Below are 112,668 nucleotides of genomic sequence, written 5' to 3' on the forward strand. Positions count from 1 at the left end.
CGATGCTCACACCGAGCAATGCCCACCATTTGCGTTGCTGTTGCGCAAAAACGCTCATGGAAACTCCTTGTCAGTCATAAAAAAACGCTCTGTAGGAGCCCGCTTGCCGGCGAACAGCCCCTTGAGTCCGGCATCGCCGGCAGGGGCGCTTTCGCTGGCAAGCCAGCGCCTACATTGATCGCGGCGGATCAGATGGCGATGGCGCCGCTGGTCCAGTTGGGGTGAATGGCGCCGGGCAAGGTGAAGGGAATCGGGATCCCCCGCTTCTTGAACTTCAGGGGCAGCCAGCGCACCCGGTCCGGGCTGTGGGGTTCGATCAGCAACTCGCGGCTGGTGGCCATGGCCGTGGTCATCTGCTGCGGGTAGAGCACGTAGTGGTAACCCTCGTCGGCCCACAGCGGCAGGATGATCGGGATCTCTTCCAGGATGTACTCCCGGCACTGGGCCGCCGCCCGCTCGATGTCCGCGTGTTCGTCACGCAGGCGCAGGCGCTCGGTGAATACGCCGATGGTGCTGTCGATGGCGTCGCGCAGTTCCTCGCGCTGCTGGTAGACCTGGTTCAGTTGCTGGCGCAGCTCGGCATAGCGGTCGCTGGCCAGTTCCTGGTTCCAGCGGGTGATGTGATAGGGCACCCGCAGGCCGTCGAGGATGCTCTGGTTGCGCGCCAGCCAGGCATCGCCATCGCGGATCGCCGCCGACAGCGCCTCCCCGGGGGACTTGCCGTGCTTGTTGTGGCGTTGCAGGGTATCGGCCACCACCACCTTGACGTGGCTGAAGCCGGACTGGTTGATCAAGTGAATGGTGGACCGCAGCTTCTGGTCCTCGTGATATTCCTGGCCGACGCTGACCGCCAGTACCACGCGCTTGCCGTCGAATTCGTGCTCCTCGCCGCCCTTGTTGAAGTAGGCCTTGAGGTTGATTTCCTGCACCTTGCTCATGAGTTCAGCTCCAGTAGGCCAAAGGCTGGTGTTCGCCGTAGTAACCGATAAAGACCCCGAGGGTGACCCGGGTGCTGCTGGCCGAAGGGCGCACGGCGTGGATCAGCCGCGGGTTGAGGAGGATCAGGTCGCCGGGCTCGGGCTTGACCACGAAATCCGGCGGCGGCAGCAGGTGGCGTTCGATGCCGTAGGCCCGTTCGCCCTTGAGGCGGTTGTACTCCTGCTCGTCCGGCTCGATGCCCCAGATCTCCAGCTCTCCGCCATCCTCGGGGATTTCCAGGTAGATGTTGGTGGACAGCTGGGTCAGCAACTGCGGGCTGTGGCCCTCGGGGGCATTGCGTTCAAGCTTGTCGGTGTGGGGCGTGAGATCGACCCCAGAACCCTGGAAGCGGGCAATGCCGACGAAACACTTCTGCCCGTCCACCTGCAACAGGTGCGCGCCCTGCGGCCAGACTTCGTCCAGCAGCAGGCGCAGTTCGTCGATGGGCGAGGCCAGTGGCCGGAACAGATTGCGGATCCTGCGAATGTTGGGCAGGGCCAGGGCGTGGTATTCGGCCCGGCTCTGCTCATCCTGGATCTCGATATAAGCCTTGCCGACCCGGACGAACTCCTGCTGCTGGCTGAAGGCACTGCGCAGTTCCTGCTGATACAGATGATCCCGCGCCACCTGCAAGGTATCCGGTGGGCAGAAACCTTTGAGCTGAACGCCGTAAGAGCGTTTTTCCACAACATCGAGGATATGCCGCGCTTCAAGTTTGTCGGCCGTAGTGACTGTGAACATGCAAGCTCCCTTAATTCCCTGGAAGTAGCGACGAAGTACAACATCGGTAGAACGTAATAATTTGTTTCAGGGCCACCTTAGGCAGTTGCGATGGCCTTGTGAAATATCCTTTATCTCTAATATCCAAACTTAAAAATGTATAGAAAATCAGGCAAATAGCGGCCACCACAGGCACTTTGAAAGTGCTGCGAGAAGATTATGAAATTTGCTGATAGTTAAATTAAGCGAAGGACATTATTGCTCTTTATTTATTTAAAACCTCCCGAGATCAATTAATAAAACTGCCACACACTCATTCAACTTCATTGAATTGAGCATCCATGTAAGCTGCGGCATCGAAAGTCTTCTGAATAATGCCCTCCTCGCGGTAGAGATCGGCGGTGTGCTGCACGTCCTCCACCACGGCCGGGCCTACGGCGATACGCCGGGGCACCGAGTAGCGATTGGAACGCTCATGCACCTCCACCGGCAAACCGCTGTAGCCGGCCTGGATCTTTGAAAACTCGCTCTGGTGCTGGTTGGCCCAGGCATAGGCACGATCCAGGCGCTGCAGGAAGTCGGCGATCTGCTGCGGCTTGTCGCGAATCGCCTGGTCGTTGGCCACCAGCAGCATGTGCCCGGCGAACAGCCCTTCGCCACTGACCAGCACCCGGCTGCCGCCCTCCATCTGCACCATGCTGGTATAGGGGTCCCAGGTCGACCAGGCATCGGCCTGGCCGTTGCTCAGCAGGCTGCGGGATTCGGCCGGCTGGAGAAAGATGAACTGCGCATCCGCGCCGTGCAGGCCCACCGACCGCAGGGCGGCCAGGGCCAGGAAATGGCCGATGGAGCCCCGGGTGGTGGTGATGCGCCGGCCCTTGAGGTCGGCGGCCTGCTTCAGCGGCGAATCCTCCTTGACCACGATCGCCACCGCGGTCGGCGTGACCTTGAGCTTGATCACCCCCACGGTCTTGAGCGGCGCCCCGGCCGCGGCGGCAAACACAAAGGGCGCATCCCCCAGGCTGCCGATATCCACCGCCCCGGCGGCCAGGGCCTCGGCGGTGGGGGCCGCGGCAGCGAAGGAGGCGAACTCGATGGGGTACGGCACCTGCTCCAGCTCGCCTGCCGCCTGCAGCAGAATCTTCAGCGACTGCTTCTGGCTGGACACCCGCAGCGCCGGCTGCGCCAGTGCACTGCCCAGCCACAAACACAACACCAGCCCTTGCAGGAGCCGGCCTGCCGGCGAACCGCCCCTGCCCCCTGCGCCCTTCATGCCGCCGCCTTCGCTGGCAAGCCAGCTCCTACCAGGTGAACGACCGGCAGGACGCCACGGGTGTAGGAGCCAGCTTGCTGGCGAATGGCCCTTGAACCCTGCGCCGGTCATGCGGCCGCCTTCGCTGGCAAGCCAGCTCCTGCGAGAGTGATCGTGGTCATGCTCAGAACGCCAGGCTGACGCGGCTGTAGTAGTAGCCGCCGCCCAGGCCATAGGGCGAGAACATTCCGTATTCATAGGTTCCCGCCCAGGCCTTGAGGCCGATCTTGTCCGGGTACACGTCGAACAGGTTGTTGGCGCCCACGGCCACGGTGAGGTTCTGGGTCACGTCGTAGGCCACGTCCAGGTCGGTGATCCACTTGGCGCTGTAGGTGCGATCGTTGCTCGGGATGTTCGAGCCTTCGGTGTACTCGCCAAAGCGGGTCAACTGCAGGTTGGTGGTCCAGTCGCCGACCTTGTAGTTGCCGGAGAGGATCCACTTGTCCTTGGGCGTGGATTTAGTCAGGTCGATCTGCTGCTGGCGGTCGAACAGCACATACCCCGCCCCCAGGCGCGACAGGGCCGCCGGGGTGTCCGCCAGGTCGCGGATGGTGGTCTTGTTGTGGTTGTAGGCGACGCTCCATTTCGCCGTGCCGTACTCGCCGAAGGACTGGCGGTAGTCCGCCACCAGGTCCACGCCCTTGGTCCGGGTGTCGGCAGCGTTGGTGTAGTACTGCCCGGCGAGGTTCGGCGAGAGGCCGTTCTCCACCAGGATCTGCGACACCGCCGGGCCCTTGAGGATGCCGGTCTGGAGAATGCGCTTGTCGATGTCGATCAGGTAGAAGTCGGCCGTCAGGCGCAGCCGATCGGTGGGCTCGGCGGTGAACCCCAGGCTGTAGTTGCGCGAGGTTTCCGGCTCCAGGTCCTTGGCGCCCAGGGCCACCGCTTCCGGCGAGTTGGGGCGCATCTGCTTGGTACGCACCGAGGTGGTGGTGCCACCGGCGCCGAATTCGGTGACCGTGCTGGTGGTGGAAAAGACGCTCTGGGCCAGGGACGGTGCACGGAAGCCGTTGCTCACCGCAGCCCGCACCGCGTACCCGGGGAGGAACTCGTAACGGGTGGTGAGCTTGCCGCTGGTGGTGTCGCCTACCCCTAGGTTGTACTTCTCGTAGCGCGCCGCCGCACCGACGTACCAGTTGGGGGTGATGTTCAGGCCCAGGTCGATATAGGCCGCCTCACTGTGGCGCTTGAGGCTGTAGGCATCTTCCGGGGTCGTGCCGTTGACCGAGAACAACCCCGGGTCCGGCACCACACCGGCGAAAGGCCCGGTGTTGGGGACATAGCTGCCCTGGTTGTAGGAGTTGGCCTCGCCCTCCTCCAGCGCATATTTCTCCCAGCGGTATTCCACGCCGAAGGAGGTTTCCAGCGGGCTGCTCCAGCCGATGTCCAGGGCCCGGGAGAAGTCCAGGTTGTTGGTCCACTGGTCGAACACCAGGTTGCCCAGGTGGAAGTCGTGCTGGCTGTAGGGGCCATTGGAAATGTTCAGGTTGTTGGCCGTGTCGAGCACGCCGCGATCCTTGCCGTAGGTGCTCGACAGGTCCCAGTCCCAGCCACCGAGCAGGCCCTTGGCACCACCGGCGACCTGGAAATCGGTCTCGTGGATTTCCCGCCGCGCCTGGCCGCCGTTGGGGTAAGGCGCATTGGGAATGCCCGCCAGGCTGGTGATGTCGGTGGGCTTGCGGTGCCCCAGGTCCTTGTTGCTGTTGCGGTAGCTCAGGGTCGAGAACGAGTACAGCTTGAGGTCGTCCTCCAGAGGCAGCTCGGCGTTGTAGGCCAGGCTGGTGGTGCGATCGCGGCCCAGGCCGTACTCGGTGCCCCAGCCCTGGCGATTGCTTTCCCGGGGGTCCGGCGAGCCGTCGGCCTGCTTGAAGTACAGCTGGCCGCTGGCGGCACTGGAGCGCTCGTAGGGTTCCTGCAGCTTGGCGTCCCAGGACAGGTTGATGAAGCCGCCGTTCTCTCCCAGTTTGTTGCCCCAGTTGAAGGCTTCGTGGCCGGTGGTGCCGTCGCCGTCGTAGTACTGGCCCAGGGTGGTGTCGGAGGTCAGGCCTTCGGCATTGCGCTTGAGGATGATGTTGATCACCCCGGCGATGGCGTCGGAGCCGTACTGCGCCGCCGCGCCGTCGCGCAGCACTTCGATGCGCTCGATGGCGGCGGTGGGAATCAGGTCCAGGTCCACCGGCACCGAGGCGTTGCCGACCCGTGCGCCGTTGTTGATCAGCGCCGAGTTGTGCCGGCGCTTGCCATTGATCAGCACCAGCACCTGGTCGCCGCCCAGGCCGCGCATGCTCACCCCGCGCACCAGGAACGCCGTGCCGCCGCCGTTGATGGTCGGTACGTTGAACGACGGCAGCAGGCGCCCGAGCATTTCTTTCAGGCCGTTCTGGCCGATGCTGCGCAACTGCTCGCTGTCGATCACATCGATCGGCGCCGGGCTGTCGGTCACCGTGCGTTGCTGGCTGCCGCGCACCCCGGTGACCACCACCGTGCCCAGGGTTTCGTCGGCCGCCAGCAGTTCGGCGGGCAGCGCCAGGCCCAGCAGGCCAAGGCTCAGGGGGGCCGCGCCGAAGAGGATTTTATGCAAGGAAATACTCATGACTTCAGATCCTTTGACAGGCGGCTCAGCGCGCTCGGGCGGCAACGGTTTCGACTTCGATCAAGGCGCCGGGCAGCACCAGCCCCGCCACTTGCACCGTGGTCCGGGCGGGCTTGAGCGGCTGCTTCTGGGTGCCGAAGAACTCGCGGAAGGCCACTTGCAGGCCGTCGAAATCCAGCTTGCCGCCCAGGGCCGGGTCCCCTACCAGGTAGATGCGCAGTTGCACCACGTCCCCCAGGGTCAGGCCCTGGCTGGCGAGGATCGTCTCCACCTTGCGCAGCACCACCCGGGCCTGGGCCTCGGTGTTGCCCTCGGCGTGGATCTGCTCCTTGGACGCCTTGGGGTCCACCGGGTCCGGCAGCAGCCCGGAGAGGTAGGTCACCTCGCTGTTGGCGGGCAGGGTCACCGATTGCAGGATCGGCGAATTGGGGTAGCTGGACGGCACACGCTGGATTCCCGCGGCCCAACTGCTGCTGGCGGCGAACAACAGCCCCAGCCCTACGACGGTGTTTTTCAAAGACATGCAAAGACGCTCCCAAGGTTGTGTGTGCCAGCCTCGGAGGTCCGCTACCCGGCATGGGTTACCGCTGTTGTGTGAGTGCTCGGCTTTTTCAGGCCGTTTGCTGTAGCGACGAGCCTTGCGCCCGTTGGAAAAGTTGCCGCACCACCCGCCGCGCCGCGCCGGCGGCGGCTTCCTGCCAGATGCCCACGCCGCTGTGGGCCAGGCCGTCGCTGGTGAGGTAGACCCGGCCCTGGGGCTGGTTGAGCAGGCCGTAGTCCGGCTCGGCCACTTCATGGCTGATCCAGGGGCCGAAGTTGTAGGGGATCTTGCTCCAGGCAATCACCAGCGGATTGCGCAGTTCCTGGCTGTGCCCGGGGTGCAGGAGCTCCACCGCCTGACGGGAAATCTCGATCTGCTGGGCCAGGGTTTTCTCCCCGAACCGTCGGGCGGTTTCGCCGTTGTTGTAGGCCGCCACCAGCACCCCTTCGGCCTGGTTGAAACCGCCGCTGGGGTACCACAGCCCGGAGGCTTCCTGGTTGATGAACGACAGCCCGCCGTAGATCTGGTACTGGCTTTCCCAGAAGCGCCGCGACTGCCAGGCCACCTTGTTGGCGTAGCCGAACTGCACCGCGCCGATGGCCTGGCGCACCGGGGCGCTGAAGTTGTTCTGCACCTTGGCCAGCAGCGGCAGGGGCAGGCTGCTGATCACGTAGTCGGCCTTGAGGTTGTGGGTGCGGCCGGTGCGCCGGTCCAGGTAGGCCACTTCGGCGCTGTCGGCCTGGTTGCTGATGGAACGCACCTCGCTGTGCAGCCGCAACTGGCCTTTCAGGCGCCGGGCAAAGGCCTGGGGAATGCGGTCCATGCCGCCCACCGGCTGGAACATGGTGGGCGAGAACTCCGGGTATTCGTCGATCATCAACGCCGTGGTCAGCGCCGGGTTGAGCAGGGTCTGCAACGGCAGCGGATCATTCTTCTGCGCCAACTGGTCGCCGGCGCCGGGCCAGACCTTGTAGCCGGAGCGGGCCGAACCCAGGTACTCCAGCTTGTCGGAAAGATCACCCCAGGTTTTCAGGAAACTCAGCAGGTTGCTGCGATCGGCTGGTGTCAGCTCCTGATCCAGGGCATGGCGATTGACGGCCTTGGCCAGCAGCTCGGAAAAATGCCCGCGGCTGTCATTGACCGCCTGGCGGATCTGCAACGCCGGCTGGTCAAGGTCCGGACGCACCAGGGCGTTGCGGCTGGTATTGACCAGCACCTCCAGCTCCACCCCCAGCTCGCGGCAGTAGCCGAGCATCAACTGATGGTGGCTGGGCAGGCGGCCGGCCCCGGCATTGAGGTAGAACCCCTCCCCGAATTGCGCGACCTGGGTGCTGCCGTCGCTGTACTCCACCCGATCGCCACCACGCACCGTCCAGTTGCGCCCGCCGACCCGGTCCCGGGCTTCCAGCAAGGTCACCTTGAACCCGGCCTTGCTCAACTCGTAGGCGCTGACCAGGCCACCGATCCCGGCGCCGATCACCACCACGCTGGCGCCCTTGCCCAGCGCCGCCGTGGGCAGCGCCGCGTAGTTTTCCTCGAACGCTTCGGCCGTTGCGCTGGCGCCGAACAGGCCCATGACCGCACTCGCCGCCTGGACCCCGCCGACAGCGGCAATACGGGCGATCAATTGTCTTCTGGTCAGTGGCATGCAAGCGCTCCCTGCTGCGGATGGATAGTGCGTTCGGTTATAGATCGGCGACTTATGCAGTCACTTGGGTCTATGTGAAGCCATCCTAGGGGCGCTTATTTAATAAGAGAAATACATTTTAAGCATATGCAAATATTACTTTGTTTCATATTCAAGCCAAAAGATTCTGCGCTCCGCGCATAGCCCTGCGCCTGGCCGTGCCTGGCCATACTCGCCCCGCCAGGAACCGGCTTGCCAGCGAAGAAGCCCCACGGCTCGCGCCGGCATCAGCGCCCCTTCGCCGGCAAGCCGGCTCCTACGGCCTGGGCGGCGTCGAGAACGCGCAACAAGTTGCCGCCCCAGATCTTCGCCAGGTCCGCTTCGCTGTAGCCCGCCGCCAACAGGCGCTGGGTAATCCGTGGCAGTTGCGCGACATCTTCGAGCCCCTGTACCCCGCCACCGCCGTCCCAGTCGGCGCCGATGCCCACATGATCCGGGCCGACCACTTCCAGGATGTGCAGCAGGTGGCGCAGGTAATCGTCCAGGCTGGCCCTGGGCTGCGGGTAGCGGGCTTCGACCTGGCGAATGCGTTCGGCCAGGTCCGACACCTGTTCCGGGCTCATGCTCGCCGCCAGGCGGAACTCGCGGTACAACGGCCCCAGGGCCTTGTCCCGCTCGGGATTGGGCGCAAGGTTGATCAGGTCGCTGGGAAAGCTGTTGACCTGCACCACACCGCCCCTGGCCGCCAGTTGCCGCAGGCGCCGGTCATCCAGGTTGCGTGGATGGGCGGTGATTGCACGGCTGCTGGAATGGGAGGCAATGATCGGCGCCCTCGACAGCGCCAGGACCTGGTCGAACACCTGGTCCGAGGCATGGGAGACATCCAGCAGTATCCCCAGGCGATTGGCCTCGGCCACCAGCTCCCGGCCCGCCGGGCTCAGGCCGCGCCACTGCGGCAGGGCGGTGGCCGAGTCGGCGAAATCGTTGTTGGCCGAGTGCACCAGGCCGAGCATGCGCAGGCCCTGGCGGTAATAGGTGTGCAAGCGTGCCGGATCGGCGGCCAGGGGCTGGGCGTTTTCCATGCTGATGAAAACCACACGCTGGCCACGGGCGACGATGGCCGGTACATCGCCAGCCGTCAGGGCCAGGGCGAAATCATCGGGGTGGGCACCCAGCAGGTCGCGGATCCGCGCCAGCACCGCCAGCCCATGTTCGCTGGCCTGGGTCCGGCCTTCGGCGGTGAGCGGCCCCTGGGGGGTGAAAATGGCCCAGAAACCGCCGTCCAGGCCGCCCTCTTTCATCCGTGGCAGATCGACCTGGGACAGGTCGTCCTGGTAGCGATGGCGCTGGGTGATGTCCCAACCGGGGCGGGCCAGTTGCATGGGGGTATCGAGGTGACTGTCGAGCACGATCAGGCGCTGGTGCAGGGCTTGGGCGGGGCTGTCGGCCAAGGCCCAGGGGCTGGCCAGCGCCAGGCACAGCAAGGTTCGGGTAAACATGCGGCCTCCTGGCCAATGAAAGAATTTCCCCCCGGATCGCAAGAGCTGGCTGGCCAGCGAAAGCGTCATCCTGGCCAGCGCAAGGCTTGAGGGCCTCTTCGCCGGCAAGCCGGCTCCTACATGGGGTGTCGGGTGTTCCGTAGGAGCTGGCTGGCCAGCGAAGGCGTCATCCTGGCCAGCGCAAGGCTGAGGGCCTCTTCGCCGGCAAGCCGGCTCCTACATGGGGTGTCGGGTATTCCGTAGGAGCTGGCTTGCCAGCGAAGGCGTCACCCTGGCCAGCGAAGGCGTCATCGCCCTTTCGCCGGCAAGCCGGCGGCTACAGGCTCAGGTCCAGTGGAAGCTGCGGTCCCACAGGCCGGATACATCCAGTTGCTGGGGCAGCACGCCGGCCTCGAAGAACAGGTCGGCCACGTCCTGCTGGGATTTCACCGCTGCGTCGTCCACCGGTTGCAGCAGGCGCGGGCCGCTCTGGGCCCGGTACTGGGCAAGGAACACTTCCCGGGGCATGCCGAGAATCTGCGCGCTCCTGGTCGCCCATTCCTCGGGGTGGCTGGCAATCCACTGCCAGGAGCGGTACTCGCGCAGGATGTAGTCGGTGATCGCCGCGTGCTTGGCCGGGTCGGCGATGCTCTGCTGGTTGGCGGCGATTACGTAGTTGCCGGACAGGTAGCCCTGGCCGGTCTTCAATACCCGGGCCCCGGCCCGCAGTTCCGCCAGCTGGATGAAGTAGCCGAAGCTGACCCAGGCATCCAGGGCACCGTTCTGGAAGGCGGCGAAACCGTCCTGCGCAGTCAACGCCATGGGCACGATATCGGCAAAGCCCAGGCCCTGCTCCTTCAGCGCCTTGAGCAGGAAGTAATGGGAACTGGTGGAGCGGATATAACCGATGCGCTTGCCCTTGAGCTCGGCCACCGACTGCACCGCAGAGCCCTTGGGCACGATGAAGGCCTGGTTGTTGACGTCGCCGGTGAGCACCGCGATCAACTTCACCGGGGCGTGGTTCTTGATCCCGAAGATCGGCGGAATCTCGCTCATCGGCGAGATGTCCAGAGTGCCGCTGACCAGGGCCTCGAAGCTCAGGTTGCCGCCGGTGAACTCAGCGTACTTGACCTTGTAGGGCGGCGGCTCGATGCCCGCCTCGGCAAAGAAGCTCGGCGCCGCCCCCTTGTAGGTGGCGACGTTCAGGGTGACCCCGGACAGGTCCACGGAGGCTCCCAGGCCCAGGCGCGGCAAGGCGGCGGCCAGACCGGCCAGGGCCGAGAGTTGGAGAAAATGACGACGCTGCATGGGCAATGGTCCTTAATCGAGAAAGTCCGGTTCTTCGCGCACGATCCGCTCGCGGTAAGGCTGGAAACTGAACCAGCCGCCAAACTCGGTGCCGACCTGGCGTGCGGTGTGGCGCGCCACCTCATGGGGAATGGGCCGCGGGGTGCCGGCAGCTTCCGCCAGCAGTTGAGTCTGGGCGGCGTTGTCCATGGCGATGAAGCGCCACACCGCCGCCTCGACGGTTTCACCCACGGTGAGCAGGCCGTGGTTCTGCAGGATCAGCGCCTTGCGCCCCGCCAGTGCGGCGGCGATCCGCGCGCCCTCGCTGGCCTCCAGCACCACCCCGGAAAAGTTGTCGAACAGCCCGTGCCTTTCATAGAAAGCGCAGGCGTCCTGGGTCAGCGGATCGAGCAAGCGCCCCAGGCTCGACCAGGCCTTGCCGTACAGCGAATGGGCATGGGCCGCGGCGACCACCTCGGGATGGGCTTCATGCAGCGCCGCATGGATGGCGAACGCCGCCAGGTTCAACGCGCCCTCGCCTTCGATCACCGCCCCTTCGGGGTTGACCAGCAACAGGTCGCGGACCCGTACATGGCCGAAATACACCCCCACCGGGTTGACCCAGAAATGGTCCGGGCGCCCCGGGTCACGCACCGTGATATGCCCGGCGCCGCCCATGTCGAACCCCAGCCGGGCGAACACCCGGAACGCCGCGGCCAGGCTCTGCTTGCGCTGCAGGCGCTCCAGCTCGACGGTGGCCTGCTGGGGCGGATGCTCCCAGCGAAAAACCGTATGGCCATCGCGGGGCAAGTCATACACCGCGGGGCGAAAATGTGCGGTCATATCCGCTCTCCTTGAAATTGTCGAAAAGGCCCGCAGGGCCTTGCTTGGCGATCTCCCGCCGAACCTTCAGCGGCCTTGAGAACCCCGGCGCCCCTTCGGGCCGTGCGCTGCCTGCGGCAGCGGCTACACGAAGCGCTGCCGGCCAGGGCTGGAACCGCGCGTTAGTAGCCACGCTGGATCTCCACCGGGTTTTCCAGGGGTAAGCCATCGCCCCAGCGCTGGAGATTGCGCCCCAGCAGGCGAGCGATATTCAGGTAGACCCGGGGCGAATTGGCCGAGGTGTGGGGCGACAGGCGAATACCCGGGTGGCGATAGAAAGGATGCCCCTCGGGCAACGGCTCGGGGTCGGCCACATCCAGGCTGGCCAGGGCGATGCGCCCGGTGTCCAGGGCCTGCAACAGCGCCGGCTGATCGATCAGCGCACCGCGAGCGATATTGATCAGGTGCAACCCTGGCTTGGCCGCTGCCAGTACATCGGCATCAATGATGCCCCGGGTCTGCTCAGTCAACGGCACCGCCAGCAGCAGGTGATCGGCGCGGGCAAACAGCTCCTGCAGGTCGGCCACCGCCTCCACCCCGGGCACCTCGAACGGCTGCGCCGAACGCCGCAGGGCCAGTACCTGCATGCCCAGGGCCTGGGCCTTGGGCGCCAGTTCGCGGGCGATGCTGCCAAAGCCGAACAGCCCCAGGGTGCTGCCGGCCACCGAGGCCAGCGGCCGTTGCTGCCAGTGTTCGGCGCGCTCGATCCACACCTGGGGCAGTTGCTTGGCGGCGGCGAAGATCGCCGCCAGGGCAAACTCGGCAATGCTTTCGGCGGTGCTGCCTCGGGCACTGGCCACCGGCAGGTCCTGGAACAGCCAGCGAGGAAAATAATCCAGGCCCGAAGTCACCAGTTGCACGAAGCGCAGGCCAAACGGCCAGCCCGCCGGCGGCTTTGGCGCGTTGCGAAAATCGGCGTGGGGCGCGGCCAGCAGCACTTCGATATCGGCGGGCAAGCCACACGGCAGGCCCCGAGGCAGGCTCAATACTTCCACCCCCGGCAGCCACTGGCGCAACTGCTGGTTGAAGTGCTCGTCGAGCTGGCTGGCGATGCGCGTCACGCCTGGGCTCCGCGGCTGGGCAAGGCAAAGGCGGCGCGCCCCACGGCACCGAGAATCGCGTCGTTCTGCGGGGTATGAATGCGGCTGCACAGCACATCGCGGTAATGCCGCTCGATGGGGTTGCCCCGGGCCAGCCCGGGGTTGCCGATGGCTTCGATGCCCAGCTCCACGGCGCTGATGGCGTTGCTGGTCACCAGGTATTTGATCTGGGTCGCCTCCCCCGGGGCGATCCGCCCTTCGGCGGCGGCATCGAGCAGCACCCGGTTGTTGAGCAGCAAGGCGTCGATGCGCCCGATCAGTTCCTGAAAGCGCGGCAGGCTCGACAACGGTGCGCCAAGGTTGGCCGGGGCACGCTGGGCCAGCCAGCCCAGCAGCCAGTCGCGCGCGGCCCGGGCCACGCCGTCGTAGATGGCAGAGAGCAGCACCGCCAGCCAGAGCACGCCCTTGCTGTCCAGCTCGGAAGGCCGGGGCACGTGAGCCGGCTGGATATCCACCGCCTGTTCCTCGGGCACAAACACCTCATCGAAGATCACGTCGTGGCTGCCGGTGGCGCGCATGCCCAGGTGGTCCCAGGTTTCCTCGACGCTGATCCCGGGGCTGTCACGGTGGACCAGCCAGGTACCCACTTGCGGCTCGGCCTCGTCGCTGCGGGCCCAGACCGCAAGCCAGGTCAGCCCGGGAATGCCGGTGGAGTAGATCTTGCGCCCGCTGAGCAGCCAGCCGCCCTCGACCCGTCGTGCCAGGGTCGCCGGCAAACCGCCCCGGGCCGGGGTACCCAGGTCCGGCTCGACCCGCAGGGCGTTGATCAGGGCACCCTCTTGCACCGCCTCCCGGGCCACGCGCTGGCGCAGGTGCAGCGGCCAGGCCGTGTTCTGTTGCAGGCGCGTGTGCTGCAGGTACTGCATCACCAGCACCAGCGCGGTGGAAGGCTCGCCCCGGGCCACGGCGCCTATCACTCGTCGCGCCTGGGCCAGGCTCGCCTCGCTGCCGCCCAGGGCCCGGGGCACGGTCAGGGCCAGCAGGCCATGCTGGTGCAGGCGTTGCAGGTTGGCGTGGGGAAACTCGCTGTGACGGTCGTAGTGCGCGGCGGTGGCGGCGAATTCTTCACTCAGTTGCTGCAGCAGGTCGGCGAACTCGCTGGAGTCTGGATCAGGGACGGGACGGGACACGGACGGAGACGGTTGCACGCTGGAAAGGCTCATCGGCTGGCAGTCCTGCTCAAGGGAAGGGAGATGTCGACGGCCGGCTCGGCCTCGGTTTCCACACCCAGCAGTTGCAGCAACCGCGCGCGCAGTGCCTGGAACCCAGGGGTGGAGGCCTGACGCGGACGCGGCAGGCGGATTGGCAATTGCTCGGCGATTTGCCCGTTGGCCAGCACCAGCACCCGATCGGCCAGCAGCAGCGCCTCGTCGACATCGTGGGTCACCAGCAGCACCGCCGGGGTGTGCACCCGCCACAGGCGGATGATCAGTTGGTGCATGCGGATCCGGGTCAGGGCGTCCAGAGCGGCGAAGGGCTCATCCAGCAGCAACAGGTGCGGCTCGCGTACCAGGGCCCGGGCCAACGCCACTCGCTGGGCCTCGCCGCCGGACAAGGTGCCTGGCCAGGCATTGAGCCGGTGGGCCAGCCCGACCTCCTCCAGCGCTGCCTCGGCCCGCTCCCGGGCCCCGGCCCCACGCACGCCCAGGGCAACGTTGCGCCACACGCGCTTCCAGGGCATCAACCGTGGCTCCTGGAACACTGCGGCCATGGCCGAAGGCACCTGCAACTGGCCCTGGTCGATGGGTTCCAGCCCGGCCAGGGTTCGCAGCAAGGTGGTCTTGCCCGAACCGCTGCTGCCCAGGAGGGCCACGAACTCCCCGGGAGCGATGTCCAGATCCAGGCCATCGAGCACCGCCTGCCCGGCAAAACGCCGGGTGATCCGGCGGCATTCGACGGCAGCGCGCAGGCGGCCCTGCTGGGGCAATGACAGAGTCATGGGTCAGTTCCTGATAAAGGTCGGGCGCCAGGCCAGGGCGCAACGTTCGAGGCCGCGCACCAGCCCGTCGATGCCCAGGCCGAGCACGCTGTAGACCAGGAGGCAGATGACGATCACGTCGGTGCGCATGAAGTCCCGCGCGTCGTTGACCAGGTAGCCGATACCGGCGCTGGCGTTGATCTGCTCCACCACCACCAGCCCCAGCCAACTGATGCCGAAGGCATAGCGCAGGCCGACGAAGAACGCCGGCAGGGCCCCGGGCAGGATCACGTGGACGATCAGTTCCCAGCGTTTGAGGCCCAGCAGGGTCGCGGCCTCCACCAGCTTGGGATCGAGGCTGCGAATGCCGGAAAACAGCGTGAGGTAGATAGGAAAGGTAGTGCCCAGGGCGATCAGCGCGATCTTCGGCGTCTCGCCCACGCCGAACCAGAGAATGAACAGCGGCACTATGGCCAGGAACGGCAGGGTGCGCAGCATCTGCATGGGGGAATCGATGGCGAGCTCGCCGCGCCGGGACAACCCGGCCACCAGGGCCAGGAGCGTGCCCAGGCTGACGCCGATGGCCAGGCCACTGAGGGCGCGCTTGAGGGACACCCACAGGTGCCCGGCCAGTTCGCCGCTGCCGAGCATCTGCCACAGGGTGCCGCCGATGGTACTGGGAGCGGCGATGATCCGCGCCGGCAACAGCCCGCTGCGCGAGGCCAGTTCCCACACCAGCAGAAGCAGCAACGGGCTGACCAGGCGCAGCAGCAGATTACCCAGGAGCTGGTATCCGGGGCGCTCGGCCCAGCGACGGGACGAGGTGAGGGGGGCTGGCGCAGGCATCGCAACATCCTTATTTCAGCGCGTTCGAGCCCCATGCTAACTACATAAAAAACGTCCGTGAAATTCGTTTTGGTTCTAACTTAATATACAAAAATTGCATTCAATGATTGCCAAGACATGCAAATCAATAATCAAAAACAATCCGAAGGAGCTGGCTTTCCGGCGAACAGCCCCCTGAGGTTTGCGCCGGCCTAGAGGGCGCCTTCGCTGGCAAGCCAGCTCCTACGGCGCAGCCTTGCCGACGCGGGCGGCGACCATCTCGCCGAACATGCTCACCGGCTCTTGCAGGTTGCCGAGGAACCGCGGGTGGACCAGCCACAGGTCGATCACCGGCTTGAAGTCGCTGACCGGGACGATCTCCAGCTTGTCCCGATGGCTGCTGTTTTCCAGCAGCGGCAGCGGCACCAGGCCATAGCCCAGGCCATTGGCGATCAACCCCAGTTGCAGCTCGGTGCCGAAGGTTTCCAGGTTGATCTGCAACGACAGCCCCTGTGCGCTCAGCGCCCGTTGCAGGCCGGCACGAAAGCCGCAGCCGTCCGGGTTCAGCACCCAGCCGCGCTGGTAACAGTCGGCCAGTTTGCACGAGCGCTTGCGCACCTCGCCCTTGGCCGCCACCACCACCAGGTTCATGCTGCCCAGGGAACGGCCCACCACCCCTTCGGGGAAGACCTTGCCAGCGGGAAACAGCGCCGCCACCACATCCAGCTCACCGTTCTCGACCTTGCTCAACAGGTGGCTGCCCCAGCCCGTGGCCACCGAGGTCTGCAACTGCGGATACAGCGCCTTCAACTGGCTCAGGGCATCGAGCAGCACCACATCGCCGATGGTCTGCGGCACGCCGATGCGCAGGGCACCACTGGGGGCGCCGTCATTGGCCACCAGTTCATTCAGCGCGTCGATGCTGCGCAGCACTTCCAGGCACTGGCCATAGACCCGCAAGCCCATGCTGGTGGGCTTGAGCGGCTTGGTGTTGCGGTCCAGCAATTCCACCCCCAGGGCTTCCTCGAAATTCTGCACCCGGCGGGTAATGGCTGGCTGGGTCAACTGCAGGGCATCGGCCGCCTGGCTGATGGTCTGGCAGCGGATTACCGCCACGAACGCATTCAGATCATCTATCTTCATTCTTTTTTCGCATAATAAATGACTGGAAAAATGTTCGATAAGAATAATACCTTTTAGCTCGCCCGTGTAGTTCGCGTCATTTGCCTTGTGTCCACGGAGGGAGCCCATGCCCCACAACGCCACGACAGTCGCCATCGAATCAGCCAACTTCGCCCGCCTGCGGGACTTTATCGCCGCTCTGGCCGAGCTGCTGGACAGCCATCCCGATGAAGCCCGGGTGCTGGACCAGGGCGCCGCGCTGCTGCACCAGCTGGTGAGCCAGGACGACTGGCTGCCCGCGGCCTTCGCCCAGCCGGATCCGCAGCGCTACCAGCAGTTCCTGCTGCATGCCGACTCGCGCCAGCGCTTCTCCATCGTCAGCTTCGTCTGGGGCCCTGGGCAGCGCACACCGATCCACGACCACCGGGTCTGGGGCCTGATCGGCATGCTGCGCGGCGCCGAGGACAGCCAGGGGTTCGAACGCCTGGCCGACGGCCGCCTGCAGCCTGCCGGCGCGCCGCTGCGCCTGGTGCCGGGCCAGGTGGAAGCGGTGTCGCCACGCATTGGCGACATCCATCAGGTGAGCAATGCCCATGCCGATCGGGTATCCGTCAGCATCCATGTGTATGGCGCCAATATCGGTGCCGTGCAGCGCGCCGTGTACGACCTCGACGGCCAGGAAAAACCCTTTGTCTCCGGCTACTCCAACCATTTGCTGCCTAACCTCTGGGACTTGTCGAAGGAGCCCCTGCAATGACCGATTTCCCGACCCGCAGCCCGGCACAGATCCGCCAGGCCCTGCTCGACCGCCAGGAGCTGGCACTGATCGATGTGCGTGAAGAAGCGCCCTTCGCCGAGGCCCACCCGCTGTTCGCGGCCAACATCGCGCTGTCGAAACTGGAGCTGGAGGTGTATGCGCGCATCCCCCGCCGCGACACCCCGATCACCCTCTACGACCAGGGCGAAGGGCTGGCCCAGCGCGCCGCCACGCGCCTGCGGCAACTGGGCTACAGCGATGTCGCCCTGCTGGAAGGCGGCCTGGAGGGTTGGCGCAGCGCCGGCGGCGAGCTGTTCAAGGACGTCAACGTGCCGAGCAAGGCCTTTGGCGAACTGGTGGAAGCCGAGCGCCACACTCCGTCCCTGGCCGCCGAGGAGCTCCAGGCACTGCTCGACCAGCAGGCCGACCTGGTGGTGCTCGATGCCCGGCGCTTCGACGAATACCAGACCATGAGCATCCCCGGCAGCACCAGCGTGCCCGGGGCCGAACTGGTGCTGCGGGTGCGTGAGCTGGCCCCCGATCCCCGCACCCGGGTGGTGGTCAATTGCGCCGGGCGCACCCGCAGCATCATCGGCACCCAGTCCCTGGTGAATGCCGGCATCCCCAACCCGGTGGCGGCACTGCGCAATGGCACCATCGGCTGGACCCTGGCCGGGCAGAAGCTCGAACACGGTCAGAGCCGGCGCTTCAAGGCCATCAACGAGGCCCAGCGGGCCCCAGCCCAGGACGCCGCTCGGGCCGTGGCCGACCGCGCCGACGTGGCACGCATCGACCTGGCCCAGTGGCGGCGCTGGCAGGCCGACCCCAAGCGCACCAGCTACCTGTTCGATGTGCGCACCCCGGAGGAATTCGCCGCTGGCCACCTGCCCGGCGCCCGCTCCACCCCCGGTGGGCAACTGGTGCAGGAAACCGACCACTTCGCCAGCGTGCGCGGTGCGCGCCTGGTCCTGGTGGACGACGACGGCGTGCGCGCCAACATGAGCGCTTCCTGGCTGGCCCAGATGGGCTGGCAGGTGGCGGTGCTGGACGGCCTGCGCGACAGCGACTTCAGCGTGCGCGGCCCCTGGCAGGCGCCACTGCCGGACACCTCGCCGGCCGAAGAAATCAGCCCCCGCACCCTCGCCACCTGGCTCCAGGAGCCCGGCACCCTGGTACTGGACTTCACCGCCAGCGCCAACTACGTGCAGCGCCACATCCCCGGCGCCTGGTGGGCATTGCCCAGCCAGTTGCAGGAAGCCCTGGCCCAGTTGCCACAGGCGGAGCGCTATGTCCTGACCTGCGGCAGCAGCCTGCTGGCGCGCTTCGTGGTGCCGCAGCTGCAGGCCCTGACCCAGCGTCCGGTGTTCCTCCTCAGCGGTGGCACCGCGGCGTGGATCGAAGCCGGCCTGCCCGTGGAAGAAAGCCGCCAGCAACTGGCTTCACCCCGGATCGACCGCTACCGGCGCCCCTATGAAGGCACCGACAACCCGAAAGAAGCCATGCAGGGCTACCTGGACTGGGAATTCGGCCTGGTGGCGCAGTTGGGCCGGGATGGCACCCACGGCTTCTTCGTCATCTGAACCGCTTCGCTGGCAAGCCAGCTCCTACAGACCCCGCCTCTGCACTGTAGGAGCCGGCTTGCCGGCGAAGAGGCCGCAGGCCTGGCATCGCTCGCAAGGGCACCCTCGCGGGCAAGCCCGTTCCTGCGAGGAGGGGTATTTCGGGCGCGTAGGCGGTGCTGGTGGATCATCAATCGCCCGGATGACAAATAGCAATAATTCTCGATATCATTCGCAACCTTGTGCTCACCGCGTCGTCAAGAAGGATATCCATGTCTCGCTCCAAGCCCGACTCTGCGTCGGCGGACTCTGTTCGCGGGTTCTATGCGGACATCCTGCATTTCCTGCGTAAACGCACGGACAACGCCAGCGACGCGGCGGACATGACCCAGGACGTGTTCACCCAATGGCTCGACTACCGTGACCGGGCCCAGGTCGAACAGCCCCGGGCCTTCCTGTTCCAGATGGCACGCAACCTGCTGCGTGATCATTGGCGGCGCCAGCAGGTACGCTCCCGTGCTCATCAGGACGGGCACCACGAGCAAAGCCTGGACAACGAACCCCTGGCCGACGAGCAGCATGAGCCCCTGCCCGCGGCCCAGCGCCTGCAACGCCTGGAACAGTTGAAAGAAGTCCTCGCCCAACTCTCGCCGCGCCGCCGCGAAGCCCTTATGCTGCACCGCTTCGAAGGGCTGAGCCAGACGCAGATCGCCGAGCGCATGGGCATTTCCGTGAGCATGGTGGAAAAACACATCGCCTTTGCCCTGCTGCACTGCAAGCAGCACCTACAACGAGAAAACGGCAAGGAGCAGCCTGAATGACCCGCTTTTCCGGCACCCACAACGACCTCGACAGCGAGCAGATCGACGCCGAGGCCGCCAGCTGGTTCGCCCGCAACCGCAACGACCCGGACCGCGCCACGCGCAAGGCCTTCGATGCCTGGGTCAGCGAGCCGGCCCACGCCCGGGCCTATGCCGAGTTCGAAGAACTGTGGGTCGATCTTGCGCAATTGCAGCAACTGAGCCGGCCCATTCCCCTGCCCCGGCGCAAGCCCGCCCCCTGGCGCCCGGCCCTGGCGGCGGCCGCGGCGGTGCTCTGTGCGGTGCTGGCAGTCAACCTGGGCACGCCCCAGGGGCCCTACATCCAGCAGGTGGCGGCCCAGGAAAAGGGCGCCCGCGCCTTCAAGCTGCCCGATGGCAGCACCCTGTACGTCAACGCCAACACCCAGGTGAAAGTGGATTTCAGCGCCCAGCAGCGTGATATCTACCTGCAACAGGGCCAGTTGTACCTGGAAGTGGCCGCCGACAAGGAGCGCCCGCTGTGGGTGCACAGCGGCGCGGCCAAAGTGCGGGTGGTGGGCACCGCCTTCGACGTGCGTCGTGGCCAGCGCCAACTGGTGGTCAGCGTCGCCCACGGCCAGGTGGCCTTCAGCCCGGACGGCAAGCCCGGGGAGTTGACCCTGCTCGGCGCCCGTCAGCAAGCCACCTATGACCTGCACAAAGGCACCCTGCGCCAGCAGACCCTGGACAGCGATGAGGTCGCGGACTGGCGCAGCGGGCACCTGGCCTTTCGCAACCGCGACCTGGCCAGCCTGGTGGATGAGTTGAACCTGTATCGGCGCCAGCCGGTGCAACTGGCCGAGGGTTCTCTGGGGGCCTACAAGGTCTCGGGCAACCTCGATGTCAACGACCCCGACGCCCTGATCAAGGCACTGCCCGTGCTGATTCCGGTAAAAGCCGTACCCCTGGCCGACGGCCAGCTGAGGCTCGAGGCTCGTTGATCCAACTCATATGAGAATATTTTGCATTCGCATATGAGGTTTTTTTTCACTGCCGCGTCTTCCTCCCGTCTGCGATCTGTACGCAGCGCTTTTTTGGCCTTTAAGCCGCTCTGGGGGAAGTCATGTTTCGCGCGCTCTTGCCTGTTCCGTTAGTCCGTACCCGCCCTACCCTGCTCGCCGCCTGCCTGGCATTCAGCCTGCAGGCCTACGCCGGGCCGCTGCATTTCCAGTTGCCGGCGCAGCCTCTGGCCGCGTCCCTGAGCCAGATCGCCCAGCAGGCGAAGATCCAGCTGCTGTTCGATGAGCAACTGCTGCGCAACGCCAAGGCGCCGGCCCTGCAGGGTGACTACAGCCCGGAAGAGGCGATTCGCACCTTGCTGCAGGACGGTCGGTTCAACCTGGTGAAGGTCGACAACACCTACATCGTGCGCCCTGCCGACACCAACCTGAGCAGTGGTTCGGCCCTGCAACTGGGGGCCATGAGCGTGATCGGCAACGGCACCGAAGTGGACTCCTCGAGTGTCGGCCGCTCGACCCTGAACCAGGCGGAAATCGATCGCCACCAGGCCACCAACGTGGTCAGCCTGATCGACACCCTGCCCGGCGTGAGCCTGGGCGGCTCGCTCAAACCCGGCGGCCAGACCATCAACATCTGGGGCCTGGGGGATGCCGAAGACGTGCCGATGAGCGTTGATGGCGCCACCAAGAGCGGCTTCGAACGCTACCAGCAGGGTTCGGTGTTCATCGAGCCGGAGCTGATCAAGCGCATCGAAGTGGAAAAAGGCCCGCACTCCCCCGAGACCGGCAACGGTGGTTTCGGCGGCACCGTGCACATGGAGACCAAGGACGCCCCGGACCTGCTGCAGGAAGGTCGCAACGCCGGCGCCATGGTCAAGTACGGCTACAGCAGCAACAGCCATGAACAGGCCTATACCGGCGCGGTGTACGGCCGTACCGATGATCACCGCTTCGATGCCCTGGCCTACTGGACCAAGCGCGACGGCGACGACATGAAGATCGCCAGCGCCCAGCCCGACCCGCGCAACGCCTACCCGATCAACCCCAAGCGCCTGCCCAATACCGCCCAGGACATGGAAGGCGAGCTGTTCAAGCTGAACATGCAACTGACCGACGAACATCGCCTGGGCTTCAGCTACATGCGCTCCAACAGCGACATCTGGGCGCCCTTCTCGGCCAAGAGCTACCCGACGCCACCGAGCCAGAGCGACATCAACAAGTACGGTTATGACGGCGCCACCCGCCGCTTCCTGGCCCAGCGCAATACCATCGACACCACCTGGATCGCCAAGTACCAGTACACCCCCGTGGACAATCCATGGATCGACTTCGAGGCCAAGTACTCCGATTCCACCACCGACCAGACCGACGAACGCGGGCCGAACGCCTTCTTCCAGCCTACATCCGGTGGCCGCAAGATCACCGTGGGCTATGACGACAAGATCCTGGCCCTGAAAAACACCAGCCGCTTCAGCACCGGCCCGCTGGAACACGCGCTGACCAATGGCATCCAGATCCGCAAGCACACTCGCGAAGTGGACATGTGGATGCCGGGCAAGACCTATGAAGTACCCAAGTACAACTATGGCTACTACCAGCCTGGCTTCATGCCCCACGGCAAGGTCGACAACAATGCCTTCTACATCCAGGACGCCATCACCCTGGGGGACTTCACCCTGACCCCGTCCCTGCGCTACGACCATGTGCGCAACCGCGGCGAGAAGAACGACGCACCGTTCTACAACAGCCCCGACCCGGTGGCGGGCCACGATTACGGCGACAAGACCTACACCGGCTGGTCGCCTCGGCTGTCGGCGTTCTGGACAGTGACCCCGCAATTCGCCCTGTTCGCCGACTACAGCAAGACCTGGCGCGCACCGGTGATCGACGAGCAGTACGAGGTCCAGTCGGCCGCCTCCACCCGTTCCGCCACCAGCCGCGACCTCGACCCGGAACGCATCACCGCGTTGCGCGCCGGTAACATCACCAGTTTCTCCGACGTGTTCACCCAGGCCGACCGCGTACAGGTGCGTACCACGCTGTTCCACAACACCATCAAAGACGAAATCATGAAGAACCTCGGGATCGGCTGCCCCGAGCAACTCACCAGCGGCAAGAGCATCGGCCAGGTGTGCAACCAGCCGACCATCGGCGTCTATCGCAACATCGGCGACCTGACCATCAAGGGCTTCGAGGTGGAAAGCTTCTACGACTCGACCTACCTGTTCGGCTCCCTGTCCTACTCGTGGATCACCGGCAAGCATGAAGGTGCCTACACCAACCCTTGGGGGCCGAACGTCTGGGCCCGGGACATCCCGCCACGCAAGTGGGTGGCCAGCCTGGGGGTGAAGATTCCTCAGTGGGATGCGCAAGTAGGCTGGCAGGGCCAGTGGGTACGCCAGACCGACCGGGTGCCCAGCGACATCTATGCCGGCGGCCCGGCCAGCGTCCTGGGCGACTCCGCCTGGGACCAGTACAAGAACGACCGCTACAACGTGCACGGCCTGTTCGCCAACTGGAAACCCCAGCAGCCTTACCTCAAGGGCACCGAAGTCAACTTCACCCTGGACAACATGTTCAACCGTGACTATCGCCCACCACTGAGCGGCGATAACGCATCCAGCCTGGGGCGCAACGCCAAGATCAGCGTGACCCGCTTCTTCTGACGGCAACTGGCTGCGGTGCATCGGACGCACCGCAACAGGCCAGCCGTTGGCCATCACGGATGTATTGCAAACCGTTAGCCAAGCCCTGCCGCCCGCACCTGCCGGGCTAAGATCGCCTCCCCTCTGAAAACCGCTGAAATGCCTTTGGGCGCTTTCAGTCAACTTCCCATTGATTCCGTACGACACTTGTCGTACAAACGAGAAGACGTCATGGACAGAGGCTTCAGGAAGGTCAGGCGGGACCTGATCAATGCCTTACAAAGCGGCCACTATCTGCATGCCGCGCGCGGCTCGATCGAGGTCAAGAACCTGCTGGCCACCGGCGAGATCTCGACCAGTCAACTGATCGAGGTCATCAATGCCTGCAAGGGCCAGGACCACAGTTGCAGCGCACATCACAGCGTCCCGGGCATCGCGGTCCACGTGCTGAAAAAGGCCGGCTGGTACATCAAGTTCTACTTTATCGAGCCAGATGCGTGGTTCATCAGCGTTCACCGATGAGGGCAACCCATGAAACTTTTTCTGCAAGGCGACCGGGGCAAGGCGCTCTGCGAGCATTGCCAACAGGTCGTCGGCATTACCCACCTGCGGCGCGACGTCCCTTTCAGCGACGGCCATGGCCTGGCCCGGGACATCCTGGTGGGGGTTTGCGACCTCTGCGCCACGGTGGTGGCCATCCCGCCCCAGTCCACACCGGCGATCAAGGAAGCGCGCAAGCAATCATTGACCTCCATCGAGGCGCGGCTGCCGGCGGTCTACCTCGATGTCCTCGATGCGGCGATGCACTGCGTGGCCCCGGATGCCGGAGTGCAGATGCGCAAACTGTTCCTCGGCTACTACTTCAGCGCCCCCGCGGCGTCTTCCCTGGAGCAAGTGCACAGCGGCTTCGTCGCGTACCTGGCCGAGCAGGCCAAGGCCCGCCAGTTGCCTGCCGTGCATGTCATGAAACGCCTGTCGCTGAAGGTCAACCACTATGTGGCCGAGGATCTTGCGCGCCTGCTGCAAGCCACCCGGATGACCCAGACCGAGCTGCTGAAATCGCTGATCGCGCAGATGCGCCTGGATGTGCTCGAAGGCGGCAACCCCGCGGTGATCGCCGACCTGCGCCAGCTGGCGCGCCTGGGGCTTTGACCTTCAGCCTTTGCCCCGGCCCGCGACCCGCCCCGCCCGCAGGAAATCCCCCCAGCGCCGCACCAGGTAGTTGTGCTCGTCCATCACCGAGTTCCACACGGCGATATGCCCCATGCGCTGCTGGTAGGAACCGCCATCGCGGGTCTCGCCGATATCGATCAGCGGTTCGCCGTCGCTGCCCGGCAACTCTTCCCGGGCCGGTTTGCCGGCGTACCAGTAATCCCACTCGGCGCTGCTCAGGTGATCGCGGGTACGCGCCGGGTTGCCAATGTAGTAGCCCTGGCGTGCCATCACCGCTCCGGGCCAGCCCGACAGCCACCAGTTGAGGTAGGCATAGGCTGCATCCAGCACCGCGCCCTTGGCGTGGCGCGACAACGACAGCCCGCCGAACCAGGCGCGGTAGCCTTCCTTCGGCACTGCCAGGCGGTATTTGACCCCCGCCCGGTGCAGGCGCATCAGCGTCGGCGACCACAGGCTCTGGATATCGATGCGCGGGCTGAGCATCAATTGCGCGGCCTCTTCATCGTCCGACCAGAACGCCGCGAAATGCCCTTCACGCTGCTTGCGCACCAGGATCCCTGCCAGCCGGTCGATCTCTTCGATGCTCAGGTTGCCGATGTCCTTGAAGGATTCCAGGCCACAGCCCTGCACCGCCAGGGCGGCGTCCAGGGCACCGATCGCCGCATCGCTCTGCAAGGCAATGCGCCCGCTCCAGGCCGGCTCCAGCAGCCAGCCCCAGCTTTCGTTGGCGCTGGAAAAACCCGCCGGCAGGCGCTCCGGGCGGTAGGCGAAACTGTCGGCGTTGTGGGTCAGCGGCAGCATGCTGATGCGCTCGCTGGCCGTGCTGCCCAGGCTACCGTCGTGCTGCACATAGAGCCGTTCGCTGGGCACGCTGCCACTGCCCAGGCGATCGTCGGGCGACAGGCGCCCGCGCTTGGGCAGGTCGTTGATCTCGTGCCACAGGGCAATGCGCCGGGTATCGATGGGCTGGATCGCCTGGGCCGGCCAGACAAAATCGACGTTGTGAAACCACTGGTCATAGAGGTCGTAGCTGTCCGGCTGCATCACCGCGATGCGCTGGGCCTGCTCCACATCGTGTACCTGATACACCAGGCGGATGCCCAGGTCCTGCTCGGCGCGCGCCCGCAGGGATTCGAGCAGGGTCACCGAGGTGCCCAGCACCCGCAGGGTGACCGGTTGCGTCGCCGCCATCAGGCACCCTCCCCGGCGGCCGGGGCGAAACTGCGGGCGAACACTTCGAAGGAACGGCGCAGTTGTTCGGGCTCCAGCCCGCGCAGGATAAACACCAGCCGCGAGCGATGGTCGGCACTGGGCCAACGGGGCAGATGCACGGGGGCGTGCAGGCAATGCTGCACGCCATGGATGACGATGGGGGCCTGGTTGGCGTTGATGTTGAGCAATCCTTTCACCCGCAGAATTCGTTCGCCGTGGCATCTTAGCAGCATCGACAACCAGACCCCGAAGCCCACCCAATCCAGGGCTTGCTCGAACTCCAGGCTGCACACTTGCGCCGCGCCATGCTGTGGCGCAGCCGCTTTGAGTGGCCCCTGCAACTGCCAGCGCGCCACTTCCCGCTCTGCCGTCGCACCGCGCAGCCCCTCCCCCAGCAACAGCTGATCGCCACTCTGGATCGCCTGGGTCAGCAACAGGGGCGCCCCGGGATTGAGCTGCTGCAAATGCTCGCGCAACGCTGCCTGGGTTGCTTCGTCGACACAATCGGTCTTGCTCAGCAGCAAGCGATCCGCGGCCGCCACCTGGGCCAGCCACTCCGGGTGCAGGCGCTCCTGCAACGCCGCGTGGCTGGCGTCCACCAGGGTCACCAGCAGGCCGATGTGCACCCGCCCGCGCAATTGCGGATCGTTGTTCACCGTGGCCAGGATCGGCGCCGGGTCGGCCAGCCCGGTGGTTTCCAGCAGCACCCGGCGAAAGGCCGGAACCTCGCCCCGGCTACGCCGCGCCAGGAGCGCCAGCAGCGCCTCTTTCAGTTCGCCGCGAACCGAACAGCAGACACAGCCGCTGGGCAGCAGCACGGTGTCCGGCGCCACCTCCTGCACCAGCAAATGATCGATGCCGATATCGCCGAACTCGTTGATCAGCAGCGCCGTGTCCCCCAGGCTCTGGTCCTGCAACAGGCGGTTGAGCAAGGTGGTCTTGCCACTGCCGAGAAACCCGGTGATGACGTTCAGGGGCAGGCTCATGGCTGTTGCTCCAGGTGCTTGAGGATCACAGGGTCGAGAGGATCGAGGGGCCGGCCGAGCATGGATTCGGCCAGGCTCCACAACTGCTCCAGGCCGCTGGCCAGTTCCTGGCGGCCGGTAGCCCCCAGCAGCAGATAGGCCGAGCCCTGGAAGTCTTCGACCTTGAGCCGCAACGGCACCAGTACCCGGTTGATCGCGGCGATTCTGCGCAAGCGTTCGCGACGCCGGGGCAGTTCATCCCCCAGCGGATCGCTCCAGTGCACGTCTTCGCCCAGCAGCCCGCATAACCCGCACATGTTCAGCCCTCCTTCATGGCATCACGTCCCCGGAGTTCGGGCCCAGGGTCTGGCCGACGAACAGGTTGCCCCCCGGCTCGCTGGCCAGCAGCACCGCGGTGGGCGCCACTTCATCGGCCAGGCCGAAGCGCCCCAGGGGCAGCTCGGCGGCCTTGGCGGTTTTCCAGGCGCTGCTGATGCCAGACACCAGCGGCGTCTCGATCGGCCCCGGGGCGATGGCGTTGACCAGCACATTGTCCATGGCCACTTCCAGGGCCAGGGACTTGGTGAAGCCGATGACCCCGGCCTTGGCCGCGGCGTAGTGGGTCAGCTCGGCGCCGCCCTTGATTCCCAGCTGCGAGGCGACGTTGATGATCCGCCCCCAACGCTGCGCCAGCATATGGGGCAAGGCCCGCTGGCTGGCGACGAAGACGCTGGTGAGATCGACCCGCAGCATGTCGTTCCACATCTCGATGGACAGATCGACGCAGCGCGCCTGGGTCAGCATGCCGGCGTTGTTCACCAGGATATCGATACCGCCGAAATGCTCGACACAGGCATCGACTCCGGCCTGGGCCCCTTCGACGCTGCCGACATCGGCCACGCATTCGACGACTTCAGCGCCCAGCTCGCGGCAGGCTTGGGCGCTCTCGGCCAGGCGCGCGGGGTCGCGGTCAGCCAGCAGCAGGCGTGCTCCCGCCACCGCGTAGGCCCGGGCGATAGCGGCGCCGATACCGCTGCCGGCGCCGGTGATCACGGCGCGGCGGTTGTGCAGGTGTTGCATGGGACTTTCTCCTTCAAGGGTGTGCGGTTCGCTGGCCAGCCAGCTCCTACGGAGGCGGTGAGCCGCCTGCACGAGCCGGCTGGCTGGCGAAGGGGTTCAATCCGGCCAGCGCACCGTCAGGCCGCCATCGATGACGATGCTCTGCCCGGTGAGGTAGCTGGACTCCTCGCTGGTGAGAAAGCGCACCAGGGACGCCACTTCATCGGCCCGCCCGACCCGGCCCAGGGGGATGGCCCGGGCCGCCTTGGCCAGGCCTTCCGGGCCCAGGGAGTTCTGGCTGTCCAGCGACTGCGGGGTCTCGATCAACCCCGGGATCACCGCGTTGCAGCGAATGCCCCTGGCCGCCAGTTCCACCGCCAGCGAGCGGCACAACCCCGGCACCCCGGCCTTGGCCGCTGCATAGTGAGCGTGCTCCTGCCAGCCGTAGACGCCACCGGCAATCGACGAAATCGCCACCAGGGCACCGCCCTCACCCATGTGTTTGACCGCCGCGCGGAAGGTGCGCATGACCCCGGTCAGGTCCACATCGAGCATGGCGTTCCAGGCCGCGTCGGTCATGTCCAGCAAGGGTGCGCGGCGCAGCAGGCCGGCATTGGCCACGGCGTAATCGAGGCGGCCAAAGTGCGCCACGGCCTGCTCGGCCAGGGCGTCCACCGAGGCGCTGTCGGTCACGTCCAGGGGCAGCATCAGGCAGTGCCCGCCCGCCTCGGCCACGCGGTCGCGGGTGGCTTGCGGGTCATGGGGGTCGGCGGGGAAATACCCGCCCACCACCGCCACACCGGCCCGTGCATAGGCCACGGCCAGGGCCTGGCCGATGCCGCTGGCGGCACCGGTGATCACGGCGACTTTTTGAGTCATGGATAACTTTCCTTATTGAACGGATTCAGGACGCACATGGCGCGCGGCGAACATCAGCGCACCGGAGAGGAAACAAGGCAGCGCGCCGAAATACAGCGCCGAGGTCTGCCAGTCGCCACCGGCGGACAGCACCTGGGTGGCGCCGAAACCCGCCACCACCGCGCCGATCGGCCCCATGGCGTGGATGATCGCGCCGCCGGTGGCGCGGATGCTGGTAGGGAAGCTTTCGCTGATGAAGAACAGCGCCGCCGAGTACGGGCCGATCAGGAAGAACAGGCCCAGGCTGTAGAGACCCACCACCATCGGCATGTTGCTCGGGCCGTAGAGCATGCCGGCGAACGACAGGCCGCCGAGCATCCAGCCCAGGCCGATGACATTGCGCCGGCCGATCTTGTCGCCCATCCAGCCGTGGCTCAGGTAGCCGCAGTAGCCCACCAGGTTGGAGAGCACCAGGATGATCAGCGAGTTCTCGAAGGAGATGTGGTGCACGCTGACGATCACCGACGTGCCGAGCACGCTGAACACCTGGATCGCCGCCCAGTTGAGCAGGATCGCCGCGCCGATCACCAGGGTCGCGCGCCGCGCCGGGCCACGAAAGGCCGCAGCCAGGCCGGCCTTGCTGTGCTCGTCATAGTCCACGCCATAGGTCAGCGCCACCGCCTGGGCCTCGCTCACCGAACCACTTTTGCGCAGCTGGCTGATGCGCTGGTGGATCTGGAACTGCGGGCTCTCCTTGAGCTTGCGCGCCATCACCGCAATGACGATGGCCGGGATCGCGGCGAAGATGAAGCAGCCTTGCCAGCCGATGATCGGCAGCAGCACCGCGGTCAACCCGGCGGCGATCAGCGCCCCCACCGGCCAGCCACCCTGCACCAGGCTGTAGATGAAGCCCCGGCGCTTGGCCAGTTGCGGGTCGTCGGATGCCGCGTACAACTCGCTGAGGTAGGTGGCGTTCACCGTTTCCTCGGCATAGCCCAGGCCGCCCAGGGAGCGGATCAGGATCAGCGGCGACTTGCCCCAGGCGCCGCCGATGGCGGTCAGCGCCGAGCAGATGGCCGAGCCGCTGACGGTGAAAATGATGCCCATGCGCCGGCCCAGCTTGTCCACCAGCGGCCCGATGGCCAGGGCCACCACCGCGGTGCCCACCGCCACCCAGGTGGCGATCTCGGCCTGCTCGACCTCGCCCCAGCCGAAGTGCCGGCCGATCTCCGGCAGCAGGGTGCCAAACAGAATGAAGTCGTACACCGCAAACACCCAGGCGAAGAAGGCGATCCAGGTGGCGAAGCGCACTTGGGCCGGGGTCAACTGCTGGGGTTTCCAGCCAGTCAGGTCGAGCTTGTTATAGATAGACATCAGTCACGCCTCGATGAAGTGGCCGGGGTCAGCGGTTGCGCGGGTGGCGGCGGATAAAGTCGTCGGCGATCTCGTCGAAGGTGACGAAGCGCACGCCGGCATGGCTCTGGATGTGTTCGATCAGGCGTTCGAGCATCAACAGCACTTGCGGGCGGCCGGAGACGTCGGGGTGGATGGTCATGGTGAACACCGCGTGCTCATGCTCGCGGTAGACCCAGTCGAACTGGTCGCGCCACATTTCCTCCAGGTGCCGCGGGTTGACGAAACCGTGGCTGTTGGGCGCCTTCTTGATGAACATCATCGGCGGCAGGTCGTCCAGGTACCAGTTGGCCGGGATCTCCACCAGGTCGGTTTCCTGGCCCCGCACCAAAGGTTTCATCCAGGTGTCGGGGTGCTGGCTGTAGTCGATCTTGGTCCAGCTGTCGCCGACCCGCACGTAGTAGGGATGGAAGTCGTTGTGCATCAGGCTGTGGTCGTACTTGATGCCCTTTTTCAGCAGCAGCTCATTGGTCACCTTGCTGAATTCCCACCAGGGCGCAACGTAGCCGGTGGGGCGCTTGCCGGTGACCCGGGTGATCAGCTCGATGGATTTGTCGAGGACGATCTCTTCCTGTTCCGGGGTCATGGCGATGGGGTTTTCGTGGCTGTAGCCGTGCACGCCGATCTCGTGGCCGGCCTCGGCAACCGCCTTCATCTGCTCGGGAAAGGTCTCCATGGAGTGGCCGGGAATGAACCAGGTGGTGCGCAGGCCATAACGCTCGAACAGCTTGAGCAGGCGCGGCGCGCCGACCTCGCCGGCGAACAGGCCGCGGGAGATGTCGTCCGGCGAATCCTCGCCGCCGTAGGAACCGAGCCAGCCGGCCACCGCGTCCACATCGACACCAAATGCACAGAGAATTTCTTTAGCCATGAGCGGCCTCCAGTGATTGCTTGTGGTTGAAAAAAATCGTCGGAGCTAGCGCGGCAACGCCGCCTCCAGCGCCAGGGCCGCATCCAGCAGTTGCCGGTCATGGCCCTGGGGCAGGCTCAGCAACAGCCCGGTGGGCAAGCCCTGGGCATCGCGGCCGCTGGGCAGGGCCACGCCGGGCATGTCGAGAAAACTGCCGGGCATGGTCAGGCGCAGGGTCGCCAGGTTGGTCCGGGCGAAGAGCTCGTCGTCCTGCTCAAGGGGCGCCAGGGGCGGCGCCACATGGGCCACGGTGGGGGTGATCAGCACCGCGCCGTCCAGTTCGTCCTGCACCTGTTGTTGCAGCTGGCGCCGCGCTTCATACAACCGCAGCAGCTGGCTGGCGGGCATCTGCCGGGCACTTTCCAGGCGCCGTCGCACCCGCGGATCGAGCTGTTCGGCGTACTCGCTGTCGAGCAACGGCTGGTGCAGGGCGAAGGCTTCGGCGGCGCCGAGCCAGCCTTGTTCCTGGATCAGTTGCAGGGTGGCTTGCAGGCTGTGCAGCGGCCGTTGCTCCACCAGCGCCCCGGCCTGTTGCAGGCTTTCGATGACCACCAGCAGATTGGCCCGCACGGCGGCCTGGGTACGGCTGTCGTCAAGCACTTGCGAATCGACCCAGAAGCGTTGCCCCGCCAGGCTGCGGGGCGGCGGCAATTGCCGGGGGTCGCCACCGCGCAACAGCTCGTCGATCAGCCAGGCATCGCGCACGCTGCGGGTCAGCGGCCCGAGGCTGTCGAGGCTTTCGGCCAGGGGAAACACCCCCTCGCGGTCATAGCGCAGGGAGGTGGCGCGGTAACCCACCAGGCCATTGAAGGCTGCGGGAATGCGGATCGAACCGGCAGTGTCGGTGCCCATGGCGATCGGCACGATACCGGCCGCCACCGCCACCGCGGAACCTGCCGAGGAACCACCGGGAATCCGTGGCTGGGCATCACTGTGGGGGTTGATCGGAGTGCCGAAGTGCGGGTTCAGGCCGAGCCCGGAATAGGCGAACTCACTGAGGTTGGTCTTGCCCAGGCTGACCAGCCCGGCCCGGCACAGCTGCCGTACGCTGAGCGCATCCACCTTGGCCAACGGCGCCTCGCGACGCACCTGGGCGGCGGCGGTGGTGATACTGCCGGCCAGGTCGAACAGGTCCTTCCAGGCCAGGGGCACGCCATCCAGCAGGCTCAGCGGCTGGCCGGCCCGCCAGCGGGCAGCCGCCGCCTCAGCCTCGCGCCGGGCCCGGGCCGGGCACAGGGAAATGAACACATGGGGCGTTGCCTCGGCCAACGCCAGGGCCTGCTCCAGAACCTGGACCGGATCGGTGCGGCCCGAGGCAAAGGCTTGCGCCATGGCCGTGGCGTCGTTCAGCGAATCAGGGGGCATGGCTCACTCCGCAAAAATCTAAAAATGTACTAAATATTAAAATGTACATTTTATACAGAGCAGATTCCGTGCCAGCTCAAAACGCAGGGAGCACCGCGTGCTTTCGGAAAATCCCCCAGATTCGCCTGTAATAGCGAGCCAGAGTGGGTTACTGACAGAGATCGCGCGACGACCGACGGAGAAAATCCTCGCCCAAGGGTCTGCCATTGAAATAATGTATCTTTTATTAAAAAGTACATTTTGGTGCAGAAAGGTAACAACCCACCCAGGGCGGCCCCAGGACGGGGCAACCAAACGTGGCACTCAGTGACACTTGGCAACTGTGAGAGAATCCCCGGCCACCGCGGCCCGGCAACGGGCTCGTCACCCCACCGGCAACAGCCCCTAGAGGAACCGATGAAAGCAGTGTCAGCAGAGGACCCGCGCACCGCATCGCGCTACGCCATGATCCGTCAGGTCTTGCGCGACGCCATCCTCCAGGGCACCGCCCTGCAGGGCCTGGTACTGCTGGAAGCGCCCCTGGCGGAACTGTTCGGCACCAGCCGAGTGCCGGTGCGCAAGGCCCTCGATCTGTTGCACGGCGAAGGGCTGATCAGCCGTTTTGACGGCCGCGGCTACCTGATCAACCCCCAGGGCCTGGAGATCGAACCGCTGCGCCTGCCCCTGAGCCATGCCCACCTGGGGCTGGCCAGCGACGAAGAACTGGTGGACACCCGCCCCCTGGGGGAACGGATCTACGAAGAATTGGGCAGTGCCCTCTCCACCTGCATCGCCTTCGGTCACTTTCGCCTCGACGAACAGGCCGCAGCCGAGCACTACGGCGTCAGCCGCGCGGTGGTCCGCGAAGCACTGATGCGCCTGCGCGATCGCGGCCTGGTGGAAAAGGAACCCTACTCCCAATGGCTGGCCGGACCGCTGACCGCCCGGGAAGTCACCGAAGACTACGAACTGCGCGCCTGCCTGGAACCCGAAGCCCTGCGCCAGAGCGCGCCGGGCCTGGGCCGCGAACGCCTGGAACAGATGCTGGAACGGGTGACCCAGGCGCAACAGGCCGAGCACTGTGGGCTGGAGGCCCTGGAACGCCTGGAAGAAGACCTGCACCAGCAATGCCTGGGCGGCTTGCAGAACCGCAAGATGGCGGCGCTGATCCGTCAGGCCCAGAGCCCGATGATCATCAACCGGATCTTCTACCGCCTGCTGGGCATCGGCGCCGACCCGGCGATGCTCGCCGAGCACCGACTGATCCTCGAACTGCTGCTGCACGGGGCCTACGACGCTGCGGCCCTGAACCTCAGAGAACACCTGCAACGCGCCCGCCAGCGCATGTTGCAACGCCTCAAAGTGCTGTCGGTGCTCCCGGAACCGGAACTACCCGGCTTCCTCAGCAAAATCAGCTGAGCCCTGTAGCCGCTGCCGAGCCCGCGAGGCTGCGCAAAGGTCCGCAGGACCTTGCCTGGCGATCGCCTGCCAAACCTCCAGCGGCCCTCAGAACCCCGCGTCCCTGCGGGCCGTTCGCAGCCTGCGGCAGCGCCTACAGTGCGTTGCGCTTTACCAGGCTGAGGTCGGGGACGGTGCTGCGGCGCTGGCTCAGGTAGCGGGTGCAACTGACCCGCAGGAAGGAGGCGAAATTCACCACTTCGCCGCGGTAGTCCATGACCTCCTCATACAGCTTGGCAATCAGCTGGTTGGTGGTCATGCCGTCCACTTCGGCGATCTCGCTGAGAATGTCCCAGAACTGGTTTTCCAGGCGCAAGGTCGTGACCACGCCACAGATGCGCAACGAGCGGGAACGGGATTCGTAGAGAATCGGGTCGGCTTTGACGTACAGCTCGCACATGGCGTGGCCCTCGCTTACAGGGTGATTTTGGTGCCCAGCAGGCCCAGGAAACCGGCCAGCCAACTGGGATGCGCCGGCCAGGCCGGGGCGGTGGCCAGATTGCCTTGAACATGGCCTTGGGTCACGGGGATATCGATATAGGTGCCCCCTGCCAGCCGAACTTCCGGGGCGCAGGCCGGGTAGGCGCTGCATTCGCGGCCTTCGAGGATGCCGGCCGCCGCCAGCAGTTGCGCGCCGTGGCACACCGCGGCAATCGGCTTGCCGGCCTGGTCGAATTCCCTGACCAGTTGCAGGACCTTTTCGTTCAGGCGCAGGTATTCCGGGGCACGGCCACCGGGGATCAGCAGGGCGTCGTAATCGCTGGACTTCACTTGGGCGAAATCGAAGTTCAGGGCAAACAGATGGCCCGGCTTTTCGCTGTAGGTCTGGTCGCCCTCGAAGTCGTGGATCGCCGTGCGCACGGTCTGCCCGGCGCTCTTGTCGGGACACACCGCATGCACGTTGTGACCGACCATCAGCAGGGCCTGGAACGGCACCATCACTTCGTAGTCTTCGACGTAATCGCCAACCAGCATGAGAATCTTTTTCGCGGCCATGGAGTGGACTCCTTTCAGTGAAAGACGGGGGCGCAAGGAGTATTCAAGGTAGCCCCAATCCACCGGCCCGGGTAATAACCCGGTACTACAGCGACAACTGTACGGACAACTCTGCACCCAGCTGTAGCACCAGGATCGCGCGGCTTTATGGCTAGATGCAGGCACCTGTGTCCCTGTACGAATTCTGGTAGCCATCATGTCCTCGCGCGAAAACACCGGCATGGCCCTCGGCCTGCTGGGTGTCATCATTTTCAGCCTGACCCTGCCCTTCACCCGGATAGTGGTAGAGCAGATGCACCCCTTGCTCAACGGCCTGGGCCGCGCGCTGTTCGCGGCGATCCCGGCGGCCTTGCTGCTGCTCTGGCGCCGGGAAAGATGGCCGACCTGGAAGCAGGTCAAGGGCCTGAGCGTGGTGATTCTCGGGGTGATCCTCGGCTTTCCAGTGCTTTCGGCCTGGGCCATGCAGACCCTGCCCGCGTCCCACGGCGCCCTGGTCAATGGCCTGCAACCGTTGTGCGTGGCGCTGTATGCGGCGTGGCTGTCCCACGAACGGCCGTCGAAGGCCTTCTGGGCTTGCGCCGCCCTGGGCAGTGCGCTGGTGCTGGGTTATGCGCTGCTCAGTGGCGCGGGCAGCATCCAGGCCGGTGATGTGCTGATGCTCGGGGCGATTGCCGTCGGCGGCCTGGGTTATGCCGAAGGGGGCCGGCTGGCGCGGGAGATGGGTGGCTGGCAGGTGATCTGCTGGGCTCTGGTGCTGTCCACGCCGCTGCTGATCGGACCGGTGTGGTACCTGGCGGTGCAGCACCAGGGGGCGATTTCCATGAGGACCTGGTGGGCCTTCGGCTACGTTGCGCTGTTCTCGCAGTTCCTGGGTTTTTTCGCCTGGTATGCCGGGCTGGCCATGGGCGGAATTGCTCGGGTGAGCCAGATCCAGCTACTGCAGATCTTCTTCACCATCGCCTTTTCCGCCCTGTTCTTCGGTGAACAGGTGCAGCCCATTACCTGGGTGTTCGCGGTGGGCGTGATCCTTACCGTGGTCCTGGGGCGCAAGACCGCGGTGCGCCCGGCCACACCGCTGCCCACGCCGCCGGCCAGCCCTCAGCCGAGGTAACCGTCGGCCTTGAGCAGGGTTTCCAGGCAGTGTTCGCTGATCTGGTAGAAGGCCTTGAGCTCTTCGATCCTGGCCAGCAGCTGGCTGGGATCCTGCGGTTCGGCACGCTTGACCGCCAGAATCATCTTGTTCTTGTTGGTGTGCTCCAGGGAGATGAATTCAAAGACCTTGGTTTCATAACCGCAGGCTTCGAGGAACAGCGCCCGCAGGCTGTCGGTGACCATTTCCGCTTGCTGCCCCAGGTGCAGGCCGTATTGCAGCATCGGCTTGAGCAGCAGCGGGCTCTGGATCTGCTGGCGGATCTGCTTGTGGCAACACGGCGAGCACATGATGATCGCCGCGCCGGAGCGGATACCGGTGTGGATCGCGTAGTCGGTGGCGATGTCGCAGGCGTGCAGGGCGATCATCACTTCCAGCTGGCTGGGGGCCACGCTGCGCACGTCACCGCACTTGAACACCAGGCCCGGGTGCTCCAGGCGCTGCGCGGCGGCGTTGCACAGGGTCACCATGTCTTCACGCAACTCGACGCCGGTGACTTCGCCCTCGGCCTTGAGGGTGTTGCGCAGGTAGTCGTGGATGGCGAAGGTCAGGTAGCCCTTGCCGGAGCCGAAGTCCGCCACCCGCACCGGCTGGTCGAGCTTGATCGGCGAGCTGCCCAGGGCGTGGCTGAAGACCTCGATGAACTTGTTGATCTGCTTCCACTTGCGTGACATCGCCGGAATCAGCTCATGCTGCTTGTTGGTCACCCCCAGGTCGGCGAGAAACGGCCGGCTGAGGTCGAGGAAGCGGTTCTTCTCCCGGTTGTGCTCGGCGGACGGCGCATCGCGCTGGGTTTGCGGCTTGCCCTTGAACAGCGAACTCTTGCCCTTCTTGCTGTATTCGAGCTGCACTTCATCGGTCAGGGTCAGCAGGTGGGCGTTCTTGAACGCAGCCGGCAGCAGCTCGGCGATGGCGGCGATGCCTTCGTCCAGGGAGAAGTTCTTGGTGATGTCCCGGGTCTTGTAGCGATAGACGAAGGACAGGCACGGCTGCTCCTTGACCGTCAGTTGCTTGATGATCAGGCGTTGCAGGTCCGCCTCCGGGCCCACGTGCTTGGCCAGTACCAGCTTGATAAAGGCGTTCTGCGTGAGGCTGGTGTCGAGCAGTTGCAGGAACTGGGCGTGATGATCCGGCGCGGGGCGGGCGGAAGGTGCGGTAACAGACATGGGGGCGGGAGCCTCGGGCGATGCGCGGTGTCGATCAGGGAATGGCGGGTATTTTAGGGAGCAAGCCCCGCCGGGGCACGAAGTTATTCACCCGACGGTAAAAAATCCTCGCCCGAGGGCGGTGCAAGGCTCAAGGAGCTGTTCGCCGGCGAGCCGGCTCCTACAAGAACAACACCGGTATCGCACCGCTGTAGGAGCTGGCTTGCCAGCGAAGGCGTCCCCAAGGGCGGTGCAAGGCTCACGGGCCTCTTCGCCGGCAAGCCGGCTCCTACACAGGTAGCACGCCATAGTCCCCAGCTGGGTGGGTCAGTTGAGCACCACCAGGCGGTTGGGCAATTCGTTGCGTACCTGGGTCAGGGGCACATGGGTCTTGAGCAACTCGCCGCTGGCTTCAATGCAATCAAGGAAGCCCTGCAGGGTCTGGCCTTGCCGGACCTGCTGGGTAAAGGCCTGGACAATCGCGTTCCAGTTCTTGTTGTCCAGGCGCCTGGAGATGCCCTCGTCCACCAGGATCTCCACATAGCGCTCGGCTTCGCTGACAAAGATCAGCACCCCGGTGCCGCCCACGGTGTGGTGCAGGTTCTGTTCGAGGAACTGGCGCCGGGCCAGGTTGGAAGCGCGCCAGTGACGCACCGATCGCGGAATCAGCCGGGTGGTGACCCGCGGCAGGCGGAACACCAGGCACAGCACGATAAAGGTCGCCCACTGCGCCAGCAGCAACAGGTGCATGTTCAGCCAGCCGGTGGCGTAGTGCACCAGCCCCGGCACCACCAGCGCCAGCAGGCTGGCCCAGAGCAGCGGGATATAGGCGTAGTCGTCGGCCCGGGCCGCCAGCACCGTCACCAGTTCGGCGTCGGTCTGCTGTTCCACCCGGGCGATGGCTTCGGCCACCTGCCGTTGTTCGAATTCACTGAGTAATGCCATGTCGTTGGATTTCCGCTTTTTATTGTCAGTTACCAGCCGCCGGAGGAACCGCCGCCGCCAAAGCTGCCGCCGCCACCACTGAAGCCGCCCCCGCCGCCGGAGCCACCACCAAAACCGCCGAAGCCACCGCCTCCGCCACCGCCGCGCCCGCTGGTGGTGGTGATCAAGCCGAGCGCCTGCGCCACCATGATCACCAGGATGAACAGCAGCACCAGGAAGATGAACAGCCACGGGTGACGCTGGACAAAATCGTCCTGGTCGCTGCTCTGGCCGCCGCTGTCATAGGCCGTGGCCGGCTCGTCCAGCGGCGTGCCGCCGAGCACCAGGAGCATGGCCGAAACCCCGTCGCTGATGCCCTTGCTGAACTGCCCGGTCTTGAACGCCGGGGTGATCACCTGGTTGATGATCACCGAGGCCTGGGCGTCGGTCAGGCGCTCCTCCAGGCCGTAGCCCACTTCGATGCGCAGCTTGCGCTCGTCCCGGGCGACGATCAGCAGCGCGCCGTTGTTCTTGTCCTTCTGGCCGATGCCCCAGTGGCGCCCCAACTGGTAGCCGAACTCCTCGATGCTGACGCCTTGCAGGTTCGGCAGGGTCACCACCACCAACTGTTCGCCGGTGGCCTGTTCGTGGGCTTGCAGTTGCCGAGTCAGCAGGGCGCTGATGGTCGGCTCGATCATCTGCGCGTCGTCCACCACCCGCCCGCTCAGGGCCGGAAACCTCAGCTCGGCCTGGGCCGAGACCGCAAAGACCCAGAGCAACAGCACCAGGCCAATTTTATAGAGTCGCATCAGCACCTCATCCTTAATGTTTGTCCGCGTGTGCTACCAACTGCCGGACGCCCCGCCACCGCCAAAACTGCCGCCGCCCCCGCTGAAACTGTCCGAGCTTGAACTGGAGCTGGAGCTGCTGGAGTCGAACCAGTCGAACGCACTGCTGCTCGAACCGGTGTCGCGCTCGGCCCTGGTTTCGCGCCTGGCCGAATCGCCGCTGGCAACAACCGGCGAGTCATCGCCGCTGCGCCATTGGGTCAGGAACCCGAACAACGGTACACCGACGAACACCAGGTAGAACAACCTCTCGAACCACCACATCCACTCGATGTCCTGGTACCAGCTTTTCTCCACCGAGCGGTACACCAGCATCGGCCGGTCGGTGGACGACAATACGCTCACGATGGACGTGGCCCCGGCAATGATCCCCGAGGAATACAGGTCGTCCTTGAAGTACGGAATGATCGAACCATCGATGATGAAGTGGGCCACCATGTCGTTGAGCCGCCCCTCCAGGCCGTAACCGACCTCGATCCGCACCTTGCGATCGTCCTTGGCCACCAGCAGCAGGACGCCGTTGTTCTTGTCCTTCCGGCCGATCCCCCAGTGCCGGCCCAACTGCAGGCCGAACTCCTCGATGCTATGGCCACCCAGGCTCGGCACCGTGGCCACCACGACCTGGTCGGTGGTGGTCTGCTCGAGCCGCTCCAGCATCTGCGCCAGGTAGACCTGCGCCGATGGCGTGAGCAACTGGGCGGTGTCCACCACCCGCCCGGTCAGCTTGGGAAACAGGCGTTCAATCGGTGCCGCTGTCGCAGTGGTCGGTGCGGGCTCGACCTGGACAGCGGGTTGCGACGAACGCAACGGCACCCCATCCGTGGGTGTGGGCCCGGGTGGTTGCGCCAGTACGGCGCCACCCACCAGCCAAAGCCACAGCAGCGCGCCTTGCAGCACGCGCCGCCCGTGGCTCATCAGAATTTGACTTGCGGCGCTTTGTCGGCGTCGGGGCTGGTGGCCTCGAAGGATTCACGCACCGGCATGTCGCTGTACATCAGGCTGTGCCACAGGCGGCCGGGGAAGGTACGGATCTCGGTGTTGTACTTCTGCACCGCAAGGATGAAGTCGCGACGGGCCACGGCGATGCGGTTCTCGGTGCCTTCAAGCTGGGATTGCAGGGCCAGGAAGTTCTGGTTGGCCTTGAGGTCCGGGTAACGCTCGGAGACCACCATCAGGCGGCTCAGGGCACCGCTCAACTGGTCCTGGGCCTGCTGGAACTGCTTGAGTTTTTCCGGGTTGTCCAGGGTGCTGGCGTCCACCTGGATCGAGGTGGCCTTGGCCCGCGCCTCGATCACCGCGGTGAGGGTCTGCTCTTCGTGCTTGGCGTAGCCCTTGACGGTTTCCACCAGGTTGGGGATCAGGTCGGCGCGGCGCTGGTACTGGTTCTGCACCTGGCCCCAGTCGGCCTTGACCTGCTCGTCCAGGGTCGGAATGTTGTTGATGCCGCAGCCGCTGAGCAGGCTGGTAAGCAGCAACAAGGCAGCGATGGGCCAGCTCGAACGCAGGCTTTGAGTGATGTTCATGGGTGAGGCTCCTTGCACAACCTGATTGAAATGAAGCTTTTGCCCGCTTTCACACATCCTGTGGGCAAAATCTGCCTGCGCCACTGGAATGCATCGGGCTGATGGGCTAAAAGATGCCCAGCGCGAAAAAGAGTTCAGAAATAAGGCGGTGTGAAAACGTCGCGAGTGAAGGCAAGACAAGGCAAAAACAGGCGAGGAAGCGGAGTGTAGGAGCCTACATGAGCATTCCGAGCCTGTTTTTAACGCCGTATTGCCGAACGCAGCAGTTTTCACATGGCCTGAAGTGTGCGGGAATTATCTGAACAACAATAGTCGCTCCCTAAATTTTGGCTGTTCGACGCGTCACTCATGCGTCGGTCTTGAGCCCTTGAGAACAATATTCATGAAGAAGCTGTGTTTGCTGGGCCTGCTGGTCAGCCTGGCCAGTCACCCTGTATTGGCCGAAACTGCCCCGGTCCCCCTGGAAAACAAAGAAGCCTTTATCAGCGACCTGCTCAAGCGCATGACCCTGGAAGAGAAGATCGGCCAGCTGCGGCTGATCAGCATCGGCCCGGAAATGCCCCGCGAGCTGATCCGTAAGGAAATTGCCGCGGGCAATATCGGCGGCACCTTCAACTCCATCACCCGCCCGGAAAACCGGCCGATGCAGGACGCGGCCATGCGCAGCCGGCTGAAGATCCCGATGTTCTTCGCCTACGACGTGATCCACGGCCACCGGACCATCTTCCCCATCAGCCTGGCCCTGGCCTCCAGCTGGGACATGGATGCCATCGGCCGCTCCGGGCGCATTGCCGCCAAGGAAGCCAGCGCCGACAGCCTGGACATCACTTTTGCGCCGATGGTCGATATCTCCCGCGATCCGCGCTGGGGCCGTACCTCCGAAGGCTTTGGCGAAGACACCTACCTGGTCTCGCGCATCGCCAAGGTCATGGTCAAGGCCTACCAGGGCCAGAGCCCGGCCCTGCCGGACAGCATCATGGCCAGCGTCAAGCACTTCGCCCTGTATGGCGCGGTGGAAGGTGGTCGCGACTACAACATCGTCGACATGAGCCCGGTGAAGATGTACCAGGACTACCTGCCGCCCTACCGCGCGGCGATCGACGCCGGTGCCGGCGGGGTGATGGTGGCCCTGAACTCGATCAACGGCGTGCCCGCCACCTCCAACACCTGGCTGATGAACGACCTGCTGCGCAAGGAGTGGGGCTTCAAGGGCCTGGCGGTGAGCGACCACGGGGCGATCATCGAACTGATCCGCCATGGCGTCGCCAAGGACGGACGTGAAGCGGCCAAACTGGCGATCAAGGCCGGCATCGACATGAGCATGAACGATTCGCTGTACGGCAAGGAGCTGCCGGGGCTGCTCAAGTCCGGCGAGATCGAACAGAAGGACATCGACAACGCCGTGCGTGAAGTGCTGGCCGCCAAGTACGACATGGGCCTGTTCAAGGACCCGTACGTGCGCATCGGCAAGGCCGAGGACGACCCCGCCGACACCAACGCCGAAAGCCGCCTGCACCGCAGCGACGCCCGGGATATCGCGCGACGCAGCCTGGTGCTGCTGAAGAACCAGAACGACACCCTGCCACTGCAGAAAACCGCGAAGATCGCCCTGGTGGGCCCGCTGGCCAAGGCGCCGATCGACATGATGGGCAGTTGGGCCGCCGCCGGGGTGCCGGCGCAATCGGTGACCCTCTACGACGGCATGCGCAATGTACTGGGAGACAAGGCCCAACTGGTGTACGCCCGGGGTTCCAACATCACCGCCGACAAGAAGGTGGTGGACTACCTGAACTTCCTCAACTTCGATGCCCCGGAAGTGGTGGACGACCCGCGCACGGCGCAGCAGATGATCGACGAAGCGGTGAAGGCCGCCCGGCAATCGGATGTGATCGTGGCCGCGGTGGGTGAATCCCGGGGCATGTCCCACGAATCCTCGAGCCGCACCGACCTGCACATTCCTGCCAGCCAGCGCGACCTGATCAAGGCCCTCAAGGCCACCGGCAAGCCACTGGTGCTGGTGCTGATGAATGGCCGGCCGCTGTCGCTGCTGGAAGAAAACCAGCAGGCCGATGCGATCCTGGAAACCTGGTTCAGCGGCACCGAAGGTGGCAACGCCATCGCCGACGTGCTGTTCGGCGACTACAACCCGTCGGGCAAGCTGCCGATCACCTTCCCCCGCTCCGTGGGGCAGATCCCCACCTACTACAACCACCTGACCATCGGCCGGCCGTTCACCCCGGGCAAGCCGGGCAACTACACCTCGCAGTACTTCGACGACACCACCGGCCCGCTGTTCCCGTTCGGCTATGGCCTGAGCTACACCAGCTTCAGCCTGTCGGACATGGCCCTGTCCTCCACCACCCTGAACAAGAGCGGCAAGCTCGACGCCAGCGTGACGGTGAAGAACACCGGCAAGCGTGACGGCGAAACCGTGGTGCAGCTGTACATCCAGGACGTGGCCGGCTCGATGATCCGCCCGATCAAGGAATTGAAGAACTTCCAGAAAGTCATGCTCAAGGCCGGTGAAGAGAAAGCCATTCACTTCACCATCACCGAGGACGACCTGAAGTTCTACAACGCGCAGCTCAAGTACGCCGCAGAGCCGGGCGACTTCAATGTGCAGATCGGCCTGGATTCCCAGGACGTCAAGCAACAGAGCTTCGAACTGCTCTGAGCCTGCCAGCGGCCGGCGCAGGACCTGCGCCGGCCGACTCCTTCTGTAATCCCCACAATCGCTGCAATATCTGTCGCCGCTGCCGAGCCTGCGAGGCTGCGCAAAGGTCCGCAGGACCGTGCTTGTCGATCTCCCGCCAAACCTCCATCGGACTCACGACCGCCGCGACCGCTTCGCGCTCGTTCGCAGCCTGCGGCAGCGGCCACAACCAGCCGTGTCAGCCGTGACAGTCAGCCACGTGAGTCAGCCGCGCCGATCCAGCAGGTTGACCACCAGACGGTCGACCCAACCCCAGATCCGCTGCTTGATCCGCCGCCACAGCGGTCGCTTGCGCCACACCGCCAGGCTGACTTCCTCGCTCTGGGCAAAGTCGGCGTCAAAACTCGCCACCACTGCCTGGGTCAACGCAGGGTCCAGGGCTTCCAGATTGGCTTCCAGGTTGAAGCGCAGGTTCCAGTGGTCGAAGTTGCACGAGCCCACGCTCACCCAGTCGTCCACCAGTGCCATCTTCAGGTGCAGGAAACGCGGCTGGTACTCGAAAATCCGCACCCCGGCCTTGAGCAGGCGCGGGTAGTAGCGGTGCCCGGCATAGCGCACCGCCGGGTGGTCGGTGCGCGGCCCGGTCAGCAGCAGGCGTACGTCGAGGCCGCGGGCCGCCGCCTTGCGCAACGAACGGCGCACCGACCAGGTGGGCAGAAAATACGGGGTCGCCAGCCAGATGCGCCGCTGCCCGCTGCTCAGGGCCCGGATCAGCGAATGCAGGATGTCGCGGTGCTGGCGGGCGTCGGCGTAGGCCACCCGGCCCATGCCCTCGCCGGTATCGGGCAGGCGCGGCAGGCGTGGCAGGCCGAAATCGGCACCGGGCTTCCAGGCCCCGCGATACAGGTTGGCGCTCCATTGCCGGTCGAACAGCTGCTGCCAGTCGCTGACCATGGGGCCGGCAATCTCCACCATCACCTCATGCCAGTCGCAGCTGTTGTCCTCGGGCTTCCAGAACTCATCGGTGACTCCGGTGCCGCCCACCACCGCCAGGGCCTGGTCCACCAGCAGCAGCTTGCGATGATCGCGGTACAGGTTGAGAAAGCCCTGGCGCCATTTCAGCCTGTTGTAGAAGCGCAGCTCGACACCGGCCTCGGTCAGGCTGCGGCGCAGGGCCTGGGTAAAGGCCAGGCTGCCGTAGTCGTCGAACAGGCAGCGCACCCGCACCCCGCGCTGCGCTGCCTGCACCAGGGCCTGGACCATGGCCTCGGCGCAGGTCCCGGCTTCCACCAGGTACAGCTCCAGTTCCACCTGGTACTGGGCGCGGGCAATGGCCACCAGCATCCGCGGGAAGAACTGCGGGCCGTCGATCAGCAACTCGAAGCGGTTGCCTTCGCGCCAGGGGAACACCGCTGCGCGCATGTCAGCGCGCCGTGAAGATCAGCACCGCACCCACCGGCACCGAGAAACTGATGGCCGACAACCCGGCCATCTTGCGCAGGCTGTCGAGGCCGGGGGCCAGGTTGAAGTCCTCGGCGTTGAGCACCAGAGGTTCCAGGGTCACCACCTGGAAGCGCCGGTCATCCAGGCGGGTGGCCAGCAATTCGGCGTTGTAGGTGTGTTCCTCGCCGTGCAGGGCGACGGTGACCGGCAGCAGCAATTCGATCTGTGCGCCGGGGGCCAGGTCGTTGATCGGTCGCAGGTTGATCTGTGCACTGATCCGCGCCTCGGGAAACTGGGCGATCTGGAACAGTTCCTGGCGCATGCGCTCATCGCGCAAGGGAATCCCGCTGCTCACCGACTCCAGTTCGATCTGCAACTGCGCCTGGCCCTTGCCATCGACCTTGCCATGCAGCACCAGAAAGCGCTGGACCTCGGAAACACTGGCGTTCTTGGTGGTGACGAAGGACACGCGGGAAGATTCGTTGTCCAGGTACCAGTTGGCCTGGGCCGGCAGGGCCAGTACCCCGAGCAGGCTGAAAAGAAGGCGGATCGGCGTACGCATGCAAGCTCCCATGAACAGAAGGCGCCACCTTAACCGCCCGCCAGAAGGCTGGCAAACGTCACGGCAGGCGGCGCAGTAGAGCTAGAAGCGGTAGGTATAGTTCAGGTAGAAGCGTTCGGCGCTATGGCTGATGATGCCTGCCGGTCCTCTGGAGAGGCTCTGGCGCTGGATGCCATCGGGCTCGCCGTGGGTACGAAAGCGCCCGTGCAGCCAGGCGACATCGAGCCCATCGAACCAGCCGTCGAAGGCATAGCGCAGCACGCTCTGAAATTCCCGGCGAGAAAAACCTGCGTAGCCTTTGGCGTGATTGGAGGCAGCGTAGTGCATATCCAACTTCAGCCGCGGCAAGCCGAAGTCGGCGAAATCCATGCCTCCCAGCAGCTTGAACATCTCCTCGTCCTGCAGGCCGAAGTAGTAGAACAGCTTGCCGCTGCTGTTCCAGGTGCCGTTGTCCTGGGCGAAGAAGGTGCGGTCATAGTCGTCACCCCAGACCTTGTTCCAGGTCAGCCCGGCGTAGTAGCGGCTGAACCGGTACTTGAACAGCAGATCCAGATGCCGAGCATCGTGAGAGCGCTCCGCCTCATACAGCCCGCGCACGCCGGAATACTCGAAGCGCTTGCCGGCATCCTGTTGGCGCCCCCAGATGGCATACACATCGATGCCGCGCTCGGGGGCCAGTTCGAAACTGTGGGTCAGTTTCACCGAGGACGCGCGCAGGTAGTCCCGGGCCACGCCGTATTCAAGCTGCAGGTTGCTGCCACCAGGCAACACATGACCCAGGGCATAGAGCCGCAGGTCATCGATCCTCTGCCCTCGATAGTTGCGCAGGTCCTGGCTCCAGCCCGAGTCGTTGCGCGGGCTGAAACCGTCGATGCGGCTGAAGTTCAGGCTCAGCGCGCCACGCTCGTAGCTCAGGTCCTGGCCCAGGGTGGCCGCCGGCAGGATGCGCGAATAGCGATCGTCGCGGTAAAGCTGGTATTGCCGGCTTTTTTTCCCCACTCCGGCGCTGAAGGTTCCGGCTTCATCCACCCAGCGCCCACGCAGGTACAGTTCGAGGGGCTTGGCGATGCCATGGGGCTGCTGCACGCTGCGGTCGGCTCGCAGGTTGCTGATGTTGTTGGCGTCTCGCCCTACGTGCAAGGCATCGGCCAGGCCATAGCTGTAGTCGAGCCCCAGCACCTCGCGGTACCAGCCGGAACTGAAGCTGAACTGGGTGGCCTGTACCCATTCATCCCGGGTCGGACCGAACCCTCCCCCGTCGTTTTCCTTCCAGTAGGACTGGCTGTAACGCAAGGACCTGCGGCTGTCCTCGAAAAAGCCCTCGGCCAAGGCCCCACCGGCCACCAGACAACACAACAGCCCGCTCAGATAACGTTGCTCAGCCCGCATGAGATCACCTGTTCTTATTATTGGAATTGGCGTCATGGCCGCCGAAGGCGGACCAGGCTTCATTCTCGGAGCAGCGGGGCAAAGGGCAATGGGCACTGGTTCCGCAGAATGGAACCCGGTGTCTGAGGAGAGCGTTGTCCGCGCAGCACGATCAGGGCAGCCGGAATGCCCGAGCGGGAGGTTTCAGGCGATGTCTTTCTGCACCTGCTCGACGGTTTCCGCCAGTAGCCACAGGTGGCGGTTGCGCACCTGTTCGACACAGGCCAGGTCCCGCGGCCAGTGCAGGGCGATACTGCCGATCACCCGGCCTTCGGCCTGCAGCGGCAAGGCCACGGCGCGGATCAGGAACGGCAGGCGCACCGGGTATTCCCAGTGCCCTTCGGTGCGCTGGCCGAACCCCAGGTGCTGGGATTCCAGGCACTGTTGCCGGGCTTCGGCCGGCACCTGCTCCTGCTCGGCCAGACGCTCGACTTCTGCACTGGCCAGGGCCCCCAGGCAGGCCTTGCCCATGGCCGAATGAAACAGGCTGGCATGCTGGCCGACAATCCGGCTGTTGCTCGGGTAGCGCTTGCGCAATACCTCGGGCACCGCACTTTCCAGGACCTCCAGGCTCTCGCCGTCGAAGCTCGACAGGTCGGTGACCAATCCGGTACGTGCACTCAATTCCAGCAACCAGGGCGCCGCCTGCTCCACCATCTGGCGCTTGAAGCGCTGCCGGCTGTCACCGAACAGGCTCCGGGCGCTCAGGCGGTAGCGCCGGTCACTCAGGCCTCGATAGATCCAGCCCTGTTCCTGCAGGGTCAGCAGCATGCGCGATACCGTGGCCTTGGCCAGGCCCGTCAGGTAGTGCAGCTCCTCCAGGCCCAGGGCCTGGTGCTGGCCGATCAGCTCGACAATGGCCAGGGCCCGCTCCACTGAGCGCACGCTGCCGGTTTCTACCTTGCTGGCCATAGTCCGAGCTCCCTGACTGAGGAAAAGGTTTTACCCAGCAAGATGCGGGCCTGCGGACCTTGGCGACCACACCCCTTTGATTACCGCAGGTTGCCCGGCGGCCGCTGCCGCACCCACTGCGTCAGCTGCTCATGGGCGTAAGCCAATTGCAGCACGGCGTGGTCGGCCTGGGCCGGACCGATGATCTGCAGCCCCATGGGCAAACCGGCCAGGTTGAAACCCACCGGAATGCTGATACTGGGCAAGCCGGCCAGGGTCGGGCCGATCACCACTTCCATCCAGCGGTGGTAAGTGTCCATTTCCTGCCCATCGATCTGCCGCGGCCAGGCTTGCCGTGCATCGAAAGGGAACACTTGGGCGGTGGGCAGCAGCAGGAAATCGTAATGCTCGAACAGGCGCTGCAACGCGCGATACCAGTCGCTGCGGCTCTGGGAAGCGCGATACACATCCGCCGCGCTCAGCTTCGCCGCGCCCTCCACTTCCCAGCACGCTTCCGGCTTGAGCCAGCGGCGCTTGTCCGGGTCGTCGTACAGCGCCCCCAGGGAGCCCTGGACCACCCAGTGGCGGTGTACCAGCCAGCAATCCCAGAGCTGGGCCAGGGAAAAGTCCGGCTGGCAGCTTTCCACCTCGCAGCCCAGGCTGGCGAAATCCCCGAGGGCCTTTTCGCACAGGCCCAGTACGCCCTGCTCCATGGCCAGGTAGCCGTTGTAGTCCCCCAGCCAGCCCAGGCGCAGGCCCTTCACATTTCGTTGCAGCGCCGCCTCCGGTTGCGCCGATGGGTCCTTCAGCGATAGAGGCGCCCGGGCGTCAAACCCGGCCTGGGTACCCAACAGCCGCGCCACGTCGGCCACCGTGCGCCCCATGGGACCTTCGGTGGCCAACTGCTGCACGAACAGTTCCGGAGTCGGGCCGAACGGCACCCGGCCCTGGGAGGGCCGCATGCCGAACACGTTGTTGAAGGCTGCGGGGTTGCGCAACGAGCCCATCATGTCGCTGCCGTCGGCCACCGGCAGCATGCGCAGGGCCAGAGCCACCGCGGCCCCGCCGCTGCTGCCGCCGGCACACAGGGTGCTGTCGTAGGCGTTGCCCGTGGTGCCGAACAACTGGTTGTAGGTATGGGAGCCCAGGCCGAACTCGGGCACGTTGCTCTTGCCGACGATGATCGCGCCACTGGCCCGGACCCGCGCCACGCTGATGGCATCCTGCTGGGGCACATGCTCGGCAAACAGCGGCGAACCCATGCTGGTGGTCATCCCGGCGGTGGCCGCCAGGTCCTTGATCGCCTGGGGCATGCCGTGCATCCAGCCCATGGACTGGCCCTGGGCCAACTGCCGGTCTCGCTCGTCGGCCTGCTCCAGCAGGGCCTCGGGGTCCCCCAGCGAGACCAGGGCATTGACCAGTGGATTGCAGCGCTCGATCTGCGCCAGGTAGGCCTGCATCACTTCGCGGCAGGACAGCTCGCGGGCATGGATGGCCCGGGACAGCGCCAGGGCATCCAAGTCGACAATCGACGCATTGATCGATGGTTCTGCGGGGTTGATCAAGACTCACCTCCCAGGCTCACGGCATCGGGTTTTTCGTCTCTGACCGCGTCATACATGCAGTAGGTACCCAGCAGGCTGAGGACCGAGGTCAGCAGGACATAGAAGGCTGGCGCCACCGGCGTGGCCATGACCTTGCTCAGCCAGGTCACGATCAACGGCGCAAAGCCACCGAACAGCATGACCGTGACGTTATACGCCACCGACACTCCGGTGGAGCGCACCTCGATGGGAAACTGCTCGGCCAGGGCCGTGGGGCCGGGGCCGAAGAAACCGCCGATGGCCCCGCAAAGCAGCATCTGCATCACCAGCAGGCGCTCGATGGATGGCGCCGCAGCGACCCACACATACAAGGGATAGACCATGACAAAAAACGCCAGGGTGAACGCCATCAGCACTGGACGTCGCCCAATGCGATCCGACAAGGCCCCGGCAAAGGGAATCACCAGGGTCATCAGGGCCACGGCGAACATCTGCACCAACAGCACCTGATCCAGGGGCAGGCCGAGGTTGGTGTGGGCAAAGGTCGGCATGTTCACCAGCACCACATAAAAGGACACGGTGCCCCCGCAGCACATGCACATGGACACCAGGATCGCTCGGCGATAGGCCGATACCACCTGCCACAACCCGGGCCCTTTGCCACGCACCTGCTTGCGTGCCTCGACAAAGGCTTGCGGCTCTTCCATGTACTTGCGGATCCACAGCCCCACCGGACCGATCAGCAGGCCGATCACGAATGGCAGGCGCCAGCCCCAGAGTTCCAGGGTCTGGGGCGAGAAGAAATGGGTCACCGCCGCCACCATCGCCGCCCCGCTGAATACCGCCAGGCACTGCCCCACCAACTGCCAGGAGCCGTAAAGGCCCTTGCGGTGGGGCGGCGCACTCTCCACCAGGTAGGCCGTGGCGCTGGCGTACTCACCACCGGTGGCAAAGCCCTGGAGCATGCGTGCTACCACGATCAGCAGCGGCGCTCCGATACCGATGGCCGCATAGTTGGGGGCGAACACGATCATCGCGATGGCCAGGGTCATCAGTTGGATGATCACCAGCATCGCCGCCTTGCGGCCCCTGCGATCGGAATAGATCCCCAGCAGCACACCGCCCACCGGGCGCATGAAGAAACCCACGCCGAAGGTGGCCAGGGCCATCAGCAGCGAGGTGTATTCGTCTTCCGCGGGAAAGAACTGGCGAGCGATGAAGCTGGCGAGAAAGCCGTAGACGATGAAGTCGTACCATTCCAGGGCGTTGCCGACCACGGCGGCAACCACCTGCCGGGTCCTGGAAACAGAGGGAGTCGAGACGCTCATGGGATGTTCCTTGGAGACTTTTGAGCCTTCTGGCGGGCTCGCTAAAGTGCCGGGCGCCTACAACACGCCCGGGGCAGTCAGGGACACAGGAACAGGAAGGGTCAGGACGGTTTGAGCCAGCTTTCCGCCAGGGCGCCCCAATAGGCCGCGCCGGTGAGGAGGATGTCGTCGTTGAAGTCGTAACCCGGGTTATGCACCATCGGCTGGGCCACGCCGTTGCCGATGAACAGGTAGCTGCCCGGGCAGCGCTGCAGCATCCAGCCGAAGTCTTCGCTGCCCATCAGCTTCGGCGTATTGCCGTTGACCGCCTCGGCCCCCACCAGCTCGACACCGATCTTGCGGGCGAACTCGGTTTCCTCCGGGCTGTTGACCAGCACCGGATAGGCCGGGCGATGCTCGATACTGACCGAGCAACCGAAACTCTCGGCCTGGGTGCGGATAATGGCCTTGACCCGCTCCAGCATCTGCTCGCGCACCGGTGCGTTGAGGGCCCGCAGGCTCAGGCGCAGCAGGGCCTGCTGGGGAATGACGTTGGCCGCCTCGCCTGCTTGCAGGGCCCCTACGGTGACCACCGCGGCTTCCTGGGCATCGATGTTGCGCGCTACCACTGTCTGCAAGGCCATGACCATGCTCGCCGCTGCCATCAGCGGGTCTACCGTCAGGTGCGGCATGGAGCCATGGCCGCCGACGCCTTCGACTATCACGTTGAGCAGGTCCTGGGAGGCCATCATCGGCCCCTCGCGAAAGCCCAGGTGCCCGGCCGGCAGCCCCGGCATGTTGTGCAGGCCAAACAGGGCATCACAGGGGAAACGCTCCAGCAGGCCGTCGGCAAGCATGGCCTCGGCGCCACCCTGGCCCTCCTCCGCCGGCTGGAAGATCAGGTTCAGGGTACCGTCGAACTGCCGGGTCGCCGCCAGGTAACGGGCCGCCCCGAGAAGTAGGGTGGTGTGGCCGTCATGCCCGCAGGCGTGCATGCAACCGCTGTAGCGGCTGCTGTAGGGCACCCCGGTGTTCTCGATGATCGGCAGGGCGTCCATGTCGGCCCGCAGGCCCAGGGTGCGGGGGCTGCTGCCGTTGCGCAGCACCCCTACGACGCCGGTCCGGCCCACGCCGGTGTGCACTTCATAACCCCACTCTTCAAGGCTGCGGGCCACCAGCGCCGCGGTGCGGTTTTCCTCGAAACCCAGCTCGGGGTGGGCGTGAATGTCCTGGCGGATGGCCCGCAGGTCGCTGGCGACATCGTTGAGCCAGGCAAGAATGTGCTGGTGTCGGGTCATGGCGTATCTCCTCTGGGCCGGGTGGGTTCCCGTTCTTTTTTTCGGAGCGCTGCACGAGGGCCAGGGCGTGCTCGAAGCTCTGCGTCAGATAACCGCGAGCCGGGGCACAGGACAATCAAATGTGGTTCCACTGGATGGAACACAAAGCTGCCGCCATCGTTTCGACCCCGGTCAGGGGTCCAGGCGGCAACCTTCACGGGCACTGCGCCAGACCGCGCTATGGGTGCGCCCCAGCGCGCTGGCGGTGACACGACGGGGCTGCGGCTCATCGAGAAAAGCGCTGGTGGGCAGGTACTGGCGCACGTAGGCGCGGCAGTAGTCGGCAGGTTGTTGCATGACGTAACGGCAGGAGCAGTACTCCTTGGCGGTGTAGGCCCCGAGGATGTCCGGGAAGGCCTGCAACGCCACCCGCTGCTGCCAGCCCCAGCCCAGCAGCAGGAGCAGCCCGAGCGCCAGCAGGCTGAGCAGCGGACGCCGACGGATCAAGGGCCAGGGCTTCATGGCTGCTCCGGCGTGGCGAAGGCGGCCAGCACCCGCTTGAGCAGTTCATTGTGCTGGTAGCTGCCGTCACGGTCGTCGCCATAGCGCACGATCACCAGGCGCTGCGCCGGCAGCACATACAGCGCCTGGCCCCAGTGTCCCAGCGCGCCGTAGGTATCGGCGGGGGCATCCGGCCAGGGCCGTGGCGCCCCGTCCACCTCGCGGTTGAGCCACCAGTGCCCGCCCGCCACGGCCACGTCCTGGTTGGCCCGATAGCCACGAAAGGGCGTGCGGCAGAATTCGACCCAGGCCTTGGGCAGCAATTGCCGGTCGCGCCAACGGCCATCGCGCTGCATCAGCAGGCCAATGCGAGCCAGATCGCGGGCCGTCAGGTAGAGGTACGAGGAAGCGACGAAAGTGCCAGCAGCATCCCGCTCCCACACCGCCTGGGTGATACCCAGGGGTTCGAACAGGGCACGCCAGGGATAGTCCGCATACTGCCCCTCCCCCACCATGCCCCGCAGGCTGGCCGCCAGCAGGTTGCTGTCGCCGCTGGAATAGCGAAACACCTGGCCCGGCGGGCCGGAGGCGGTCTGTTGCGCGGTGAAGGCGGCCATGTCCCGGTGCCCGCGGGTGTAGAGCATGGCCACCACCGAAGAGTTGAGAGGGGCGTATTCATAGTCTTCCTGCCAATCCAGGCCCGAGGCCCAGTGCAGCAGGTCCGCCAGGGTGATGTCGGGATGGGCCTCGAGCGGCGGGTAGAACTTCGCCGCCGGGTCCTGCAACTGGAACCGCCCCTCGCCAAAGGCCACCCCCAGCAGCACCGCCAGCAGGCTCTTGCTGGCGGACCAGGCGAGATGGGGCGTCTGTGGCCCGGTTGCCCCGGCGTAGCGCTCGTAGAGCAGTCGACCGTCGCGGATCACCAGCAAGGCGTCGGTGCGAATGCCCTGGCGGGATTCATCGTCCCGGGGCACAAAGGCGTATTCCTCCAGGGCCTGCAGCGCCGGGCCGCTGGCTGGCGTGCCCTGGCTCCATTGCAGCGCCGGCCACTCCTCGGCCCGGGCCGGCAGGCTGAGTAATAGAAGCAGGGCCAGCAGCAACCAAGCTTTGGGCATGAAGGACACTCGAGAGCCGTCTGGGGCCGAGCCTATTGCGGGCACATGACCGTTTCGCGACAACCTTCGCCGGCAAGCCGGCTCCTACAGGGTTGGGCGAATATTCGATAGGGCGCGAGAACCGCTTCTTGTAGGAGCTGGCTTGCCAGCGAATGCGGTTTCGGAGACTGCGCATTCCTCGCGGCAAGCCGGCTCCTACAGGGAGGCCAGGGCCTTGGCCAGGCGCTGTGCGCGAGCGCTGGCGGCGAGGTCCAGCAGGGCCTGGTCGCGGGTCCATTGCTCGCGCCAGAGCTGTGGCCCCTGGGCGAAGGCAATGCCGATCTCGGGTTTCAGCGCCTCGAACTGCACGAACAGGCCCGCCAGCAGAATGTGCCCGCTGCTCAGCGCCGGGTTCTGCCGGCTGGCTTCGGCGCAGCCGGCCAGCAAGCCCAGCAATTGCAATTGCAAGGGCTGCGGCCAGCCGCTGTCCTGCCCCACGCCATACAGCCAGGCCAGCATGGCGCTCAGGACATAGATGTCTTCCAGGGTGCGGAACGGCTTGACGTAGGCATCCCAGCCGTCGCCGGCGAGCAACTCGCAGGCGGCGTTGTCCAGCTCCAGGCAGCCGTGGCTGATCTCCGGCATCAAGGCAATGGCGGGCAGGGTCTGGACCTTGACCCCGGGCTCGCCGGGATAGACCACCGTCAGGCGCAGGGCTGCGCGCTCCCCCGGGGCTTCGCAGCGAGCCGCCACCAGCAGCCAGTCGGCGGCATCGCCGGCAGTGACGAAATCCTTGCGCCCGTGCAGGCGCAGATCCTCCAGGCGGGTCTGCATGTCCGCCGGGCGCAGGCTGCGGCGTTCGGTCGCGCACAAAGCCCCCAGACTGGACGGCGCGCTGGGCCACAACATGCGCAATGCCGCCTGGTAGCCCACCAGGAACGCCAGCCCCGGGGTGGCCATCAAGCGCCCGCCGCGCACCGCCAGTTCGAAGGGCGTGATGTTGCCCAGGTGCGCCAGCAAAGCCCCGTAGCCCTCGGCCAGGTCGGGGTTGGCGGGCAATCGTTCACGGCTCTCGAGCAGGGCTTGCCAGGGCATTCGAAGGTCCTCAGGGGCTGTCATATAAGCATCACCAAAGCTTCATGGCGATGACACCGGGGCTACATAGCCTGACTTTGCACAACAAAGTCGATTGGCTGCAACCCAAGGCGGGTCAGTAGCCCGCACGGAGATTCACGATGACTCAGATCGCCCGCATCAGCGACACCGGCACTGAACGCCGCCTGCAAGCCGAACGCCTGATCGGCGCGAAGGCTCTGCAAGAAGCCCAGGCCCTGCGTTTCAACGTCTTCAGTGGCGAGTTCAACGCCAAGCTCAAGGGCGCGGAACTGGGTCTGGACATGGATGACTATGACGTTCATTGCAGCCACATCGGTGTGCGCGACCTGAACACCGGGCGCCTGGTGGCCACCACCCGCCTGCTGGACCACCAGGCCGCCAGCAGCCTGGGGCGTTTCTACAGCGAAGAAGAATTCAGCCTGCACGGCCTGGTGCAGCTCAAAGGGCCGATCCTGGAGATCGGCCGCACCTGCGTCGACCCGGCCTACCGCAACGGCGGCACCATCGCCGTGCTCTGGGGCGAACTGGCGGAAGTGCTCAATCAGGGTGGCTACAGCTACCTGATGGGTTGCGCCAGCATCCCCATGCAGGACGGCGGCGTGCAGGCCCAGGCGATCATGCAGCGCCTGCGCGAGCGCTACCTGTGCACCGAGCACCTGCGGGCCGAGCCGAAGAACCCGCTGCCGAGCCTGGACATTCCGTCCAATGTGATCGCCGAGATGCCGCCCCTGCTCAAGGCCTACATGCGCCTGGGCGCGAAGATCTGCGGCGAGCCGTGCTGGGACGAGGATTTCCAGGTCGCCGATGTGTTCATCCTGCTCAAGCGCGACGAGCTGTGCCCGCGCTACGCCCGGCACTTCAAGGCGGCGGTCTGATGCGCCGGCTGCGGGTCTACGGGCGCATCGCCCGAGTACTGCTGGTGGTGGCGCTGGGCCTGAGCATGGCCAGTATCTTCGGCTTGCTGGAGCGCTTGGGGGTCGCCAACTCCATGGTCCGGCGCCAGCGCTGGTCGCGCTTCTTCATGGCACGCTTGAGCAATGCCCTGCCCTTTCAGGTCTCGGTGCATGGCGAGCTGCCCCGCCAACCGATGCTCTGGATCAGCAACCATGTGTCCTGGACCGATATCCCGCTGCTGGGCATGCTGACGCCGCTGTCCTTCCTGTCCAAGGCCGAAGTGCGCACCTGGCCGGTGGCTGGCTGGCTGGCCGCCAAGGCCGGCAGCCTGTTCATCCGCCGCGGCGCCGGTGACAGCCAGTTGATCCGCAAGCAGATGACCCGGCATTTGCAGGAGCAGCACCCACTGCTGCTGTTCCCCGAAGGCACCACCACCGATGGCCGTGGCCTGCGCACCTTCCACGGGCGCTTGCTGGCCAGCGCCATCGATGCCGACGTCTGCCTGCAGCCGGTGGCGATCCGTTATCTGCGCGACGGCCAGATCGATACCCTGGCGCCCTTCATCGGCGACGACGATCTGCTCTCGCACCTGATGCGCCTGTTCGCCAATGACCGGGGCCAGGTGGAGATCCACCTGCTCAAGCCGATTGCCTGCCAGGGCCAGGAACGTGCGGCGCTGGCCTTCCAGGCCCAGCAAGCAGTGCAGAAGGCGCTGTTCGGTGATGTCATGCTGCCCGCCGAACCACGCCGCAACGGCGAACTGGTCGCCGCCTGAAACTCTCTGTAGGAGCCGGCTTGCCGGCGAAAAGGCCCTTGAAACCTGCGTCGGTCATGAGAGCACCTTCGCTGGCAAGCCAGCTCCTACAACAGCCATCGTGAGTCAGGGCAATTGGATGTGCTGCGCGGCGAATGCCTGCAATTGCGGGTAGAAAGCGCGGAAGTCTTCGCTCAACGGTTCATACAGCCGTTCCAGCTCGACCATCGCCGCGGTCAGCTCCTCTGGCCGTGACAGGCGCCGGGCAATCCCCCGCAACACCTGCTCCAGCACCGCGAACTCGCGATAGGAACCCAGCCAGTCATCCGCCGCCATGTAAGGCGCAATCTGCGCCAGCCGCGCCGGCAACTGCGGCTCGGCCGCCAGCACCCGGTACACCTCGGCGGTGAACAGCGGCAGGGGCCGGTCGGCGTAATGCTGCCAATCCCGGGCCAGGCAATGGTCGAAGAACACGTCGATGACGATGCCGGCGTAACGCCTTCGCGTCAGGGAGAAACGCGACAGCGCCGCCACCACCAGCGGGTGACTGTCGGTGTAGGTATCGATGCGCCGATGCAGCTGGATCGCCGCCTCGACCTCGGGCGAAAACTGCCCTTGCAGGCGTCCCTTGACGAAATCGCCATACAGGCTGCCGAGTAATTGACCCGGGCGCTGGCCGCCAAGGTGCAGATGTGCGAGATAATTCATGGACGCAGCTTAGCACTGCGACCTACATATCGTTATAACCCGATATGCCGATAAGTAATGATTTAAGACCAAAATCATATTGGTATATCGCGAAATAACGATTTAAATTTCGCTTCATCGCGATACAACGTTTCACAAAAAACGAGCACCGCCATGTCCCTCGACCTCGACGAAATAATAAAAGCCCTGGCACATCCGGTTCGCAGGGAAATCCTGCACTGGCTGAAAGACCCGACTGTCGAATTTCCCGATCAGGCTCACAGCAATGAGCACGGCGTCTGCGCCGGGCAGATCGACCAACGCTGCGGCCTGTCGCAGTCGACCGTGTCCGCCCACCTCGCCACCTTGCAACGCGCAGGCCTGATCAGCAGCCGGAAAGTCGGCCAATGGCATTTTTTCAAACGCAACGAGGAAACCATCCAGCAGTTCCTCACGCAAATGAGCCAACAGCTCTGACCTGACAAGGACCCGACAATGCCCCTTTCGCTTCTCATCCTGGCCTTGAGTGCCTTCGCCATCGGTACCACCGAGTTCGTCATCATGGGCCTGCTGCCCGATGTGGCGGCGGACCTCGGGGTGTCGATTCCCGGCGCCGGCTGGCTGGTCACCGGCTACGCCCTTGGGGTGGCCATCGGCGCGCCCTTCATGGCCCTGGCCACTGCCCGCCTGCCCCGCAAGGCAGCCCTGGTGGCGCTGATGGGAATCTTCATTGTCGGCAACCTGCTGTGTGCACTGGCCAGTGATTACAACGTGCTGATGTTTGCCCGGGTGATCACCGCGCTGTGCCATGGTGCCTTCTTTGGTATCGGTTCAGTGGTGGCCGCCGGCCTGGTGCCCGCCAACAAGCGCGCTTCGGCCGTGGCCCTGATGTTCACCGGCCTGACCCTGGCCAACGTCCTTGGCGTGCCCCTGGGCACCGCCCTGGGCCAGGCCGCCGGCTGGCGCTCGACCTTCTGGGCGGTGACGGTCATCGGCGTGGTGGCGCTGATCGGCCTGCTGCGCTTCCTGCCGGCCAAGCGCGACGAGGAAAAACTCGACATGCGTGCAGAGCTGGCAGCCCTCAAGGGCGCGGGCATCTGGCTGTCCCTGAGCATGACCGCGCTGTTCGCCGCGTCGATGTTCACCCTCTTCACCTACGTTGCACCGCTGCTCGGTGATGTCACCGGTGTCTCGCCCAAGGGCGTGACCTGGACCCTGCTGCTGATCGGCCTGGGCCTGACCCTGGGCAACATCATCGGCGGCAAACTGGCGGACAAGCGCCTGGGCGCCACCCTGATCGGCGTGTTCGCGGCCATGGCCGTGGTCTCCACCGTACTGACCTGGACCAGCGTGGCGCTGATCCCCACCGAGATCACCCTGTTCCTCTGGGCCACCGCTTCGTTTGCCGCAGTGCCGGCGTTGCAGGTCAACGTAGTGACCTTCGGCAAGGCCGCACCGAACCTGGTTTCGACCCTGAACATCGGCGCCTTCAACATCGGCAATGCCCTGGGTGCCTGGGTCGGCGGCAGCGTCATCGCCCACGGCTTCGGCCTGACCAGCGTGCCGTTGGCAGCAGCGGCCCTGGCGATCCTGGCCCTGCTGGTGACGCTGATTACCTTTCGCCAGGGCGGCAACGCCGAACTGGCTCCTGCAACCCACTGATCCTCTCCCTATCCCTTAAAGAAGGCTGCATTCCATGACGACTCTCTTTGATCCGATCAAACTCGGCGATCTCGAACTGTCCAACCGCATCATCATGGCGCCGCTGACCCGCTGCCGCGCCGATGCCGGCCGCGTACCCAACGCGCTGATGGCCGAGTACTACGTACAACGGGCTTCCGCCGGCCTGATCCTCAGCGAGGCCACCTCGGTGACCCCCATGGGCGTGGGCTACCCGGACACCCCCGGCATCTGGTCCAACGACCAGGTGCGTGGCTGGGCCAATGTGACCAAGGCAGTACACGGCGCCGGCGGCAAGATCTTCCTGCAGCTGTGGCACGTCGGACGCATCTCCCACCCGTCCTATCTGAACGGCGAAACCCCGGTGGCACCCAGCGCCCTGCAGCCCAAGGGGCATGTCAGCCTGGTGCGCCCACTGGCCGACTTCCCAACTCCGCGGGCCCTGGAAACCGCTGAAATCGCCGACATCGTCGACGCCTACCGGGTCGGCGCGGAAAACGCCAAGGCCGCCGGTTTCGACGGCGTGGAAATCCACGGCGCCAACGGCTACCTGCTGGACCAGTTCCTGCAAAGCAGCACCAACCAGCGTACCGACCAGTACGGCGGCTCCCTGGAAAACCGTGCCCGCCTGCTGCTGGAAGTCACCGACGCGGCCATCGAGATCTGGGGTGCCGGCCGGGTAGGCGTGCACCTGGCACCACGTGCCGACTCCCATGACATGGGTGATGCCAACCTGGCGGAGACCTTCACCTACGTCGCTCGGGAGCTGGGCAAACGCGGTATCGCCTTTATCTGCTCCCGGGAGAAAGAAGGCGCCGACAGCCTGGGCCCGCAACTCAAAGAAGCCTTTGGCGGCCCCTACATCGCCAACGAACGCTTCACCAAGGACAGCGCCAACGCCTGGCTGGCCGCTGGCAAGGCTGACGCCGTGGCCTTTGGTGTGCCCTTCATCGCCAACCCGGACCTGCCAGCCCGCCTGAAGGCCGATGCGCCGTTGAACGAAGCGCACCCGGAAACCTTCTACGGCAAGGGCCCGGTCGGCTATATCGACTACCCGACTCTGTAAGCCTGCATCGCTCGATAAAAAGCCCCGACTCTCGCGAGCCGGGGCTTTTTCATGGCCTGCACATTCGTTGTAGCCGCTGCCGCAGGCTCGGGCCGCGTACGCACGGTCGCCCCGAAGGGGCGCGACCATCTCAAGTTCGATGAAGGTCCTGCGAACCTTGTCGCGGCCTGCGGCAGGGGCTACAGAAAGCCATTCAGCGTTTGCGCTGGGCCCAGGCCACCGCCAGGCCGCTGAGGCAGATGACCGCGATACCGACCAGGGCGTACTGGTCCGGGGTATGGTCGAAGATCAGGTAGCCAAAGAGCCCGGCGAAAAGAATCTGCCCATAGCTGAAAGGCGCCAGCATCGCCGGCGCGGCATGGCGGAACGCCTGGGTCAGCAACATGTGGCCGAGCATGCCGCAGGTGCCCAGGCCGATCATGAACAGCCCATGAACCAACGTCGGCGTGCTCCAGAAGAACGGCAGCAGCGCGCTCATGATCAGGCTGTTGAGGATCCCGGTGAGAAAGTTGCTGGTGGTCGGGCTGTCGACACCACTGAGCTTGCGGGTCAGCAACTGGTAGAAGCCGAAGCACAGCGCCGACCCCAGCGGCAGCAGGATTGCCGGCGTGAACAACGCGCCACCGGGACGCACCACAATCAGCACCCCGACGAACCCCGCCAGCACTGCCAGCCACTGGGCGCGACTGACCCGCTCTCCCAGAAACGGCACCGACAGGGCAGTCACCAGCAAGGGCGCCAGGAAGTTGACCGCGGTCGCTTCTGCCAGGGGAATATAGCGCAGGCCGGTGGTGAACAGCAGGCTGGTGCCGATCAGGCACAGGGCCCGCAGCAATTGCAGCCCGGGGCGCTTGGTGCGCACCACCGCAGAGAAACCACTGCGCGGCACGAAGACTACCAGCATCAACAGGGTGTGCACCACATAGCGGGCCCAGACCACCATGACGATGGGATAAAAAGCCGACAGGTATTTGGATAACGTGTCGTGGCTGGCAAACAGCAGGACCGCCAGGCAGATCAGGGCGATCCCCTTGATGGGGTGTTCCGCGCCGTTGAACGGTGAAGGGCTCACACTCATTCACACACCCGCAACAAAATCCCTACAAAATACGTAGCTCGCTATCTATCAACCTGCAGCAAGCCCGTATATAAAAGCACCCCATTGTGAAGTGCGACCCCGGGTATGAACGTCCCTCGCCTTAAATGTTGACACAACCGGACTCAATTACGCATTTTGTCTTAATGACGGAGGTTGGGGCTCAAGCGCAGCATATCCAGCCCGATGTCGATCCAGCGCTCTGCTTCGGTGTGCAGGGCGAAGCTGTCAGGGGCCAGCAACCACTGGTAGAGAATGCCATCGATGAACGCATGCAGCGTAATAGCTGCCCGCGCCGCATCGAGATTCTCGGGCAATTGCCCACGATTCACTGCATTACGCAACGCCAGCTCGATGTGTACGTTGCAGTCCAGGCTGGCAGCGCGACGCTGGCGGCGCAGGTCGCACATTTCGTCGGTGAACTCGCACTTGTGAAACAGGATTTCATTGATGCGTCGGGTTTTCGGGTCCAGGGCAACTTGATGAAACAAATGAATGAGCAGCTTGCGCATGCAGCCCAACGGGTCCATTTCATCTACATTCTCACTGGCCGCGGCCATTTCATCCAAAGGTTCACGCAGGCTGTCGAGCATGGCCTGCACCAGGTCGGCCTTGTTGCTGAAGTGCCAATAGATGGCACCTCGCGTGACTCCCGCCAGCGCCGCGATGTCGGCCAGGGTGGTACGCGCCACGCCACGCTCGTAAAAGGCCTTTTCGGCGGCCTCGAGTATCTGGCTGCGAGTTTCTTGAGCTTCCTCTTTGGTACGACGGACCATGGCAGTAAAACCTCGATCAGGATCTTTCAGCGATGCGTGAAGACCTTCTGAATAAATATGGAACGGCATCTCGAGTGCCGTTTGCCCAGCCTACAATTCAACACCTACAGGGGCTTTTGTAACCGGATGGGTACGCCGCAGGGGTATTTACAAACAACCATGAACGTAAGTATATTCCTTAGCAAGCTACTTATCCACTCAGCCAAGCATTTTTACCCTTCCACTTTTCTTGTGCGCATCTTGCGTGCCTGACCCGAGGATTTTCATGCAACTCAAGCCAGCTGTTACCGCTCTGGTCACTGCCGTCGCCCTGGCATCGCTGCTCAGCGGATGTAAAAAGGAAGAGGCGGCGCCTGCCCCTCAAGCCCCTCAGGTCGGCGTCGTTACCCTGCAACCACAAGCCTTTACCTTGACTTCCGAACTCCCGGGCCGGACCACTGCGTTCCGCATCGCCGAAGTTCGCCCACAGGTAAACGGGATTATTCTCAAGCGTCTGTTCAAAGAAGGTGGAGACGTCAAGGAAGGTCAGCAGCTTTATCAGATCGATCCATCGGTCTATGAGGCAACGCTGAAAAGTGCCGAGGCTAATCTGCAATCGACCAAGTCGATTTCTGATCGCTACAAGCAACTGGTCAACGAGCAGGCCGTAAGCCGCCAGGAATACGACACTGCCGTGGCCAACCGCCTGCAGTCGGAAGCCTCGCTGCAAAGCGCCCAGATCAACCTGCGCTACACCAAAGTGCTGTCGCCACTGACCGGCCGAATCGGCCGTTCCTCGGTGACCGAAGGCGCCCTGGTGAGCAATGGCCAGGCCGATGCCATGGCCGTGATCCAGCAGCTGGACCCAATCTACGTCGACGTTACCCAGTCCTCGGTAGAACTGCTGGAACTGCGTCGCGAACTGGAAAGCGGCCGCCTGCAGAAAGTCGGCGACAATGCCGCCAAGGTCAAACTGACCCTGGAAGACGGCAGCCAGTACAAGCTCGACGGCAAGCTGGAATTCTCCGAAGTCTCGGTGGACGAAACCACCGGCTCGGTGACCCTGCGCGCAGTGTTCCCGAACCCTGAGCACACCCTGCTGCCTGGCATGTTCGTCCACGCCCAACTGCAAGCCGGGGTGAACAGCGCGGCGATCCTGGCTCCCCAGCAAGGCGTGACGCGCGACCTGAAAGGCACCCCGACCGCCCTGGTGGTTGGCCCGGATAACAAGGTCGAGCTGCGTCAACTCAAGGCCAGCCGCACGGTCGGCAGCCAGTGGTTGGTGGAAGATGGGCTGAAAGCCGGCGATCGCCTGATCACCGAAGGCCTGCAGTTCGTCAAGCCGGGCATTGAAGTCAAGGCCAGCGAAGCAACCAACGTTCCAGCGAAGAACCCGGCCCCTGCACAGGCAACTGACAAAGCTGCAGGCGGCAAAGGGGAGTAAACCATGTCGAAATTTTTTATCGACCGTCCGATTTTCGCCTGGGTAATCGCCCTGGTGATCATGTTGGTCGGGGCTCTATCGATCCTCAAATTGCCGATCAACCAGTACCCGAGCATCGCGCCGCCAGCGATCGCCATCTCCGTGACCTACCCAGGCGCTTCCGCACAGACCGTGCAGGACACCGTGGTTCAGGTGATCGAGCAGCAGCTCAACGGTATCGACAACCTGCGTTATGTGTCCTCGGAAAGTAACTCCGACGGCAGCATGACCATCACCGCGACCTTCGAACAGGGCACCAACTCGGACACCGCGCAGGTTCAGGTACAGAACAAGCTCAACCTGGCCACTCCGCTGCTGCCTCAAGAAGTGCAGCAGCAGGGTATCCGCGTGACCAAGGCAGTGAAGAACTTCCTGCTGGTGATCGGCGTGGTTTCCGAGGACGGCAGCATGTCCAAGGACGACCTGTCGAACTACATCGTGTCGAACATGCAGGACCCGATCTCGCGGACCGCGGGCGTCGGTGACTTCCAGGTATTCGGTGCCCAGTACGCGATGCGGATCTGGCTCGACCCGGCCAAGCTGAACAACTACAACCTGACCCCGGTGGACGTGAAGACCGCGGTTGCCGCGCAGAACGTCCAGGTATCGTCCGGCCAGCTCGGCGGCCTGCCTGCCCTGCCCGGCCAGCAACTCAACGCCACCATCATCGGCAAGACCCGCCTGCAGACTGCCGAGCAGTTCAAGGCGATCCTGCTGAAGGTCAACAAGGACGGCTCGCAAGTGCGTCTGGGCGATGTCGCGGACGTCGGCCTGGGTGGCGAGAACTACGCCATCAGCGCCCAGTTCAACGGCAAGCCGGCGTCCGGCCTGGCAGTGAAACTGGCCAACGGCGCCAACGCCCTGGACACCGCCAAGGCCCTGCGCAACACCATCAAGGACCTGGAACCCTTCTTCCCGCAAGGGATGAAGGTGGTGTTCCCGTACGACACCACCCCGGTGGTGACCGAATCCATCAAGGGTGTGGTTGAAACCTTGGTGGAAGCGATCGTCCTGGTGTTCCTGGTGATGTTCCTGTTCCTGCAGAACTTCCGCGCCACGGTGATCACCACCATGACGGTGCCGGTGGTACTGCTGGGTACCTTCGGCATCCTTGCGGCGGCCGGTTTCAGCATCAACACCCTGACCATGTTCGGCATGGTGCTGGCCATCGGCTTGCTGGTGGACGACGCCATCGTCGTGGTGGAGAACGTCGAGCGGGTGATGCACGAGGAAGGGCTGTCGCCCAAGGAGGCGACGAAAAAGTCCATGGGCCAGATCCAGGGAGCCCTGGTGGGTATCGCCCTGGTGCTGTCCGCGGTACTGCTGCCAATGGCCTTCTTCAGCGGCTCCACCGGGGTGATCTACAAGCAGTTCTCGATCACCGTGGTCTCGGCCATGGCCCTGTCGGTGCTGGTTGCCCTGATCTTCACTCCGGCCCTGTGCGCCACCATGCTCAAGGCCGTACCGCAAGGCGAACACGCCACCGAGAAGCGCGGCTTCTTCGGCTGGTTCAACCGCACCTTCGATCGCAGCGTGAAGAGCTACGAACGCGGCGTGGGCAACATGCTGCGCCACAAGGTTCCGTACCTGCTGGCCTACGTGCTGATCGTCCTGGGCATGATCTGGCTGTTCACCCGCATCCCGACCGCGTTCCTGCCGGAAGAAGACCAGGGCGTTCTGTTCGCCCAGGTACAGACGCCGGCCGGCTCCAGTGCCGAGCGGACCCAGGTGGTGGTGGACGAAATGCGCGCCTACCTGCTGGACAAGGAAAAGGACACCGTGGCTTCGGTGTTCACCGTGAACGGCTTCAACTTCGCCGGTCGCGGCCAGAGCTCGGGCATGGCCTTCATCATGCTCAAGCCGTGGGGCGAGCGTTCCGCGGAAAACAACGTGTTCAACCTGGCAGCCCGCGCCCAGCAGCACTTCTTCAGTTTCCGTGACGCGATGGTGTTCGCCTTCGCCCCTCCGGCGGTACTGGAGCTGGGTAACGCCACCGGTTTCGACGTGTTCCTCCAGGACCGCGCCGGTATCGGCCATGAGAAACTGATGGCTGCACGCAACCAGTTCCTCGGCATGGCAGCCCAGAGCAAGGTGCTGTCCCAGGTACGTCCGAACGGCCTGAACGATGAACCGCAGTACCAGTTGACCATCGACGACGAGCGCGCCAGTGCCCTGGGCGTGACCCTCACCGACATCAACAACACCCTGTCGATTGCCCTGGGCAGTAGCTACGTCAACGACTTCATCGACCGTGGTCGGGTGAAGAAGGTGTACATCCAGGGTCAGGCCGGTGCCCGCATGAGCCCCGAAGACCTGAAGAAGTGGTACGTACGCAACAGCGCCGGAACCATGGTGCCGTTCTCCTCCTTCGCCAAGGGCGAGTGGATCTACGGCTCGCCCAAGCTGGCCCGTTACAACGGCGTGGAAGCCATGGAAGTGCTCGGTGCCCCGGCCCCTGGCTACAGTACCGGTGAAGCCATGGCCGAAGTCGAAGCCATTGCCGCGAAGCTGCCGGCGGGTGTCGGTATCTCCTGGACCGGCCTGTCCTACGAGGAACGTCTGTCGGGCTCCCAGGCACCTGCGCTGTACGCCTTGTCCCTGCTGATGGTGTTCCTGTGTCTGGCAGCGCTGTATGAAAGCTGGTCGATTCCGATCGCAGTGATGCTGGTTGTGCCCCTGGGGATCATCGGTGCACTGATGGCAACCAGCATGCGCGGCCTGTCCAACGACGTGTACTTCCAGGTGGGTCTGTTGGTGACCATTGGTCTGGCGGCGAAAAACGCCATTCTGATCGTCGAGTTCGCCAAGGAACTGCACGAGCAGGGCCGCAGCCTGGTAGACGCCGCGGTGGAAGCCTGCCGGATGCGTCTGCGGCCGATCATCATGACCTCCCTGGCCTTCGTCCTCGGGGTCGTGCCACTGGCCATCTCCACGGGCGCCGGCTCGGGTAGCCAGCATGCGATCGGTACCGGGGTGATCGGCGGTATGCTCACCGCGACTATCCTGGCGATCTTCTGGGTGCCATTGTTCTTCGTCACCGTATCGTCCATGGGCCGCAGGAAAGCGGACCTGTCAGAAACTACTGCAACCCCTAATGAGGCTGGCCAATGAGCAAGTCGCTACTCTCCCTGGCAATCACCGCCATCGCGCTAAGTGGTTGCTCGCTGATCCCGGATTACCAGCGCCCGGAAGCGCCGGTGGCGGCGCAGTTCCCCCAAGGCCCTGCCTACTCGCCAAAGGAGGCCGCCAACGTGGCGGCCGCCGAACAGGGCTGGCGGCAGTTCTTCCATGACCCGGCGCTGCAGCAGCTGATCCAGACTGCACTGGAAAACAACCGCGACCTCAAGGTCGCGGCGCTGAACATCGATGCCTATGCCGCGCAGTACCAGATCCAGCGGGCTGACCTGTTCCCGGCGGTTTCGGCCAACGCCAGCGGCAGCCGCCAGCGCACTCCGGCACGCATGTCGCAGACCGGCGAAGCCGGGATCACCAGCCAGTACTCGGCTACCGTGGGCGTCAGCGCCTACGAACTGGACCTGTTCGGCCGGGTTCGCAGCCTGAGCGAGCAAGCCCTGCAGACCTACTTCTCCAGCGAAGAGGCCCGGCGCAGCACCCAGATCAGCCTGGTGGCCAGCGTGGCCAATGCCTACATGACCTGGCAGGCCGACAAGGAGCTGCTGAAACTGACCCAGGACACCCTCGGTGCCTACGAGGAAAGCTACCGGCTGACCTCGCGCAGCAACGAAGTGGGCGTGGCCTCGGCCCTGGACCTGAGCCAGTCGCGGACTTCGGTGGAAAACGCCCGGGTCCAGCTGGCGCGCTACACCCGCCAGGTGGCCCAGGATGAAAACAGCCTGACCCTGCTGCTGGGTACGGCGATTCCGGCCAATCTGCCGAAGGCCCAGCCGCTGTCGGCCGACCTGCTGAGCGACCTGCCGGCAGGCTTGCCGTCGGAGCTGCTGCAACGGCGTCCGGACATCCTCGAAGCCGAGTACAAGCTGAAAGCGGCCAATGCCAATATCGGCGCGGCGCGGGCAGCGTTCTTCCCGAGCATCAGCCTGACCGCCAATGCCGGTACCTTGAGCCCGGATCTCTCGGGCCTATTCAAGGGGGGCTCGGGCACCTGGCTGTTCCAGCCGCAGATCAACCTGCCGATCTTCAACGCCGGCAGCCTGCGCGCCAGCCTGGACTACTCGAAAATCCAGAAAGACATCACCGTCGCGCAGTACGAGAAATCCATCCAGACCGCCTTCCAGGAAGTCTCCGATGGCCTGGCGGCACGCCAGACCTACAACCAGCAGTTGCAGGCCCAGCGTGATTTCGTCAACGCCAACCAGGACTACTATCGTCTGGCCGAGCGCCGCTACCGTATCGGGGTCGACAGCAACCTGACCTTCCTCGATGCCCAGCGGTCGCTGTTCAGCGCCCAGCAGGCACTGATCACCGATCGCCTGTCGCAGCTCACCAGCGAGGTCAACCTGTACAAGGCCCTCGGCGGTGGCTGGAGCGAACAGACAGCGAAGAACGAGCCACTGGCGGAAAAAGCCCCGGCGCTGCACCTGTTCTGAAGCGTCACCTGGCCATATGATAAACCCACCTGACGGTGGGTTTTTTTATATGTACCAACTGGAACATTTGTGTTCGATTACCGCCCAAAAAGTGTTTCGTCCAATTGATTGGCCCTGATCCGCGACGCACCATTCCCGGCACCTGGACACACCAATAACAACAGGTCCGATGCCATGCCCCCACGCCCTGCCCGCTACGGCTGATACCTCTGGTTCCACCCTGCTCCCCTGAAACCTGTGCCCAGACCCTTTGCGCGGCACTGGCCGGCTGCACCCCTAACAATTAGAGAGACCGACGAATGAAGCCAAGCCCCCCGCCGTCCTACCTTCTGCCCAGCCTCCTGGCCCTGGCGCTGAGCAGCACCGCCCTGCCGGCACTGGCCGCAGAGTCGGGCTTTCTCGAAGATGCCCAGGCCAACCTGACCCTGCGCAACTTCTATTTCAACCGCAACTTCACCAACCCGACCAAGGCCCAGGGCAAGGCCGAGGAATGGACCCAGAGCTTCATCCTCGATGCAAAGTCCGGCTTCACCCAGGGCACCGTCGGTTTCGGCATGGACGTGCTGGGCCTCTACTCGCTGAAACTCGACGGCGGCAAGGGCACCGGCGGCACCCAACTGCTGCCCCTGGATCACGACGGCCGCCCGGCGGACAACTTCGGACGCCTGGGAGTAGCCTTCAAGGCGCGACTGTCTCAGACCGAGGTCAAGGTCGGCGAATGGATGCCAGTGCTGCCGATCCTGCGCTCCGACGACGGCCGCTCGCTGCCACAGACCTTTCGCGGGGGCCAGATCACCTCGAAGGAAATTGCCGGCCTGACCCTCTATGGCGGCCAGTTCCGCGCCAACAGCCCGCGTGACGACAGCAGCATGAGTGACATGAGCATGTTCGGCAAAGCGGCCTTCACCTCCGACCGTTTCAACTTCCAGGGCGCCGAATATGCCTTCAACGACAAGCGCACCCAGATCGCCCTGTGGAATGCCCAGCTCAAGGACATCTACAGCCAGCAGTTCGTCAACCTGATCCACAGCCAACCCCTGGGCGACTGGACCCTGGGCGCCAACCTGGGCTTCTTCTATGGCAAGGAAGACGGCAGCGCCCGCGCCGGCGACATGGAGAACCGCACCTGGTCCGGCCTGTTCTCGGCCAAATATGGCGGCAACACCTTCTATGTGGGCCTGCAGAAGCTCACTGGCGACAGCGCCTGGATGCGGGTCAATGGCACCAGCGGCGGCACCCTGGCCAACGACAGCTACAACGCCAGCTACGACAACGCCAAGGAGAAGTCCTGGCAGGTGCGCCATGACTACAACTTCGCCGCGCTGGGCGTTCCCGGCCTGACCCTGATGAACCGCTACATCAGCGGCAGCAACGTGCACACAGCCACCGTCAGCGACGGTAAGGAATGGGGCCGGGAAAGCGAAGTGGCCTACACGGTCCAGAGCGGCACACTGAAGAACCTCAACCTGAAGTGGCGCAACTCCACCATGCGCCGGGACTTCAGCAACAACGAGTTCGACGAGAACCGCCTGATCATCAGCTATCCCCTCAGCCTGCTGTAAGCCCCTCCAACACGGGGCCGAGCCAAAAGGCCGGCCCCTGCAGTTGTCGGCCTTGAACCGTGGCGCCCAAGGAGAGGTCCGCTGGTCGGGCTTAGTAAAAAAAATCCAATACACAGATAAAGTAAAGGGGTATTCACTTCAGGCGGGCAGTGCTCGCTTCCAGGAAAGGAAACCTATCGATTCAGTTCCGTTATCCATCGGATGTCGTACGTGAAGCTGACGTAGCCTTGGAGAGTCTGCGTTATGAGCAAGCACATCGTCATTGTCGGAGGAGGTGTAGGCGGTACCATCCTGGCCAATCAACTGGTCAGCAAGCTCTACCCGGAGATACTCAGGGACGAGGTCAAAATCACCCTGCTGTCCGAATCGCCGGATCATTTCTACAAGCCCGCCTTCATGTATGTGGCGTTCAACCTGTTCTTCCAAGAAGAACTCAAGCGACCCGAACGCTCCCTGCTACGCCCCGAAATAACCTTCCGGGTCGACCCCGTCACCCGCTTCGATTTTGCCGCCCAGAGCCTGCACACTCGCAGCGGCAAGCGTCTTGGCTACGATTTCCTGGTGATCGCCACCGGCTGCGTGCCGGCACCGGAACGGATCGAGGGGCTCAAGGAAGCCGGCGACCACTTTTACCAGTACCAGCCTGCCCGGCAACTGGCACAGCGCCTGAGCCGGATCGACAAGGGCCGGGTGTTCATCACCGTGTCGTTTCCGCAAACACCCAATGTTCCTCATCAATGCGGCATCGCGCCGGTAGAAACGACCCTGATGCTCGATGACTTCCTGCGGCGGCGCGGAGTACGGGATCGGGTCGAGATCATCTACACCTACCCCAGCACCGCGCAGCTACTGCGCAATTGCCTGTTCCTGCAACGCCCGGTCGGCGAGGTGCTGCCGGATATCTTCGAACAGAGGAACATCCGCTTCCAGCGCGGCTTCACCCTGGCCAGGGTCGACCCGGACCGGCGCATCGCCTACTCGGAGGAAGGCGCTGAGCAGCCTTTCGACATTCTCATGGCCACCCCGCCGATTCGGGCCGTGGACGCCGTGCTCGAATCCGGCGCGTCTCAGGCACAGGGCCAGGAGGGCTGGCTGCCGACCCATCACGAGACCCTGCAAGTCTATGGCCTGGAGCGGGTCTATGTGATTGGCGATACCGTCGACCTGCCGATCAGCAAGGCAGGCGGCGCCTGCCACAACCAGGCCCCGGTGATTGCCAACAACATTGCCGGAGAAATCCGCCTGGGCTCTCCCGAGGCGGTTTATGACGGTAGGGTCCAGGCGGTCGCGCAGATGGGCCTCAATGCCGGCATGCCCCTTTGGTACGACTATGCCCACGACGTTCTGCCCACCCCGTCGAGCAAGTTGGGTGGCCTGCTGCGCACCGGATTCAATCGCGGCCTGTACTGGGCCGTAGCCCGCGGAATGCTTTGACCCTGCACAGGGAGGAGACAACGCCATGGACAGCTTTGATCCAAGCATGCCTGGTCCAAGGGCGACCCAGCCTGAAGTCGCCAGCACGCCAGGCCTGGAAGCCCTGATGAAAAAGCTCCAGCCGCTGCTGGACAGCGCTCGCCTGGACAACATGGTCGACCTGTTGTCCCTGCTTTGCGACCTGATCGACATGCTCGATCAGGCGATGATCGAAAAACTTGCGCAACAGTTCGAAGAAGCCACCGCCGCCAGCTGGATGCTGGGCAATGCACTACGCATGGCCAAGGCCGAAACCTCAGCGCAAGGTACCGCTCCCAGCCTGTACGGGCTGCTCTCGCTGCTGCGTGAGGAGGACACGCGACGTGGCGCAGCCCTGCTCCTCAGAACCCTGAATGTCATTGGACGACAACTTTAAAAAGGATGTTTACATGAGTACCAAGCCTCAGCCGACCACGGCCAGGAACCTCAGCACCCAATGGGATCCCCAGGCCTACCAGCAGTTCGTGCGCCTGCGAGAGCGACCGGCGGTCGAGCTACTGGATCATGTCGCCCTGCAGCAACCCCATCACATCTACGACCTGGGTTGCGGAACAGGTATCGCCACTCAACTGCTGGCGCAGCGCTGGCCCTACGCGGAGCTGACAGGCGTGGACAGCTCCTCGGAAATGCTTGCCGAAGCCAGCTGCCTGCCGATCAAGGCGCTGTGGCGCAGGTGCGACCTGCTGCAATGGAAAGCCGAACAGCCAGCAGACCTGTTGTTCGCTGCCGCAGTGCTGCACTTCATGAGTGACCACGAACACCTGCTGCCGCGCCTGTTGAACCAGCTCAACCCCGGCGGCTGCCTGGCGGCGCATATGCCCAATTGGCGCGACGCCCTGTGGTATCAGTTGATACTCGAAAGCCTGGAACAGGCAGGACCGGACGGCAAGCCGCTGGGCACCCCGGAGCTGCGGGCGTTCATGGCCGAGCGCCGGGTACTGTCGCTGGATAGCTACTACCGTTTGCTGGCGCCCCTGACTCGGGAACTGGACATCTGGGAAACCGAACACCTGCAGGTCGTGGAAGGCCAGTCGCCGATCTTCGACTGGGTCAAGGTCTCGGCCTTGCGCCCCGTACTCCTGAGCCTGGACGAGCGGCAACGACAATGCTTCCTCAACCATTACCTGGCACGGGTACATCGCTACTATCCGCCCGAAGGCGATGGCCGGACGCTGTTCCCGTTCAAGCGGGTGTTCATTCTGGCCACCGTCTGAAATCACGCGGTGCAGCCCCGGCGCCTCAACTGCGGGATTCGATGCCCAGTTCGTCCCACACCGATTCCGCCAGGTGGAAGGTGGCGTTGGCCGCCGGGATTCCGCAGTAGATCGCGCTCTGCATGATCACTTCCTTGATTTCGCTGCGGCTCACCCCATTGTTGGCGGCGGCCCGCAGGTGCAGCTTGAGCTCCTCGTTGCGGTTCATGCCGATCAGCATGGCGATGGTGATCAGGCTGCGGGTGTGTCGCGGCAGGCCCGGGCGGGTCCAGATGTCGCCCCAGGCATGGCGGGTGATCATTTCCTGGAACTCCGAGTTGAACTCGGTCAGGGCATTGAGGCTGCGGTCCACATGGGCATCGCCCAACACCGCGCGGCGAACCTGCATGCCTTCGTCATAACGCTGTTTCTCGTCCACAAAGGGCTCCTTGAATCGACTCTCAGGCCAGCAGAAAATCCACGACCCGGGCGCTGAAAGCGTCGCCGGCCTGGACGTTGGACAAATGCGCGGCATAGAACTCGGCATACTCCGCGCCCGCCACATGCTGCTGGATGAAGTGCCCGCCGGACGGTGGTGTCACGGCGTCTTCAGTGCCGGCAATCACCAGGGTGGGCACCTTGATCGCCCCCAGCTGTTCACGGAAATCCGCGTCCCGCACCGCCGCGCAGTTGGCCGCATAGCCTTGCGGCGAGGTGGTCGCGAGCATGTCGGTGATCAGCTTGGCCTGGTCAGGGTGAGCTTCGGCAAAGTCGCTGGTGAACCAGCGGGCGATGGAGGCATCGCGCAGTGCCACCATGGCTGCCTGGCCGTCACGTAGCACGGTCTCGATCCGCGGGTTCCATACGGACGGGTCGCCGATCTTCGCCGCGGTGTTGCACACCACCAGCTTGTGCAGACGCTCGCCGGCATTGATCCCCAGCCACTGGCCGATCAGCCCGCCCATGGACAGGCCACAGAAATGCGCACGCTGGATATCCAGCGCATCCAGCAGCGCCACCACGTCGCGGCCCAGTTGCTCGATGCTATAGGGACCTTCGGTGACCAGGGAACGGCCGTGGCCACGGGTGTCCATGCGCAGCACCTGGAAGTGCCGGGTGAAGGCCGCCATCTGCTTGTCCCACATGTGCAGGTCGGTGCCCAGGGAGTTGGACAGCACCAGTACCGGCGCGCCCTCGGGCCCTTCGAGTTGATAGTGCAGTTCGCCCTCGGCGAGTTTCACGAATCCCACAGCAGTCTCCTTCAGGCCTTCAAGGCAAAATGTTCAGCCACGGCGCGCTCGACCCAGGCCTGCGCCTGGCCCAGGTAGTGCGCCGGGTCCAATAGACGATCCAGGTCCGCCGCCGACAGCTCGGCGGTAACCTGGGAATCCTCCCCCAATACCCCACGCAGATGGCGTTTCTCGGCCACTGCGCGCTTGCAGCATTGTTCCAGCAGATGGTGGGCGGTTTCCCGCCCCAGGCGCTGGGCCAGGGCAATGCTCACCGCTTCGGCCAGCACCAGGCCCTGGGTCAGGTCGAGGTTGTGCGCCATGCGCGCGCTGTCGACCTCCAGGCCTTCGGCCACCAGTAATGCTTGTTGCAACGCGCCAGACACCAGGCAGCAGATCTCCGGCAGGGTTTCCCATTCGGCGTGCCACAGGCCCAGGCTGCGCTCGTGCTCCTGGGGCATGGCGGCAAACATCGTCGCCAGCAGGCCGGGAACCCGGGTCGCGGCGCTGATCAGCACCGCCGCGCCCACCGGGTTGCGCTTGTGCGGCATGGTGGACGACCCGCCCTTGCCCGGCGCCGAGGGCTCGAAGACCTCCGCCGCCTCGGTCTGCATCAGCAGGCTGATATCCCGCCCCAGCTTGCCCAGGCTGCCGGCCAACAGGCCCAGCACCGAAGCGAACTCCACCAGGCGGTCGCGCTGGGTGTGCCAGGGCTGCTCCGGCAGGGCCAATTGCAGCTCGTCGGCCAGGGCCTGGGCAATCGGCAAGGCCTGCTCGCCCAAAGCCGCCAGGGTTCCGGAAGCGCCGCCGAACTGCAGCACCAGCAAACGCGGCTTGAGCTGCTGCAGGCGCTCGCGGCTGCGGGTCAATGCCCCCAGCCAGCCGCCGATCTTCATCCCCAGGGTCACCGGCGTGGCATGTTGCAGCCAGGTGCGGCCGGCCATCGGGGTCGTGGCGTAACGTTGGGCCAGGGCAACAAGGATGTCCCCCAGGCGCTCCAGGTCCTGCTCCAGCAGGAGCATGGCGCGGCGCAGTTGCAGCACCAGCCCGCTGTCCATCACGTCCTGGCTGGTAGCCCCCAGGTGCACAAAGCGCTCGGCCTCGCCATCGCTGCGGGCGATCTGTCGGCCCAGGGCCTTGACCAGGGGAATGGCCGAGTTGCCGGCCGTGGCAATCGCCTCGCCCAGCATCTGGAAGTCATACAGCCCGGCATGGCAGGCGGCCTCGATGGGCGCTACTGCACTGGCCGGGATCACCCCGACGCGGGCCTGGGCCCGGGCCAGGGCGGCTTCGAAATCGAGCATGGCCTGGACCCGCCCCTGATCGCAGAACACCCCGCGCATTTCCCGGGCAGTAAAGTAGGCATCGAACAACTGATTGCTCGCAGTCAGGGTCATAAACAGTCCTTGGCAAACCTGCGCCCGAGCCGGGCGCAGGTACACAGGTCAAAGGTCGTGGTGCAGGTAGGCGGCCTGTTTCGGCAGGCGCAGGCTGAACAGGAAGGCAATCGCCATCATCGCCGTGACATACCAGTAAAAGGTGTTTTCCATGCCCATGTTCTTGAAGTTCAGGGCCACCCATTCCGCCGAGCCACCGAAGATCGCATTGGCCACCGCATAAGCCAAGCCCACCCCGAGTGCGCGCACTTGCGGCGGGAACATCTCGGCCTTCACCAGACCGCTGATGGAGGTGTAGAAACTGACGATGGCCAGGGCCAGGGTGATCAGCACAAAGGCCAGGAACGGGCTGGTGACGGTCTTCAAGGTCAGCAGGATCGGCACTGTGAACAGCGTACCCAGGGCACCGAACCAGAGCATCGAGTTACGCCGGCCGATCTTGTCCGCCAGCATGCCGAACAGCGGCTGCATGCACATGTAGAGAAACAGCGCGCCGGTCATGATGTAGCTGGCGGTCTTGGCGTGCATGCCCGCGGTGTTCACCAGGTACTTCTGCATGTAGGTGGTGAAGGTGTAGAAAATCAGCGAGCCGCCGGCGGTGTAGCCGAGCACGGTGATAAACGCCGCCGAGTGGTTCTTGAACAGCGCAGCGATGCTGCCGGCGTCCTTGTCCTCACGGATTTCCTTGCTGGTGGTTTCCTTCAGCGAACGGCGCAGCAGCAGCGAGATCACCGCGGCGATGGCACCGATCACGAAGGGAATGCGCCAGCCCCAGGCCTTGAGCTCGGCCTCATCGAGAAACTGCTGGAGGATCACCACCACCAGCACCGCCAGCAGTTGCCCGCCGATCAGGGTCACGTACTGGAAGGAGGCAAAGAAGCCGCGCTGGCCCTTGAGCGCCACCTCACTCATGTAGGTGGCGGTGGTGCCGTACTCGCCGCCCACCGACAGGCCCTGGAACAGGCGCGCCACCAGCAGCAGGAACGGCGCCCAGGCACCGATGCTGGCGTAGGTGGGCAAGAAGGCGATCACCAGGGAGCCGGCGCACATCATCAGCACCGAGATCATCATCGAGTTCTTGCGCCCATGACGGTCGGCGACCCGGCCGAACAGCCAGCCGCCGATGGGCCGCATCAGAAAGCCGGCGGCGAACACCCCGGCGGTGTTGAGCAACTGCACCGTCGGATCGTCGGAGGGAAAGAAGGCCGGGGCGAAATAGATGGCGCAAAAGGCATAGACATAGAAGTCGAACCATTCCACCAGGTTGCCGGAGGAGGCGCCGACAATGGCAAAGATCCTTTTGCTGCGTTCCTCTCCGGTGTAGTGACTTGTCGTTGTTGTCATGGTTTTTTCACTCATGGGGGACAGTGTGAGTCTAGACACACTTGGCAACATTCCCGTTCCCTGCGGATAGCGCCCTGCCCGCTCCCGGGCAAGGGTCAATCGACCCTGTCAACCTGTAGCGACTGTAGCCGCTGCCAAGCCACGGCGAGGCTGCGAAAAGGCCCGAAGGGCCTTGCTTGGCGGCCTCAAGCCGAACCTCTGCCGGTCTCAAGCCCGCCGCGCCTGCTACGCAACCCGCGGCAGTGGCCACACAAGGCCGGGTCAGTAGTCGAAGAACACGGTTTCGGCGTCAGTACCCTGGAGGATCACGTTCCACTGGTAGTGACCGTCAGCATCGGCCTTGGCCAGCAAGGTGCCTCGGCGCTCCTCGGGCACGCAGGCCAGCAGCGGATCGCTGGCGTTGGCCGGCTCCCCCTCGAAGTAGATGCGGGTCAGCAGGTGCTTGACCAAACCGCGGGCGAACACCAGTACCACCAGATGCGGGGCCTGGGTCGTGCCTTTCAGGCCCGGCACCGTGCCCGGCTTGATGGTGGTGAAGCGAAAGCGCCCTTCGGCGTCCACCGGCACCCGGCCAAACCCCTGGAAGTTCGGGTCCAGGGGTTTGGCCTGATCGTCTTCGGGGTGGCGGTACTTGCCGGCGGCGTTGGCTTGCCAGACTTCCAGCATCGCGTCGTTGACGACGTTGCCGTTGCCGTCCACCACCTGGCCGGTGATCGCCACCCGCTCGCCCAGGGTGCCTTCCTCGGTCAGGTCTTCGCGGTTCAGCCAGGTCAGGCCGATGTGGTAGTAGGGGCCGACGGTGTGGGATGTAGTCGCGGTCAGGGTCACGTTATTTCTCCATCGGCGTGGCGTCGCGGCCGCGCAGGACAATGTCCCAACGGTAACCGAGGGCGTAGGAAGGAATGGTTTTCTCCAGGTCGAAGCTGGCGATCAGGCGTTCCTTGGCGCGGGTGTCCGGCACGCAGTTGTAGATCGGGTCATAAGCCAGCAGCGGGTCGCCAGGGAAATACATCTGGGTCACCAGGCGGGTAAGAATGCTCGGCCCGAACAGCGAAAAATGGATATGCGCCGGGCGCCAGGCATTGTGGTGGTTGCCCCAGGGGTAGGCCCCGGGCTTGATGGTCTGGAACTGGTACCAGCCGTCGGCGTCGGTAACGGTGCGCCCGGTGCCGGTGAAGTTCGGGTCCAGGGGCGCATCGTGCAAGTCGCGGTCGTGGTTGTAGCGACCGGCCGCGTTGGCCTGCCAGATCTCCACCAGGATGCCCGGCACCGGCAGGCCGTTCTCGTCCAGAACCCGGCCGTGGATGATGATGCGCTCGCCCTGGGGCTGCCCTTCGTGCTGGGCCGTCAGGTCGTTGTCCCGTTCCTGGATCGACTCGGCGCCGATGCTCGGGCCGGTGATTTCCGACAGCGAGTGGGGAATGAACACCAGCGGCTTGGACGGCGAGCGGGTGTTGGTCGACTGGTAGGCCGGGTGCAGGTAATCAGGCTGAGTGCCCGCTTGCGGGCGCCGGTAACCGGGCTTGTCACTCATGGTGGTTCCTCGTTCTCTTCTTATATAAGGCAGGCAGTCAAACGCGCTCGATAGCCAGCGCCAGCCCTTGGCCGACGCCGACGCACATGGTCGCCAGGCCTTTTTTACCGCCGCTCTTTTCCAGCTGATGCAAAGCCGTCAGCACCAACCGCGCACCGCTCATGCCCAGGGGGTGGCCCAGGGCAATCGCGCCGCCGTTGGGATTGACCTGGGGCGCATCGTCCGCCAGGCCCAGCTCGCGCAGCACCGCCAGGCCCTGGCTGGCGAAGGCTTCGTTGAGTTCGATCACGTCGAAGTCGCTGACCGCCACGCCCAGGCGCTCGATCAGCTTGCGCACTGCCGGCACCGGGCCGATGCCCATGACCCGCGGCGCAACCCCGGCGCTGGCCATGCCCAGTACTCGCGCACGCGGGGTCAGGCCGTGTTTCTTGACGGCTTCGGCCGAGGCCAGGATCAGCGCCGCCGCACCGTCGTTGACCCCGGAGGCATTGCCGGCGGTGACGGTCTTGTCCGGGCCGTTGACCGGCTTGAGCTTGGCCAAGGCTTCCAGGGTGGTGTCGGCACGGGGATGCTCGTCCTGCTCCACCACTGTCTCGCCCTTCTTGTGGGCGATGCGCACCGCAACGATTTCCTCAGCGAAGAAACCGGCGGCCTGGGCCGCCGCGGCACGCTGCTGGCTGCGCAGGGCGAAGGCGTCCTGGTCAGCGCGGGACACTTTGTAGTCATCCGCCACGTTGTCGGCGGTCTGCGGCATGGCATCCACACCGTACTGGGCCTTCATCAGCGGGTTGATGAAACGCCAGCCGATGGTGGTGTCTTCCAGCTTCATGTTGCGCGAAAAGGCGGTATCGGCCTTGCCCATGACAAAGGGCGCGCGGGACATGGACTCGACGCCACCGGCAATCGCCAGCTCCATCTCGCCGCTGGCAATGGCGCGGAAGGCCGTGCCGATGGCGTCCATGCCCGAGGCGCAGAGACGGTTGAGGGTGACGCCGGGCACGCTGTCCGGCAGGCCGGCCAGCAGCAGAGCCATGCGCGCCACGTTGCGGTTGTCCTCGCCGGCCTGGTTGGCGCAGCCGAGGAACACCTCGTCCACGGAGCTCCAGTCCACGCTGGGGTTGCGCTCCATCAAGGCCTTGATCGGCAGCGCCGCCAGGTCGTCAGCGCGCACTGTCGAGAGGCCGCCACCAAAACGGCCGATGGGGGTGCGAATGGCATCGCAGATGAATACGTCGCGCATCAGGCTTCTCCAGGGGCTTGGCCATGGGCCGCGGCGGTGCGCGCTTCCAGGTCACGCAGGGCGGTCAGTTCAACCTCGGTGGGTGCTGCGGTCTCGGCCACCTGGTCGGCGAAGCGGATCGCCCAGCCAGTGGCGGCCACCACCTGCTCGCGGGTCACGCCCGGGTGCAGCGAAGTGACGATGAATTCGTGGGTACCGGCTTCCGGCTCCATGATGCACAGGTCGGTGATGATGCCCACCGGCCCCGCCCCTGGCAGGCCCAGGCGCTTGCGCGAATCGCCGCCTTCGCCGTGGCCGACCGAAGTCACGAAGTCGAGCTTGTCGACGAAGGAGCGCGAGGATTGCTTGAGGATGATCAGCACGCTCTTGGCCGAACCGGCGATCTCCGGAGCACCGCCGGCGCCCGGCAGGCGCACCTTGGGCCGGTGGTAGTCGCCGACCACGGTGGTGTTGATATTGCCGAAACGGTCGACCTGGGCCGCGCCGAGGAAACCCACGTCGATGCGCCCGCCCTGCAGCCAGTAGCGGAAGATCTCGCCGGTAGGCACCACGGTGTCGGCGGTTTCCGCCAGCTCGCCGTCACCGATAGAGAGTGGCAGGACGCTGGGCTTGGCGCCGATCGGGCCGGACTCGTAGATCAGCACCACGTCCGGTGATGAGGTCAGGCGTGCCAGGTTGGCGGCCTTGGACGGCAGGCCGATGCCGACGAAGCACACCGAGCCGTTCTGCAGGCGACGGGCCGCGGCCACGGTCATCATTTCATTGGTGGAGTAGGTCATTACTGGGCCTCCGAAGCTGCGGCCAGCTTGGCCTGGAATTCGCTGAAATCGGCACTGCCGTGGATGTATTCGTTGATCCAGGCGGTGAACGCCTCACGGTCGCGGGCGATCGGGTCCCAGGCCTGGTAGAAGCGGTTGTCGCGCTCGGAGTAGCCGTGGGCGTAGGACGGATGGGCGCCACCAGGCACATGGCAGACCGCGCTCAGCGCCCAGGTCGGCAGTACGCAGGCGTTCATCGGCGCGTTCAGGTCGTCGACGATTTCCTCGACGGTGACGATGCAGCGCTTGGCGGCCAGGGCGGCCTCTTTCTGTACCCCGAGAATGCCCCACAGCAGCACGTTGCCCTTGCGGTCGGCCTTCTGCGCGTGGATTACCGTGACGTCCGGGCGCACCGAAGGCACCGCCGCCAGCACTTCACCGGTAAACGGGCAGGTCACGGTCTTGATCAGGGGGTTGACCTTGGGCAGGTCGGAGCCGGCGTAGGCCCGCAGGACGGCAAAGGGCAGGCCCGAGGCGCCGGCAACATAGGCGTTGGCCAGGTCGGCGTGGCTGTGTTCCTCGATCTCCAGGGGCTGTGGCCATTGCTTTTCCACGGCGTCGCGCAGGCGGTGCAGGGAGCCCACGCCCGGGTTGCCACCCCAGGAGAAAATCAGCTTGCGAGCGCAACCGGCACCGATCAACTGGTCGTAGATCAGGTCAGGGGTCATGCGCACCAGGGTCAGGTCTTTCTTGCCCTGGCGGATGATTTCATGACCTGCGGCCGTAGGAATCAGGTGGGTGAAGCCTTCGAGCGCGACGGTGTCGCCGTCGTTGACGAATTGCTTCACCGCGTCGTGCAGCGAAAGGATTTCAGCCATGGATGGGGTCTCCCGATTGTTATTCAGCGACTGGAGAAAAAGGCGCTCTGGGCGCGCCGCAGTGACTGAAGATTAAGCCGGGGCCAAACCCCAAACAATCCGATAATCGACTGAGCGTTCGATTATCGAACAGATTGTTGCAGGGCTATCGATTGCTTTTCCTCAACCCCGCAACAGCCCGGCCGGCCTTCTGGGGCCGCTGCCGCGGGCGAGGATAACGTTCGAAGAACCCTCTGCGCCCTTCAGGAGCAGCGGGCCCTTCGAGCCCGGCCGCAGCCTGCGGCAGCGGCTACAGGGTAGTCCGCGCTCAGGTCGCGTCTGCGTGACTGACCATGCCCTTGATCACCACCGCGGTGGTGGCCAGGGCCGCCGGAATCACCAGGGCAGTCAGCACTTGTTCGAAGTTCCAGCCCAGGCCCAGCAGGGTCGCTCCCATCCACGCACCGAGAATGGCGCCGAAACGGCCGATGCCAAGCATCCAGGAGACCCCGGTGGCACGCCCCTGGGTCGGGTAGAAGCGCGCGGCCAACGACGGCATTGCCGATTGCGCACCGTTGACGCACATGCCGGCGATCAGCACCAGGGTGGCCAACAGGGTGATGTTGCCCAGGCTCTGCCCGACGGCGTAGGCAAAGACCCCAGCCAGCAGGTAGAAACAGCCGATCACCTTGTGCGGGTTGAAACGGTCCATGGCCCAGCCCACGGCCACCGCGCTGAGGACGCCGCCAAACTGGAACAGGGCGCCGATAAAGGCCGCCTGTTCCATGCTCGCCCCGCTGTCGCGCATCAGGGTCGGCAGCCAGCTGGTGAGCAGGTAGACAATCACCAGCCCCATGAAATAGGTCAGCCACAGCAACAGGGTGCCGACGCTATAGGTGCCGGAGAAGATCACCGCGAACACGTTGCGCGCCTTCACGGTCTTCTGTTCCGGCACGCTGAAGCTGCCAGCCTCGCCGACTATGGCCGGGGCAATCGGCGCCAGGGTCTTGCGCACCTTGTCGGTGCCGCGATTACGCACCACCAGGTAACGCGCGGACTCCGGCAGCCAGAGCACCAGCACCAGGGCCAGGATCAGCGGCAGGACCCCGCCGATCAGCAGCAGGCTGTGCCAGCCGAAGGCCGGGATCAGCTTGGCGGAAATGAAACCGCCGCCGGCCATGCCCAGGTTGAAACCGCAGAACATGCTGGTCACCAGCAACGACTTGTGGCGTTCGGGGGTGTATTCGGAAAGCAGCGTGGTGGCGTTGGGCATGCCTGCCCCCAGGCCCAGGCCGGTAAGGAAACGCAGGACCAGCAACTGGTCGACGTTGGTGCTGTAGGCCGAAGCCAGGCTGAAGGCACCAAACAACAGCACCGCCCCCACCAGCACCACCTTGCGGCCGAAACGGTCGGCCAGGGGGCCGGAGCCCAGGGCGCCGAAGACCATGCCGATCAATGCAGCGCTCATGACCGGGCCGAGGCTGGCGCGGTCGATGCCCCAGTCCTGGGACAGCGCCGGGGCGATGAAGCCCATGGCCGCGGTGTCCAGGCCATCGAGGAAGACAATCAGGAAACACAGGATCACCACGCGCCACTGGTAACGGGACAGCGGCTGGGCATTGATGAAGGACTGCACATCAAGGCAGTTCCCTACAGCGGATTGGGGTTGGTTCATTGTTGTTATTTCCACGCTAAAACGCAGGCGAGCACAGGCCGCCAGGGCTGATCAGATCACTAAAGGGGTGGCGATATCAGGCGATGCGAGCGGGACGGCAGGAACGGTCGCGGCAACGATGCAGGGAAAGCGTGCTCATGAGTGTTGGCCTCTTCTTTATTATTGGGCGGGCCACCAGCGGCGGGCGAAGATGCCAGCTTGCCGCCGATGACGCTGCCGCGACATTAATGAGCCAGGGGAAACAGCGTCAATTCGCCAAAGGCGTATCTGTGCGTTTATCGAACAGCTTAAGCAAACAACTGCGCGCTCAGATCGCGGCTGGCGCTCAGCAAACCGGGGAGAAAGCGCTGCTCCAGCTCGGCACGGCTGACCCGCCCGGCGTGGGTACTGACGTTCAGCGCCGCCAGCACCTGGCCGGAAGCGTCATACACCGGTACCGCAATGGAGCGCAGGCCCTGCTCCAGTTCCTGATCAACGATGCACCAGCCCTGCTGGCGCACTTGCTGCAGGCACTCCAGCAAGGCTTCCGGGGTGTGCAGGGTGCGGCTGGTCTTGGCTTGCAGGTCCGCATGGTCGAGGTATTCATGCAGCGACGAATCGTCCAGGGCCGCGAGTAGGATGCGCCCCATGGAGGTGCAATAGGCTGGCAAGCGGCCGCCGACAGACAGGTCGACCGAGATCAGCCGCTGGGTCGTGGCGGAACGGGCGATGTAGAGAATGTCGTCGCCTTCCAGGGTGGCCATGTTGCACGCCTCGTGCAGTTGCTCGCTCATGCGGTCCAGGTAGGGCTGGGCGGAGACCGCCAGAGGCGTCGACGAAAGATAGGCGTGGCCCAGGGTCAGCACCTTGGGCAGCAACGAATAGGTACGCCCGTCGGTGGTGGCGTAACCCAGCTTGATCAGGGTGTGCAGGCAACGGCGCACCGCAGCCCGGGGGATTTCCGTGCGATGGCTGATCTGGGCGATGGTCAAGTGCCGCTTGCGCTCCTGGAACGCCTGCACCACCGCCAGGCCCCGGGCCAGAGAGGTCATGAAATCCGGGTCACCGGTCAACGCCTGAATCCTCTTTGCCGCAGACGCCACGATCGGCGGGGCCACTGAGGTAAAGGAATTACGCATCTGATCGTTCATTTCAGGCTCTCTGCGACGAAATTCTTCGGTATTACAAGCCGTATTGGCGAAGAAGCACAAGCTGGGGCCGGCAACATTGGGCGATTATCGAACCATCGACCGATAATCGCAATCCGCCAAGCCTGGCATCCGCGGCAGTGAGCCCGTGGGTTTATTGCAAAAAACCATAGTAATAATCACCAGTGGAATGACCGGTTATCCCGAGTCTTTTGCAACCGACCACTTGCATCAAGATGCAGACTCCCCATATAGACTTGTACCAGCGGAGTAAGAATCAGGCTTTCCTCGTGTAGGAAATGATTAGAACTTTTGTGTCACAAAACGCTCACAATAAAGTTGGTCATTTTAAACTTGCCATCCATAGAGTTATTCTTCGCCGAAGCTATACTGCCGGAGTGAGGAATGTGGAGTCAGTTGCCCCATGCTCCTCTCTCGGGTGGCTTGAAACGGTAATCGGTCACCTGCCGCAAGCGCTTGACCCCTAACCAGATTCGGCCAGCCCGCTTGCAACCAACAACACTGTTGCTACGACAGTTGTTTTCATCCGGTGACGTGGCCGCATGCAATTAACGGCACGCTTGAGAGACTCGAAGTCAAGGCCAGACTGGCACTGACTTCAGCTCCGCGTAGATGCCCGCAAGCAATGCGTCGCACCGGACTGGACCTTCACTCAATTAGGTAACACTGTGACGAAAGATGAACTGCGCGCGGAACTTGAGCGCCAGGAGCAACGTTACAAGGAAGTTTACGGCGGCGAGATCACCCGTTATGCCGCCCAGCCGGAACCTGAACGCAAACCTTGGCGCAAACGCGCCAGTATTCTCGATCAGGCCTTCACCCAAGAACTGCAAAAGATGGAAAAAGAGCTCAAGGCCGAACAGCCGTAATGCTGGCAGCCTGACTCATTCAGGGCTTGCTCTACTTGCCCGCCCGATCATCCCGGCGGCCAGGCAGACCATTGATGCTCGTTACCCCGGGCCCATGGCCATCTCGCCTATCCACAGCGAGAGAGGCTACCGGGCAAGCCCTTTGGTTGAAATTTCATACACGCGTTTTAACCCTCTGATTTCCGCGCCCAGGCCATCGGATTGACCGCTCGTGCCCAATAAACTCAATGGCTTGCCGTGCTTGAGGGGGATGTGCGAAAACTCTGCTCCCGGTCAGTTTTTTCGTTGAAGAATGTTACCGGCGAGCACCTTGTGCATTGATTAGCGGGGTTTTCTGGCATAATCGCGCCCCCTTATGACCGGGTCAGAAAACCTTCATGATCGATTTATTCAGCGGACTGGATGCTTGGGTGCTTGTGAGCCTCTTGCTCGCCCTGGCTTTTGTCCTCGCCTACGAGTTCATCAACGGCTTTCATGACACCGCAAATGCGGTTGCCACTGTTATCTACACCAAGGCCATGCCGCCGCACCTGGCCGTGTTCTTCTCCGGTGTGTTCAATTTCCTCGGCGTGCTGCTGGGCGGGGTTGGCGTGGCCTATGCCATCGTCCACCTGCTGCCGGTCGAGCTGCTGATCAACGTCAACACCGGCCACGGCCTGGCCATGGTCTTCTCGTTGCTGGCCGCGGCCATTACCTGGAACCTGGGCACCTGGTACTTCGGCATTCCGGCCTCCAGTTCCCATACCCTGATCGGCTCCATCCTCGGTGTAGGCTTGGCCAATGCCCTGCTCAGCGACATCCCCCTGGGGGATGGCGTGAACTGGCAGAAGGCAATCGACATCGGCGCTTCCCTGGTGTTCTCGCCGATGGCGGGCTTCATTATTGCAGCGCTGGTACTGATCGGCCTGAAATGGTGGCGGCCGATCTCGAAGATGCACAAGACTCCGGAACAGCGCCGCAAGGTCGATGACAAGAAGCACCCGCCGTTCTGGAACCGCCTGGTACTGGTGATCTCGGCAATGGCCGTGAGCTTCGTGCACGGCTCCAACGACGGCCAGAAAGGCATCGGCCTGATCATGCTGGTACTGATTGGTATCGTGCCTGCCCAGTTCGTGATGGACCTCAACAGCACCACCTACCAGATCGAGCGCACCCGCGACGCCACCCTGCACCTGAGCCAGTTCTACGAGCGCAATCACGAGTCCCTGGGTGAGTTCCTGGCCCTGGGCAAAAGCGTGAAAGACGACCTGCCGGGCAAGTTCCGCTGCAATCCGCAGCAAACCGAACCGACCATCGCCGCGCTCCTGAGCAGCCTCAAGGGCGTTTCCGACTACCATTCGTTGTCGCCGGAAAGCCGCATCGAAGTGCGTCGCTACCTGCTTTGCCTGGATGACACCGCGAAAAAGGTCGGCAAGCTGCCAGGCATCTCAGCCCGTGAAAAGGCCGACCTGGACAAGCTGCGCAAAGACCTGACCGCCACCACCGAATACGCACCGTTCTGGGTCATCCTGGCTGTCGCCCTGGCTCTGGGCCTGGGCACCATGATCGGCTGGAAGCGCGTAGTGCAGACCATTGGCGAGAAGATCGGCAAGCAGGGCATGACCTACGCCCAGGGCATGTCGGCACAGATCACCGCCGCCGGCCTGATCGGCCTGGCGAACATCTTCAGCCTGCCGGTTTCCACCACCCACGTACTTTCCTCCGGCGTGGCCGGGACCATGGTCGCCAACAAGAGCGGCCTGCAGAGCGGAACGGTACGGACCATCCTCCTGGCCTGGGTCCTGACCCTGCCGGCGACCGTGGCCCTGTCCGCCGGCCTGTTCTGGGCAGCCTCCAAGATCCTGGGTACCTGATACCCCAGCCGGCAACAAAAAAGGTGCGTCCCCAGGGACGCACCTTTTTTTATGCCTTGAGCTTTCTTGCAGGCAAAAAAAAGGGCAACCGAAGTTGCCCAAAATGCCTTGCGTGCTCGTTGCCCTGGAAAGACTTAAGGCTTCTTGCGCTTATTCGCGTCTTTCCAGATAAAGAATCCAAACCCTGCGAAAAACAGAACCATGAGGCCGACAGTCAGCACTCCGGCGATCACCACATTGTCGAAAAACATGACTGGCCTCCTGCTCTTGCCCTGTTGCGATGGGGCTAAGTTAACCAAACGGGAGGCGGGGGAAATTGACCGGGGTCAATGTCGCCCATGACTGGGCGCGAGGAAGGGAGAATAAGTGACTTACATCAACAGAAAGCGCCCTGATCAGCGCTTTTTCGGTTTGTTTTTCGGTTTTTTCTTGGCCTTGCCCAAGGGCATGGCGTGTTCGAATGCCTGGCGTACTTCGTTCAGGCGCTTTTCATTGAGATCATGCACACGCTTGGCACGCTCGGCGTTCAGGTCGATCAGCTTGTCGTCTTGATTCATGGCTTGGCTTGCATCACTCGTGGTCAATATCGGCCGCACGCCTTGAAGCAGCGGGCGGCCCTGGCGAATGTGCCAATAATGCGACGTGGCGCCGCACCTGACCAGTGATCAGACCAAGGCGACTGCAATAAAGTCGCTGCCGGGAAGACTTTTTATCCGCACAATGGCCGCCCCTCCCCACAGGAAACCGCATGTGGAAATGCCCAAGCACCTGCCCCCACTGCTGGCCCTGCGCGCCTTCGAGGCCGTGGCCCGGCACCTGAGTTTCAGCAAGGCGGCCCAGGAACTGTGCGTCAGCCAGAGCGCGGTCAGCCATCAAGTGCACAAACTCGAACAGCACCTGGGCCAGCCGCTGTTTGTACGACGCACCCGGGCCATCGACCTGACTACCGCCGGCGCCAGCTATTACCAACAGATCCAGCCGGCCCTGGAGCAGATCGCCGAAGCCACCCGGACGCTGTTGGCAGCAGAGCCATCGCAGGTTCTGCGCATCGGCCTGCTGGCCTCCTTCGCCACCTTGTGGCTGGCGCCGCGCCTGGCGGACTTCAGCCGCCGCCACCCTCAGATCCAGCTGGAGCTGCAACCAGCCATCAACCTCGCAGATGTGGCCGGTGCCGAGGTCGACCTGGCCATTCGTTATGGCAAGGGCCACTGGCCCAACGTCCAGGCCACGCGCTTTCTCGCCGAGCAACTGTCACCGGTGTGCAGCCCCGCGTTCAAGGCCGGGGCCCTGGCCAACGGCACCTTGCTGATGGCCCGCTCCCACCGGCCTTTTGAATGGGACGACTGGAGCAGGCAGAACGCCGTCGACCTCAGCCCTCACCCCAGCGTCATGCTCCACGACTACAACATCGTGGTGGAAGCGGCGGTGGCCGGCCAGGGCATCGCCATGGGCCGCCGCCAGTTGATCCGGCGCCACCTTGCCCAGGGCAGCCTGGTGGATGCCTTCGACCTCCCGGCTCTGCACAACGATCAGATCGGCTACTGGCTGGTGACCGCCGAAGGTCCGGCGAATCCGGCGGCGCAGTGCTTCGCCCAATGGCTGCTGGAGCAAGGGTGCGACCCATGAAAAATTCAGATACGTCGGATTAGATCTATCCGTTTGTCGCCCCCAGCCTGAACACCGATGCTGCAAGCCTTCCATTCGAGGACTTGCCATGTGCGACTCTCTGCAGCAACGAGTGCAACAACTGGGTCTTGAACTGCCGATCCCCGGCCAGCCGATCGCCAACTACGTCAACCATGCCCAGAGCCAGAACCTGCTGTTCATCTCCGGGCAAACACCGCAAGCAGAGCAGCATCCCCATCTGCTGGGCCGGCTCGGTGACAACCTCAGCATCGAGCAGGGTGCCCAGGCCGCGGAACTGGCGGCCCTGGCCCTGCTGGCGCAACTCTCGGCGGCCCTGGGTGACGACTTGTCGAGGCTGCAACGCATCAGCCGGCTGGGGGTGTTCATTGCCGCCAGCGCCGACTTCAAGGGCCATGGCCAGGTCGCCAATGGCGCCTCCAACCTGCTGGTCAATGCCCTGGGCGAGAAAGGCCGGCATGCCCGCACTTCGGTGGGCGTCGCCAGCCTGCCTGCCGGCGTCGCCGTGGAGGTCGACGGGATTTTCGAGCTCAAGCCGTGATGCCCCTGAGCCCGGACCACATCGCTCGGCTACGGGCGGCCACACCGGGTTGCACCCGGGTCTGTCACTTCAACCATGCCGGGGGGTCCCTGCCCAGCCAGGGCACCCTGGACGCCATGTCCGGGCAACTGCAGCGGGAGGCCCACAGCGGGCCGATGGAAGCGGCCGGCGCCGGCGCCCAGTTGCAGGAGCAGGCGCGACAGACCGCCGCCCGAGTGCTCAACACCTGCCCGCAAGCCATCGCCTTTACCAGCAGTGGTTCGGCGGCCTGGGGCATGGCCTTCAACGCCCTGCCCGCCTGGCAGCCGGGCGACCGGATCCTGGTGGGGCGCCAGGAATGGGCCGGCAACCTGGCCTGCATGGCCCCGGCCGTGGCCGCCGGCGCGCAGCTGGAAGTCATTCCCTGTGACAGCCACGGTGCGGTTTCAGTCCCGGCGCTGGAGTCCATGCTCGACTCCCGGGTGCGCCTCATCGCCTTGACCTGGCTACCGGCCAATGGCGGGCTGATCAACCCGGCCGCAGCCATCGGCCAACTGGCGCGCCAATGGCACATCCCCTACTTCATCGATGCCGGCCAGGCTCTGGGCCAGGTGCCCTGCGACGTGCAGGCGCTGAACTGCGATGTGCTCAAGGGCGCGGGGCGCAAGTACCTGCGCGGCCCGCGAGGCACGGCCCTGCTCTATATAAGGCCCGGCTTCCTCGAGCAGTTGAATCCGCTGCCGCGGGACGTGCTGTCGGCGCCCTGGGACGGCCAGGGCTTCGCTCTGCGCAACGATGCCCGGCGCTTTGAAACCAGTGAAGTGTCGATGGTGCTGCTGGCTGGCCTGGCCAATGCCCTGCAGGAGTTCGAAAGCATCGGCGTGGCCGCCATTGCGCAAAGGATCAATGCCTTGAGCGAGCCGCTGCGCAAGAAGCTGCAGCGCTTGCCCGGCCTGCAACTCCAGGACCTGGGCAGCCCGGGGCAGCAATCGGGCCTGATCGCCTTCACTCTCGAAGGTTGGGACGGGCTGGCACTCAAGGAGGAACTGGCGCGGCGCGGCATCAATATCGGCGCCAATGGCGTCAACTACACACCACTGGACATGCAGGCCCGAGGCCTGGGCAACATTGCCCGGATCGCCTTGAGTTACTTCAATACACAAGAGGAAATCGAGCGCCTGTTGCAGGCCCTCGGGGAACTGGCGGGGAACAAGCGCTCCTAGACCTCGACATCCACCCACAGGCCCTGGCGCGGAGCATCTTCGATCAACGGCACCACCGGCACGGTGTTGTCGGCGTTCAGTTCATCGCCGGGCACTGCCAGGTGCTCTTCGGGGTCGTCCTCGGCCTCACGCTCACGGCGCTGCTTCTGTTGCTGGCGCCGCTGTTCCTCGCGCAGCAGCAGGGCGGACTCCTCGGGGTCGCGCTTTTGCAGGTCGATGGTGCTTTCGTTGGAGCTTTCCTGCACCGGTACCACAGGCGGGATGTCCGGTCGCTGGCGGATCGGATCCTGCTGGGCGGTGATCGGCACGGCACTCAAGGGGAGCATCGGTGGCAGCATATTATTGGTCTCCTGTCGGCAGGCTGTCGGCTGCGGCATGGGCGACTTGAGCCATCGGTCGCAAAACTGTGACCCAGTCGTCAGCCGATAGTGCCCCGCCACCCGACGAATGCACGCCGTACGCTACCTTTTAATCCAGGGGATTGATCAGAGTTCTTTGGACTGGAAGCGTCGTTCCGTTAAGATAGTCGGCTTTTTCAAAGCGGGAGTCAGGCAGCATGGCGCAGCAGTATCAACCGGGGCAACGCTGGATTAGTGACAGCGAAGCCGAGCTGGGTTTAGGCACCGTTCTGGCACAGGACGGTCGCTTGCTGACCGTGCTCTATCCGGCCACTGGCGACACCCGCCAGTATGCGCTACGGAATGCGCCCCTCACTCGCGTGAGGTTCTCTCCGGGTGACAGCATCACCCACTTCGAAGGCTGGAAAATGACCGTACAGGAAGTCGATGATGTCGACGGCCTGCTGGTCTACCACGGCCTCAACGGGCAGAACGAAGCCGTCACCCTGCCGGAAACCCAACTCTCGAACTTCATCCAGTTCCGTCTGGCCAGCGACCGTCTGTTCGCCGGGCAGATCGACCCGCTGGCCTGGTTCTCCCTGCGCTACCACACCCTGGAACACACCAGCCGCCAGCTGCAGTCCTCGCTCTGGGGCCTGGGTGGCGTGCGCGCCCAACCCATCGCCCACCAGTTGCACATTGCCCGTGAAGTCGCCGACCGCATCGCGCCGCGGGTCCTGCTGGCGGACGAAGTGGGCTTGGGCAAGACCATCGAGGCCGGCCTGGTGATCCATCGCCAACTGCTCTCGGGTCGCGCCAGCCGGGTGCTGATCCTGGTACCGGAAAACCTCCAGCACCAGTGGCTGGTAGAGATGCGCCGGCGCTTCAACCTGCAAGTGGCACTGTTCGATGAAGAACGCTTTATCGAAAGCGATGCCAGCAACCCGTTCGAAGACACCCAGCTGGCCCTGGTGGCCCTGGAGTGGCTGGTGGACGACGAGAAGGCCCAGGACGCGCTGTTCGCCGCCGGCTGGGACCTGATGGTGGTGGACGAAGCCCACCACCTGGTGTGGCACGAAGACCAGGTCAGCCCGGAATACGCCCTGGTGGAACAGCTGGCAGAGACCATTCCTGGCGTGCTGCTGTTGACCGCAACCCCGGAACAACTGGGCCAGGACAGCCACTTCGCCCGCCTGCGCCTGCTGGACCCGAACCGTTTCCACGACCTCGCGGCCTTCCGCGCCGAGAGCGAGAACTACCGCCCGGTGGCCGAAGCCGTGCAGGAACTGATGGATAAAGGCCGCCTGTCTCCCGAGGCGCACAAGACCATCCACGGTTTCCTCGGCAACGAAGGCGAAGCCCTGCTGGCCGCGGTCAACGACGGCGACAGCGAAGCCAGCGCACGCCTGGTGCGTGAACTGCTGGACCGCCACGGCACCGGCCGCGTGCTGTTTCGCAACACCCGCGCCGCGGTGCAGGGTTTCCCCGAGCGCAAGCTGCACGCCTACCCGCTGCCATGCCCGGACGAATACCTGGAACTGCCCCTGGGCGAACACGCCGAGCTGTACCCGGAAGTCAGCTTCCAGGCCCAGCCCGACGTCAGCGATGACGAACAGCGCTGGTGGAAGTTCGACCCGCGGGTCGAGTGGCTGATCGACCAGCTGAAAATGCTCAAGCGCACCAAGGTGCTGGTGATCTGCGCCCACGCGGAAACCGCCATGGACCTGGAGGACGCCCTGCGCGTGCGCTCCGGCATCCCAGCCACGGTATTCCACGAGGGCATGAACATCCTCGAACGTGACCGTGCCGCCGCCTACTTCGCCGATGAAGAATTCGGCGCCCAGGTGCTGATCTGCTCGGAAATCGGCAGTGAAGGCCGCAACTTCCAGTTCGCCCACCACCTGGTGCTGTTCGACCTGCCGTCGCACCCGGACCTTCTGGAGCAGCGTATCGGCCGTCTCGACCGGATCGGCCAGAAGCACGTGATCGAACTGCACGTGCCGTACCTGGAAACCAGCCCGCAAGAGCGCCTGTTCCAGTGGTACCACGAAGCCCTGAACGCCTTCCTCAACACCTGCCCTACCGGCAACGCCCTGCAGCACCAGTTCGGCCCACGCCTGCTGCCGCTGCTGGAAAATGCCGATGACGGCGAGTGGCAAGCACTGATCGATGCCGCCCGCGGCGAGCGTGAACGCCTGGAAGCCGAGCTGCACACCGGTCGCGACCGTCTGCTGGAGTTGAACTCCGGTGGTGCCGGCGAAGGCGACGCCCTGGTGGAAGCGATCCTCGAACAGGACGACCAGTTCGCCCTGCCGATCTACATGGAAACCCTGTTCGACGCTTTCGGCATCGACAGCGAGGACCATTCGGAAAACGCCCTGATCCTCAAGCCCAGCGAGAAGATGCTCGACGCCAGCTTCCCCCTGGGCGACGACGAAGGCGTGACCATCACCTACGACCGCAACCAGGCGCTGTCTCGCGAGGACATGCAGTTCATCACCTGGGAACACCCCATGGTGCAGGGCGGCATGGACCTGGTGCTGTCCGGCTCCATGGGCAACACCGCCGTGGCACTGATCAAGAACAAGGCGCTCAAACCCGGCACCGTGCTGCTGGAGCTGCTGTACGTCAGTGAAGTGGTCGCCCCGCGCTCACTGCAACTGGGCCGCTATCTGCCGCCGGCTGCCCTGCGCTGCCTGCTGGACGCCAATGGCAACGACCTGTCGGCGCGGGTCGCCTTCGAGACCCTGAACGACCAGCTGGAAAGCGTGCCCAAGGCCAGCGCCAACAAGTTCATCCAGGCCCAGCGCGATCAATTGGCGCCGAAGATCAACGCCGGCGAAGCCAAGGTCGCACCGCGTCACGCCGAACGCGTGGCCGAGGCGCAACGCCGCCTGGCAGCCGACACCGACGAAGAACTGGCGCGCCTGACCGCGTTGCAGGCGGTCAACCCGACTGTCCGTGACAGCGAGCTGGTGGCCCTGCGTCAACAGCGCGAACAGGGCCTGGCCATGCTGGAAAAAGCCGCCCTGCGCCTGGAAGCGATCCGGGTGCTGGTGGCGGGCTGATAGCCCGGTTGTCAGCACTGAACAAAAGGCCCGCACTGTGCGGGCCTTTTTTTTGCCTGTCGCCTGCCAATGCAGCAACGCGCCCTAGCGGCTCACTGCACCATCGTTGATCGCCGGCAGGCTCACCTCTGCTGGGGCATCAGCGGCATCCCCACAGGCCAGACCCTCTTTCATCCGCTGGGCGTCACGGACAAAACAGCGCGCTGCCTGGAACAGAAACAGCAGGGTCAGGAACAGGGCCACGGGAATCAGGTACATCGCGTCGTGCAGACCGATGGCCTTGAACTCCTCGGTCATCAGCTCTGCGCCTGCGGCATACATTGCCGAATGGGCGAAGTGGTCGGAGAGCGCCCCCACCACCACCGGCCCCAGGCCGCCCCCCAGCAGGTACAGGCCGGCGAAGAACAGGGCCATGGCGGTGGCGCGCAAGCGCGGTTCGACCACATCCTGCAGGGCGGTATAGACGCAGGTATAGAAGTTGTAGGCAAACAGCCAGCCGACACTGAATACCGCGACGAACACCCCGACCTCCACCCGCCCGGCATGCAGTGCCCACCCGGTGGCGAGGGTCGAGATGATCAGGCTGCAGGCCGCGAACAACAAACGACCATTGGCTACCCGCTGATGAATCTTGTCGGCGATCCAGCCGCCCAGGGTCAGGCCCACCAGGCCGGTCACCCCGACGATCAGCCCGGTGGCCATGGCGGCTTCCTGCAAGGGCATGAGGAAGTAGCGCTGCAGCATCGGCACCAGGAACGAGTTGCAGGCATAGGTGGCGAAGTTGAACGTCAGCCCGGCCAGAGTCAGCCAGAGAAAGGTCGGTATCGCCAGCACCCGGCGAATGGGCCGGTCAATCCGCACCTGGGCCACTTTCACCGTTTCCGCCGCGCCGCGCTTGGGTTCCTTGATGAAGAACATGAACACCGCCAGCACCAGCCCTGGTACCGCCGCAATGAAGAACGGCGCCCGCCAGCTGTCGAAGGCCTTGACCATGGCACCGATGGTGAAGAACGCCAGCACCAGCCCCAGAGGCAGGCCGAGCATGAAGATGCCCATGGCCCGGGCCCGGCGGTGAGCGGGGAACAGGTCGCCGATCAGCGAGTTGGCGGCCGGGGCGTAGCTGGCCTCACCAATCCCCACGCCCATGCGCACCAGCAAAAAGCTCCAGAAGCTGCCGACCATGCCGTTGACCGCGGTGAGCCCGCTCCACACCGCCAGCCCCCAGCCCATCAGCTTGCTGCGCGAGCCGGTGTCGGCCAGGCGCCCCAGGGGCAAGCCGGCAATGGCATAGACGATGGTGAAGGCGGTGCCGATGATCCCCAGCTGGAAGTCGCTCAGGTGCCATTCCATGCGGATCGGCTCGATGATGATGGCGGGGATGGTGCGATCGAAGAAGTTGAACAGGTTTGCCAAAAACAACAGGAACAGAATGCGCCAGGCATTTGCCGCTTGAGTCGAATTATCCATGGATCGATCTCTTTTATTGTTATTGGGCCAGACGCGAGCGGGCCTGGAAGCTGCAATCTAGTCAGCCGCACCCACGCTGTCTGTAATCATTCGCCAGCCTGATACCAAGGCATCGCAGGCAGGCGCGGGGATGGCACTTGCGGCTCCCCGGAGCAAGCCGCCCGAACTTCGCCACAGCCCCCGCTACCCGGGCCTTTCCCAGTCTTTTCAAGGGCTTGGCCAAGGCCGAAAAAATACCTTGCGCCCCCCCTTCCCAAGGCCGATGCGAAGCCTAGAATAGCCGCCTTGCCAGCCCCCCTTATCAACCCCTCCCCCATCGAATACGCCAATGTCCGAAGCCAGTCCGTGTCTGAATTGCGGTGCCTGCTGTTCATACTTTCGTGTGTCTTTTTTCTGGGGCGAATGCGCCTCATCCGGCGGGACTGTCCCCGACGAGCTGGTGCAAAGCATCAGCCCCAGCCGGGTGGCAATGCTCGGAACCGACTGCAAATCCCCGCGCTGCATCGCCCTTGAAGGCGAGGTCGGCCAGGGTGTGAGCTGTTCGATCTATGACCAGCGCTCCAGCCCGTGCCGCGAGTTCGAGGCTTCCTGGACCGACGGCCAGCCCAACAGCGACTGCGACGCCGCCCGCGCCGCCTTCGGCCTGGCCCCCCTGGAACCGGCGGACACCGAGCCCTGGTACGAGGAAAGCGCTTAGCACCTTTGGCGATAGGGCCCATAAGCAAATCATTAGCAGCAGCGTGCCACCTCCCATTGCAGCCAGCGGGTGCCTTCTATACTCCAAGCACTCGTTGGCGCGCGGCTCCGCCGACCTCAGATGACTCAGAGATGGGCAGGCTATGGACTGGCTGGGCGTGCATTTCATTACCGAGCTTCCACAGGCCGGGCAAGTGGTCCTGCATTGCACCCACAACCCGGTTCTGGTGCTTCTGGCCTACCTGGTAGCCTGTGCCGCCAGCTTCGCCACCCTGGACATGGCCGAACGTGTCAGTCATGCCGAGCGACCGGCCAGCCAGCGCCTGTGGCGCTGGGTCGGAGCCTGCTGCCTGGCCGGGGGGATCTGGGCCATGCACTTCATCGCCATGCTGGCGTTCGAGGCGCCGCTGCAGATCCACTACGACCTGCCCCTGACCCTGCTGTCGCTCCTGATCGCGCTGGTCGCCGCCTGGCTGGCGATGAACACCCTGAGCCACGCGCACATGCCGCTGTGGCGCTATGGCGTTGCTTCGATCTGGATCGGCCTGGGCATCGCCGCCATGCACTACGTCGGCATGGCGGCCATGCGCAGCAGCGCCAGCCTGTACTACGACCCCTTACTGATGGCGCTGTCGGTATTGGTGGCGATCGCCTGCAGCCTGGCGGCGCTGCTGCTGTCCCGTCACCTGCGCGAAGGCAGCGGCATGTTCCACCAGTTGCTCAAGTACGCCAGCAGCCTGGTGCTGGGCGCTGCCATCGTGCTCATGCACTTCACCGGCATCTGGGCCATGACCCTGGTGCTGCCCGCCGGCAGCCTGCCCGCCCCCGCGACATCCGACGGGCATCTGCAACTGGGCCTGACCCTGAGCGCGATCGTGCTCTTGATCATCGGCAGCGGCATCAGCGCGGCCCTGGCCGACAAGAAGCTGCAACACAAGGAGCGGGACCTGCGGCGTGTCAATGCCCTGCTTTCGCAACTGGACCAGGCCCGGGTTTCCCTGCAGCAGGTGGCCCACTACGACGCCCTGACCAACCTGATCAACCGCCGCGGCTTCAACCAGCTGTTCGCCGAAAAGCTCATCGAGAAAACCACCTTTGGCGGCATGCTGGCGGTGATGTTCCTCGACATCGACCACTTCAAGCGCATCAATGACAGCCTCGGCCACGATGCCGGGGACGAGTTGCTGAAAGTCATCGCCGGGCACATCAAGAGTTCCACCCGCAGCCATGAAGACGTGGTGGCACGCCTGGGCGGCGACGAGTTCTGCATCCTCATCAATCTGTACGAGCGCGAAGAAGCCCGGCAGATGGCCCAGCGCATCATGCAGAAAATGAAGGAGCCGATCGAACTGGGAGGGCGGCGCATGGTGATGACCACCAGCATCGGCATCAGCGTCTTCCCCGATGACGGCAAGACCTGCGAGGAGTTGCTCAAGAACGCCGACCTGGCCCTGTATCAATCCAAGGATTGCGGGCGCAACAGCCTGCATTTCTTCAACTCCCACCTCAAGACCCGGGCCACCCTGGAACTGCAACTGGAAGAGGAATTGCGCAACGCCCTGCGCGACGACCAGGGCCTGCTGCTGTATTACCAACCTATCTACGACCTCAAGAGCGGCAGGGTCACCAAGCTCGAAGCCCTGATCCGCTGGCAGCACCCGCAACATGGGCTGCTGACCCCGGATCGCTTCATCTCCATTGCCGAAGCCAACGGCATGATCGCCGAGCTGGACAACTGGGTGCTGCGCAAGGCCTGCGCGGACCTGGCCTACCTGTCGCGCCATGGCGGTGGCGAACTGAAGATCGCGGTCAACTGCTCGGCCCTGAACCTGACCCGCGAAGAGCTCGCCGGGGAGATCGAAAGCGCCCTGCGCCAGGCCCAGGTGGCGCCGCAGCGGCTGGAGCTGGAAGTCACGGAAAACGCCCTGATGGGCAATATTGCCAGCACCCTGGCGCTGCTCAAGCAGATCCGCGGGCTGGGGGTGTCGCTGTCGATCGACGACTTCGGCACCGGCTACTCATCCCTGGCCTATCTCAAGCGCTTGCCCCTGAACACCCTGAAGATCGATCGCTCGTTCATCCAGGACATCCCCAAGTCGACCCAGGACATGGAGATCGTCCAGGCGATCATCATCATGGCCCACACCCTGCACCTGCAGGTGGTCACCGAAGGGGTCGAAACCCCGGAACAGCAAGCGTTTCTCCAGCACCATGGCTGCGACTACCTGCAGGGCTACCTGCTCAGCCATCCGGTGCCGCTGCGGGAGTTGCGCGGGGTGCTGGAGGAACTCGACCAGCGCCACGCCGCGCCGATCAATCCGCGGGCGCCGGGTCCCGATAAAGGCGAACCAGGGTCGCTGGATCTTTTTCCAGATAGCCCTGCCCACCATGCAGACGCATCAACTGCGCAGCTAATCCGCTGATCGGCGTCGCCGAGCCCTGTTCGCGGGAAAACTTCACCGCTCCATCCAGGTCCTTGAGCAGGGTGCGCACATGCCACTTCACCGGCTCGAACCGGCTTTCAGCCATCTGCGGGGCCAGGATCTGCAAAGGTTTCGAGTCGGCAAAGCCACCGGCCAGGGCCTCGGCGATCAGCCGCGCATCCACCCCCGAGCGCTCGGCCAGGGCCACCACCTCGGCGATCACCAGGGCGTTGCAGGCGACGATCATCTGGTTGCAGGCCTTGGTCACCTGCCCGGCGCCCACCGCCCCCATGTGCGTGACCCGCTGCCCCAGGGTCAGCAGCACTGGCCGCACCCGCTCGACGTCCGTCGCCTCACCGCCAACCATGATGGCCAGGCTGCCGGCCTCGGCGCCCGGGGTACCGCCGGACACCGGCGCATCGACCCAGGCCACGCCGCGGCTCGCGGCCAGTTCGGCGGCCATTTCCCGGGTAGCCGTGGGTTCCAGGCTGGACAGGTCCAGCAGCAGCTGGCCGGTCCGGGCGCCCTGGGCGATACCCTCGAGGCCAAACACCACCTCGCGCACCACCTCGGTATTGGCCAGGCACATCAGCATCAGGTCGGCATGGGCACACAGCTGCGCCGGCGTGGCAACTTGTCGCGCCCCGGCAGCCACCAGGGGCGCACATTTTTCCGGGTTGCGGTTCCACACCGTCAGCGGATAGCCCGCCGCCAGCAGCCGGCGGCACATCGGCAAGCCCATCAGGCCGATTCCGGCAAAGCCGAGTGAAGGTAACGCTGACATCATATTGCCCTCATTTGATTAAAGATCACCGAATACTGGCCGATTCATCATGATTCAGGAAAGGATTCCCCCGAGCGTCGCTCAGAAAAAACCCTGACGCCTTGGGCAAAATTCGCGCTCCACGCAGCGACGAGGTCCCATTCCGTGATGGTTCGACGACACCTCGTCCACGAGCCAACCTGACCAGGCATATGGCGCACAATGACTTCTAAAAACAAACCTGCCAACGCAGTCTCCGAGATGACGCTGACCTCCCCCACAACTAGCCCCTCAGACCCGAAGCCATTGTCCAGTTCACGCCCCCTGTCGACTCAGCAGTACCTGTATTTCACCGAAACCAATACCGACCGCATCCTCGACAACCTCGACGGTCTGCGCGACACGGTGTTCCCGCGGCCACCGCACCTGGAAGGCGAGCCGGACAACCGTCGCGACCAGGAATTTCCTTCGGTCTGCCTGATCGGCCTGGGCCGCTGCGGCTCCAACATCGCCCTGGATGTGGCCGAGCTGGTGTACAACGCCCGCAAGTTCTACCTCAACGAATTCAATAACGAAGACAAGGCCTACGAAGGCGGCTACAGCCCCGGCCAGTGGATCCGCCAGAACCTGCGCCTGGGCCAGAACAAGGCCAGCAAGCCGGTGTTCCTGGTGGAACCGCTGGTGATGCTCGGCGACCTGGACAAGGACATTGCCGGGCGCATCCGTTTCTCGCGCAAGGGCGAGAAAAGCGGCTTCATCCGCGACTACAGCAAGATGAAGATCATGGACCTCTCGGAAGTCCACGCCGGTGGCGCCGGTAACGCGCCGATCCTCGGCCAGTACCTGGCCAAGATCATCCTCAACAAGGACACCCAGCGCTTCTCCAGCCCCGACTGGAAGATGATCCACTCGTACCTGATCGACTCCTGCGGGATCAAGGCCAACCAGTCGCGCCTGTACTTCTCGATCTTCAGTGCCGGCGGCGGCACCGGCTCGGGCATGGCCTCGGAATTCGGCCTGGCCCAGCAGTACTCGTACATGAACAAGACCTTCGACACCAAGCCGATGGACGAGCACGACAGCAAGAGCGGGCACTCCTTCGTCTTCGAGCCGATCTTCACCAGTGGCATCTGCGTGCTCCCGAACATTTCGGACCATCGCAGCGAAATGTCCGAGGCGCTGCACATCAACGCCGGCCGCCTGCTGTGCAAATACCTTTCGGAAGAGTGGGACTTCTCCTACAACTTCGACAATGAAGACAGCAGCGAAGCCAGCGTCATGGGACGGATCCGCCCCTGGAACGCGATGATGCTGATCTCCAACGACATCATGCGCTACGCCGAAGAAAGCGATGACGGCAACATCCAGAACATCGACGTCAACGCCATGGAGAAGCACGCCAACCAGTACATCTCCCAGCAGATCTTCAACATCCTCACCGCCCAGGCGGTGACCACCGACTACGACCAGAACTACTTCCGGCGGGCCGGCATCGACATCGGCGAAACCATCCGCCTGGATGCCAACGACCTGTTCATGAGCCTGGCGGGCCCGGTGGCGATCGCCTACGCCGAATCCGTGGTGCCGGAGCAGCCGGTGCCCACCGGCGACAAGTTCAAGGTGTTCGAGAAAGAGCCGCAGCGCCTGAACATCGACGACCTGTTCTTCCGCTCCATCGACCTGCCGCACTTCAACAAGGTGACCCAGGCCATCGAAGGCATCAGCCTGCTGCCGATCGAGTCCAAGCGCTACCGCGCGGCCCTGGAGCAGTACAAGGCCTCGGGTTACGACGCCGCGGCGCTGCACGACCTGCACTTCTTCAAGAACTGCTCGTCGGTGGTGTCGATCGTGTCCCTGCCCAAGGACTACAAGCTGTCCTACATGGACCTGAACCGGCTCAAGACCCACCTCAACAGCCTGTTCCCCAACACCACCCTCAAGCGCTACGCGCTGGTGATCGGCGCTTCGGCCAACCTCTCGCTGACCACCCTGATCGCCAAGAGCCCGTGCCTGTCGGACGACTTCCTGACCCTGATCGTGGCCTTTATCAAGCGTTGCTTTGCACGCAATCCATACCGTTTCGACGACACCCTGGACAACTCGGTGCTGGATTTCATCGTCAGTGACCAGTTCGATGAAGACCGCATCGACGATCTGCTCAACGAATTCGAGAACCCGGCGAAGATCCTCGACACCAACTGGTATGCGATCAAGCCGATGTACGAGAAGAAGTACCGCGAGCTGATCAACGACAAGGACAAGTTCGTCTCGATCAACGACATCCGACTGTCCCGGGATTGCGTGAAGAAGGCCATCAAGTACCTGCGGGAAATCTACCGCCACCGTATCGGCAAGACCCGGGTCATCTCGCTCAACAGTCACACGGGCAAGACCGCGTATTAAGAAGGGCTTCGCCGGCCAGCCGGCTCCTGCACGGCAGGGAAAAACCTCCTGTCCTGTGGGAGCCGGCTGGCTGGCGAATGGTCAATTTGCTCACATCGCGAAACAATTAAGCAGCTCGTCGGCTGGGCTTGAAACTGTTCCCCTTCCGTGAACGTCACCCTGAGGGAAAAGCCCGTGGGGCCTTTCTCTACGGCAAGGTGCCATCACTGGATTCACGGTTACTCGGCTACACACTTTTGTCCGACAAAAGTACGCCCCTTATCGGTGCACGCTCTTAGCGCGATGCCCTTTCCTGGATCAGGATCCAGGGTGAAACCACCACCGCCCACAGCGTCGGATCACGTTCCAGCAGATCGGATGCCCGCGTCGCAGACAGTTTCTCGACCTTTCCTTCGGCCAGCCAGGCCGCCACTTTTTCTGCCTGGTTCTCGGCCACGGCCTGGGCCGCCTCGATCAGATCCAGGTCGGCCTCGACCCACAATAGGGCACCCTTGGCGAAGAACGGCTCCAGTTCCTTCCAGCTGATAGATGCGGTCTCACCAAGCAGCTTGGCATAGAGGGTGCTAGGTTCTTGAGTCATGGGACTGTCCAGAAATGAAATCGGCGCAATCATAACGTCGGGGCTCTGGCAGAAAAACCCAGAAGCAAGCGCGACACCGATCGAGAAGCTCAGAAGCGCCAGGGACTGACGCCGAACCGGGCGCAAGCCACGCCGCAAATCTGTCTTTTTCTTTCAATTAAGCGACACCCCGCGTTTTTGCCCCCAGCAGCCAGCTTTTCAAGCGAACAACCGGCGCTCTACACTGTACCGGTACAGTTGCCAGGGGCATTTTCCGACGGGTATTCACGAAATATCTGATTCGGTTCTGCGACCAAGGCCGCCGGAACTATAAAAATTACAACAGTAAGAGTGGAGCACTATGAATAAGGCTACTAAGCAGATTTCCAAACTGTTTGCCGCTATGGTCCTGGCCGGGGTTGCCAGCCATTCGTTCGCAGCTGACACCATCAAGATCGGTATCGCCGGCCCCAAGACCGGCCCTGTAGCCCAATACGGCGACATGCAGTTCAGTGGCGCGAAAATGGCCATCGAACAGATCAACGCCAAAGGCGGCGTCAACGGCAAGAAGCTCGAAGCCGTTGAATACGACGATGCCTGTGATCCCAAGCAAGCCGTGGCAGTCGCCAACAAAGTGGTCAACGATGGCGTCAAGTACGTGGTCGGCCACCTGTGCTCCAGCTCCACTCAACCTGCTTCCGACATCTACGAAGACGAAGGCGTGATCATGATCACCCCGGCTGCCACCAGCCCGGACATCACCGCCCGTGGTTACAAGATGGTGTTCCGCACCATTGGCCTGGACAGCGCCCAGGGCCCTGCCGCCGGTAACTACATCGCCGACCACGTGAAACCCAAAGTGGTTGCCGTGCTCCACGACAAGCAGCAGTACGGTGAAGGCATCGCCACCGCCGTGAAGCAGACCCTGGAGAAGAAAGGCACCAAGGTCGCCGTATTCGAAGGCATCAACGCCGGCGACAAGGACTTCTCTTCGCTGATCGCCAAGCTCAAGCAGGCCAACGTCGACTTCGTCTACTACGGCGGCTACCACCCTGAGCTGGGCCTGATCCTGCGCCAATCCCAGGAAAAAGGCCTGAAGGCCAAGTTCATGGGCCCGGAAGGCGTGGGTAACGACTCCATTTCGCAGATCGCCAAGGATGCTTCCGAAGGCCTGCTGGTCACCCTGCCTAAATCCTTCGACCAGGACCCGGCCAACGTGGCCCTGGCTGACGCGTTCAAGGCCAAGAAAGAAGACCCGAGCGGTCCTTTCGTATTCCCTTCCTACTCCGCAGTTGAAGTCATCGCCGGCGCCATCACCAACGCCAAGAGCGAAGACGCGGCCAAGGTGGCTGAAGCCATCCACGCCGGCACCTTCAAAACCCCTACCGGCGACCTGAGCTTCGACGCCAAGGGCGACTTGAAAGACTTCAAGTTCGTGGTCTACGAGTGGCACTTCGGCAAACCTAAAACCGAAGTTTCCCCTCAGTAAGGCGCGGCCTGACTGACTGCCAATAAAGCCCACGGCGTGCCGTGGGCTTTGTTTTACGAATGTATGGGCCTGTGTTCCGTGATCCGGAATCCCGCCCACCTGAAAATCTCAAAACCGTCATCAGCGGTTCGCTGGCAAAACCCAGCCCGAAGTGGGTGCAGATCCACGGGGCCTGGGCGGGAAAATGACTCCACCAGTGAAATGCGTATCAGGTTTTTAGGAGCGTTGTAATGCCTGACATCTATCACTTTTTCCAACAGCTGGTTAACGGTCTCACCGTTGGCAGCACGTATGCCCTGATCGCCATCGGCTATACGATGGTTTACGGCATCATTGGAATGATCAACTTCGCCCACGGCGAGGTGTACATGATCGGTTCCTACGTGGCGTTCATCGCCATCGCCGGGCTGGCCATGATGGGACTCGACAGCGTCCCGCTCTTGATGACCGCAGCCTTCATCGCGAGCATCGTCGTCACCAGTGCCTACGGCTACAGCATCGAACGGATCGCCTACCGCCCCTTGCGGGGTAGTAACCGCCTGATCCCGCTGATCTCCGCCATCGGCATGTCGATCTTCCTGCAGAACACCGTTCTGCTGGCGCAGGACTCCAAGGACAAATCCATTCCCAACCTGATCCCGGGCAACTTCTCCATCGGGCCAGGCGGCGCACATGAAGTGCTGATTTCCTACATGCAGATCGTGGTATTCGTGGTGACCCTCATCGCCATGCTCGGCCTGACGCTGTTCATCTCCCGTTCTCGCCTGGGTCGCGCCTGCCGCGCCTGTGCCGAGGACATCAAGATGGCCAACCTCCTGGGGATCAATACCAACAACATCATCGCCCTGACCTTCGTGATCGGCGCCGCGCTGGCGGCCATCGCCGCCGTGCTGCTGAGCATGCAATACGGTGTGATCAACCCCAACGCCGGCTTCCTGGTGGGCCTGAAGGCCTTCACCGCAGCGGTCTTGGGCGGCATCGGCAGTATCCCGGGCGCGATGCTCGGCGGGCTGGTGCTGGGGGTGGCCGAAGCCTTTGGTGCCGACGTGTTCGGCGACCAGTACAAGGACGTCGTGGCGTTCGGCCTGTTGGTTCTGGTGCTGTTGTTCCGTCCGACCGGCATTCTGGGCCGTCCGGAGGTTGAGAAAGTATGACTAGGAATCTTAAATCGGCGCTGTTCAGCGCCTTGTTGGTCTGGGCTGTCGCCTACCCGGTGCTGGGCCTTAAACTGACCATCGTCGGCATCAACCTGGAAGTCCACAACACCAGCCCGACCATTCTTGCCACCATCGCAGTGTGCTCGGTGCTGATGTTCCTGCGGGTGCTGTTCCATAGCCAGATCAGCGCCGCCTGGAAGTCCTCTCCCAGCATGCCGTTGATCCCGGCCAAGGCCAGCAACTTCCTGACCCTGCCCAGCACCCAGCGCTGGATCATCCTGGCGTTGATCCTTGGCGCCCTGGTCTGGCCGTTCTTCGGCTCCCGCGGTGCGGTGGACATTGCCACGCTGATCCTGATCTACGTGATGCTGGGCCTGGGCCTGAACATCGTGGTCGGCCTGGCCGGCCTGCTGGACCTGGGTTACGTGGGTTTCTACGCCGTCGGCGCCTACAGCTATGCGCTGCTGTCGCACTACTTCGGCCTGAGCTTCTGGATCTGCCTGCCGATCGCCGGCCTGATGGCGGCCACTTTCGGCTTCCTGCTGGGCTTCCCGGTGCTGCGCCTGCGGGGTGACTACCTGGCAATCGTGACCCTGGGCTTTGGCGAGATCATCCGTCTGCTGCTGCGCAACATGACCGATCTCACCGGCGGCCCCAACGGCATCAGCAACATCGAGAAGCCGACCTTCTTCGGCCTGACCTTCGAGCGCAAGGCAGCAGAAGGCATGCAGACCTTCCACGAGTTCTTCGGCCTGCAGTACAACTCGATCAACAAGGTGATCTTCCTCTACCTGGTGGCCCTGCTGCTGGCACTGGCGGCGCTGTTCGTCATCAATCGCCTGCTGCGCATGCCCATCGGCCGTGCCTGGGAAGCCTTGCGTGAAGACGAGATCGCCTGCCGTGCCCTGGGCCTGAACCCCACCGTGATCAAGCTCTCGGCCTTTACCCTGGGCGCCGCGTTCGCCGGTTTCGCCGGCAGCTTCTTCGCCGCGCGCCAAGGCCTGGTGACCCCGGAATCCTTCACCTTCATCGAGTCGGCGATCATCCTCGCCATCGTCGTGCTGGGTGGCATGGGCTCGCAGCTGGGTGTGATCCTGGCGGCGATCGTGATGATCCTCTTGCCTGAAATGATGCGTGAATTCAGCGAATACCGGATGTTGATGTTCGGCGCCATGATGGTGCTGATGATGATCTGGCGTCCTCAAGGTCTGCTGCCCATGCAACGTCCTCACATGGAGCTGCGCAAATGAGCCGTGAGATCCTCAAAGTAACCGGCCTGTCGATGCGCTTCGGCGGCCTGCTGGCGGTCAACGGCGTGGCCCTGACCGTCAAGGAAAAACAAGTGGTGGCATTGATCGGCCCGAACGGTGCCGGCAAGACCACGGTGTTCAACTGCCTGACCGGTTTCTACCAGCCCAGCGCCGGCAGCATCCTCCTGGACGGCGAGCCGATCCAGGGGCTGCCGGGCCACAAGATCGCCCGCAAGGGCGTGGTGCGTACCTTCCAGAACGTGCGGCTGTTCAAGGACATGACCGCGGTCGAGAACCTGTTGATCGCCCAGCACCGGCACCTGAACACCAACTTCCTCTCCGGGCTGTTCAAGACCCCGGCGTTTCGCAAGAGCGAGCGCGAGGCCATGGAGTACGCCGGCTACTGGCTGGACAAGGTCAACCTGCGGGAGTTCGCCAACCGCCCCGCCGGCACCCTGGCCTATGGTCAGCAACGGCGCCTGGAAATCGCCCGCTGCATGATGACCCGCCCGCGGATCCTCATGCTCGACGAGCCAGCCGCCGGCCTCAACCCCAAGGAAACCGAGGACCTCAAAGCGCTGATCAGCGTGCTGCGTGAAGAGCACAACGTCACCGTGCTGCTGATCGAACACGACATGAAACTGGTCATGAGCATTTCCGACCATATCGTGGTGATCAACCAGGGCACGCCCCTGGCCGACGGCACGCCGGAACAGATCCGCGACAATCCCGAAGTGATCAAAGCCTACCTGGGGGAAGCGTAAATGCTGCAGTTCGAAAACGTTTCCACCTTCTACGGCAAGATCCAGGCGTTGCACAGCGTCAACGTCGAGATCCGCCAGGGCGAGATCGTCACCCTGATCGGCGCCAACGGTGCCGGCAAGTCCACCCTGCTGATGACCCTCTGCGGCTCGCCCCAGGCCCACAGCGGCAGCATCCGTTACCTGGGTGAAGAACTGGTGGGGCAAAGCTCGGCGCAGATCATGCGCAAGAGCATTGCCGTGGTGCCGGAAGGCCGCCGGGTATTCGCCCGCCTGACCGTGGAAGAGAACCTCGCCATGGGCGGCTTCTTCACCGACAAGGGCGACTACCAGGAGCAGATGGACAAGGTCCTGGAGCTGTTCCCGCGGCTCAAGGAGCGCTTCACCCAGCGCGGCGGCACCATGTCCGGCGGTGAACAGCAGATGCTCGCCATCGGCCGTGCGCTGATGAGCAAGCCCAAGCTGCTGCTCCTGGACGAACCGTCCCTGGGCCTGGCGCCGATCATCATCCAGCAGATCTTCGACATCATCGAACAGCTGCGCCGCGACGGCGTGACGGTGTTCCTGGTGGAGCAGAACGCCAACCAGGCGCTGAAGATCGCCGACCGTGCCTATGTGCTGGAGAACGGCCGGGTGGTGATGCAAGGCACCGGTGAATCGCTGCTGACCGATCCGAAGGTGCGTGAAGCCTACCTGGGCGGCTAAGCACCTGCGTCACTGAAAACGGCCCTTCGGGGCCGTTTTTTTTGTTCCGGGATAAAAAACTGCCCCGGGCTGTAACGAATCCCCATGAGCCTTCTCTAGAGGGGTAAGCAAGCACAGATGCTTCCTTACCCCAACCGCACTGGAGAAACATCATGAGCAACACTCGTACCCTGTCCGCCACTGCCCTGGTCCTGGCCCTGGGCTCTGCCCTCAGCGTCGCCGCCCTGCCCACCACCGCCCATGCCGCGGACGACATGGAAAAGTGCTTCGGCGTGGCCATGAAGGGCAAGAACGATTGCGCCGCGGGCGCCGGCACCACCTGCGCCGGGACCTCCAAGGTCAACGACCAGGCCAACGCCTGGAAGCTGGTACCCAAGGGCAGCTGCGAGAAAACCGCCAGCAGTACCTCGCCTACCGGTTTCGGCCAGCTCGAAGCCTTCAAAGCCAAGTCCTGATCCTGCGCCTGCCTGAGTGTCGACGATGAACACCGCCCCGCTGCACCACCCTGGCCACGACATTCAGGCGCGCGCCTCCAGCCTGCCGCCCCGCGCCGGGCTGGGGCTCAAGACCGAGCATTTCAAACACGTGCTGGAAGAGCAGCCCGACATCGGTTTCTTCGAGGTGCATGCGGAGAACTACATGGTGGCGGGCGGCCCTTTCCACCATTACCTGGGCCTGATCCGCGAACGCTACCCGCTGTCGCTGCACGGTGTCGGCCTGTCCATCGGTGGCGAAGGCCCCCTGGACCAGGCTCACCTGGAGCGGCTGGCCGGCTTGATCGAACGCTATCAGCCCCAGTCCTTTTCCGAACACCTGGCCTGGTCCAGCCACGGCCCGGTGTTCCTCAACGACCTGCTGCCCCTGGCCTACGACGGGCCCACCTTGCGCCGGGTCTGCGAGCACATCGACCAGGTGCAGAACCATCTGGGACGAACCATGCTGCTGGAAAATCCGGCCACCTACCTGCAATTCCAACGCTCGACCCTGGACGAGACCGACTTCATCCGCGAAGTGGTCCAGCGCAGCGGCTGCGGCCTGCTGCTGGACGTCAACAACCTCTATGTGTCGTGCATCAATCACCAGCGCGATCCCCTGGCCTACCTGCAAGCACTGCCGCTGCAGGCAGTGGGCGAGATTCATCTGGCCGGGTTCGCCGAAGACCGGGACAGCCTCGGTGACCGTCTGTTGATCGACGATCACGGTGCCCCGGTCGACGCTGCGGTCTGGGCCCTGTACCAGGAGGTGCTGGGGCTCATCGGCCCGATGGCCACCCTGATCGAGCGCGACAACCACCTGCCGGCCTTTGCCACCCTGATGGCCGAGGCCAGCCAGGCAGAAGCGCTGTTGCTCGGCGCCCAGGTGCAGCCATGAGCGGCCAGGGGGAATTCGCCAGGGCCCTGCTGCGCGCCGAACCGGGCTGCCCACAGGGGCTGTCCAGCAGCAACGGCGCCGATCCGGCCAGCCGCTTCGCGGTCTATCGCAACAATGTGCAGGCCTCGTTGAGCAACGCCCTGGCCGAGTCATACCCGGTCGTCATGCAATTGGTTGGTCGCGAGTTTTTCAACGCCATGGCCGCGCTCTACATCCGGGACTTCGCCCCCGCCAGCCCTCTGCTCAACGACTATGGCCGGGACCTGGGCGACTTTATCCAGGGCTTCGGGCCGGCCGCCGGCCTGCCCTACCTGGCCGACATGGCCCGCCTTGAACGGCTGCGGGTCGAGGCCTACCACGCCGCCGACGCCCGCCCCCTGGAGCCGTCACGGCTACTGGCGGCGATGAACCAGCCCGACCGCCTCGGCCAGGCGCAACTGCTCCTGCATCCGTCACTGCGCACCCTGCACTCCGGCTACGCCGTAGTGAGCCTGTGGGCGGCGCACCAGAGCGACCAGCCCTGGCCGGCTTTCGACCTGCAGCAGGGGCAGAACGCCCTGGTGCTGCGCAACGCCCTGGAGGTCGAGGTGATCGCCGTGGATACCGGCGCCATGACCTTCATTGAAGCCCTACGCAACCACTGGCCGCTGGAAATCGCCGCGGCCCATGCCCTGGACGCCCAGGCCGACTTCGACCTGGGCCAGTGCCTGGGCCTGCTGCTCGGCCACGGCGCTCTTATCGACCTGCAACCCCAGAAGAAGGCCTGACCATGAGCACCCAGACAGAAACACCCATTGCCGGACTGGTGAATCGGATCATTCAAGGGTTTGAGCGCATTCCCTACAGCCTGATCGCCTTTATCGCGCGTTTTTCCATTGCCGCGGTGTTCTGGAAATCCGGACAGACCAAGGTCGAGGGGCTGGCCATCGACCTGGTCGATGGCACCTTCCAACTGGGCTGGCCGCGCCTGGCGGATTCGACCATTCCCCTGTTCAAGAGCGAGTACCACGTGCCCCTGTTGACGCCGGAAGTGGCGGCGCACCTGGCGGCCTTTGCCGAGCATTTTTTCCCGATGCTGATCCTGCTGGGCCTGGCCACGCGCTTTTCCGCCCTGGCGTTGCTGGGGATGACCCTGACCATCCAGCTCTTCGTCTACCCGGACGCCTACCCGACCCACGGCACCTGGGCGGCGATCTTCCTGCTGTTGATGGCCCGCGGCCCGGGCGTGTTGTCCCTGGACCACCTACTGGCCCGGCATTTTCGCCACCGTCCTCTGTAGCCGCTGCCGCAGGCTGCGAAAAGGGCCGCAGGCCCATCAAGTTCACAAACGACGGTAAAGCCGGAGGAAGCTACAAACGATCCAGCGCCTCACCGCTGCGACGAAACCAGTCCATCAGGTAATCGGCCAGCACCTGGGTACGCTTGGGCAGGCCGCCCTGATAGGAGTGCACCAGGTACATCGGCATGCTGCGGGTCTGGTAGTCCCGCAACAGCCAGCGCAGGCGGCCGTCCGCCAGTTCGCTGTGCAGCACATAGGACGGCAGCCGGGCGATCCCCGCGCCTACCAGGGCAGCCTTCTTCAGGAGGTTGTAGTGGTTGCTGGCGAAGGGGCCGCTGACCCGCACCCGCAACAGTTCATGGCGCTGGTGGTACAACCACTCTTCCCGACCGCTGTAATGGCTATTGAGCAGGCAGCGATGCCCGGCCAGCTCCTGAGGCGTGCGCGGATCGCCGTATTGCTCCAGATAGGCCGGGCTGGCGCAGGTCATTTCATGCCAGGCCAACAGCGGCCGGGCCACCAGGCGCTGGTCGTTGGCCACCTCCGAGCGCACGGCCAGATCGAAACCCTCCCGGGTCAGGTCGCGGTAGCTGTTGTTCAGGTCCAGCTCGATCTGCACCTGGGGATAGTGCCGGGAGAACTCCAGCAGCAGGCCGTCGAAAAAGGTTTCCCCCAGGGAGACCGGGACGGTGAGGCGCACCGGCCCGGCCATATCGTCCTTGAGCCGCGCCAGGGCCTGGTGGGCCCGCTCGACCTGAGCCACCAGGGCCTGGGCCTGGGGTAGCAACGCCGCGCCGGCGGCCGTGAGGTCCAGGCGCCGGGTGGTGCGTTGCAGCAGTACCACGGCGTAGCGGGCTTCCAGGGCGCTGATGCGTTTGGAGAGCTGGCCCTTGCTGCACCCCAACCGCTGGGCCGCCAGGGTAAAGCTGCCGGCTTCCACCAGCACCGCAAATGCCGCCAGGTCATCCATCTCGCTCATGGATTGTTTCCATTTGAAAACCAAAGGTTGCCTATTAGCGCGTTAATCCATGAAAAAAACCACTCTAGACTGCAACCTCACTCCCCTTTTCGAGGAACAGCCCATGAAGATTCTCTTGATCGGTGCCAATGGCACCATTGGTTCGGCGGTCGCGCGGGAGCTGGAACAACGTCACGAAGTGGTGCGCATCGGCCGTACCAGCGGTGATTTCCAGGTGGATATCAGCGACAGCCAGTCGATCCGCGCGCTGTTCGAAAAGACCGGGCGCTTCGATGCGCTGGTGTGCGCCGCCGGTAACGTGACCTTCGCGCCGCTGGGGGAAATGACTGCCGAGCACTTCAGCCTGGGCCTCGAGGACAAGCTGATGGGCCAGGTCAACCTGCTGCTGATCGGCCGCGAGTACGCCAACGACGGCGCCTCCTTCACCTTCACCACTGGCGTACTGAGCCATGACCCGATCCGCAGCGGCGCCTCGGCCGCCCTGGTCAACGGCGCCATCGACAGCTTCGTGAGGGCCGCTGCCATCGAGCTGCCCCGGGGCCTGCGGGTCAACTCCATCAGCCCCAACGTGCTGCTGGAAGCCATGGGCAGCTACGCGCCCTACTTCCGTGGCTTCAAGCCGGTGCCGGCGGCCGACGTGGCCCTGGCCTACGCCAAGAGCGTGGAAGGCCTGCAGACCGGCCAGACCTACCGCGTCGGCTAAGCCCGTTTGTGCAAAAGCCGGCTTGTGCGGGAGCTGGCTCGCCTGCGCAGGCGTCCTCCCGAACCACACAAGGCTCCTGGGCCTCTTCGCCGGCAAGCCGGCGCCTACAGTGGATGGCGCTACTGCGTTCAATCCGGGGTTGTGGTGGCCGGGCGGGCTGCGTAACGTGTCGGACTTCCGCCTGGAGGCCCAATGATGCGCACCGCCCGTTCCCTGCTTTGTTTCGCCCTGTTGCCGCTGTTTGCCGGCTGCCAGATGCTGCCGATGTTCAACCAACAGCCCCAGGCGCCGTCCATGGCCGGGTTGACCCGGATGCAGGGTGAACTCAGTGCCGCCGATGGCAAGCTGCTGTTCAAACCCTGCACCGAAGACCGCCGTTATGTGGTCAACGATGGCGGCAACACCAGTGTGCTGCAGGAAGCGGCAACCCTGGCCGAGAAGCAGGGCAAGCTGTTTGCCGACCTGCGGGGCAAGTTCTCCGCCAGTGCCAGCAGCGACGGCCAGCTGGACCTGCGCCAGCTGTACCGCGTCGAGCGCTCCGCCAGCGCCTGCAGCGATCCGAACTTCCAGCGCCTGATCCTGCGGGCCGGTAGCAAGAACCCGGCGTGGAACGTCGATGTCAGCGCCAAGGGCATGATGATCGAACGCGCCGGCCAGCCGACCCTGGCCCTGCCCTATCTGGAAGAACAGCTGGGGGATGGCCGCTTCAACCTCACCAGTGAAGCCAATCACCAGCGCGTGGAGCTGTGGGTGGCCCCGCAACGCTGCGTCGACCCCGTCACCGGCAGCGTTCAGCACCTGAGCGCAGAGCTGCGGGTGGACGGCCAGGTGCAGCGCGGCTGCGGCTATTTCGGCGGCTCGCGCAACGACTGATTCGACGAGCAGCGGTTTTAGCCTCACGGCCAAGGTGGTTTGCGGCTTATAATCGCCGGTTTGTGCAAAGCAAGCCGGCGCACTGTTGCGCACCGCCTACCCCGGATCCTGTCATGTTACGAATCACCGAACTCAAGTTGCCGATCGACCATCCCGATGAAGACCTGCGCGCCGCCATCGTGCAGCGCCTGGGGATCGCCAGCGATGAGCTGCTCGATTTCACCTTGTTCAAGCGCAGCTACGATGCGCGCAAGAAGTCTTCCGAGCTGTGCTTCATCTACACCATCGACCTCAGCGTGCGCGACGAAGCGCCGCTGCTGCTCAAGTTCGCCGACGACCGTAACGTCAACCCGGCGCCGGATGTCAGCTACAAGGTGGTGGGCCAGGCTCCGGCCGACCTCAGCCAGCGGCCGATCGTGGTGGGCTTCGGCCCCTGCGGGATCTTCGCCGGCCTCTTGCTGGCGCAGATGGGCTTCAAGCCGATCGTCCTCGAGCGTGGCAAGGAAGTGCGCCAGCGCACCAAGGACACCTGGGGCCTGTGGCGCAAGAGCGTGCTCAACCCCGAGTCCAACGTGCAATTTGGCGAAGGCGGCGCCGGGACCTTCTCCGACGGCAAGCTCTACAGCCAGATCAAGGACCCGCAACACCACGGCCGCAAGGTGCTCCACGAGTTCGTCAAGGCCGGTGCGCCGGACGAGATCCTCTACGTCAGCAAGCCGCACATCGGCACCTTCCGCCTCACCGGCGTGGTGGAAAACATGCGCCAGCAGATCATCGCCCTGGGCGGTGAAGTGCGCTTCGAGCAGCGGGTTACCGACGTGCTGATCGAAGACGGTCAACTGCAAGGTGTGGAACTGGCCAGCGGCGAACAACTGCATTCGCGGCACGTGATCCTGGCCCTGGGCCACAGCGCCCGCGACACCTTCCGCATGCTCCATAGCCGCGGCGTGTACATGGAAGCCAAGCCGTTCTCGGTGGGCTTTCGTATCGAGCACCCGCAATCGCTGATCGACAGCGCGCGCCTGGGCAAGTACGCCGGCCACCCGAAACTCGGCGCCGCCGACTACAAGCTGGTGCACCACGCCAAGAACGGCCGTTCGGTCTACAGCTTCTGCATGTGCCCGGGCGGTACCGTGGTGGCGGCGACCTCCGAGCCGAACCGGGTGGTGACCAATGGCATGAGCCAGTACTCGCGCAACGAGCGCAACGCCAACTCCGGCATCGTCGTGGGCATCACCCCGGAAGTGGATTACCCGGGCGGCCCGCTGGCTGGCATCGAGTTGCAGGAGCGCCTGGAGTCCCACGCCTTTGTCCTGGGTGGCAGTAACTACCAGGCCCCGGCGCAGCTGGTGGGCGACTTTATCGCCGGCAAGCCCACCACCGCCCTGGGCAGCGTCGAGCCGTCCTACAAGCCCGGCGTGACCCTGGGTGACCTGGCCCTGGCCTTGCCGGACTTTGCCATCGAGGCCATTCGTGAAGCCCTGCCGGCCTTCGAACGGCAGATCAAGGGCTACTCGCTACATGACGCGGTGCTGACCGGTATCGAGACCCGCACCTCATCGCCGCTGCGCATTACCCGCGACGCCTCGATGCAGAGCTTGAATGTGAAGGGGCTGTACCCGGCCGGTGAAGGCGCCGGTTATGCCGGTGGGATTCTCTCCGCCGGGGTCGACGGGATTCGCATTGCCGAAGCCGTGGCCCGCGACATTCTCGGCATCCAGGCCTGAGGGACGGGCCCTTTCGCCGGCAAGCCGGCTCCTACCGCCTACCGTAGGAGCTGGCTTGCCAGCGAAGGCGTCGTCCAGAACAACGCAAGGCTCAAGGGCCTCTTCGCCGGCAAGCCAGCGCCTACGACAAGTTCAGATACCGGCGCGCAATACGCTGGCAGGTAGCGCCTCACCACGCTCGACACTGGCGGCTACCGCCTCGATCAACACCGTCAGTTC

105 protein-coding genes (2 of these 105 running past the window's edge) are annotated in these 112,668 nt (G+C 64.3%); 43 read left to right on the plus strand and 62 right to left on the minus strand.

Annotated features, from left to right (window positions below):
• The 15 genes from ACUXVH_RS17025 to ACUXVH_RS17095 form a co-directional block, all read right to left on the minus strand.
• Positions 1–58, minus strand: the beginning of a protein-coding gene (locus tag ACUXVH_RS17025) for an MFS transporter (RefSeq protein ID WP_026020181.1). Its footprint begins 1,370 nt before the window's first position; the window shows 58 of its 1,428 coding nt (coding positions 1–58); the start codon lies at positions 56–58; its stop codon lies off the left edge, out of view.
• A gap of 130 nt (positions 59–188) precedes the next feature.
• Positions 189–938, minus strand: a complete 750-nt coding sequence (locus ACUXVH_RS17030) for a tRNA-dependent cyclodipeptide synthase (RefSeq protein ID WP_011059731.1) — start codon at positions 936–938, stop codon at positions 189–191.
• Between the two features lie 4 nt (positions 939–942).
• Positions 943–1,719 (minus strand): 2OG-Fe(II) oxygenase, encoded by a 777-nt coding sequence (locus tag ACUXVH_RS17035; protein ID WP_019094810.1) that lies wholly within the window; start codon positions 1,717–1,719, stop codon positions 943–945.
• A gap of 292 nt (positions 1,720–2,011) precedes the next feature.
• Positions 2,012–3,082, minus strand: coding sequence for an aliphatic sulfonate ABC transporter substrate-binding protein (locus ACUXVH_RS17040; protein ID WP_065364424.1), 1,071 nt, complete (start codon positions 3,080–3,082; stop codon positions 2,012–2,014).
• 52 nt (positions 3,083–3,134) lie between these two features.
• Complete coding sequence (locus ACUXVH_RS17045) at positions 3,135–5,603, minus strand: TonB-dependent receptor plug domain-containing protein (RefSeq protein ID WP_015634472.1); 2,469 nt, start codon at positions 5,601–5,603, stop codon at positions 3,135–3,137.
• 25 nt (positions 5,604–5,628) lie between these two features.
• Positions 5,629–6,126 (minus strand): RidA family protein, encoded by a 498-nt coding sequence (locus ACUXVH_RS17050; RefSeq protein WP_015634471.1) that lies wholly within the window; start codon positions 6,124–6,126, stop codon positions 5,629–5,631.
• An 88-nt stretch (positions 6,127–6,214) separates the two neighbouring features.
• Positions 6,215–7,792, minus strand: a complete 1,578-nt coding sequence (locus ACUXVH_RS17055) for a flavin monoamine oxidase family protein (RefSeq protein ID WP_065364425.1) — start codon at positions 7,790–7,792, stop codon at positions 6,215–6,217.
• A 266-nt stretch (positions 7,793–8,058) separates the two neighbouring features.
• A complete protein-coding gene (locus ACUXVH_RS17060) occupies positions 8,059–9,270 on the minus strand; it encodes a dipeptidase (RefSeq protein WP_065364426.1) in 1,212 nt (403 codons plus the stop codon).
• A 324-nt stretch (positions 9,271–9,594) separates the two neighbouring features.
• Positions 9,595–10,557, minus strand: a complete 963-nt coding sequence (locus ACUXVH_RS17065) for an ABC transporter substrate-binding protein (RefSeq protein WP_011059724.1) — start codon at positions 10,555–10,557, stop codon at positions 9,595–9,597.
• Positions 10,558–10,569: 12 nt separating this feature from the next.
• Positions 10,570–11,379: a class II aldolase/adducin family protein gene (locus tag ACUXVH_RS17070; RefSeq protein ID WP_015634468.1), complete on the minus strand. Its 810-nt coding sequence runs from the start codon at positions 11,377–11,379 to the stop codon at positions 10,570–10,572.
• A gap of 161 nt (positions 11,380–11,540) precedes the next feature.
• Positions 11,541–12,479: a D-isomer specific 2-hydroxyacid dehydrogenase family protein gene (locus ACUXVH_RS17075; protein ID WP_065364427.1), complete on the minus strand. Its 939-nt coding sequence runs from the start codon at positions 12,477–12,479 to the stop codon at positions 11,541–11,543.
• The gene (locus ACUXVH_RS17080; RefSeq protein ID WP_053149489.1) at positions 12,476–13,681 is read right to left on the minus strand and encodes an acyl-CoA dehydrogenase family protein; all 1,206 of its coding nucleotides are present in this window, start codon (positions 13,679–13,681) and stop codon (positions 12,476–12,478) included. The genes ACUXVH_RS17075 and ACUXVH_RS17080 overlap by 4 nt, the downstream gene beginning before the upstream one ends.
• On the minus strand, positions 13,678–14,457 hold the full coding sequence (locus ACUXVH_RS17085; RefSeq protein WP_011059720.1) for an ABC transporter ATP-binding protein: 780 nt from the start codon (positions 14,455–14,457) through the stop codon (positions 13,678–13,680). Before ACUXVH_RS17085 ends, ACUXVH_RS17080 begins: the two co-directional genes overlap by 4 nt.
• A 3-nt stretch (positions 14,458–14,460) precedes the next feature.
• Positions 14,461–15,282, minus strand: coding sequence for an ABC transporter permease (locus ACUXVH_RS17090; RefSeq protein ID WP_015634466.1), 822 nt, complete (start codon positions 15,280–15,282; stop codon positions 14,461–14,463).
• 222 nt (positions 15,283–15,504) lie between these two features.
• Positions 15,505–16,404, minus strand: coding sequence for a LysR family transcriptional regulator (locus tag ACUXVH_RS17095; protein WP_011059718.1), 900 nt, complete (start codon positions 16,402–16,404; stop codon positions 15,505–15,507).
• Between the two features lie 106 nt (positions 16,405–16,510).
• On the opposite strand from ACUXVH_RS17095, the gene ACUXVH_RS17100 reads away from it, so the two are divergent.
• The 7 genes from ACUXVH_RS17100 to ACUXVH_RS17130 all read left to right on the plus strand — a co-directional run bounded on the left by ACUXVH_RS17100 (position 16,511) and on the right by ACUXVH_RS17130 (position 24,294).
• Positions 16,511–17,140, plus strand: coding sequence for a cysteine dioxygenase family protein (locus ACUXVH_RS17100; protein ID WP_011059717.1), 630 nt, complete (start codon positions 16,511–16,513; stop codon positions 17,138–17,140).
• On the plus strand, positions 17,137–18,720 hold the full coding sequence (locus ACUXVH_RS17105) for a rhodanese-related sulfurtransferase (protein WP_065364428.1): 1,584 nt from the start codon (positions 17,137–17,139) through the stop codon (positions 18,718–18,720). Before ACUXVH_RS17100 ends, ACUXVH_RS17105 begins: the two co-directional genes overlap by 4 nt.
• 251 nt (positions 18,721–18,971) lie before the next feature.
• Positions 18,972–19,520: an RNA polymerase sigma factor gene (locus ACUXVH_RS17110; RefSeq protein WP_011059715.1), complete on the plus strand. Its 549-nt coding sequence runs from the start codon at positions 18,972–18,974 to the stop codon at positions 19,518–19,520.
• Positions 19,517–20,479, plus strand: coding sequence for a FecR family protein (locus ACUXVH_RS17115; protein WP_011059714.1), 963 nt, complete (start codon positions 19,517–19,519; stop codon positions 20,477–20,479). Before ACUXVH_RS17110 ends, ACUXVH_RS17115 begins: the two co-directional genes overlap by 4 nt.
• 122 nt (positions 20,480–20,601) lie before the next feature.
• A complete protein-coding gene (locus ACUXVH_RS17120; RefSeq protein WP_065364429.1) occupies positions 20,602–23,163 on the plus strand; it encodes a TonB-dependent receptor in 2,562 nt (853 codons plus the stop codon).
• Between the two features lie 210 nt (positions 23,164–23,373).
• On the plus strand, positions 23,374–23,664 hold the full coding sequence (locus tag ACUXVH_RS17125; RefSeq protein ID WP_225368733.1) for a hypothetical protein: 291 nt from the start codon (positions 23,374–23,376) through the stop codon (positions 23,662–23,664).
• A 9-nt stretch (positions 23,665–23,673) separates the two neighbouring features.
• Complete coding sequence (locus ACUXVH_RS17130) at positions 23,674–24,294, plus strand: hypothetical protein (RefSeq protein WP_065364431.1); 621 nt, start codon at positions 23,674–23,676, stop codon at positions 24,292–24,294.
• Positions 24,295–24,297: 3 nt separating this feature from the next.
• Here ACUXVH_RS17130 and ACUXVH_RS17135 read toward each other — a convergent pair whose 3' ends face one another.
• The 8 genes from ACUXVH_RS17135 to ACUXVH_RS17170 all read right to left on the minus strand — a co-directional run bounded on the left by ACUXVH_RS17135 (position 24,298) and on the right by ACUXVH_RS17170 (position 32,097).
• Entirely contained in the window at positions 24,298–25,506 is a 1,209-nt protein-coding gene (locus tag ACUXVH_RS17135) for an ABC transporter substrate-binding protein (protein WP_065364432.1), read from the minus strand.
• Positions 25,506–26,513 carry a CobW family GTP-binding protein gene (locus ACUXVH_RS17140; protein WP_065364433.1) on the minus strand — a complete coding sequence of 336 codons (1,008 nt, stop codon included), beginning with the start codon at positions 26,511–26,513 and terminating at the stop codon, positions 25,506–25,508. The genes ACUXVH_RS17135 and ACUXVH_RS17140 overlap by 1 nt, the downstream gene beginning before the upstream one ends.
• Complete coding sequence (locus ACUXVH_RS17145; RefSeq protein WP_011059708.1) at positions 26,510–26,809, minus strand: hypothetical protein; 300 nt, start codon at positions 26,807–26,809, stop codon at positions 26,510–26,512. The genes ACUXVH_RS17140 and ACUXVH_RS17145 overlap by 4 nt, the downstream gene beginning before the upstream one ends.
• Positions 26,810–26,822: 13 nt before the next feature.
• Entirely contained in the window at positions 26,823–27,572 is a 750-nt protein-coding gene (locus tag ACUXVH_RS17150) for an SDR family NAD(P)-dependent oxidoreductase (RefSeq protein WP_015634457.1), read from the minus strand.
• Positions 27,573–27,668: 96 nt separating this feature from the next.
• A complete protein-coding gene (locus ACUXVH_RS17155; RefSeq protein ID WP_011059706.1) occupies positions 27,669–28,430 on the minus strand; it encodes an SDR family NAD(P)-dependent oxidoreductase in 762 nt (253 codons plus the stop codon).
• 12 nt (positions 28,431–28,442) lie between these two features.
• Positions 28,443–29,783, minus strand: coding sequence for an MFS transporter (locus ACUXVH_RS17160; protein WP_011059705.1), 1,341 nt, complete (start codon positions 29,781–29,783; stop codon positions 28,443–28,445).
• A 28-nt stretch (positions 29,784–29,811) separates the two neighbouring features.
• Positions 29,812–30,693 carry a polysaccharide deacetylase family protein gene (locus ACUXVH_RS17165; RefSeq protein ID WP_011059704.1) on the minus strand — a complete coding sequence of 294 codons (882 nt, stop codon included), beginning with the start codon at positions 30,691–30,693 and terminating at the stop codon, positions 29,812–29,814.
• Between the two features lie 45 nt (positions 30,694–30,738).
• Positions 30,739–32,097, minus strand: coding sequence for an amidase (locus ACUXVH_RS17170; protein ID WP_065364434.1), 1,359 nt, complete (start codon positions 32,095–32,097; stop codon positions 30,739–30,741).
• A gap of 396 nt (positions 32,098–32,493) precedes the next feature.
• On the opposite strand from ACUXVH_RS17170, the gene ACUXVH_RS17175 reads away from it, so the two are divergent.
• On the plus strand, positions 32,494–33,495 hold the full coding sequence (locus tag ACUXVH_RS17175; RefSeq protein ID WP_011059702.1) for a GntR family transcriptional regulator: 1,002 nt from the start codon (positions 32,494–32,496) through the stop codon (positions 33,493–33,495).
• A 133-nt stretch (positions 33,496–33,628) separates the two neighbouring features.
• Here the strand turns inward: ACUXVH_RS17175 and ACUXVH_RS17180 are convergent, their stop codons facing one another.
• Both ACUXVH_RS17180 and ACUXVH_RS17185 read right to left on the minus strand, forming a co-directional pair.
• Positions 33,629–33,934: a ribbon-helix-helix domain-containing protein gene (locus tag ACUXVH_RS17180; RefSeq protein WP_011059701.1), complete on the minus strand. Its 306-nt coding sequence runs from the start codon at positions 33,932–33,934 to the stop codon at positions 33,629–33,631.
• Positions 33,935–33,948: 14 nt separating this feature from the next.
• Positions 33,949–34,530 carry a DJ-1/PfpI family protein gene (locus tag ACUXVH_RS17185; protein WP_011059700.1) on the minus strand — a complete coding sequence of 194 codons (582 nt, stop codon included), beginning with the start codon at positions 34,528–34,530 and terminating at the stop codon, positions 33,949–33,951.
• A 196-nt stretch (positions 34,531–34,726) separates the two neighbouring features.
• On the opposite strand from ACUXVH_RS17185, the gene ACUXVH_RS17190 reads away from it, so the two are divergent.
• Complete coding sequence (locus tag ACUXVH_RS17190; protein ID WP_065364435.1) at positions 34,727–35,641, plus strand: DMT family transporter; 915 nt, start codon at positions 34,727–34,729, stop codon at positions 35,639–35,641.
• Here ACUXVH_RS17190 and ACUXVH_RS17195 read toward each other — a convergent pair.
• From ACUXVH_RS17195 to ACUXVH_RS17215, 5 genes are all read right to left on the minus strand, one after another.
• Positions 35,629–36,846, minus strand: coding sequence for a class I SAM-dependent methyltransferase (locus ACUXVH_RS17195; protein ID WP_015634453.1), 1,218 nt, complete (start codon positions 36,844–36,846; stop codon positions 35,629–35,631). The genes ACUXVH_RS17190 and ACUXVH_RS17195 overlap by 13 nt on opposite strands.
• Before the next feature lie 306 nt (positions 36,847–37,152).
• The gene (locus tag ACUXVH_RS17200) at positions 37,153–37,770 is read right to left on the minus strand and encodes a TPM domain-containing protein (RefSeq protein WP_041116364.1); all 618 of its coding nucleotides are present in this window, start codon (positions 37,768–37,770) and stop codon (positions 37,153–37,155) included.
• A gap of 29 nt (positions 37,771–37,799) precedes the next feature.
• Positions 37,800–38,558 carry a TPM domain-containing protein gene (locus ACUXVH_RS17205; protein ID WP_065364436.1) on the minus strand — a complete coding sequence of 253 codons (759 nt, stop codon included), beginning with the start codon at positions 38,556–38,558 and terminating at the stop codon, positions 37,800–37,802.
• A 33-nt stretch (positions 38,559–38,591) separates the two neighbouring features.
• Entirely contained in the window at positions 38,592–39,512 is a 921-nt protein-coding gene (locus tag ACUXVH_RS17210) for a TPM domain-containing protein (protein WP_065364437.1), read from the minus strand.
• Complete coding sequence (locus ACUXVH_RS17215) at positions 39,512–40,120, minus strand: LemA family protein (RefSeq protein ID WP_011059694.1); 609 nt, start codon at positions 40,118–40,120, stop codon at positions 39,512–39,514. The genes ACUXVH_RS17210 and ACUXVH_RS17215 overlap by 1 nt, the downstream gene beginning before the upstream one ends.
• Positions 40,121–40,502: 382 nt before the next feature.
• Between ACUXVH_RS17215 and bglX the strand changes: the two genes are divergently transcribed.
• Complete coding sequence (gene bglX, locus ACUXVH_RS17220; protein ID WP_053156707.1) at positions 40,503–42,794, plus strand: beta-glucosidase BglX; 2,292 nt, start codon at positions 40,503–40,505, stop codon at positions 42,792–42,794.
• A 243-nt stretch (positions 42,795–43,037) separates the two neighbouring features.
• Here bglX and ACUXVH_RS17225 read toward each other — a convergent pair whose 3' ends face one another.
• From ACUXVH_RS17225 to ACUXVH_RS17270, 10 genes are all read right to left on the minus strand, one after another.
• Positions 43,038–44,195 (minus strand): phospholipase D-like domain-containing protein, encoded by a 1,158-nt coding sequence (locus ACUXVH_RS17225; protein WP_065364438.1) that lies wholly within the window; start codon positions 44,193–44,195, stop codon positions 43,038–43,040.
• 1 nt (position 44,196) lies between these two features.
• On the minus strand, positions 44,197–44,778 hold the full coding sequence (locus tag ACUXVH_RS17230) for a YceI family protein (protein WP_011059691.1): 582 nt from the start codon (positions 44,776–44,778) through the stop codon (positions 44,197–44,199).
• An 81-nt stretch (positions 44,779–44,859) separates the two neighbouring features.
• Positions 44,860–46,167, minus strand: coding sequence for an OprD family outer membrane porin (locus ACUXVH_RS17235; protein ID WP_103290492.1), 1,308 nt, complete (start codon positions 46,165–46,167; stop codon positions 44,860–44,862).
• A 183-nt stretch (positions 46,168–46,350) separates the two neighbouring features.
• Complete coding sequence (locus ACUXVH_RS17240) at positions 46,351–47,118, minus strand: IclR family transcriptional regulator (protein WP_015634445.1); 768 nt, start codon at positions 47,116–47,118, stop codon at positions 46,351–46,353.
• 80 nt (positions 47,119–47,198) lie between these two features.
• Positions 47,199–48,662: an amidase gene (locus tag ACUXVH_RS17245; protein WP_065364440.1), complete on the minus strand. Its 1,464-nt coding sequence runs from the start codon at positions 48,660–48,662 to the stop codon at positions 47,199–47,201.
• A complete protein-coding gene (locus ACUXVH_RS17250; protein WP_011059687.1) occupies positions 48,659–49,969 on the minus strand; it encodes an MFS transporter in 1,311 nt (436 codons plus the stop codon). The genes ACUXVH_RS17245 and ACUXVH_RS17250 overlap by 4 nt, the downstream gene beginning before the upstream one ends.
• A 101-nt stretch (positions 49,970–50,070) precedes the next feature.
• Positions 50,071–51,246 carry a M20 aminoacylase family protein gene (locus ACUXVH_RS17255; protein WP_065364441.1) on the minus strand — a complete coding sequence of 392 codons (1,176 nt, stop codon included), beginning with the start codon at positions 51,244–51,246 and terminating at the stop codon, positions 50,071–50,073.
• Positions 51,247–51,417: 171 nt separating this feature from the next.
• A complete protein-coding gene (locus ACUXVH_RS17260; protein WP_011059685.1) occupies positions 51,418–51,747 on the minus strand; it encodes a hypothetical protein in 330 nt (109 codons plus the stop codon).
• Positions 51,744–52,841: a serine hydrolase domain-containing protein gene (locus ACUXVH_RS17265; protein ID WP_065364442.1), complete on the minus strand. Its 1,098-nt coding sequence runs from the start codon at positions 52,839–52,841 to the stop codon at positions 51,744–51,746. The genes ACUXVH_RS17260 and ACUXVH_RS17265 overlap by 4 nt, the downstream gene beginning before the upstream one ends.
• 195 nt (positions 52,842–53,036) lie before the next feature.
• On the minus strand, positions 53,037–53,915 hold the full coding sequence (locus tag ACUXVH_RS17270; protein ID WP_123397666.1) for an acyl-CoA dehydrogenase: 879 nt from the start codon (positions 53,913–53,915) through the stop codon (positions 53,037–53,039).
• 140 nt (positions 53,916–54,055) lie between these two features.
• Between ACUXVH_RS17270 and olsB the strand changes: the two genes are divergently transcribed.
• Together olsB and ACUXVH_RS17280 are read left to right on the plus strand one after the other, a co-directional pair.
• Positions 54,056–54,811 carry an L-ornithine N(alpha)-acyltransferase gene (gene olsB / locus ACUXVH_RS17275; RefSeq protein WP_015634439.1) on the plus strand — a complete coding sequence of 252 codons (756 nt, stop codon included), beginning with the start codon at positions 54,056–54,058 and terminating at the stop codon, positions 54,809–54,811.
• Entirely contained in the window at positions 54,811–55,605 is a 795-nt protein-coding gene (locus tag ACUXVH_RS17280) for a lysophospholipid acyltransferase family protein (protein ID WP_011059681.1), read from the plus strand. Before olsB ends, ACUXVH_RS17280 begins: the two co-directional genes overlap by 1 nt.
• A 105-nt stretch (positions 55,606–55,710) precedes the next feature.
• Here the strand turns inward: ACUXVH_RS17280 and ACUXVH_RS17285 are convergent, their stop codons facing one another.
• Positions 55,711–56,292 (minus strand): acyl carrier protein phosphodiesterase, encoded by a 582-nt coding sequence (locus tag ACUXVH_RS17285; protein WP_015634438.1) that lies wholly within the window; start codon positions 56,290–56,292, stop codon positions 55,711–55,713.
• A 153-nt stretch (positions 56,293–56,445) separates the two neighbouring features.
• On the opposite strand from ACUXVH_RS17285, the gene ACUXVH_RS17290 reads away from it, so the two are divergent.
• The 3 genes from ACUXVH_RS17290 to ACUXVH_RS17300 are packed head-to-tail and all read left to right on the plus strand — an operon-like array spanning position 56,446 to position 59,017.
• Entirely contained in the window at positions 56,446–56,748 is a 303-nt protein-coding gene (locus ACUXVH_RS17290) for an ArsR/SmtB family transcription factor (RefSeq protein ID WP_011059679.1), read from the plus strand.
• An 18-nt stretch (positions 56,749–56,766) separates the two neighbouring features.
• Positions 56,767–57,933 (plus strand): MFS transporter, encoded by a 1,167-nt coding sequence (locus ACUXVH_RS17295; RefSeq protein WP_011059678.1) that lies wholly within the window; start codon positions 56,767–56,769, stop codon positions 57,931–57,933.
• Between the two features lie 34 nt (positions 57,934–57,967).
• Positions 57,968–59,017, plus strand: coding sequence for an alkene reductase (locus tag ACUXVH_RS17300; protein WP_011059677.1), 1,050 nt, complete (start codon positions 57,968–57,970; stop codon positions 59,015–59,017).
• Positions 59,018–59,210: 193 nt separating this feature from the next.
• Here the strand turns inward: ACUXVH_RS17300 and ACUXVH_RS17305 are convergent, their stop codons facing one another.
• Together ACUXVH_RS17305 and emhR are read right to left on the minus strand one after the other, a co-directional pair.
• A complete protein-coding gene (locus ACUXVH_RS17305) occupies positions 59,211–60,095 on the minus strand; it encodes a DMT family transporter (protein WP_011059676.1) in 885 nt (294 codons plus the stop codon).
• 161 nt (positions 60,096–60,256) lie between these two features.
• On the minus strand, positions 60,257–60,889 hold the full coding sequence (gene emhR, locus ACUXVH_RS17310; RefSeq protein ID WP_011059675.1) for an efflux system transcriptional repressor EmhR: 633 nt from the start codon (positions 60,887–60,889) through the stop codon (positions 60,257–60,259).
• A gap of 265 nt (positions 60,890–61,154) precedes the next feature.
• Between emhR and emhA the strand changes: the two genes are divergently transcribed.
• From emhA to ACUXVH_RS17345, 7 genes are all read left to right on the plus strand, one after another.
• Positions 61,155–62,312, plus strand: coding sequence for an efflux RND transporter periplasmic adaptor subunit EmhA (emhA, locus tag ACUXVH_RS17315; protein WP_015634435.1), 1,158 nt, complete (start codon positions 61,155–61,157; stop codon positions 62,310–62,312).
• Between the two features lie 3 nt (positions 62,313–62,315).
• Positions 62,316–65,462 (plus strand): efflux RND transporter permease subunit, encoded by a 3,147-nt coding sequence (locus ACUXVH_RS17320; protein ID WP_041751993.1) that lies wholly within the window; start codon positions 62,316–62,318, stop codon positions 65,460–65,462.
• Complete coding sequence (locus tag ACUXVH_RS17325) at positions 65,459–66,919, plus strand: AdeC/AdeK/OprM family multidrug efflux complex outer membrane factor (RefSeq protein WP_065364444.1); 1,461 nt, start codon at positions 65,459–65,461, stop codon at positions 66,917–66,919. Before ACUXVH_RS17320 ends, ACUXVH_RS17325 begins: the two co-directional genes overlap by 4 nt.
• A 299-nt stretch (positions 66,920–67,218) precedes the next feature.
• Complete coding sequence (locus ACUXVH_RS17330; protein WP_065364445.1) at positions 67,219–68,481, plus strand: OprD family porin; 1,263 nt, start codon at positions 67,219–67,221, stop codon at positions 68,479–68,481.
• A gap of 243 nt (positions 68,482–68,724) precedes the next feature.
• Positions 68,725–69,915, plus strand: coding sequence for an NAD(P)/FAD-dependent oxidoreductase (locus ACUXVH_RS17335; RefSeq protein ID WP_065364446.1), 1,191 nt, complete (start codon positions 68,725–68,727; stop codon positions 69,913–69,915).
• Between the two features lie 25 nt (positions 69,916–69,940).
• The gene (locus tag ACUXVH_RS17340; RefSeq protein ID WP_065364447.1) at positions 69,941–70,330 is read left to right on the plus strand and encodes a DUF1641 domain-containing protein; all 390 of its coding nucleotides are present in this window, start codon (positions 69,941–69,943) and stop codon (positions 70,328–70,330) included.
• A gap of 13 nt (positions 70,331–70,343) precedes the next feature.
• Positions 70,344–71,168 carry a methyltransferase domain-containing protein gene (locus tag ACUXVH_RS17345; protein WP_015634429.1) on the plus strand — a complete coding sequence of 275 codons (825 nt, stop codon included), beginning with the start codon at positions 70,344–70,346 and terminating at the stop codon, positions 71,166–71,168.
• Between the two features lie 25 nt (positions 71,169–71,193).
• Here the strand turns inward: ACUXVH_RS17345 and pcaC are convergent, their stop codons facing one another.
• The 11 genes from pcaC to pcaR all read right to left on the minus strand — a co-directional run bounded on the left by pcaC (position 71,194) and on the right by pcaR (position 82,311).
• Complete coding sequence (gene pcaC / locus ACUXVH_RS17350; protein WP_011059667.1) at positions 71,194–71,586, minus strand: 4-carboxymuconolactone decarboxylase; 393 nt, start codon at positions 71,584–71,586, stop codon at positions 71,194–71,196.
• A gap of 22 nt (positions 71,587–71,608) precedes the next feature.
• Entirely contained in the window at positions 71,609–72,397 is a 789-nt protein-coding gene (gene pcaD / locus ACUXVH_RS17355) for a 3-oxoadipate enol-lactonase (protein ID WP_445495503.1), read from the minus strand.
• Between the two features lie 11 nt (positions 72,398–72,408).
• The gene (locus ACUXVH_RS17360; RefSeq protein ID WP_065364449.1) at positions 72,409–73,773 is read right to left on the minus strand and encodes a 3-carboxy-cis,cis-muconate cycloisomerase; all 1,365 of its coding nucleotides are present in this window, start codon (positions 73,771–73,773) and stop codon (positions 72,409–72,411) included.
• Between the two features lie 48 nt (positions 73,774–73,821).
• A complete protein-coding gene (locus ACUXVH_RS17365) occupies positions 73,822–75,132 on the minus strand; it encodes an MFS family transporter (RefSeq protein ID WP_255313395.1) in 1,311 nt (436 codons plus the stop codon).
• A 246-nt stretch (positions 75,133–75,378) separates the two neighbouring features.
• The gene (gene pcaG / locus ACUXVH_RS17370; protein WP_047335869.1) at positions 75,379–75,945 is read right to left on the minus strand and encodes a protocatechuate 3,4-dioxygenase subunit alpha; all 567 of its coding nucleotides are present in this window, start codon (positions 75,943–75,945) and stop codon (positions 75,379–75,381) included.
• A 1-nt stretch (position 75,946) separates the two neighbouring features.
• Positions 75,947–76,651: a protocatechuate 3,4-dioxygenase subunit beta gene (pcaH, locus tag ACUXVH_RS17375; RefSeq protein WP_041116326.1), complete on the minus strand. Its 705-nt coding sequence runs from the start codon at positions 76,649–76,651 to the stop codon at positions 75,947–75,949.
• 37 nt (positions 76,652–76,688) lie between these two features.
• Entirely contained in the window at positions 76,689–77,894 is a 1,206-nt protein-coding gene (pcaF, locus tag ACUXVH_RS17380; protein WP_170866331.1) for a 3-oxoadipyl-CoA thiolase, read from the minus strand.
• Complete coding sequence (locus ACUXVH_RS17385) at positions 77,891–78,670, minus strand: CoA-transferase subunit beta (RefSeq protein WP_011059660.1); 780 nt, start codon at positions 78,668–78,670, stop codon at positions 77,891–77,893. Before ACUXVH_RS17385 ends, pcaF begins: the two co-directional genes overlap by 4 nt.
• Positions 78,670–79,527: a CoA transferase subunit A gene (locus tag ACUXVH_RS17390; protein ID WP_011059659.1), complete on the minus strand. Its 858-nt coding sequence runs from the start codon at positions 79,525–79,527 to the stop codon at positions 78,670–78,672. Before ACUXVH_RS17390 ends, ACUXVH_RS17385 begins: the two co-directional genes overlap by 1 nt.
• Before the next feature lie 307 nt (positions 79,528–79,834).
• Positions 79,835–81,181, minus strand: a complete 1,347-nt coding sequence (locus ACUXVH_RS17395; RefSeq protein WP_011059658.1) for an MFS transporter — start codon at positions 81,179–81,181, stop codon at positions 79,835–79,837.
• Between the two features lie 287 nt (positions 81,182–81,468).
• A complete protein-coding gene (gene pcaR / locus ACUXVH_RS17400; protein ID WP_011059657.1) occupies positions 81,469–82,311 on the minus strand; it encodes a pca regulon transcriptional regulator PcaR in 843 nt (280 codons plus the stop codon).
• Between the two features lie 686 nt (positions 82,312–82,997).
• Between pcaR and ACUXVH_RS17405 the strand changes: the two genes are divergently transcribed.
• Both ACUXVH_RS17405 and ACUXVH_RS17410 read left to right on the plus strand, forming a co-directional pair.
• Positions 82,998–83,198 carry a hypothetical protein gene (locus ACUXVH_RS17405; RefSeq protein ID WP_011059656.1) on the plus strand — a complete coding sequence of 67 codons (201 nt, stop codon included), beginning with the start codon at positions 82,998–83,000 and terminating at the stop codon, positions 83,196–83,198.
• A 377-nt stretch (positions 83,199–83,575) separates the two neighbouring features.
• A complete protein-coding gene (locus tag ACUXVH_RS17410; protein ID WP_011059655.1) occupies positions 83,576–85,051 on the plus strand; it encodes an inorganic phosphate transporter in 1,476 nt (491 codons plus the stop codon).
• A 134-nt stretch (positions 85,052–85,185) separates the two neighbouring features.
• Here the strand turns inward: ACUXVH_RS17410 and ccoM are convergent, their stop codons facing one another.
• Both ccoM and ACUXVH_RS17420 read right to left on the minus strand, forming a co-directional pair.
• Positions 85,186–85,302, minus strand: coding sequence for a cytochrome c oxidase subunit CcoM (ccoM, locus tag ACUXVH_RS17415; protein WP_015634423.1), 117 nt, complete (start codon positions 85,300–85,302; stop codon positions 85,186–85,188).
• Between the two features lie 144 nt (positions 85,303–85,446).
• Positions 85,447–85,608, minus strand: coding sequence for a hypothetical protein (locus ACUXVH_RS17420; RefSeq protein ID WP_015634422.1), 162 nt, complete (start codon positions 85,606–85,608; stop codon positions 85,447–85,449).
• A 199-nt stretch (positions 85,609–85,807) separates the two neighbouring features.
• Between ACUXVH_RS17420 and gcvA the strand changes: the two genes are divergently transcribed.
• The 3 genes from gcvA to ACUXVH_RS17435 all read left to right on the plus strand — a co-directional run bounded on the left by gcvA (position 85,808) and on the right by ACUXVH_RS17435 (position 88,438).
• The gene (gcvA, locus tag ACUXVH_RS17425) at positions 85,808–86,677 is read left to right on the plus strand and encodes a transcriptional regulator GcvA (protein WP_221178387.1); all 870 of its coding nucleotides are present in this window, start codon (positions 85,808–85,810) and stop codon (positions 86,675–86,677) included.
• Positions 86,678–86,765: 88 nt separating this feature from the next.
• Positions 86,766–87,236: a RidA family protein gene (locus tag ACUXVH_RS17430; RefSeq protein ID WP_123397670.1), complete on the plus strand. Its 471-nt coding sequence runs from the start codon at positions 86,766–86,768 to the stop codon at positions 87,234–87,236.
• Complete coding sequence (locus ACUXVH_RS17435) at positions 87,236–88,438, plus strand: aminotransferase class V-fold PLP-dependent enzyme (protein WP_077933456.1); 1,203 nt, start codon at positions 87,236–87,238, stop codon at positions 88,436–88,438. Before ACUXVH_RS17430 ends, ACUXVH_RS17435 begins: the two co-directional genes overlap by 1 nt.
• Here ACUXVH_RS17435 and ACUXVH_RS17440 read toward each other — a convergent pair.
• Entirely contained in the window at positions 88,435–88,776 is a 342-nt protein-coding gene (locus ACUXVH_RS17440; protein WP_011059650.1) for a hypothetical protein, read from the minus strand. The two genes, ACUXVH_RS17435 and ACUXVH_RS17440, sit on opposite strands and share 4 nt — an antisense overlap.
• Positions 88,777–88,994: 218 nt before the next feature.
• Between ACUXVH_RS17440 and rapA the strand changes: the two genes are divergently transcribed.
• On the plus strand, positions 88,995–91,844 hold the full coding sequence (gene rapA / locus ACUXVH_RS17445) for an RNA polymerase-associated protein RapA (protein ID WP_011059649.1): 2,850 nt from the start codon (positions 88,995–88,997) through the stop codon (positions 91,842–91,844).
• An 84-nt stretch (positions 91,845–91,928) separates the two neighbouring features.
• Here the strand turns inward: rapA and ACUXVH_RS17450 are convergent, their stop codons facing one another.
• Positions 91,929–93,311, minus strand: a complete 1,383-nt coding sequence (locus ACUXVH_RS17450; RefSeq protein WP_011059648.1) for a spinster family MFS transporter — start codon at positions 93,309–93,311, stop codon at positions 91,929–91,931.
• Between the two features lie 328 nt (positions 93,312–93,639).
• Here ACUXVH_RS17450 and ACUXVH_RS17455 point away from each other — a divergent pair, with 328 nt between their 5' ends.
• The gene (locus ACUXVH_RS17455; RefSeq protein ID WP_015634416.1) at positions 93,640–94,008 is read left to right on the plus strand and encodes a YkgJ family cysteine cluster protein; all 369 of its coding nucleotides are present in this window, start codon (positions 93,640–93,642) and stop codon (positions 94,006–94,008) included.
• A 142-nt stretch (positions 94,009–94,150) separates the two neighbouring features.
• Positions 94,151–96,430, plus strand: a complete 2,280-nt coding sequence (locus ACUXVH_RS17460) for a putative bifunctional diguanylate cyclase/phosphodiesterase (protein ID WP_183001415.1) — start codon at positions 94,151–94,153, stop codon at positions 96,428–96,430.
• On the opposite strand, the gene ACUXVH_RS17465 is transcribed toward ACUXVH_RS17460, so the two are convergent.
• Entirely contained in the window at positions 96,321–97,217 is an 897-nt protein-coding gene (locus ACUXVH_RS17465) for an NAD(P)-dependent oxidoreductase (RefSeq protein ID WP_445495511.1), read from the minus strand. The genes ACUXVH_RS17460 and ACUXVH_RS17465 overlap by 110 nt on opposite strands.
• Positions 97,218–97,415: 198 nt before the next feature.
• Here ACUXVH_RS17465 and ACUXVH_RS17470 point away from each other — a divergent pair, with 198 nt between their 5' ends.
• Positions 97,416–99,596: a hypothetical protein gene (locus ACUXVH_RS17470; RefSeq protein WP_011059644.1), complete on the plus strand. Its 2,181-nt coding sequence runs from the start codon at positions 97,416–97,418 to the stop codon at positions 99,594–99,596.
• A 274-nt stretch (positions 99,597–99,870) separates the two neighbouring features.
• Here the strand turns inward: ACUXVH_RS17470 and ACUXVH_RS17475 are convergent, their stop codons facing one another.
• Complete coding sequence (locus ACUXVH_RS17475; protein ID WP_041116319.1) at positions 99,871–100,176, minus strand: DUF2288 domain-containing protein; 306 nt, start codon at positions 100,174–100,176, stop codon at positions 99,871–99,873.
• A gap of 340 nt (positions 100,177–100,516) precedes the next feature.
• On the opposite strand from ACUXVH_RS17475, the gene ACUXVH_RS17480 reads away from it, so the two are divergent.
• From ACUXVH_RS17480 to ACUXVH_RS17520, 9 genes are all read left to right on the plus strand, one after another.
• Positions 100,517–101,644, plus strand: coding sequence for a branched-chain amino acid ABC transporter substrate-binding protein (locus ACUXVH_RS17480; protein WP_011059642.1), 1,128 nt, complete (start codon positions 100,517–100,519; stop codon positions 101,642–101,644).
• Between the two features lie 230 nt (positions 101,645–101,874).
• Entirely contained in the window at positions 101,875–102,798 is a 924-nt protein-coding gene (gene livH, locus ACUXVH_RS17485) for a high-affinity branched-chain amino acid ABC transporter permease LivH (RefSeq protein ID WP_011059641.1), read from the plus strand.
• Positions 102,795–104,051, plus strand: a complete 1,257-nt coding sequence (locus tag ACUXVH_RS17490; RefSeq protein WP_011059640.1) for a high-affinity branched-chain amino acid ABC transporter permease LivM — start codon at positions 102,795–102,797, stop codon at positions 104,049–104,051. Before livH ends, ACUXVH_RS17490 begins: the two co-directional genes overlap by 4 nt.
• Positions 104,048–104,815, plus strand: coding sequence for a high-affinity branched-chain amino acid ABC transporter ATP-binding protein LivG (gene livG, locus ACUXVH_RS17495; RefSeq protein WP_047284217.1), 768 nt, complete (start codon positions 104,048–104,050; stop codon positions 104,813–104,815). Before ACUXVH_RS17490 ends, livG begins: the two co-directional genes overlap by 4 nt.
• Positions 104,816–105,517: an ABC transporter ATP-binding protein gene (locus ACUXVH_RS17500; RefSeq protein WP_015634412.1), complete on the plus strand. Its 702-nt coding sequence runs from the start codon at positions 104,816–104,818 to the stop codon at positions 105,515–105,517.
• Between the two features lie 152 nt (positions 105,518–105,669).
• Positions 105,670–105,972 (plus strand): BufA1 family periplasmic bufferin-type metallophore, encoded by a 303-nt coding sequence (locus tag ACUXVH_RS17505; RefSeq protein WP_011059637.1) that lies wholly within the window; start codon positions 105,670–105,672, stop codon positions 105,970–105,972.
• Between the two features lie 25 nt (positions 105,973–105,997).
• Positions 105,998–106,888 (plus strand): MNIO family bufferin maturase, encoded by an 891-nt coding sequence (gene bufB / locus ACUXVH_RS17510; protein ID WP_053156672.1) that lies wholly within the window; start codon positions 105,998–106,000, stop codon positions 106,886–106,888.
• Complete coding sequence (locus ACUXVH_RS17515; protein WP_065364456.1) at positions 106,885–107,655, plus strand: HvfC/BufC N-terminal domain-containing protein; 771 nt, start codon at positions 106,885–106,887, stop codon at positions 107,653–107,655. The genes bufB and ACUXVH_RS17515 overlap by 4 nt, the downstream gene beginning before the upstream one ends.
• A gap of 2 nt (positions 107,656–107,657) precedes the next feature.
• A complete protein-coding gene (locus ACUXVH_RS17520) occupies positions 107,658–108,167 on the plus strand; it encodes a DoxX family protein (RefSeq protein ID WP_065364457.1) in 510 nt (169 codons plus the stop codon).
• Positions 108,168–108,237: 70 nt separating this feature from the next.
• Here ACUXVH_RS17520 and ACUXVH_RS17525 read toward each other — a convergent pair whose 3' ends face one another.
• Complete coding sequence (locus ACUXVH_RS17525) at positions 108,238–109,146, minus strand: LysR family transcriptional regulator (RefSeq protein WP_065364458.1); 909 nt, start codon at positions 109,144–109,146, stop codon at positions 108,238–108,240.
• A 103-nt stretch (positions 109,147–109,249) separates the two neighbouring features.
• Between ACUXVH_RS17525 and ACUXVH_RS17530 the strand changes: the two genes are divergently transcribed.
• The 3 genes from ACUXVH_RS17530 to ACUXVH_RS17540 all read left to right on the plus strand — a co-directional run bounded on the left by ACUXVH_RS17530 (position 109,250) and on the right by ACUXVH_RS17540 (position 112,449).
• The gene (locus tag ACUXVH_RS17530; protein WP_011059632.1) at positions 109,250–109,849 is read left to right on the plus strand and encodes a short chain dehydrogenase; all 600 of its coding nucleotides are present in this window, start codon (positions 109,250–109,252) and stop codon (positions 109,847–109,849) included.
• Between the two features lie 195 nt (positions 109,850–110,044).
• Positions 110,045–110,722: a COG3650 family protein gene (locus ACUXVH_RS17535; RefSeq protein ID WP_041120567.1), complete on the plus strand. Its 678-nt coding sequence runs from the start codon at positions 110,045–110,047 to the stop codon at positions 110,720–110,722.
• Between the two features lie 113 nt (positions 110,723–110,835).
• Positions 110,836–112,449, plus strand: coding sequence for an NAD(P)/FAD-dependent oxidoreductase (locus tag ACUXVH_RS17540; RefSeq protein ID WP_011059630.1), 1,614 nt, complete (start codon positions 110,836–110,838; stop codon positions 112,447–112,449).
• A gap of 132 nt (positions 112,450–112,581) precedes the next feature.
• Here ACUXVH_RS17540 and ACUXVH_RS17545 read toward each other — a convergent pair whose 3' ends face one another.
• A protein-coding gene (locus tag ACUXVH_RS17545) for a PLP-dependent cysteine synthase family protein (protein ID WP_445495520.1) crosses the window boundary here: on the minus strand, positions 112,582–112,668 show its final stretch. It continues 1,008 nt past the right edge of the window; only the last 87 of its 1,095 coding nucleotides appear in the window; its start codon lies beyond the right edge, outside the window — the gene reads right to left on this strand; its stop codon occupies positions 112,582–112,584.

It is taken from the genome of Pseudomonas sp. 8(2025), assembly GCF_052665325.1.

Coding starts and splice junctions, on each gene's coding strand:
- ACUXVH_RS17030 (WP_011059731.1), bottom strand. CDS start 938: ATGAGCAAGGTGCAGGAAATCAACCTCAAGGCCTACTTCAACAAGGGC.
- ACUXVH_RS17035 (WP_019094810.1), bottom strand. CDS start 1,719: ATGTTCACAGTCACTACGGCCGACAAACTTGAAGCGCGGCATATCCTC.
- ACUXVH_RS17040 (WP_065364424.1), bottom strand. CDS start 3,082: ATGACCGGCGCAGGGTTCAAGGGCCATTCGCCAGCAAGCTGGCTCCTA.
- ACUXVH_RS17045 (WP_015634472.1), bottom strand. CDS start 5,603: ATGAGTATTTCCTTGCATAAAATCCTCTTCGGCGCGGCCCCCCTGAGC.
- ACUXVH_RS17050 (WP_015634471.1), bottom strand. CDS start 6,126: ATGTCTTTGAAAAACACCGTCGTAGGGCTGGGGCTGTTGTTCGCCGCC.
- ACUXVH_RS17055 (WP_065364425.1), bottom strand. CDS start 7,792: ATGCCACTGACCAGAAGACAATTGATCGCCCGTATTGCCGCTGTCGGC.
- ACUXVH_RS17060 (WP_065364426.1), bottom strand. CDS start 9,270: ATGTTTACCCGAACCTTGCTGTGCCTGGCGCTGGCCAGCCCCTGGGCC.
- ACUXVH_RS17065 (WP_011059724.1), bottom strand. CDS start 10,557: ATGCAGCGTCGTCATTTTCTCCAACTCTCGGCCCTGGCCGGTCTGGCC.
- ACUXVH_RS17070 (WP_015634468.1), bottom strand. CDS start 11,379: ATGACCGCACATTTTCGCCCCGCGGTGTATGACTTGCCCCGCGATGGC.
- ACUXVH_RS17080 (WP_053149489.1), bottom strand. CDS start 13,681: ATGAGCCTTTCCAGCGTGCAACCGTCTCCGTCCGTGTCCCGTCCCGTC.
- ACUXVH_RS17085 (WP_011059720.1), bottom strand. CDS start 14,457: ATGACTCTGTCATTGCCCCAGCAGGGCCGCCTGCGCGCTGCCGTCGAA.
- ACUXVH_RS17090 (WP_015634466.1), bottom strand. CDS start 15,282: ATGCCTGCGCCAGCCCCCCTCACCTCGTCCCGTCGCTGGGCCGAGCGC.
- ACUXVH_RS17095 (WP_011059718.1), bottom strand. CDS start 16,404: ATGAAGATAGATGATCTGAATGCGTTCGTGGCGGTAATCCGCTGCCAG.
- ACUXVH_RS17100 (WP_011059717.1), top strand. CDS start 16,511: ATGCCCCACAACGCCACGACAGTCGCCATCGAATCAGCCAACTTCGCC.
- ACUXVH_RS17105 (WP_065364428.1), top strand. CDS start 17,137: ATGACCGATTTCCCGACCCGCAGCCCGGCACAGATCCGCCAGGCCCTG.
- ACUXVH_RS17110 (WP_011059715.1), top strand. CDS start 18,972: ATGTCTCGCTCCAAGCCCGACTCTGCGTCGGCGGACTCTGTTCGCGGG.
- ACUXVH_RS17115 (WP_011059714.1), top strand. CDS start 19,517: ATGACCCGCTTTTCCGGCACCCACAACGACCTCGACAGCGAGCAGATC.
- ACUXVH_RS17120 (WP_065364429.1), top strand. CDS start 20,602: ATGTTTCGCGCGCTCTTGCCTGTTCCGTTAGTCCGTACCCGCCCTACC.
- ACUXVH_RS17125 (WP_225368733.1), top strand. CDS start 23,374: ATGGACAGAGGCTTCAGGAAGGTCAGGCGGGACCTGATCAATGCCTTA.
- ACUXVH_RS17130 (WP_065364431.1), top strand. CDS start 23,674: ATGAAACTTTTTCTGCAAGGCGACCGGGGCAAGGCGCTCTGCGAGCAT.
- ACUXVH_RS17135 (WP_065364432.1), bottom strand. CDS start 25,506: ATGGCGGCGACGCAACCGGTCACCCTGCGGGTGCTGGGCACCTCGGTG.
- ACUXVH_RS17140 (WP_065364433.1), bottom strand. CDS start 26,513: ATGAGCCTGCCCCTGAACGTCATCACCGGGTTTCTCGGCAGTGGCAAG.
- ACUXVH_RS17145 (WP_011059708.1), bottom strand. CDS start 26,809: ATGTGCGGGTTATGCGGGCTGCTGGGCGAAGACGTGCACTGGAGCGAT.
- ACUXVH_RS17150 (WP_015634457.1), bottom strand. CDS start 27,572: ATGCAACACCTGCACAACCGCCGCGCCGTGATCACCGGCGCCGGCAGC.
- ACUXVH_RS17155 (WP_011059706.1), bottom strand. CDS start 28,430: ATGACTCAAAAAGTCGCCGTGATCACCGGTGCCGCCAGCGGCATCGGC.
- ACUXVH_RS17160 (WP_011059705.1), bottom strand. CDS start 29,783: ATGTCTATCTATAACAAGCTCGACCTGACTGGCTGGAAACCCCAGCAG.
- ACUXVH_RS17165 (WP_011059704.1), bottom strand. CDS start 30,693: ATGGCTAAAGAAATTCTCTGTGCATTTGGTGTCGATGTGGACGCGGTG.
- ACUXVH_RS17170 (WP_065364434.1), bottom strand. CDS start 32,097: ATGCCCCCTGATTCGCTGAACGACGCCACGGCCATGGCGCAAGCCTTT.
- ACUXVH_RS17175 (WP_011059702.1), top strand. CDS start 32,494: ATGAAAGCAGTGTCAGCAGAGGACCCGCGCACCGCATCGCGCTACGCC.
- ACUXVH_RS17180 (WP_011059701.1), bottom strand. CDS start 33,934: ATGTGCGAGCTGTACGTCAAAGCCGACCCGATTCTCTACGAATCCCGT.
- ACUXVH_RS17185 (WP_011059700.1), bottom strand. CDS start 34,530: ATGGCCGCGAAAAAGATTCTCATGCTGGTTGGCGATTACGTCGAAGAC.
- ACUXVH_RS17190 (WP_065364435.1), top strand. CDS start 34,727: ATGTCCTCGCGCGAAAACACCGGCATGGCCCTCGGCCTGCTGGGTGTC.
- ACUXVH_RS17195 (WP_015634453.1), bottom strand. CDS start 36,846: ATGTCTGTTACCGCACCTTCCGCCCGCCCCGCGCCGGATCATCACGCC.
- ACUXVH_RS17200 (WP_041116364.1), bottom strand. CDS start 37,770: ATGGCATTACTCAGTGAATTCGAACAACGGCAGGTGGCCGAAGCCATC.
- ACUXVH_RS17205 (WP_065364436.1), bottom strand. CDS start 38,558: ATGCGACTCTATAAAATTGGCCTGGTGCTGTTGCTCTGGGTCTTTGCG.
- ACUXVH_RS17210 (WP_065364437.1), bottom strand. CDS start 39,512: ATGAGCCACGGGCGGCGCGTGCTGCAAGGCGCGCTGCTGTGGCTTTGG.
- ACUXVH_RS17215 (WP_011059694.1), bottom strand. CDS start 40,120: ATGAACATCACTCAAAGCCTGCGTTCGAGCTGGCCCATCGCTGCCTTG.
- bglX (WP_053156707.1), top strand. CDS start 40,503: ATGAAGAAGCTGTGTTTGCTGGGCCTGCTGGTCAGCCTGGCCAGTCAC.
- ACUXVH_RS17225 (WP_065364438.1), bottom strand. CDS start 44,195: ATGCGCGCAGCGGTGTTCCCCTGGCGCGAAGGCAACCGCTTCGAGTTG.
- ACUXVH_RS17230 (WP_011059691.1), bottom strand. CDS start 44,778: ATGCGTACGCCGATCCGCCTTCTTTTCAGCCTGCTCGGGGTACTGGCC.
- ACUXVH_RS17235 (WP_103290492.1), bottom strand. CDS start 46,167: ATGCGGGCTGAGCAACGTTATCTGAGCGGGCTGTTGTGTTGTCTGGTG.
- ACUXVH_RS17240 (WP_015634445.1), bottom strand. CDS start 47,118: ATGGCCAGCAAGGTAGAAACCGGCAGCGTGCGCTCAGTGGAGCGGGCC.
- ACUXVH_RS17250 (WP_011059687.1), bottom strand. CDS start 49,969: ATGAGCGTCTCGACTCCCTCTGTTTCCAGGACCCGGCAGGTGGTTGCC.
- ACUXVH_RS17255 (WP_065364441.1), bottom strand. CDS start 51,246: ATGACCCGACACCAGCACATTCTTGCCTGGCTCAACGATGTCGCCAGC.
- ACUXVH_RS17260 (WP_011059685.1), bottom strand. CDS start 51,747: ATGAAGCCCTGGCCCTTGATCCGTCGGCGTCCGCTGCTCAGCCTGCTG.
- ACUXVH_RS17265 (WP_065364442.1), bottom strand. CDS start 52,841: ATGCCCAAAGCTTGGTTGCTGCTGGCCCTGCTTCTATTACTCAGCCTG.
- ACUXVH_RS17270 (WP_123397666.1), bottom strand. CDS start 53,915: ATGCCCTGGCAAGCCCTGCTCGAGAGCCGTGAACGATTGCCCGCCAAC.
- olsB (WP_015634439.1), top strand. CDS start 54,056: ATGACTCAGATCGCCCGCATCAGCGACACCGGCACTGAACGCCGCCTG.
- ACUXVH_RS17280 (WP_011059681.1), top strand. CDS start 54,811: ATGCGCCGGCTGCGGGTCTACGGGCGCATCGCCCGAGTACTGCTGGTG.
- ACUXVH_RS17285 (WP_015634438.1), bottom strand. CDS start 56,292: ATGAATTATCTCGCACATCTGCACCTTGGCGGCCAGCGCCCGGGTCAA.
- ACUXVH_RS17290 (WP_011059679.1), top strand. CDS start 56,446: ATGTCCCTCGACCTCGACGAAATAATAAAAGCCCTGGCACATCCGGTT.
- ACUXVH_RS17295 (WP_011059678.1), top strand. CDS start 56,767: ATGCCCCTTTCGCTTCTCATCCTGGCCTTGAGTGCCTTCGCCATCGGT.
- ACUXVH_RS17300 (WP_011059677.1), top strand. CDS start 57,968: ATGACGACTCTCTTTGATCCGATCAAACTCGGCGATCTCGAACTGTCC.
- ACUXVH_RS17305 (WP_011059676.1), bottom strand. CDS start 60,095: ATGAGTGTGAGCCCTTCACCGTTCAACGGCGCGGAACACCCCATCAAG.
- emhR (WP_011059675.1), bottom strand. CDS start 60,889: ATGGTCCGTCGTACCAAAGAGGAAGCTCAAGAAACTCGCAGCCAGATA.
- emhA (WP_015634435.1), top strand. CDS start 61,155: ATGCAACTCAAGCCAGCTGTTACCGCTCTGGTCACTGCCGTCGCCCTG.
- ACUXVH_RS17320 (WP_041751993.1), top strand. CDS start 62,316: ATGTCGAAATTTTTTATCGACCGTCCGATTTTCGCCTGGGTAATCGCC.
- ACUXVH_RS17325 (WP_065364444.1), top strand. CDS start 65,459: ATGAGCAAGTCGCTACTCTCCCTGGCAATCACCGCCATCGCGCTAAGT.
- ACUXVH_RS17330 (WP_065364445.1), top strand. CDS start 67,219: ATGAAGCCAAGCCCCCCGCCGTCCTACCTTCTGCCCAGCCTCCTGGCC.
- ACUXVH_RS17335 (WP_065364446.1), top strand. CDS start 68,725: ATGAGCAAGCACATCGTCATTGTCGGAGGAGGTGTAGGCGGTACCATC.
- ACUXVH_RS17340 (WP_065364447.1), top strand. CDS start 69,941: ATGGACAGCTTTGATCCAAGCATGCCTGGTCCAAGGGCGACCCAGCCT.
- ACUXVH_RS17345 (WP_015634429.1), top strand. CDS start 70,344: ATGAGTACCAAGCCTCAGCCGACCACGGCCAGGAACCTCAGCACCCAA.
- ACUXVH_RS17360 (WP_065364449.1), bottom strand. CDS start 73,773: ATGACCCTGACTGCGAGCAATCAGTTGTTCGATGCCTACTTTACTGCC.
- ACUXVH_RS17365 (WP_255313395.1), bottom strand. CDS start 75,132: ATGAGTGAAAAAACCATGACAACAACGACAAGTCACTACACCGGAGAG.
- pcaH (WP_041116326.1), bottom strand. CDS start 76,651: ATGAGTGACAAGCCCGGTTACCGGCGCCCGCAAGCGGGCACTCAGCCT.
- ACUXVH_RS17385 (WP_011059660.1), bottom strand. CDS start 78,670: ATGACCTACTCCACCAATGAAATGATGACCGTGGCCGCGGCCCGTCGC.
- ACUXVH_RS17390 (WP_011059659.1), bottom strand. CDS start 79,527: ATGGCTGAAATCCTTTCGCTGCACGACGCGGTGAAGCAATTCGTCAAC.
- ACUXVH_RS17395 (WP_011059658.1), bottom strand. CDS start 81,181: ATGAACCAACCCCAATCCGCTGTAGGGAACTGCCTTGATGTGCAGTCC.
- pcaR (WP_011059657.1), bottom strand. CDS start 82,311: ATGAACGATCAGATGCGTAATTCCTTTACCTCAGTGGCCCCGCCGATC.
- ACUXVH_RS17410 (WP_011059655.1), top strand. CDS start 83,576: ATGATCGATTTATTCAGCGGACTGGATGCTTGGGTGCTTGTGAGCCTC.
- ccoM (WP_015634423.1), bottom strand. CDS start 85,302: ATGTTTTTCGACAATGTGGTGATCGCCGGAGTGCTGACTGTCGGCCTC.
- ACUXVH_RS17420 (WP_015634422.1), bottom strand. CDS start 85,608: ATGAATCAAGACGACAAGCTGATCGACCTGAACGCCGAGCGTGCCAAG.
- gcvA (WP_221178387.1), top strand. CDS start 85,808: ATGCCCAAGCACCTGCCCCCACTGCTGGCCCTGCGCGCCTTCGAGGCC.
- ACUXVH_RS17430 (WP_123397670.1), top strand. CDS start 86,766: ATGTGCGACTCTCTGCAGCAACGAGTGCAACAACTGGGTCTTGAACTG.
- ACUXVH_RS17435 (WP_077933456.1), top strand. CDS start 87,236: ATGCCCCTGAGCCCGGACCACATCGCTCGGCTACGGGCGGCCACACCG.
- ACUXVH_RS17440 (WP_011059650.1), bottom strand. CDS start 88,776: ATGCTGCCACCGATGCTCCCCTTGAGTGCCGTGCCGATCACCGCCCAG.
- rapA (WP_011059649.1), top strand. CDS start 88,995: ATGGCGCAGCAGTATCAACCGGGGCAACGCTGGATTAGTGACAGCGAA.
- ACUXVH_RS17450 (WP_011059648.1), bottom strand. CDS start 93,311: ATGGATAATTCGACTCAAGCGGCAAATGCCTGGCGCATTCTGTTCCTG.
- ACUXVH_RS17455 (WP_015634416.1), top strand. CDS start 93,640: ATGTCCGAAGCCAGTCCGTGTCTGAATTGCGGTGCCTGCTGTTCATAC.
- ACUXVH_RS17460 (WP_183001415.1), top strand. CDS start 94,151: ATGGACTGGCTGGGCGTGCATTTCATTACCGAGCTTCCACAGGCCGGG.
- ACUXVH_RS17465 (WP_445495511.1), bottom strand. CDS start 97,217: ATGATGTCAGCGTTACCTTCACTCGGCTTTGCCGGAATCGGCCTGATG.
- ACUXVH_RS17470 (WP_011059644.1), top strand. CDS start 97,416: ATGACTTCTAAAAACAAACCTGCCAACGCAGTCTCCGAGATGACGCTG.
- ACUXVH_RS17475 (WP_041116319.1), bottom strand. CDS start 100,176: ATGACTCAAGAACCTAGCACCCTCTATGCCAAGCTGCTTGGTGAGACC.
- ACUXVH_RS17480 (WP_011059642.1), top strand. CDS start 100,517: ATGAATAAGGCTACTAAGCAGATTTCCAAACTGTTTGCCGCTATGGTC.
- livH (WP_011059641.1), top strand. CDS start 101,875: ATGCCTGACATCTATCACTTTTTCCAACAGCTGGTTAACGGTCTCACC.
- ACUXVH_RS17490 (WP_011059640.1), top strand. CDS start 102,795: ATGACTAGGAATCTTAAATCGGCGCTGTTCAGCGCCTTGTTGGTCTGG.
- livG (WP_047284217.1), top strand. CDS start 104,048: ATGAGCCGTGAGATCCTCAAAGTAACCGGCCTGTCGATGCGCTTCGGC.
- ACUXVH_RS17500 (WP_015634412.1), top strand. CDS start 104,816: ATGCTGCAGTTCGAAAACGTTTCCACCTTCTACGGCAAGATCCAGGCG.
- ACUXVH_RS17505 (WP_011059637.1), top strand. CDS start 105,670: ATGAGCAACACTCGTACCCTGTCCGCCACTGCCCTGGTCCTGGCCCTG.
- bufB (WP_053156672.1), top strand. CDS start 105,998: ATGAACACCGCCCCGCTGCACCACCCTGGCCACGACATTCAGGCGCGC.
- ACUXVH_RS17515 (WP_065364456.1), top strand. CDS start 106,885: ATGAGCGGCCAGGGGGAATTCGCCAGGGCCCTGCTGCGCGCCGAACCG.
- ACUXVH_RS17520 (WP_065364457.1), top strand. CDS start 107,658: ATGAGCACCCAGACAGAAACACCCATTGCCGGACTGGTGAATCGGATC.
- ACUXVH_RS17525 (WP_065364458.1), bottom strand. CDS start 109,146: ATGAGCGAGATGGATGACCTGGCGGCATTTGCGGTGCTGGTGGAAGCC.
- ACUXVH_RS17530 (WP_011059632.1), top strand. CDS start 109,250: ATGAAGATTCTCTTGATCGGTGCCAATGGCACCATTGGTTCGGCGGTC.
- ACUXVH_RS17535 (WP_041120567.1), top strand. CDS start 110,045: ATGCGCACCGCCCGTTCCCTGCTTTGTTTCGCCCTGTTGCCGCTGTTT.
- ACUXVH_RS17540 (WP_011059630.1), top strand. CDS start 110,836: ATGTTACGAATCACCGAACTCAAGTTGCCGATCGACCATCCCGATGAA.